Origin of the sequence: Pseudorhodoferax sp. Leaf267 (genome assembly GCF_001422405.1) — a bacterium.
In the GTDB taxonomy this organism is placed as follows: Bacteria; Pseudomonadota; Gammaproteobacteria; order Burkholderiales; family Burkholderiaceae_C; genus Pseudorhodoferax.
This window is the reverse complement of sequence record NZ_LMMV01000001.1, coordinates 951856-1065303: the sequence shown is the minus strand read 5'-3', so window position 1 is coordinate 1065303 and position 113448 is coordinate 951856. Positions and strand designations below refer to the sequence as shown.

100 protein-coding genes, 2 tRNA genes and 2 pseudogenes (2 of these 104 cut by a window edge) are annotated in these 113448 nt (G+C 68.8%); 58 read left to right on the top strand and 46 right to left on the bottom strand.

Annotation, left to right across the window (positions count from 1 at the left end; all coding sequences use genetic code 11):
- Positions 1 to 282: the 3' portion of a ClpXP protease specificity-enhancing factor gene (locus ASF43_RS04700; protein WP_200932426.1), read on the top strand. Its footprint begins 213 nt before the window's first position; only the last 282 of its 495 coding nucleotides appear in the window; its start codon lies beyond the left edge, outside the window; it ends in the stop codon at positions 280 to 282.
- A 54-nt stretch (positions 283 to 336) separates the two neighbouring features.
- A tRNA-Thr gene (locus tag ASF43_RS04695) sits at positions 337 to 412 on the top strand.
- 54 nt (positions 413 to 466) lie between these two features.
- Here ASF43_RS04695 and serA read toward each other — a convergent pair.
- Positions 467 to 1702, bottom strand: coding sequence for a phosphoglycerate dehydrogenase (gene serA, locus ASF43_RS04690; protein WP_056177193.1), 1236 nt, complete (start codon positions 1700 to 1702; stop codon positions 467 to 469).
- A 175-nt stretch (positions 1703 to 1877) separates the two neighbouring features.
- Between serA and ASF43_RS31555 the strand changes: the two are divergent.
- The 4 genes and pseudogenes from ASF43_RS31555 to ASF43_RS31980 all read left to right on the top strand — a co-directional run.
- A pseudogene (locus ASF43_RS31555) lies at positions 1878 to 2255 on the top strand (energy-coupling factor ABC transporter permease); the annotation flags it as partial.
- Positions 2256 to 2320: 65 nt separating this feature from the next.
- Positions 2321 to 2611, top strand: coding sequence for an energy-coupling factor ABC transporter permease (locus tag ASF43_RS31550; protein WP_235578119.1), 291 nt, complete (start codon positions 2321 to 2323; stop codon positions 2609 to 2611).
- The gene (locus ASF43_RS31155; protein ID WP_056177191.1) at positions 2608 to 2796 is read left to right on the top strand and encodes a hypothetical protein; all 189 of its coding nucleotides are present in this window, start codon (positions 2608 to 2610) and stop codon (positions 2794 to 2796) included. Before ASF43_RS31550 ends, ASF43_RS31155 begins: the two co-directional genes overlap by 4 nt.
- Positions 2789 to 3487 (top strand): annotated as a pseudogene (locus ASF43_RS31980) (energy-coupling factor ABC transporter ATP-binding protein). Before ASF43_RS31155 ends, ASF43_RS31980 begins: the two are co-directional and overlap by 8 nt.
- Here ASF43_RS31980 and ASF43_RS04665 read toward each other — a convergent pair.
- Positions 3484 to 3789 carry a DciA family protein gene (locus ASF43_RS04665; protein WP_056177186.1) on the bottom strand — a complete coding sequence of 102 codons (306 nt, stop codon included), beginning with the start codon at positions 3787 to 3789 and terminating at the stop codon, positions 3484 to 3486. The pseudogene ASF43_RS31980 and the gene ASF43_RS04665 sit on opposite strands and share 4 nt — an antisense overlap.
- 183 nt (positions 3790 to 3972) lie before the next feature.
- Between ASF43_RS04665 and secA the strand changes: the two genes are divergently transcribed.
- From secA to ASF43_RS04645, 4 genes are read left to right on the top strand one after another with little or no spacing between them, the layout of a single operon-like run.
- Positions 3973 to 6732 (top strand): preprotein translocase subunit SecA, encoded by a 2760-nt coding sequence (secA, locus tag ASF43_RS04660; RefSeq protein WP_056177184.1) that lies wholly within the window; start codon positions 3973 to 3975, stop codon positions 6730 to 6732.
- Positions 6733 to 6740: 8 nt separating this feature from the next.
- Complete coding sequence (gene argJ, locus ASF43_RS04655) at positions 6741 to 7970, top strand: bifunctional glutamate N-acetyltransferase/amino-acid acetyltransferase ArgJ (RefSeq protein WP_056177182.1); 1230 nt, start codon at positions 6741 to 6743, stop codon at positions 7968 to 7970.
- Positions 7967 to 8839: an ATP-binding protein gene (locus tag ASF43_RS04650; protein WP_056177180.1), complete on the top strand. Its 873-nt coding sequence runs from the start codon at positions 7967 to 7969 to the stop codon at positions 8837 to 8839. The genes argJ and ASF43_RS04650 overlap by 4 nt, the downstream gene beginning before the upstream one ends.
- The gene (locus ASF43_RS04645) at positions 8836 to 9306 is read left to right on the top strand and encodes an NUDIX domain-containing protein (RefSeq protein ID WP_056177178.1); all 471 of its coding nucleotides are present in this window, start codon (positions 8836 to 8838) and stop codon (positions 9304 to 9306) included. Before ASF43_RS04650 ends, ASF43_RS04645 begins: the two co-directional genes overlap by 4 nt.
- 4 nt (positions 9307 to 9310) lie before the next feature.
- Here the strand turns inward: ASF43_RS04645 and ASF43_RS04640 are convergent, their stop codons facing one another.
- The 6 genes from ASF43_RS04640 to pilB are packed head-to-tail and all read right to left on the bottom strand — an operon-like array spanning position 9311 to position 14850.
- On the bottom strand, positions 9311 to 9514 hold the full coding sequence (locus tag ASF43_RS04640; protein WP_056178119.1) for a DNA gyrase inhibitor YacG: 204 nt from the start codon (positions 9512 to 9514) through the stop codon (positions 9311 to 9313).
- A 7-nt stretch (positions 9515 to 9521) separates the two neighbouring features.
- On the bottom strand, positions 9522 to 10277 hold the full coding sequence (gene zapD / locus ASF43_RS04635) for a cell division protein ZapD (protein WP_056177176.1): 756 nt from the start codon (positions 10275 to 10277) through the stop codon (positions 9522 to 9524).
- Positions 10274 to 10900 (bottom strand): dephospho-CoA kinase, encoded by a 627-nt coding sequence (gene coaE, locus ASF43_RS04630; RefSeq protein WP_056177174.1) that lies wholly within the window; start codon positions 10898 to 10900, stop codon positions 10274 to 10276. Before coaE ends, zapD begins: the two co-directional genes overlap by 4 nt.
- Positions 10901 to 10905: 5 nt before the next feature.
- Positions 10906 to 11880: an A24 family peptidase gene (locus ASF43_RS04625; RefSeq protein WP_056177172.1), complete on the bottom strand. Its 975-nt coding sequence runs from the start codon at positions 11878 to 11880 to the stop codon at positions 10906 to 10908.
- A complete protein-coding gene (locus tag ASF43_RS04620; RefSeq protein WP_056177170.1) occupies positions 11880 to 13097 on the bottom strand; it encodes a type II secretion system F family protein in 1218 nt (405 codons plus the stop codon). Before ASF43_RS04620 ends, ASF43_RS04625 begins: the two co-directional genes overlap by 1 nt.
- A 19-nt stretch (positions 13098 to 13116) precedes the next feature.
- Positions 13117 to 14850, bottom strand: coding sequence for a type IV-A pilus assembly ATPase PilB (gene pilB / locus ASF43_RS04615; RefSeq protein WP_056177168.1), 1734 nt, complete (start codon positions 14848 to 14850; stop codon positions 13117 to 13119).
- Between the two features lie 171 nt (positions 14851 to 15021).
- Here pilB and ASF43_RS04610 point away from each other — a divergent pair, with 171 nt between their 5' ends.
- Positions 15022 to 15792: a PEP-CTERM/exosortase system-associated acyltransferase gene (locus ASF43_RS04610; protein WP_056177166.1), complete on the top strand. Its 771-nt coding sequence runs from the start codon at positions 15022 to 15024 to the stop codon at positions 15790 to 15792.
- Positions 15789 to 16802, top strand: a complete 1014-nt coding sequence (locus ASF43_RS04605) for an NAD-dependent epimerase (RefSeq protein ID WP_056177164.1) — start codon at positions 15789 to 15791, stop codon at positions 16800 to 16802. The genes ASF43_RS04610 and ASF43_RS04605 overlap by 4 nt, the downstream gene beginning before the upstream one ends.
- Here the strand turns inward: ASF43_RS04605 and ASF43_RS04600 are convergent.
- Complete coding sequence (locus ASF43_RS04600; RefSeq protein ID WP_056177163.1) at positions 16793 to 18388, bottom strand: FAD-binding oxidoreductase; 1596 nt, start codon at positions 18386 to 18388, stop codon at positions 16793 to 16795. The two genes, ASF43_RS04605 and ASF43_RS04600, sit on opposite strands and share 10 nt — an antisense overlap.
- A gap of 213 nt (positions 18389 to 18601) precedes the next feature.
- Between ASF43_RS04600 and ASF43_RS04595 the strand changes: the two genes are divergently transcribed.
- Genes ASF43_RS04595 through ASF43_RS04515 form a run of 17 tightly spaced genes read left to right on the top strand, consistent with a single transcriptional unit; the run spans position 18602 to position 38534 of the window.
- Positions 18602 to 19210 carry an XrtA/PEP-CTERM system exopolysaccharide export protein gene (locus ASF43_RS04595; RefSeq protein WP_056177161.1) on the top strand — a complete coding sequence of 203 codons (609 nt, stop codon included), beginning with the start codon at positions 18602 to 18604 and terminating at the stop codon, positions 19208 to 19210.
- 3 nt (positions 19211 to 19213) lie between these two features.
- Positions 19214 to 20785, top strand: a complete 1572-nt coding sequence (locus ASF43_RS04590) for an XrtA system polysaccharide chain length determinant (RefSeq protein ID WP_056178117.1) — start codon at positions 19214 to 19216, stop codon at positions 20783 to 20785.
- Between the two features lie 7 nt (positions 20786 to 20792).
- The gene (locus ASF43_RS04585) at positions 20793 to 21698 is read left to right on the top strand and encodes an XrtA-associated tyrosine autokinase (protein WP_056177159.1); all 906 of its coding nucleotides are present in this window, start codon (positions 20793 to 20795) and stop codon (positions 21696 to 21698) included.
- Between the two features lie 21 nt (positions 21699 to 21719).
- The gene (locus ASF43_RS04580; protein ID WP_162241756.1) at positions 21720 to 23336 is read left to right on the top strand and encodes a TIGR03016 family PEP-CTERM system-associated outer membrane protein; all 1617 of its coding nucleotides are present in this window, start codon (positions 21720 to 21722) and stop codon (positions 23334 to 23336) included.
- A 3-nt stretch (positions 23337 to 23339) separates the two neighbouring features.
- Positions 23340 to 24419: an XrtA/PEP-CTERM system-associated ATPase gene (locus ASF43_RS04575; RefSeq protein ID WP_056177156.1), complete on the top strand. Its 1080-nt coding sequence runs from the start codon at positions 23340 to 23342 to the stop codon at positions 24417 to 24419.
- On the top strand, positions 24416 to 25282 hold the full coding sequence (locus ASF43_RS04570) for an XrtA system polysaccharide deacetylase (protein ID WP_056177154.1): 867 nt from the start codon (positions 24416 to 24418) through the stop codon (positions 25280 to 25282). The genes ASF43_RS04575 and ASF43_RS04570 overlap by 4 nt, the downstream gene beginning before the upstream one ends.
- Before the next feature lie 12 nt (positions 25283 to 25294).
- Positions 25295 to 26332, top strand: coding sequence for a FemAB family XrtA/PEP-CTERM system-associated protein (locus ASF43_RS04565; RefSeq protein WP_200932425.1), 1038 nt, complete (start codon positions 25295 to 25297; stop codon positions 26330 to 26332).
- Positions 26333 to 26337: 5 nt separating this feature from the next.
- Positions 26338 to 27561 (top strand): TIGR03087 family PEP-CTERM/XrtA system glycosyltransferase, encoded by a 1224-nt coding sequence (locus ASF43_RS04560; protein ID WP_200932424.1) that lies wholly within the window; start codon positions 26338 to 26340, stop codon positions 27559 to 27561.
- Entirely contained in the window at positions 27555 to 29102 is a 1548-nt protein-coding gene (xrtA, locus tag ASF43_RS04555; RefSeq protein WP_056177148.1) for an exosortase A, read from the top strand. The genes ASF43_RS04560 and xrtA overlap by 7 nt, the downstream gene beginning before the upstream one ends.
- A gap of 11 nt (positions 29103 to 29113) precedes the next feature.
- On the top strand, positions 29114 to 31030 hold the full coding sequence (locus ASF43_RS04550) for an XrtA/PEP-CTERM system amidotransferase (protein ID WP_056177146.1): 1917 nt from the start codon (positions 29114 to 29116) through the stop codon (positions 31028 to 31030).
- Positions 31031 to 31080: 50 nt separating this feature from the next.
- Positions 31081 to 32295, top strand: coding sequence for a glycosyltransferase family 4 protein (locus ASF43_RS04545; protein ID WP_082497585.1), 1215 nt, complete (start codon positions 31081 to 31083; stop codon positions 32293 to 32295).
- Positions 32285 to 33427 carry a TIGR03088 family PEP-CTERM/XrtA system glycosyltransferase gene (locus ASF43_RS04540; protein WP_056178113.1) on the top strand — a complete coding sequence of 381 codons (1143 nt, stop codon included), beginning with the start codon at positions 32285 to 32287 and terminating at the stop codon, positions 33425 to 33427. The genes ASF43_RS04545 and ASF43_RS04540 overlap by 11 nt, the downstream gene beginning before the upstream one ends.
- A 10-nt stretch (positions 33428 to 33437) precedes the next feature.
- Positions 33438 to 34655 (top strand): TIGR04063 family PEP-CTERM/XrtA system glycosyltransferase, encoded by a 1218-nt coding sequence (locus ASF43_RS04535; RefSeq protein ID WP_056177144.1) that lies wholly within the window; start codon positions 33438 to 33440, stop codon positions 34653 to 34655.
- Positions 34652 to 35791 carry a non-hydrolyzing UDP-N-acetylglucosamine 2-epimerase gene (gene wecB / locus ASF43_RS04530; RefSeq protein WP_156373128.1) on the top strand — a complete coding sequence of 380 codons (1140 nt, stop codon included), beginning with the start codon at positions 34652 to 34654 and terminating at the stop codon, positions 35789 to 35791. Before ASF43_RS04535 ends, wecB begins: the two co-directional genes overlap by 4 nt.
- Positions 35792 to 37012 (top strand): UDP-N-acetyl-D-mannosamine dehydrogenase, encoded by a 1221-nt coding sequence (gene wecC / locus ASF43_RS04525; RefSeq protein ID WP_056177142.1) that lies wholly within the window; start codon positions 35792 to 35794, stop codon positions 37010 to 37012.
- 3 nt (positions 37013 to 37015) lie between these two features.
- Positions 37016 to 37210, top strand: a complete 195-nt coding sequence (locus tag ASF43_RS04520; protein WP_056177141.1) for a hypothetical protein — start codon at positions 37016 to 37018, stop codon at positions 37208 to 37210.
- On the top strand, positions 37203 to 38534 hold the full coding sequence (locus ASF43_RS04515; protein ID WP_056177139.1) for a putative O-glycosylation ligase, exosortase A system-associated: 1332 nt from the start codon (positions 37203 to 37205) through the stop codon (positions 38532 to 38534). Before ASF43_RS04520 ends, ASF43_RS04515 begins: the two co-directional genes overlap by 8 nt.
- 9 nt (positions 38535 to 38543) lie before the next feature.
- Here ASF43_RS04515 and ASF43_RS04510 read toward each other — a convergent pair whose 3' ends face one another.
- From ASF43_RS04510 to ASF43_RS04485, 6 genes are all read right to left on the bottom strand, one after another.
- Positions 38544 to 39449 carry a hypothetical protein gene (locus ASF43_RS04510; protein ID WP_156373127.1) on the bottom strand — a complete coding sequence of 302 codons (906 nt, stop codon included), beginning with the start codon at positions 39447 to 39449 and terminating at the stop codon, positions 38544 to 38546.
- Between the two features lie 91 nt (positions 39450 to 39540).
- Positions 39541 to 40542, bottom strand: coding sequence for a polysaccharide deacetylase family protein (locus ASF43_RS04505; RefSeq protein ID WP_056177135.1), 1002 nt, complete (start codon positions 40540 to 40542; stop codon positions 39541 to 39543).
- Positions 40535 to 42277: an ATP-grasp domain-containing protein gene (locus ASF43_RS04500; RefSeq protein WP_056177133.1), complete on the bottom strand. Its 1743-nt coding sequence runs from the start codon at positions 42275 to 42277 to the stop codon at positions 40535 to 40537. The genes ASF43_RS04505 and ASF43_RS04500 overlap by 8 nt, the downstream gene beginning before the upstream one ends.
- Positions 42274 to 43245, bottom strand: a complete 972-nt coding sequence (locus tag ASF43_RS04495; protein WP_255358084.1) for a glycosyltransferase family A protein — start codon at positions 43243 to 43245, stop codon at positions 42274 to 42276. Before ASF43_RS04495 ends, ASF43_RS04500 begins: the two co-directional genes overlap by 4 nt.
- A gap of 190 nt (positions 43246 to 43435) precedes the next feature.
- The gene (locus ASF43_RS04490) at positions 43436 to 44743 is read right to left on the bottom strand and encodes a hypothetical protein (protein ID WP_156373126.1); all 1308 of its coding nucleotides are present in this window, start codon (positions 44741 to 44743) and stop codon (positions 43436 to 43438) included.
- Between the two features lie 11 nt (positions 44744 to 44754).
- Positions 44755 to 45156, bottom strand: a complete 402-nt coding sequence (locus tag ASF43_RS04485; protein WP_235578118.1) for a hypothetical protein — start codon at positions 45154 to 45156, stop codon at positions 44755 to 44757.
- Positions 45157 to 45296: 140 nt separating this feature from the next.
- On the opposite strand from ASF43_RS04485, the gene ASF43_RS04480 reads away from it, so the two are divergent.
- A complete protein-coding gene (locus tag ASF43_RS04480) occupies positions 45297 to 46382 on the top strand; it encodes a GNAT family N-acetyltransferase (RefSeq protein WP_235578117.1) in 1086 nt (361 codons plus the stop codon).
- On the opposite strand, the gene ASF43_RS04475 is transcribed toward ASF43_RS04480, so the two are convergent.
- The 4 genes from ASF43_RS04475 to ASF43_RS04460 form a co-directional block, all read right to left on the bottom strand.
- Positions 46354 to 47787, bottom strand: coding sequence for a UbiA family prenyltransferase (locus ASF43_RS04475; protein ID WP_056177128.1), 1434 nt, complete (start codon positions 47785 to 47787; stop codon positions 46354 to 46356). The genes ASF43_RS04480 and ASF43_RS04475 overlap by 29 nt on opposite strands.
- Before the next feature lie 82 nt (positions 47788 to 47869).
- The gene (locus tag ASF43_RS04470) at positions 47870 to 48715 is read right to left on the bottom strand and encodes a hydrolase 1, exosortase A system-associated (RefSeq protein ID WP_056177125.1); all 846 of its coding nucleotides are present in this window, start codon (positions 48713 to 48715) and stop codon (positions 47870 to 47872) included.
- 7 nt (positions 48716 to 48722) lie between these two features.
- Positions 48723 to 49607: a hydrolase 2, exosortase A system-associated gene (locus ASF43_RS04465; RefSeq protein ID WP_056177123.1), complete on the bottom strand. Its 885-nt coding sequence runs from the start codon at positions 49605 to 49607 to the stop codon at positions 48723 to 48725.
- Positions 49597 to 49851 (bottom strand): acyl carrier protein, encoded by a 255-nt coding sequence (locus tag ASF43_RS04460; RefSeq protein ID WP_056177121.1) that lies wholly within the window; start codon positions 49849 to 49851, stop codon positions 49597 to 49599. Before ASF43_RS04460 ends, ASF43_RS04465 begins: the two co-directional genes overlap by 11 nt.
- Before the next feature lie 193 nt (positions 49852 to 50044).
- On the opposite strand from ASF43_RS04460, the gene ASF43_RS04455 reads away from it, so the two are divergent.
- Genes ASF43_RS04455 through ASF43_RS04445 form a run of 3 tightly spaced genes read left to right on the top strand, consistent with a single transcriptional unit; the run spans position 50045 to position 53859 of the window.
- Positions 50045 to 51664: an acyl-CoA ligase (AMP-forming), exosortase A system-associated gene (locus tag ASF43_RS04455; protein WP_056177119.1), complete on the top strand. Its 1620-nt coding sequence runs from the start codon at positions 50045 to 50047 to the stop codon at positions 51662 to 51664.
- Entirely contained in the window at positions 51661 to 52908 is a 1248-nt protein-coding gene (locus ASF43_RS04450; protein WP_200932423.1) for a pyridoxal-dependent decarboxylase, exosortase A system-associated, read from the top strand. The genes ASF43_RS04455 and ASF43_RS04450 overlap by 4 nt, the downstream gene beginning before the upstream one ends.
- A 48-nt stretch (positions 52909 to 52956) precedes the next feature.
- On the top strand, positions 52957 to 53859 hold the full coding sequence (locus tag ASF43_RS04445; protein WP_056177117.1) for a hypothetical protein: 903 nt from the start codon (positions 52957 to 52959) through the stop codon (positions 53857 to 53859).
- A gap of 15 nt (positions 53860 to 53874) precedes the next feature.
- On the opposite strand, the gene ASF43_RS04440 is transcribed toward ASF43_RS04445, so the two are convergent.
- Both ASF43_RS04440 and ASF43_RS04435 read right to left on the bottom strand, forming a co-directional pair.
- Entirely contained in the window at positions 53875 to 55323 is a 1449-nt protein-coding gene (locus tag ASF43_RS04440; protein ID WP_056177116.1) for an oligosaccharide flippase family protein, read from the bottom strand.
- A 225-nt stretch (positions 55324 to 55548) separates the two neighbouring features.
- Positions 55549 to 56868: a UDP-glucose/GDP-mannose dehydrogenase family protein gene (locus ASF43_RS04435; RefSeq protein ID WP_056177114.1), complete on the bottom strand. Its 1320-nt coding sequence runs from the start codon at positions 56866 to 56868 to the stop codon at positions 55549 to 55551.
- 177 nt (positions 56869 to 57045) lie between these two features.
- Here ASF43_RS04435 and ASF43_RS32100 point away from each other — a divergent pair, with 177 nt between their 5' ends.
- Both ASF43_RS32100 and ASF43_RS04425 read left to right on the top strand, forming a co-directional pair.
- On the top strand, positions 57046 to 58986 hold the full coding sequence (locus ASF43_RS32100; protein WP_056177112.1) for a hypothetical protein: 1941 nt from the start codon (positions 57046 to 57048) through the stop codon (positions 58984 to 58986).
- A 64-nt stretch (positions 58987 to 59050) separates the two neighbouring features.
- Entirely contained in the window at positions 59051 to 61111 is a 2061-nt protein-coding gene (locus tag ASF43_RS04425; protein WP_156373125.1) for a Wzz/FepE/Etk N-terminal domain-containing protein, read from the top strand.
- A 3-nt stretch (positions 61112 to 61114) separates the two neighbouring features.
- On the opposite strand, the gene ASF43_RS04420 is transcribed toward ASF43_RS04425, so the two are convergent.
- The 10 genes from ASF43_RS04420 to ASF43_RS04375 form a co-directional block, all read right to left on the bottom strand.
- Positions 61115 to 64681, bottom strand: coding sequence for a molybdopterin cofactor-binding domain-containing protein (locus tag ASF43_RS04420; RefSeq protein WP_056177109.1), 3567 nt, complete (start codon positions 64679 to 64681; stop codon positions 61115 to 61117).
- The gene (locus tag ASF43_RS04415) at positions 64681 to 65160 is read right to left on the bottom strand and encodes a (2Fe-2S)-binding protein (RefSeq protein WP_056177107.1); all 480 of its coding nucleotides are present in this window, start codon (positions 65158 to 65160) and stop codon (positions 64681 to 64683) included. Before ASF43_RS04415 ends, ASF43_RS04420 begins: the two co-directional genes overlap by 1 nt.
- On the bottom strand, positions 65157 to 65870 hold the full coding sequence (gene pncA / locus ASF43_RS04410; protein ID WP_056178103.1) for a bifunctional nicotinamidase/pyrazinamidase: 714 nt from the start codon (positions 65868 to 65870) through the stop codon (positions 65157 to 65159). The genes ASF43_RS04415 and pncA overlap by 4 nt, the downstream gene beginning before the upstream one ends.
- A gap of 25 nt (positions 65871 to 65895) precedes the next feature.
- Positions 65896 to 66621 carry an ABC transporter ATP-binding protein gene (locus ASF43_RS04405; protein ID WP_056177105.1) on the bottom strand — a complete coding sequence of 242 codons (726 nt, stop codon included), beginning with the start codon at positions 66619 to 66621 and terminating at the stop codon, positions 65896 to 65898.
- Positions 66618 to 67388, bottom strand: coding sequence for an ABC transporter ATP-binding protein (locus ASF43_RS04400; RefSeq protein ID WP_056177103.1), 771 nt, complete (start codon positions 67386 to 67388; stop codon positions 66618 to 66620). Before ASF43_RS04400 ends, ASF43_RS04405 begins: the two co-directional genes overlap by 4 nt.
- Complete coding sequence (locus ASF43_RS04395; protein WP_056177101.1) at positions 67385 to 69268, bottom strand: ABC transporter permease; 1884 nt, start codon at positions 69266 to 69268, stop codon at positions 67385 to 67387. The genes ASF43_RS04400 and ASF43_RS04395 overlap by 4 nt, the downstream gene beginning before the upstream one ends.
- Positions 69269 to 69349: 81 nt before the next feature.
- Positions 69350 to 70558: an ABC transporter substrate-binding protein gene (locus tag ASF43_RS04390; protein ID WP_056177099.1), complete on the bottom strand. Its 1209-nt coding sequence runs from the start codon at positions 70556 to 70558 to the stop codon at positions 69350 to 69352.
- 32 nt (positions 70559 to 70590) lie between these two features.
- Positions 70591 to 71175, bottom strand: a complete 585-nt coding sequence (locus tag ASF43_RS04385; RefSeq protein ID WP_056177096.1) for an amino acid synthesis family protein — start codon at positions 71173 to 71175, stop codon at positions 70591 to 70593.
- Between the two features lie 73 nt (positions 71176 to 71248).
- A complete protein-coding gene (locus ASF43_RS04380) occupies positions 71249 to 72118 on the bottom strand; it encodes a UPF0280 family protein (RefSeq protein WP_056177095.1) in 870 nt (289 codons plus the stop codon).
- Positions 72119 to 72126: 8 nt separating this feature from the next.
- Entirely contained in the window at positions 72127 to 73704 is a 1578-nt protein-coding gene (locus tag ASF43_RS04375) for a hypothetical protein (protein ID WP_056178101.1), read from the bottom strand.
- Between the two features lie 242 nt (positions 73705 to 73946).
- Here ASF43_RS04375 and ASF43_RS04370 point away from each other — a divergent pair, with 242 nt between their 5' ends.
- The 4 genes from ASF43_RS04370 (at position 73947) to ASF43_RS04355 (ending at position 76769) form a co-directional block, all read left to right on the top strand.
- Positions 73947 to 74723: a ferredoxin--NADP reductase gene (locus ASF43_RS04370; protein WP_056177093.1), complete on the top strand. Its 777-nt coding sequence runs from the start codon at positions 73947 to 73949 to the stop codon at positions 74721 to 74723.
- 20 nt (positions 74724 to 74743) lie between these two features.
- Complete coding sequence (locus tag ASF43_RS04365; RefSeq protein WP_056177091.1) at positions 74744 to 75508, top strand: TetR family transcriptional regulator; 765 nt, start codon at positions 74744 to 74746, stop codon at positions 75506 to 75508.
- A complete protein-coding gene (locus tag ASF43_RS04360; RefSeq protein WP_056177089.1) occupies positions 75448 to 76647 on the top strand; it encodes an amidohydrolase family protein in 1200 nt (399 codons plus the stop codon). Before ASF43_RS04365 ends, ASF43_RS04360 begins: the two co-directional genes overlap by 61 nt.
- 45 nt (positions 76648 to 76692) lie before the next feature.
- Positions 76693 to 76769: transfer RNA gene (locus ASF43_RS04355), tRNA-Arg, on the top strand.
- A gap of 65 nt (positions 76770 to 76834) precedes the next feature.
- Here the strand turns inward: ASF43_RS04355 and ASF43_RS04350 are convergent.
- Entirely contained in the window at positions 76835 to 79231 is a 2397-nt protein-coding gene (locus ASF43_RS04350) for a bifunctional diguanylate cyclase/phosphodiesterase (RefSeq protein ID WP_056177087.1), read from the bottom strand.
- A 353-nt stretch (positions 79232 to 79584) separates the two neighbouring features.
- Here ASF43_RS04350 and ASF43_RS04345 point away from each other — a divergent pair, with 353 nt between their 5' ends.
- The 3 genes from ASF43_RS04345 to greB are packed head-to-tail and all read left to right on the top strand — an operon-like array spanning position 79585 to position 80743.
- On the top strand, positions 79585 to 79806 hold the full coding sequence (locus ASF43_RS04345) for a hypothetical protein (protein ID WP_156373124.1): 222 nt from the start codon (positions 79585 to 79587) through the stop codon (positions 79804 to 79806).
- 1 nt (position 79807) lies between these two features.
- Positions 79808 to 80131 carry a hypothetical protein gene (locus ASF43_RS04340; protein WP_056177083.1) on the top strand — a complete coding sequence of 108 codons (324 nt, stop codon included), beginning with the start codon at positions 79808 to 79810 and terminating at the stop codon, positions 80129 to 80131.
- 51 nt (positions 80132 to 80182) lie between these two features.
- A complete protein-coding gene (greB, locus tag ASF43_RS04335; RefSeq protein WP_056177081.1) occupies positions 80183 to 80743 on the top strand; it encodes a transcription elongation factor GreB in 561 nt (186 codons plus the stop codon).
- On the opposite strand, the gene ASF43_RS04330 is transcribed toward greB, so the two are convergent.
- The 4 genes from ASF43_RS04330 to ASF43_RS04315 all read right to left on the bottom strand — a co-directional run bounded on the left by ASF43_RS04330 (position 80722) and on the right by ASF43_RS04315 (position 84268).
- On the bottom strand, positions 80722 to 83013 hold the full coding sequence (locus tag ASF43_RS04330) for a bifunctional (p)ppGpp synthetase/guanosine-3',5'-bis(diphosphate) 3'-pyrophosphohydrolase (RefSeq protein ID WP_056177078.1): 2292 nt from the start codon (positions 83011 to 83013) through the stop codon (positions 80722 to 80724). The genes greB and ASF43_RS04330 overlap by 22 nt on opposite strands.
- 93 nt (positions 83014 to 83106) lie before the next feature.
- Positions 83107 to 83310: a DNA-directed RNA polymerase subunit omega gene (rpoZ, locus tag ASF43_RS04325; RefSeq protein ID WP_056177077.1), complete on the bottom strand. Its 204-nt coding sequence runs from the start codon at positions 83308 to 83310 to the stop codon at positions 83107 to 83109.
- 15 nt (positions 83311 to 83325) lie between these two features.
- Positions 83326 to 83946 (bottom strand): guanylate kinase, encoded by a 621-nt coding sequence (gene gmk, locus ASF43_RS04320; protein ID WP_056178099.1) that lies wholly within the window; start codon positions 83944 to 83946, stop codon positions 83326 to 83328.
- A 31-nt stretch (positions 83947 to 83977) separates the two neighbouring features.
- Positions 83978 to 84268 (bottom strand): 2Fe-2S iron-sulfur cluster-binding protein, encoded by a 291-nt coding sequence (locus tag ASF43_RS04315; protein WP_056177075.1) that lies wholly within the window; start codon positions 84266 to 84268, stop codon positions 83978 to 83980.
- 67 nt (positions 84269 to 84335) lie between these two features.
- Between ASF43_RS04315 and ASF43_RS04310 the strand changes: the two genes are divergently transcribed.
- A complete protein-coding gene (locus ASF43_RS04310; RefSeq protein WP_056177073.1) occupies positions 84336 to 84854 on the top strand; it encodes a GNAT family N-acetyltransferase in 519 nt (172 codons plus the stop codon).
- Between the two features lie 52 nt (positions 84855 to 84906).
- Positions 84907 to 86580, top strand: a complete 1674-nt coding sequence (locus tag ASF43_RS04305; RefSeq protein ID WP_056178097.1) for an FAD-dependent oxidoreductase — start codon at positions 84907 to 84909, stop codon at positions 86578 to 86580.
- Here ASF43_RS04305 and ASF43_RS04300 read toward each other — a convergent pair whose 3' ends face one another.
- The gene (locus tag ASF43_RS04300; protein WP_056177071.1) at positions 86581 to 88482 is read right to left on the bottom strand and encodes a PhoX family phosphatase; all 1902 of its coding nucleotides are present in this window, start codon (positions 88480 to 88482) and stop codon (positions 86581 to 86583) included.
- 73 nt (positions 88483 to 88555) lie between these two features.
- Here ASF43_RS04300 and ASF43_RS04295 point away from each other — a divergent pair, with 73 nt between their 5' ends.
- From ASF43_RS04295 to ASF43_RS04285, 3 genes are all read left to right on the top strand, one after another.
- Positions 88556 to 89929 (top strand): DUF2868 domain-containing protein, encoded by a 1374-nt coding sequence (locus ASF43_RS04295; RefSeq protein WP_056177069.1) that lies wholly within the window; start codon positions 88556 to 88558, stop codon positions 89927 to 89929.
- Positions 89930 to 90005: 76 nt separating this feature from the next.
- Positions 90006 to 91397: a GTPase/DUF3482 domain-containing protein gene (locus tag ASF43_RS04290; protein ID WP_056177067.1), complete on the top strand. Its 1392-nt coding sequence runs from the start codon at positions 90006 to 90008 to the stop codon at positions 91395 to 91397.
- A gap of 126 nt (positions 91398 to 91523) precedes the next feature.
- Entirely contained in the window at positions 91524 to 92438 is a 915-nt protein-coding gene (locus ASF43_RS04285; RefSeq protein ID WP_056177065.1) for a DUF808 domain-containing protein, read from the top strand.
- A 3-nt stretch (positions 92439 to 92441) separates the two neighbouring features.
- On the opposite strand, the gene ASF43_RS04280 is transcribed toward ASF43_RS04285, so the two are convergent.
- Entirely contained in the window at positions 92442 to 93518 is a 1077-nt protein-coding gene (locus ASF43_RS04280; RefSeq protein ID WP_056177063.1) for an acyltransferase, read from the bottom strand.
- 117 nt (positions 93519 to 93635) lie between these two features.
- On the opposite strand from ASF43_RS04280, the gene ASF43_RS04275 reads away from it, so the two are divergent.
- The gene (locus ASF43_RS04275; RefSeq protein WP_056177061.1) at positions 93636 to 93824 is read left to right on the top strand and encodes a DUF2970 domain-containing protein; all 189 of its coding nucleotides are present in this window, start codon (positions 93636 to 93638) and stop codon (positions 93822 to 93824) included.
- 6 nt (positions 93825 to 93830) lie between these two features.
- Here ASF43_RS04275 and ASF43_RS04270 read toward each other — a convergent pair whose 3' ends face one another.
- Entirely contained in the window at positions 93831 to 94220 is a 390-nt protein-coding gene (locus ASF43_RS04270; RefSeq protein ID WP_056177059.1) for a VOC family protein, read from the bottom strand.
- Between the two features lie 358 nt (positions 94221 to 94578).
- On the opposite strand from ASF43_RS04270, the gene modA reads away from it, so the two are divergent.
- Positions 94579 to 95328, top strand: coding sequence for a molybdate ABC transporter substrate-binding protein (gene modA / locus ASF43_RS04265; protein WP_056177057.1), 750 nt, complete (start codon positions 94579 to 94581; stop codon positions 95326 to 95328).
- Between the two features lie 37 nt (positions 95329 to 95365).
- A complete protein-coding gene (locus ASF43_RS04260; RefSeq protein ID WP_056177056.1) occupies positions 95366 to 95971 on the top strand; it encodes a CDP-alcohol phosphatidyltransferase family protein in 606 nt (201 codons plus the stop codon).
- Here the strand turns inward: ASF43_RS04260 and ASF43_RS04255 are convergent.
- The 6 genes from ASF43_RS04255 to ASF43_RS04230 form a co-directional block, all read right to left on the bottom strand.
- Entirely contained in the window at positions 95944 to 97089 is a 1146-nt protein-coding gene (locus ASF43_RS04255; protein ID WP_056177054.1) for an FAD-dependent oxidoreductase, read from the bottom strand. The two genes, ASF43_RS04260 and ASF43_RS04255, sit on opposite strands and share 28 nt — an antisense overlap.
- On the bottom strand, positions 97086 to 97835 hold the full coding sequence (locus ASF43_RS04250) for a DUF3047 domain-containing protein (RefSeq protein WP_056177052.1): 750 nt from the start codon (positions 97833 to 97835) through the stop codon (positions 97086 to 97088). The genes ASF43_RS04255 and ASF43_RS04250 overlap by 4 nt, the downstream gene beginning before the upstream one ends.
- Positions 97832 to 99979 carry an FAD-dependent oxidoreductase gene (locus ASF43_RS04245; RefSeq protein ID WP_056177050.1) on the bottom strand — a complete coding sequence of 716 codons (2148 nt, stop codon included), beginning with the start codon at positions 99977 to 99979 and terminating at the stop codon, positions 97832 to 97834. The genes ASF43_RS04250 and ASF43_RS04245 overlap by 4 nt, the downstream gene beginning before the upstream one ends.
- A gap of 666 nt (positions 99980 to 100645) precedes the next feature.
- Positions 100646 to 102091: a hypothetical protein gene (locus ASF43_RS04240; protein WP_156373122.1), complete on the bottom strand. Its 1446-nt coding sequence runs from the start codon at positions 102089 to 102091 to the stop codon at positions 100646 to 100648.
- Positions 102088 to 103461: a ParA family protein gene (locus tag ASF43_RS04235; RefSeq protein WP_162241755.1), complete on the bottom strand. Its 1374-nt coding sequence runs from the start codon at positions 103459 to 103461 to the stop codon at positions 102088 to 102090. The genes ASF43_RS04240 and ASF43_RS04235 overlap by 4 nt, the downstream gene beginning before the upstream one ends.
- Positions 103461 to 103886, bottom strand: coding sequence for a hypothetical protein (locus ASF43_RS04230; RefSeq protein WP_056177045.1), 426 nt, complete (start codon positions 103884 to 103886; stop codon positions 103461 to 103463). Before ASF43_RS04230 ends, ASF43_RS04235 begins: the two co-directional genes overlap by 1 nt.
- Before the next feature lie 341 nt (positions 103887 to 104227).
- Here ASF43_RS04230 and ASF43_RS04225 point away from each other — a divergent pair, with 341 nt between their 5' ends.
- Genes ASF43_RS04225 through ASF43_RS04215 form a run of 3 tightly spaced genes read left to right on the top strand, consistent with a single transcriptional unit; the run spans position 104228 to position 107849 of the window.
- A complete protein-coding gene (locus ASF43_RS04225) occupies positions 104228 to 105442 on the top strand; it encodes an ABC transporter substrate-binding protein (RefSeq protein ID WP_056177042.1) in 1215 nt (404 codons plus the stop codon).
- Positions 105418 to 107151: an ABC transporter permease gene (locus tag ASF43_RS04220; RefSeq protein ID WP_056177039.1), complete on the top strand. Its 1734-nt coding sequence runs from the start codon at positions 105418 to 105420 to the stop codon at positions 107149 to 107151. The genes ASF43_RS04225 and ASF43_RS04220 overlap by 25 nt, the downstream gene beginning before the upstream one ends.
- Positions 107152 to 107207: 56 nt before the next feature.
- The gene (locus tag ASF43_RS04215) at positions 107208 to 107849 is read left to right on the top strand and encodes an ATP-binding cassette domain-containing protein (protein WP_056177036.1); all 642 of its coding nucleotides are present in this window, start codon (positions 107208 to 107210) and stop codon (positions 107847 to 107849) included.
- A 31-nt stretch (positions 107850 to 107880) separates the two neighbouring features.
- Here the strand turns inward: ASF43_RS04215 and ASF43_RS04210 are convergent, their stop codons facing one another.
- Positions 107881 to 108390 (bottom strand): MarR family winged helix-turn-helix transcriptional regulator, encoded by a 510-nt coding sequence (locus tag ASF43_RS04210; protein WP_056177034.1) that lies wholly within the window; start codon positions 108388 to 108390, stop codon positions 107881 to 107883.
- 133 nt (positions 108391 to 108523) lie between these two features.
- On the opposite strand from ASF43_RS04210, the gene badH reads away from it, so the two are divergent.
- The 5 genes in view from badH to ASF43_RS04185 are tightly spaced (at most 34 nt apart) and all read left to right on the top strand, a layout consistent with a single transcriptional unit that may run on beyond the window.
- Positions 108524 to 109291 (top strand): 2-hydroxycyclohexanecarboxyl-CoA dehydrogenase, encoded by a 768-nt coding sequence (badH, locus tag ASF43_RS04205; protein WP_056177031.1) that lies wholly within the window; start codon positions 108524 to 108526, stop codon positions 109289 to 109291.
- A gap of 34 nt (positions 109292 to 109325) precedes the next feature.
- A complete protein-coding gene (badI, locus tag ASF43_RS04200; protein WP_056177028.1) occupies positions 109326 to 110108 on the top strand; it encodes a 2-ketocyclohexanecarboxyl-CoA hydrolase in 783 nt (260 codons plus the stop codon).
- A gap of 10 nt (positions 110109 to 110118) precedes the next feature.
- A complete protein-coding gene (gene aliB, locus ASF43_RS04195; RefSeq protein WP_056177025.1) occupies positions 110119 to 111270 on the top strand; it encodes a cyclohexanecarboxyl-CoA dehydrogenase in 1152 nt (383 codons plus the stop codon).
- 26 nt (positions 111271 to 111296) lie between these two features.
- Positions 111297 to 112952, top strand: a complete 1656-nt coding sequence (aliA, locus tag ASF43_RS04190; RefSeq protein WP_056177020.1) for a cyclohexanecarboxylate-CoA ligase — start codon at positions 111297 to 111299, stop codon at positions 112950 to 112952.
- A 29-nt stretch (positions 112953 to 112981) separates the two neighbouring features.
- Positions 112982 to 113448, top strand: partial view of a tripartite tricarboxylate transporter substrate binding protein gene (locus tag ASF43_RS04185; protein ID WP_056177017.1) — the beginning only. It continues 511 nt past the right edge of the window; only the first 467 of its 978 coding nucleotides appear in the window; its start codon is at positions 112982 to 112984; the stop codon falls past the right edge of the window.

The window sequence follows — 113448 nt, the reverse complement described above, 5'->3', positions numbered from 1 at the left end:
AAGGCCCGCTTCGCCGGCACGGCCCGCGAGATTCTCGTGCCCATCAGCCGCGTGATCGCAATCTATGCGCGCGAGAACGGGCAAGGCATGGCTTTCCCGTCGCCCGTGGCCGGCGCGGGCGTCGCACCGATCGCAGTCGAGCCGGCTTCGGCCGGGCATGCCGACGACAGATCGTCCAAGACCCTGCAGTTGGCACCTGAGCCCGCCGACGAGGGCGACACGCCGGAGCCTCCGCGCCCCGGCGCCAGTGGCCCGAGGCCCTCTCTCAAGCGCGTGAAGTAGGGCCTTGACCCGGCAGCTCGGGGCTTCAGTAGAATCCCTCGCTGTCTCCCATCCGCCGATTTAGCTCAGTTGGTAGAGCACCCGCCTTGTAAGCGGACGGTCGTCAGTTCGATTCCGACAATCGGCACCATTCACTCGAAACCCGCATGCCCGCCCAGGCATCGCGGGTTTTGTTTTGGGCAGACTAGAACAGCACGCGGCTGCGGATCGTGCCCGGCACCTGGGCCAGCTTCTGGAGCGCCATTTCCGACGAACTGGCATCCAGGTCGATCACCACGTAGCCGATCTTGTCGTTGGTCTGCAGGAACTGCGACGCGATGTTGATCTGGTTGTCCGAGAAGATGCGGTTGATTTCCGACAGCACGCCTGGCACGTTGTGGTGCACGTGCAGCAGGCGGTGCTTGCCTGGGTGCGAGGGCAGTGAAACCTCGGGGAAATTGACCGACGAGGTCGTGGTGCCGGTGTCGCTGTAACGCACCAGCTTCTCTGCCACCTCGATGCCGATATTGGCCTGTGCCTCCAGCGTGGAGCCGCCGATGTGCGGCGTGAGGATCACGTTGTCCAGCCCGCGCAAGGGCGACTGGAACTCGTCGTGGTTGCCACGCGGTTCGACCGGAAACACATCGATGGCCGCGCCGAGCAGCTTGCCGGACTGGATGGCCTGCGCGAGCGGATCGATCTCCACCACCGTGCCGCGCGAGGCGTTGATCAGGATGCTGCCAGGCTTCATGGCCGCGATCTGCGCGGCGCCGATCATCCATTGTGTGGACGGCGTCTCGGGCACATGCAGGGTCACGATGTCGCTTGCGGCCAGCAGCTCCGGCAGGCTGGCGACCTGGCGCGCATTGCCCAGCGGCAGCTTGGCCACGATGTCGTGGAACAGCACGTGCATGCCCAGGCTTTCGGCCAGCACCGACAGCTGCGTGCCGATGGCGCCATAGCCGACCACGCCCAGGGTCTTGCCTCGGATCTCGTAGGAGTTTTCGGCCGTCTTGAGCCAGCCGCCACGGTGCGCGGCGGCATTCTTGGCCGGCACGCCGCGCAACAGCAGGATGGCCTCGGCAATGACCAGCTCGGCCACCGAGCGGGTGTTGGAGTAGGGCGCGTTGAAGACCGCGATGCCGCGCGCGCGCGCCGCCTGCAGATCGACCTGGTTGGTGCCGATGCAGAAGCAGCCCACAGCTGCGAGCTTGTGGGCGTGGGCGAACACCTCCTCGGTGAGCTGCGTGCGCGACCGGATGCCCAGGAAATGCGCATCGGCGATCTTCTCCTTGAGCTGGGCGTCGGGCAGTGCCGAGGGCAGCGACTCGATCTGGCTGTAGCCCGCGGATCGCAGCAGGTCCACGGCCGAGGCATGCACGCCCTCCAGCAGCAAAAACTTGATCTTGGCTTTGTCCAGGGAGGTCGTGGGAAGCGTCATGGATGCGTGCGCGCCGAGTGGCTGGGAAAAGGGAGGGCGATCTTACGATGGGGGGCGCGCGGCACGCCCTGCACGCAGCGCTTTGGCAATGTCGCCAATGCGGACAAGCAGCAGGGCCGCGCTGGGCAGGGCGTCAGGCAGAGGCGGCGCAGGTGCCGCTCTGGCAACGCGCTAGATGGGGCGTCTGCGTGATCCTCGGTCTGGGCCTGCTGCTGCGGCAGGCCGTGCGCCGCCGCCGTCCGGCCTGAGCTCGGCCCCATGCACATCCCCGACGGCTTCCTGTCGCCGCAGACCTATCTGCCCGCTTACGGGCTGGCGTCGGGGGGGGGGCTGGTGGGCCGCCGGCCGTGGACTGCGTTTGCAGCTGGACGAGGCGCTGGTTCCGCGCCTGGCCGCGCTCACAGCCCTGGCCTACGGCATGGGTTTGGTCATGCTGCCGCTGCCGGGGGGCACTTCCGTGCATGCGATCGGCATCACCCTGCTGGCGCTGCTGTTCGGCGTGCGCCTGGCCTTCCTGAGCTGCAGCCTGGTGTTGCTGCTGCAGTCCTTGCTGTTCGGCGCCGGCGGCATCACGGCGCTGCCGGGCAATGCGCTGGCCATCTGCGGCGCGGCGCGCTGGTGGCCGTTGGCGTGTACCGGCTGGCGCGAGACTGGCAAGAAGAGCTGGCCGTTGCGCTCGCCGCCTGGTGTGCGGTCATGGTGTCTGCCGCACTCGTGGCGGTGGTGTTGGGCCTGCAACCCTGGCTTGTGCAGCGCGCCGACGGTTCATCGCTGTTCTTCCCCTTCGGGCTGGCCGTGGTGTTGCCCGCGATCTTGCTGCCGCATGTGCTGGTCGGCTTGGGCGAGGCCGTGCTGGCCGTGCTGGTCTGGCGCCTGGCCCGTGCGCGCCACTGGCGCTGGTCCACATGACGCCGCTGCGCTGGCTCGTGCGCGACCACGCGCTGGCGTTTTGCAGCCGCACACCGGGCGCGGCAAGGCTACGAGCGCGCAGCCGGCATGGCGCGGCCACGGCCGGCCATTTGCTGGACCAGCCCGTGGCCCGCGCCGCGGTGTCCACGCTGGCCGTGCGCGCACGCGGCGGCTTCGATGAGTGAACTGGAGCGCGTGGCCTTCGGTTGGCCCGATGCCGCACCAGTCTCGTTCGGGCTATCGCTGGCAGCACGACCCGTCGAGAAGATCGTGCTGCTGGGCGCCAATGGCGGCTGCAAGACCACGCGGCTGCGATTGCTGGACGCGCTGTTGTTTCCCACGGCCGGCACCCACCGCTACGACGGCGAGGCGGTCACGGCGCAGCGTGCGCGGCGCACGGACTGGTCCAGGCGCTTTCGCCGCGAGGTCGGCCTGCTGTTCCAGCACCCCGAAGCCATGCTGTTCAACCCCATGGTGCGCGATGAGATCGGCTATGGACCGCGCTGGCTGGGGCTGCCGGACGCAGAGTTGCGCATCGCGTAGTGGGCAAGCCAGCTGCGCATCGCCCACCTGCTGGACAAGCCGCCGTTCCTGTTGTCGGGAGGCGAGAAGCAGCGCCTGGCCCTGGCCTGCGTGCTGGTCATGGAGCCGCGGCTGCTGTTGCTCGATGAGCCCTTGGCCCATCTGGACCCGCGCACGGCTGGCTGGTTGCTCGACTGGCTCGCGCACAGCGATGGCACGGTGGTGGTCAGTACGCACCAACTCGCGTTGGCCCGCGGCTGGGCGCGCGGACGCGATGGCGCGATGGCCTTGGACGGTCCGCTGGACGCAGCCTCGCGCGACCCTGCGCTGCTGCGCCGCGCCGACCTGGCCTAGAGCCGCGCCTGGATCTTCACGCGGATGGCATCGACCTCCCAGCCGCGCGCGCGCAAGGCTGTCTGCAGCGTAGGCAGCAATTGGCGCAGCTTGGAGGCGGCCGCGCTGTTGTCCACCAGCAGGCACCAGCTGAGGCCGTCGATGGGCCCGGGCCGGATGCCGCGGCGCAGCGCAGGAGGGATCAGCGCCTGGACAGCCGCCAGCCGTTCGCCCGACTCGCGCGCCAGCGCGGTCAGCCGAGCCAGCGGGGCTGAGTCCTGCACGGCCTGCTGCAAGGTGTAGGAGCGTTGGCCTGGGTGCATGGACCGGGATTATCGGGGCCGCCCGGCGCATCAGGCCGCCCGGCATAAAATCGCCGGTTTGGCAAGGGCAGGCCGCGCATGGCGCAGCCGGGTTGGCGCCCTCGCAGCCACAACGGATTCCACCTTCTTTCAAGGGATTTCGGTCGCCTCGCAGCCGTAGCGGGCAGGGGCGATCTCGCATTCATGAACATCAATTTCCTGACCAAGATATTCGGCAGTCGCAACGAACGGCTGCTGAAGCAATACCGCAAGTCGGTGCAGGCGATCAATGCGCTGGAGTCCCAGTTCGAGAAGCTCTCTGACGAGCAACTGCGCGGCAAGACCCAGGAGTTCAAGGACCGCGTGGCGGCCGGCACATCGCTGGACGACCTGCTGCCCGAGGCCTTCGCCGTCGTGCGCGAGGGCTCCAAGCGCGTCATGAAGATGCGGCATTTCGACGTGCAGATGCTGGGCGGCATGGCGCTGCACAACGGCAAGATCGCCGAAATGCGCACGGGCGAGGGCAAGACGCTCACCGCCACCTTGCCGGTGTACCTGAACGCGCTGTCGGGCAAGGGCGTGCACGTGGTCACGGTCAACGACTACCTGGCCAACCGCGACGCGACCTGGATGGGCCAGCTCTACAACTTCCTGGGCCTCACCGTCGGCATCAACCTGCCGCAGATGTCGCGCGAGGAGAAGCAGGCCGCCTACAACGCGGACATCACCTACGGCACGAACAACGAATACGGCTTCGACTACCTGCGCGACAACATGGTCTACGAGGTGCGCGACCGCGTGCAGCGCGGCCTGAACTTCGCCATCGTCGACGAGGTGGACTCGATCCTGATCGATGAGGCCCGCACGCCGCTGATCATCAGCGGCCAGGCCGAAGACCACACCCAGCTCTACCTGGCCATCAACAAGGCCGTGCCGGCGCTGACGCGGCAAGAGGGCGAGGCCGACCCGCGCACCGGCGAGGGCGTGACCAAGCCGGGCGACTTCACGGTCGATGAGAAGTCGCATCAGGTGTTCCTGACCGAGCAGGGCCATGAGAACGCCGAGCGCATCCTGTCCAGCCTGGGCCTGATCCCCGAGGGCGCGTCGCTGTACGACCCGTCCAATATCACGCTGATGCACCACCTGTACGCAGCGCTGCGGGCCAACCACATCTACCACCGTGACCAGCACTACGTGGTGCAGGGTGGCGAGGTCGTGATCGTGGACGAGTTCACGGGCCGCCTCATGAGCGGTCGGCGCTGGAGTGAAGGCCTGCACCAGGCCGTCGAAGCCAAGGAAGGCGTGGCCATCCAGCCCGAGAACCAGACCCTGGCCTCCATTACGTTCCAGAACTACTTCCGGCTGTATGCCAAGCTGGCCGGCATGACCGGCACGGCAGACACCGAAGCCTATGAGTTCCAGTCGATCTACGGCCTGGAAACCATGCTGATTCCGCCCAACCGGCCCAGCAAGCGCGAAGACCAGCTGGACCGTGTCTACAAGACGACCAAGGAAAAGTACGACGCCGCGATCAAGGACATCCGCGAATGCCACGAGCGCGGCCAGCCGGTGCTGGTCGGCACGACCTCGATCGAGAACTCCGAGATCATCGACAAGCTGCTGGACCAGGCCCAGCTGCCGCACCAGGTGCTCAACGCGAAGCAGCATGCGCGAGAGGCCGACATCGTGGCCCAGGCCGGCCGGCCCAAGATGATCACGATTGCCACCAACATGGCGGGCCGCGGCACCGACATCGTGCTGGGCGGCAACCTGGAGATGGCGATCAAGGCCATTGAGGCCGATGCGTCGCTGGACGAGGCCGACAAGGCAGCCGAGATCGAACGCGCGCGCGCGCAGTGGAAGATCGACCACGAGACCGTGACGTCGCTCGGCGGGCTGCGCATCATCGCCACCGAACGCCATGAGTCGCGCCGCATTGACAACCAGCTGCGCGGCCGTTCCGGGCGGCAGGGCGACCCGGGTTCCTCACGCTTCTTCCTGAGCCTGGACGACCCGCTTATGCGCATCTTCGCGGGCGACCGCGTGAAGGCCATCATGGACCGGCTCAAGATGCCCGAGGGCGAGGCCATCGAGGCCGGCATCGTCACGCGCAGCATCGAGAGCGCACAGCGCAAGGTGGAGGCGCGCAACTTCGACATGCGCAAGCAGCTGCTCGAGTACGACGACGTCGCCAACGACCAGCGCAAGGTCATTTACACGCAGCGCAACGAAATCCTGGACGCGGCCGACCTGAACGACGTGATCCGCGGCCTGCGCCACGGCTGCTTCACCGACCTGGTGCGCCAGTTCGTGCCGGCCGAGTCGGTGGAAGAGCAATGGGACCTGCCGGCGCTGGAGAAGACGCTGGCCGAGGACTGGCAGATCACGCTGCCGCTGGCCGCCGAGGTCGAGGCCTCGAATGCCATCACCGACGAAGACATCCTGGAAAAGGTCGTCGCTGCAGCCGACGCCGCCTTCGCGGCCAAGGTCGAGCTGGTCGGCGGGGCGAACTTCACGCAATTCGAGCGCATGGTGCTGCTGCAGAGCATCGACACGCACTGGCGCGAGCACCTGTCCTCGCTGGACTACCTGCGCCAGGGCATCCACCTGCGCGGCTATGCGCAGAAGCAGCCCAAGCAGGAATACAAGCGCGAGGCCTTCGAGCTGTTCGGCCAACTACTGGACGCGGTCAAGAACGACGTGACCAAGCTGCTCATGACCGTGCGCGTGCAGTCCAACGAGCAGATCGAGCAGGCGGCGCAGGATCTGGAGAGCCGCGGCGAGCGCGTGGCCAATGTGACCTACACGGCGCCGACGGAGACCGGCGAGGTGGAGTCGCGGCTGGACGAAAGCACCGCGCGCGCGAACCCGCTGGCCATGGACGGCCAGCGTGTTGGTCGCAACGACCCCTGCCCATGCGGCAGCGGCAAGAAGTTCAAGCAGTGCCACGGCAAGCTGGCATAAGGACGAGCATGCCCGTACATCTCACCGCCCCGAACCCCGCCGACCTGCATGCCGTGGCCGGCGTGCGCATCGGTGTCGCCGAAGCCGGCGTGCGCAAGGCCAACCGCAAGGACCTGACGGTCGTGCTGCTCGACGAGGGCGCGGCCGTGGCCGGCGTGTTCACGCAGAACCGCTTCTGTGCCGCCCCCGTGCAGATCTGCCGCAACCACCTGGCCGCCGGCCATGGCGTGCGCGCCATCCTGATCAACACCGGCAATGCCAATGCCGGCACCGGCGACGATGGCCTGGCACGTGCGCACTCCACGTGCGTGGCGCTGGCCCAGCACCTGGACCTCGCACCCGAGCAGGTGCTGCCGTTCTCCACCGGCGTGATCATGGAGCCGCTCCCGGCCGACCGCATCATCGCGGGCCTGCCCGCAGCGCTGGCCGATGCCCAGCCAGACCATTGGGCCCGCGCCGCCGAAGGCATCATGACCACGGACACCGTGCCCAAGGCCTTCAGTGCGCAGGTCCAGATCTCGGGCGCCACGGTCAGCATCACCGGCATCAGCAAGGGCGCCGGCATGATCCGGCCGAACATGGCAACCATGCTGGGCTTCCTGGCGACCGATGCGCGCATCGCGCCGGCGCTGGTGCAAAGCCTGGCCAAGGACCTGGCGGACGCGTCCTTCAACCGCGTGACCATCGATGGCGACACGTCCACGAACGACTCCTTCGTGGTGATCGCGACGCAGAAAGCCGAGCACCCGGTCATCGCGTCATGGGACTCGGCGGATGGCCAGGCCCTGAAAGCCGCGATGCTGCAGGTCGCGCAGAAGCTCGCCCAGGCCATCGTGCGCGACGGCGAGGGCGCGACCAAGTTCATCACCGTGCGCGTGGAAGGCGGCAAGACGGCCGAGGAATGCCGATTGGCGGCCTACGCCATCGCGCACTCGCCACTGGTCAAGACGGCCTTCTTCGCCAGCGACCCGAACCTGGGCCGCATCCTGGCGGCGGTCGGCTATGCCGGCATCGAGGACCTGGACCAGACGAAGATCGAACTGCATCTGGACGACGTGCACGTGGTCACGCGTGGTGGCCGCCGGCCCGAGTACCGCGAGGAAGACGGCCAGCGCGTCATGCAGCAGAGCGAGATCACGATCCGCGTGGGCCTGGGCCGCGGCGTGGCGGCCGACACGGTCTGGACCTGCGATCTCTCGCACGACTACGTGAGCATCAACGCCGATTACCGGTCATGAACGAGAGTTTCGAGCGCCTGCTCCAGAAAGCCGAGCAACTGATGGCGCGCATCGAGCGCGTGCTGCCGGCGCCATTGTCCGAACCCGACTGGGGCGCATCCATCGCCTACCGCTACCGCAAGCGCAGCTCCGGCCATGCGCTACTGGAGCCGGTGCGCCATGTGGGCGCGATGCAGCTGTCCGACCTCAAGGAGATCGACGGACAGAAGGACAAGATCCAGCGCAACACGCTGCAGTTCGTGGACGGCAAGCCGGCCAACAATGTGCTGCTGACGGGCGCGCGCGGGACGGGCAAGTCCTCGCTGATCCGCGCCTGCCTGAACGAGTACGCGCCGCGCGGCCTGCGCCTGATCGAAGTCGACAAGGCAGACCTCGTGGACCTGCCCGACATCGTCGAGGTCGTGGCGCAGCGCCCCGAGAAGTTCATGATCTTCTGCGACGACCTGAGCTTCGAGGACGGCGAGCCCGGCTACAAAGCGCTCAAGTCGATCCTCGATGGTTCGGTGGCTGCATCCACGCCCAACGTGCTGATCTATGCCACGAGCAACCGGCGCCACCTGCTGCCCGAGTACATGAAGGAAAACCTCACGTACAAGCACACGGACGACGGTGAGGTGCACCCGGGCGAAGTGGTGGAAGAGAAGATCTCCCTGTCCGAGCGCTTCGGCTTGTGGGTCAGCTTCTACCCGTTCACGCAGGAAGAGTACCTGACCATCGTGGCGCAGTGGCTGAGCGCGCTGGGCGTGCCGGCCGCGGCCATCGAGGCCTCGCGCGCCGAGGCCCTGGTCTGGGCGCTGGAGCGCGGCTCGCGTAGTGGCCGCGTGGCCTACCAGTTCGCGCGCGATTACGCGGGGCAGCACGCCGCATGACGCGTGCGCCGCTGGTGGCCGACGGCGATCGCCCGCGTGTCGGCGGCGCGGACCGGGCGCCGGTCGAGGTGGCGGTGGGCATCCTGCTGGCAGCTAACGGCGATTTCCTGCTGACCTCGCGGCCTGCCGGCAAGGTCTATGCGGGCTACTGGGAATTTCCGGGTGGCAAGCTGGAGGCGGGCGAGACCGTCGAGCAGGCCTTGCGCCGCGAGCTGCACGAGGAGATCGGCATCGTGATCGAGGCCGCGGAGCCCTGGAAGACGGAGCTGGTCGATTACCCGCATGCGCTGGTGCGGCTGAACTTCTGCAAGGTGCGGGCCTGGACGGGCGAGCTGGACATGCGCGAGGCGCAGAGCTTCGCCTGGGCTGCGCTGCCAGTGGCCCTGTCGCCCGTGCTGCCGGGCGCCTTGCCGGTGCTGGACTGGCTGGCCGCCGAGCGCGGCTTCACGGGCGCGACCTGCGCCTGAGGCGCTACTGCAGCCGGGGGTCGCCGAAGGGCTGATCGTCCGGTGGCGTGGGGTCGGGCACGGCGAAACTCTCGCTGGCCCAGGCGCCCAGATCGATGTCCTTGCAGCGCTCGCTGCAGAACGGGCGGAAGCGGTTGGCCGGGCCGTACAGGCTCTGGCCCTTGCAGGTGGGGCAGACGACCCAACGCGTGGTCTCGGGCTGCTCCATCACCACCTCAGGCGCACAGCGCCAGTTCGAATGCTGCGTCCTCGCTGGAGGCATGCAGCTTGTCGTCCTCGCCCTGGCGCATCAGGCGCACCGAGATCATCAGGCGGTTGCCGCTGATCTCGGGGATCAGGTCCAGGGCGGGGTCGATGCGCAGGCGCAGCAGGTTGTAGCTGCGGCCCTGCGGCAGGTTCTGCTGGAACTGGCCCGCCAGCGCCATGACCTTTTGCGGCGCGCCGGAATCGCGCAGCATCTTCAAGAGGTGCTGGATCGATTCGGCCAGCGGCGCCATGGTCGACGCCCAACGGCCGATGGCCTGGCGGCGCGTTTCGGCGTCCTTGTGCTGCCAGGCGTAGTAGGCCGGCAGATCGAACCCGCAGGTGCCGCCCGGAATGCTCACGCGGCTGCGCAGGCTCATGAGCCAATCGTTCTCGGTCAGCGGCTGGCCGGCCTTGCCGGGCTGTTCGTGCAGGGCCGTGAAGCAGGCCTCGAGTTGGCCGATCACGTCCTCCAGCACGTCCTGGTCGATGGACGGGTTCTCGCGGTAGCCGGCCAGTTGCGCCTTGTGGCGCTCCAGGTCCTTCAGCACATCCGATTTCAGGTCTGCGCGCGCGGCGACATCCATGATCTCAAACAGCGTGACGAGCGCGAAATGGTGATCGACCGGATGGTCCCGGGGCAGCAGTTCCACCAGGCGGCGAAACAGATGCTCCAGACGCAGATAGGTGCGGATGCGTTCGTTGAATGGGTACTCGTATAGGATCACGCTCGGCTTCCGATCACCGGCGATGATAGCCCGAAGCCCTGCGCGAAGCCGTTCACTTCAACCTGCAGGTCCGCAAGGGAAAGCCCCTCGTTGTAAATCACGGCGTCCGCCGCGGCCAGGCGCATGGCGCGCGTCGCCTGCGCTGCGATGATGGCCTGCACGGCGGCCTCGTCCAGGCCACTGCGTTGGACCACGCGCGCGACCTGCGTCTGTTCCAGGCAGTCCACGACCAGCACGGCATCGACCTGCGCACGCCAGCGGCCGGACTCCACCAGCAAGGGGATGTCATAGACCACGACCGTGCGCCCGGCAGCCCGCGCCGCCTCCAGCTGCTGCTGGCCGAGCTGGCCCACGAGCGGGTGCACGATGGCTTCCAGCCGCCGCTTGGCATCCGGATCCTGGAACACCAGGGCGCGCATGCGGACGCGGTCCAGTGCGCCGTCTGGCGCGATCAGGGTGTCGCCGAAGCTGGCACGGATGGCGGCGATCGCCGACCCGCCGGCTGCCGTGACCGTGCGCGAGTTCGCGTCCGCATCGATCAGCGCAGCGCCCAGATCCACGAGCATCCGGGAGACCGTGCTCTTGCCGCTGCCGATGCCGCCGGTCAGGCCCAGGGTGCGCATGGCACTCAACGCAGCGAGAACGGGAACGCGAAGGGCACCAGATGGCGCACCTCGTTCGGCCCCGCGATCAAGCAGACCAGGCCTGCGCCGGCCAGGAAGGGGCCGAACGCGATCGGGACGTCCTTGTGGGCGAGCTTGCCGACCAGCAGCATGGCCCCGCCCAGCAGGGCGCCGACGATGGACGACAGCAGCAGGATGGCCAGCAGGTGGTCTGCCCCCAGCCAGGCGCCCAGTGCGGCCAGCAGCTTGAAGTCGCCGTACCCCATGCCCTCCTTGCCGGTCAGCAGCCGGTAGGCATGGAAGAAGCCCCACAGCACCAGGTAGCCCGCCACGGCGCCCCACAGCGCCAGTTCCAACGGCACCGTCCAGCCCAGCGCGGCTACGACCAGACCGCTCCACAGCAGCAGGTAGTTGAGCGAGTCGGGCAGCAACTGCGTGTCCATGTCGATCAGGAACTGGCACAGCAGCAGCGCCGCGAACACGGCCCAGGCCAGGGCCAGCGGTGTCAGGCCCCAGCGCCAGCCGCACAACGCGAACAGCAGGCCGGTCGCGAGTTCGACCAGCGGGTAACGTGGGCTGATGCGGCCGTGGCAGCCGGCGCAGCGGCCGCGCAGGGCCAGGTAGCTCAGCACCGGCACGTTCTCGTACCAGCGGATCGCATGGCCGCAATGGCCGCAGCGCGAGCGCGGGCGCATGAGGTCCAGCGGCGCCAGGGCGTCCAGCGCTTTCCCGACGGCGGCTGCGCTGGCGTACAGCTGCGGCGGTGGCGGCACCGGCTTGCGGCTGCCAAAGACCAGGTCCCACAGCGAGGTCTGCACGCCGTAGGCCGGGTCGGCGGCCATCAGGTTATCGGACGATTCACGCAGCCAGTCGCGGTACATCATGGCGGGCACGCGGTAGACCACGACGTTCAGGAAGCTGCCGATCAGCAAGCCCAGCCCGCCGCCGAGTGCAGCGTTCAACCACGCCTCGGCCACCATCAGACCACTTGGCCCAGCTTGAAGATGGGCAGATACATCGAGACCACGATGCCGCCGATCAGGCTGCCCAGGAAGACGATGATGATCGGTTCCATGAGGCTGGACAGGCCGGCGACCATGTCGTCCACCTCGGCCTCGTAGAAGTCGGCCGCCTTGCCCAGCATGTGGTCGATGGAGCCAGACTCCTCGCCGATCGAGCACATCTGCAGCACCATCATCGGGAACACGTTGGCATTCGTCATCGCGGCGGTCAGGCTGGTGCCGATCGACACCTCCTGCTGGATTTTGTCGGTGGCCACGGCATAGACTGAGTTGCCCGATGCGCCACCGACCGAGTCCAGCGCCTCCACCAGCGGCACGCCGGCCGCGAACATCGTGGACAGGGTGCGCGTCCAGCGTGCGACGCAGGACTTCTCGATCAGCGTGCCGAAGACGGGCACCCGCAGCAACAACCTGTCCATCGCCTGCTGCATGCGCTCGTTGCGCTTCCAGGCCTGCATGAAGAAGTACAGCGTGCCGCCGATGCCGCCGAAGATCAGCCACCAGTACTGCACGAAGACCTCGCTGATCGAAATGACGAGCAGGGTGGGCGCCGGCAGGTCGGCGCCAAAAGAGCTGAACACCTCCTTGAAGGCCGGAATCACGAAGATCATGATCACCGTGACGACGATGAAAGCCACGACGATGACCGAGATCGGGTACATCAGCGCCGACTTGATCTTGGACTTGATGGCCTCGGTCTTTTCCATGTAGGTGGCCAGCCGGTCCAGAAGCGCCTCCAAAATACCGGCGGCCTCACCGGCCTCGACCAGATTGCAGTACAGGTTGTTGAAGTACAGCGGGAACTTGCGGAACGCGGCGCTCAGCGAGCTGCCGGTCTCCACGTCCATGCGCACGTCATTCAAGAGTTTGGTCACGCTGGCGTTGGAGTTGCCGCGGCCCACGATGTCGAAAGCCTGCAGCAAGGGCACGCCAGCCTTCATCATGGTGGCGAGCTGGCGCGTGAAGATGGCGATGTCCTTGGGCTTGATCGACTTGCCGCCGCGCATGCGGCGCTTCTTGATCTTGGTGGGGAACACGCCCTGGCGCCGCAGCGAAGCCTGCACCTGGTTCTCGCCGACCGCGCGCGTCTCCCCGCGCACCTGCTTGCCGTTGCGGTCCTTGCCCTCCCACTCGAAGACGAACTCCTTGACGTCCCTGGAAACTGCGGTGGCCATAGATCCTTCTCGGAACGCCTTATTCGTTGGATACGGCCAGCACTTCTTCCAGCGACGTCATGCCCAGCTTGACCTTGTGCAGCCCGGCCTGCCGCAAGGAACGTACGCCTTCGCGCTTGGCCTGCTTGTCGATGTCCAGTGCGCTGCCGTCTGCCAGGATGATGCGCTGGATCTCCTCGCTGATCGGCATGACTTGGTAGATGCCGACCCGGCCCTTGTAGCCGTTGTTGCACATGTTGCAGCCCACGGGCCGGTAGGCCGTCCAGCTGCCGTCGAGTTCGTGCGGCTCGAAGCCCGATTCGAGCAGTGTCTCCCGCGGGATTTCGACCGGCGTCTTGCAGTTCGGGCACAGCCGGCGCGCCAGGCGCTGGGCCGTGATCAGGATCACGCTGGACGCGATGTTGAACGGCGCGATGCCCATGTTGCGCATGCGCGTGAGCGTCGTCGGAGCATCGTTGGTGTGCAGCGTGGACAGCACCAGGTGGCCCGTTTGCGCCGCCTTGATCGAGATGTCGGCTGTTTCCAGGTCGCGGATTTCGCCGACCATGATGATGTCCGGGTCCTGGCGCAGGAAGGACTTGAGCGCGACCGCGAAAGTCAGGCCCGCCTTCTCGTTGACATTGACCTGGTTCACACCGGGCAGGTTGATTTCCGACGGGTCTTCGGCCGTGGCGATGTTCACGCCAGGCTTGTTCAGCAGATTCAGGCAGGTGTAGAGCGACACCGTCTTGCCCGAGCCCGTAGGCCCGGTGACCAGGATCATGCCGTAAGGGCGGCCGATGGCCTTGAGCAGGCGCTCCTTTTCCTCCGGCTCGTAGCCCAACGCATCGATGCCAAGCTTGGCGCTGCTCGGGTCCAGGATCCGGATCACGATCTTTTCACCAAACAGTGTGGGCAGCGTGCTGACGCGAAAGTCGATCACCCGGTCAGGCCCGATCTTGAGCTTCATGCGGCCGTCCTGCGGCACGCGCTTTTCCGAGATGTCCAGCCGCGAGATCACCTTGATGCGCGAAGCCAGCTTGTCCTTGATCGCCACGGGCGGCGCGGAGATCTCGCGCAGTTCGCCGTCAATGCGAAAGCGGACACGGTAATTGTGCTCGTACGGTTCGAAATGCAGGTCGGAGGCCCGCATGCCAAATGCATCGAGCAGCATCTTGTGCAGAAACTTGACAACGGGTGCGTCTTCGACTTCGGCCAGGTTGGCCTCGGCCGTCTCGTTGGCCACGGCGATCGCGTTGTCGTCGAACTCGAACTCGCTGCTGATGAGCTCGTTCATCGCAGCGGTCGCGCTCGTGGCGCCAGCCTCCACGACACGGGACAGCTTGTCGTACTCGGCAATCACCCAGTCCACGCCCATCTGGGTCGAGAACTTGATCTTCTCGGCGGCCTCCTGGTCGGAAGGATCGGCCGTCGCGACCGCGAGCCGGTTGCCGCGCTTGCTGAGCACCACGACGCGGTATGCCAGGCAGATCTTGGTGTCCAGCAGGTCCTTGGGCAGGCGCTGCACATCGATGGCGTCGAGGTCGAGCACGGGCGCCGCGAACGCGGACGACATGATGTGGGCCAGGTCGAACGGTGACACCGCGCCGGAGCCGGTCAGCTCGGCGATGAAGCTGGTGCGGCTGCTCTGGGCTTTGCGGTAGATGTCTTCGGCGGCCTTCTGGCCCAGCTTGCCTGCGGCGATCAGAGCCCTGCCCAGCCCGGGCAGGGCCATCGTGGGAGGGGTCTTCTGAACCGAATCGACTGCAGCCATATCTCCAAAATGTATCAGGTGGCCCCTGGGCGAATGATCATCGCACTATTCGAACGGTGCTGTAAACGAACGCCGTTGTCGACTTGCCTCAAAACGCGCGCGTTGAGGCCGACAATACAAGTGGGGGTGCCGAACGCGGTTGGGCGCCACGCCATCCTTTCAGAGAGACCTATGTCCACCTCAAGTTCCAGACCGAACCTTGCCGAGGGGTTCAAGCGCTTCTTCTCGGTCGCGCCTGCGTTGACGCAAGCCGAGAAGAACGACGTCTACTTCATCCGGCACGATGTCTACGCCCGTGAACTGGGCTTCGAGCCGGTCCGGCCCGACCAGCGCGAGACCGACGCCTACGACCAGACGGCCGAGCACTGCCTGCTCAAGACCGCGGAGTCGCCGCAGCGCCTGGTTGGCTGTGCGCGGCTGGTGTTTCCCGACCCGCAGTCGCCCGATGCGTTGATGCCGTTTGAGAAGAGCTGCCGCGATTCGCTGTTCCGCGACGTGATCGATCCGTCCAAGTTGCCGCGCGACCGTGTGGCCGAGGTGTCCAGGCTGGCGGTGCTGTCGGACTTCCGTCGCCGTCGTGGCGAGGAGCAGCGCGAGGTCGCCATCGACGTGCGTGACTTCGGCGACGCGCAGCAGCCACGGTTTCCGTACATCCCCGTCGGCCTGTACATGGCGGCGGTGCTGATGGCACAGCGCCGGGGCATCGACTACATATTCACTTTGACCGAGCCGCGGCTGGCCGAGCATTTCGCCAAACTGGGCGTGAAGATCGTGCCGATCGGTGCGCCCATCGAACACCGCGGCACGCGTGTGCCGTCGGTGATTCACGCGGCGACGGTGGAGGCCGGCTTGCGTCTCATGATCCGCCCGCTCTGGAAGGCCATCGAGGAGCAGATGGCGAACGGTTATGGGCAGGCCGAACCCGGCAGCGGCGCCGCATGAAAGTTCTGGTCACCGGTGCAGCCGGTTTCATCGGCATGAGCGTTGCGCTGCGCTTGCTCGCGCGCGGCGACGAGGTGGTCGGGCTAGACAACCTCAACGACTATTACGACGTGAGCCTCAAGGAGAGCCGGCTCGCGCTGCTGCGTCCGCATGCGGCATTCCGTTTTGTGCTTATGGACGTGGCAGACCGCGACGGCATCGCGGCGCTGTTCGCGCAGGAGAAGTTCGACCGTGTCGTGCACCTGGCCGCGCAGGCTGGCGTGCGCTACTCGTTGAAGAACCCGCACGCCTACGTCGACAGCAACCTCGTCGGTTTCGTCAACATGCTGGAGGGTTGTCGCCACCAGGGCGTGCAGCACCTGGTTTATGCATCGAGCTCCAGCGTCTATGGCGGCAACACGAAGATGCCGTTCTCGGAAGCGGACCCGGTGGACCATCCGGTCAGCCTCTACGCCGCGACCAAGAAGGCCAACGAGTTGATGGCCCATACCTACAGCCATCTCTACGGCTTGCCAACGACCGGCCTGCGCTTCTTTACGGTCTACGGCCCCTGGGGTCGGCCGGACATGGCCTTGTTCCTGTTCACGCGGGCCATCCTGGAAGGGCGGCCGATCGACGTCTACAACCACGGCAACATGCTGCGCGACTTCACCTACGTGGACGACGTGGTCGAGGGTGTCGTGCGCGTGCTGGACCGCGCTGCCTCGGCCGACCCGGCCTACGACGCCGGCGCGCCGGATTCCGCAACCAGCAACGTGCCCTACCGTGTATTCAACATCGGCAACCGCAACCCGGTGCCGCTGCTGGAGTTCATCGCGTGCATCGAGCAGGCACTCGGCCGAACGGCTGAAAAGCGCCTGCTGCCGTTGCAAGATGGTGACGTGCTCGCCACGTATGCCGACACGGACGCCCTGAACGCGTGGGTGGGCTTTCTGCCAGCCACTCCGATCGCGCAAGGCATCAAAAAATTTGTCGACTGGTACAAGGGCTACTACCTGCCTCAGCGGTAGCGCCCCGGCGCCAGGATGTCGTGCGGGTCCAGGCTTTCGCGCAGCCTGGCGTGGAACGTCGTGGCCTTGTCCTGCAGCCCCACCAGAGTCGCCATGCCAGCAATGCCGACGCGGTACGGGAAGTACCCCAGCGGCCGCCCGGTCTTGACGAGGTCGTGGTAGCAGGCCGTGGCTGCGGCCACCTTGCCCGCGTCGTCGCGCTCGAACACGATGGGCACCGTGCTGTCGACGAGCTTGTCGCTCAGGGTGGTGAAGGTGATCAGAGGCTCGATGCCGTGGCGCCGCGTGACTTCCTTGACCATGTTCACGTAGCCGCGCACGGCCTCGGCGCGCATCGGCACCAGGGGCGCATACCAGATCAGCCCGCAACCGTCGCGTGCCGGGTCGCGCGCGCTGTTCTTCGGTGGGTTCGGGTTGCGCCAGTAGGCCAGCGGCAGCGCTGTTTCATTCGGCCGGCCTGCGACCAGTTGCAGTGACAGCGCCAGGGTCTCGGCCGTGCTGCCCAGCCGCCTGCCCAGGCTGCCCGGCAATCTGCCCGCGAGGGAGGCGAGGTTCTGCGCGCTGCCTGGCGTCAGAAAGATCAACCGACTCGCGACACCGGACAGGGCGCTGCGGATCTCCTTTTGCGCCGCGGCCACGACCCGATTCGTGCCGTACAACGTGCCGAAGCCGGTCCACGGCAGGATCTGGTACTGGCGGCCCAGTTCCTCAATGACCGCCTGCGGGATGAGGCCGTCGCCACCGAGGCGTTCCTTGGGATAGGGCGCCGACATGGACAGCACACGGTGCTGGTTCATGAGGTTGATGGCGCCTACGGTGCCGGGCAGCTTGCCGAGGATCTGGCGCAGGCGCGCCATGGCGGTTTCCAACAAGGCATCGTTCTTCAGGCTGAACAGACAGACTTTCACGCATTCGGGGCGGCGGGCCAGCACGATGCTCATCTTTGTCACGATGCCAAAGCCGCTTTGCGTGAACAAGCCGACCGAATAGGGGCCGACGCCCCATTTGAACAGGCGTGCCAGGTCTTCCCCGCCGGCCTCGCGCAGCGCCGTGTGGTACAGCGAGCCGTCGGGCAGAACGGCTTCGATGTCCGTCACGGCCGAAAAATGATCGGTGATCGGCGTGACTCCGTAGCCGCGCTCCAGCGCGTTGGCCAGCAGGCTGCAGCTGGGGCCAGCCCCGGTCACCGGCACCAGGAATGGGTGATTGCCGGCCTCCAGGAACTTCGCGAGCATGCCCTGGGTGACACCCGGTTCCACCGTCACAACCCCGAACTCGGCATCGAAATGCAGGATGCCCTGCAGGCGGCCCAGATCGACGATGACGCAACCGTCGCGCGCGGGCAGCGCCGTGCCATAACCCCAGTTGTGGCCGGTACTGATGGGATAGACTGGGACGCGATGCGCATGGGCGATGCGCAACACTTCGGGGATCTCGCCGCGGTCCGCGATTTGCAGCGTGGCGCTGATGCGTCGCTCGTTCCCGGCCGTGTCGGCGCCATACATCTGGTGCGATTGCTCCGGGTCCAACACATGCTCATGGCCCAGCAGTTGTGTCCATGCAACGAGCGCAGCATCGAGGTTCATTGTGTGCATTTATAGCGCGAATGATCGCCCGTTATGTGGAGAATTCGAAGCGCGGGAACGGATGGCCGCGGACCTTGTCCAGTGCGGATTTCCGTGCTTGCACGCAAGCGGGGTTCATGGCAGAGGTGCCTGGGAAGTGCGCTATAGTGCCCCGCACGATGGCCCACCATTGGTTAATGTAGGGGATTTGTCTTGAAAAATCATCATATTACGATGCGTAGCTTGGTCAGCAAGCTGGGATTCTTGGTGGTGGCGGCCCTCGTGGCGGGTTGTGCATCCAACAAGTATCCCGCGGCACCTGAATTGGCAGCTTCCAGCGATTACAGCTACATCATCGGTGCAGGCGATACTCTCAATATCATCGTATGGCGCAATCCTGAGCTTTCCATGTCGATACCGGTTCGCCCGGACGGCAAGATCTCCACGCCGCTGGTCGATGAAATGGTGGCGCAGGGCAAGAATTCGATCCAGGTGGCGCGCGAAATTGAAGGTGTGCTCGGCAAACTGGTACGTGATCCCGTCGTGACGGTGATCGTGACGAGTTTCGTTGGCCCTTACAGCGAGCAGATCCGGGTCGTGGGCGAAGCAGCCCGTCCGCAATTCCTGTCGTACAAGCAGAAGATGACCTTGCTCGACGTGATGATCGCAGTGGGCGGGTTGACCGATTTTGCCGACGGCAATGGCGCTTCCATTCTGCGCACGGGTGAGGGCGGCAAGCAATATTCCGTGCGTTTGCGTGACCTGGTCAAGCGCGGCGATATTTCGCAGAACGTTGAAATGAAGCCGGGCGACATTCTGATCATTCCGCAGAGCTGGTTTTGATTGATGGACGAACTGATTGCTCAGATTTCCGCGTTTGCAAAAGGAGCGTGGAAACATCGGTGGTGGGGGTTGCTGGCCGCCTGGGTGGTCGCCATCATCGGCTCCGCGGCCATTCTCAGAATCCCTGACAAATACGAGGCGAGCGCGCGCGTCTTCGTCGACACGCAGTCCATCCTGAAGCCTTTGATGTCGGGCCTTGCGGTGCAGCCGAATGTGAGCCAGCAGGTCACTATGCTGAGCCGCACGCTGATCAGCCGCCCGAATGTCGAGAAATTGATTCGTATGGCGGACCTGGATCTGGCATCCCAGTCTCCCTCGGCGCGTGAAGCGCTGATCGACTCCATGATGTCGACGTTGCAGATTCAAAGTGCGGGCCGAGATAATCTCTACACGATTACCTACCGTGACCCGGTGCCGCAAAAAGCACAACGCGTGGTGCAATCGCTGGTCTCGATTTTCGTGGAATCGAGTCTGGGTGACTCGCGCAAGGACACCGAGGCAGCACAAAAATTCATTGCCGACCAGATCAAGACCTACGAAACGCGTCTGGAGGAGGCTGAAACGCGGTTGAAGGAATTCAGGCTGCGCAATATCGAAATGCAGAGCGCTGCAGGGCCTGATGTCGCAGGCCGGATCGGCGAGCTGGGTAGCCAATACAACCAGGCTCGGCTTGAATTGCTGGAGGCCGAGCGTGCGCGCGATGCCGCCAAGCGTCAATTGGATGCAGAGCGGGCTTTGATTACAAGTGCATCGTCCAAAGCCGCAGGCGATGCGTCCAAGTTGTTTCCCACGCCGGAAATCGACGCGCGGCTCGATGCGCAGCGCAAAAACCTCGACGCTTTACTGCAGCGGTTCACCGACCAACATCCGGACGTAATTTCCGGGCGCAGGCTGGTGAAGGAACTGGAAGAGCAGAAGCGCAAGGAAGTGGAAGAGCTGCGTAAATCGGCGGTTGCGAATCCCACGCATATCACCAATAGCAGCCCTGTCATGCAGGAGCTGGGCAAATTGCTGGCGGCTGCAGAGGTGCAGGTGGCTTCGCTCACCGCACGCGTCAACGAATATGCGAGCCGGTACGAGCGTGGCCGCGAGATGGTCAAGACCGCGCCGCAGGTCGAGGCAGAATTTGCTCAGCTCAACCGCGACTACGCCATCAACAAGAAGAACTACGAGGATCTGGTGGCGCGGCGCGAGTCGGCGTCTTTGACGGGCAGCCTGGACTCCGTCGCGGGAGTCGCGGATTTCCGCCTGATCGACCCGCCGCGCGTGTCGCAACAGCCGGTGGCGCCCAACCGCTCGCTGCTGCTGATTGGTGCCATGTTCGGCGCGATCGTGGCCGGGATCGGCGTCGCTGTGGCCCTGAGCCAGTTGCGACCGGTGTTCCATGACGCCCGCACCTTGCGCAGCGTCGTCGGCCTGCCGTTGCTGGGTGTCGTGACCTTGGTCGTCAGCGACGCCGTGAAGAAGAAGGAGCGCTCCAACTTGCTGAAGTTCGCGCTGGCATCCGGAAGTCTGGTCATGTGCTTCGCGGTAGGGATCAGTCTCATGATCGTGATGACGGGCCGAATGGGGTGAGTGTCGTATGAGCAGTCTTATCGAGCAGGCTTCCCGCCGTCTGGAGCAATTACGCCAGGCCGGATTCGCCATCCCGGACGCGCCCCCCGCCGTCGACGTTCCGCCCGCCACGCCGAAGGCGCCGGTGGCCGCCGTGCCGGCAGAGCCGCCGCGGCCGCATGTCGTGTCCCGCCAGGTGGACCTGGATCTGGATGCGATGGTGTCGGCCGGGCTGGTGAGCCCCAATGCGCCGCGGTCGCACATCGCCGACCAATACCGCGTCATCAAGCGGCCCTTGATCGCCAATGCCATGGGCAAGGGCTCGGCACCGGTTGCCAACGGCAACCTGATCATGGTGACCAGTGCGGTGGCTGGTGAAGGCAAGAGCTTCACGGCATTGAACCTGGCCATGAGCATTGCGACCGAACTCGACAACACCGTGATGCTCGTCGACGCCGACGTGGCGCGCCCGTCGATCCTGCGCATGCTGGGGCTGCCGGCCAGCCGCGGTCTGCTGGACCTGCTGGTGGACGACAAGGTCGAACTGTCGCAGGTGCTCCTGAAGACCAACATCGACAAGCTCACGTTGCTGCCCAGCGGAACCCCGCATACGCGTGCGACCGAGTTGCTGGCGAGCGATGCGATGACCTTGCTGATCCAGGACATCGCCAAGCGCTATTCGGACCGGATCGTGATCTTTGATTCCCCACCGCTGCTGCTGACGACGGAGTCCCGCGTGCTGGCATCGCACATGGGGCAGATCGTGATCGTCGTCCATGCCGAGAAGACGCTGCAGAGCGACGTCGAGCATGCGCTGTCGACCATCGAGTCCTGCCCCCTGAAGATGTTGGTGCTGAATCAGGCAAAGGCCAACGCGGTCGGGGGTTACGGCTATGGATATGGCCAGGGCTATGGCTATGGCTATGGCCAATAGGACGCAGCGCCGATGCCCGGTATGTCCATGAGAATCCGCGCTGCCCGAAACATCCCGTTGTCGCGACCGTTCCGTGTGTTCTGCGTGGCCAGTGCGCTGGGCGCAACCGGCCTGGCGCATGCACAGCTGAACCAGGACGCAATCTCCTCGGCGGCGCCCGAACTGCCAGCTGCGCGCGGCGATGGCGAGCCGGCTGCCGCAGTGGCCCAGAAGCGCTTCTTCTCGATCACGCCCTCCCTGTCGCTCGATTGGATGTGGACGGACAACATCCGTCTGCAGACCGGCGACAGCAAAGAGTCCGACTTCGTCATGACGACGCGGCCTGGCCTCCGTTTTCTGGCCGACGGTGATCGCTTGAAGGCCAGTGTCGACTATTCCCTGAGTCGTCTGAGCCATGCGCGGGACCGGTCGCTTGATCGCAACCAGAACACGCTGGACGCCACGGGTTCCTACGAGCTGGTTGAGAACTTCGCGTTCGTCGATTTCAGCGGCAATATTTCGCAGCAAACCGTGTCCGCCTTTGGCCAGCGGTCCGACAACGACGCGGCCTTCAACGCCAACCGGACCGAAGTGGCAACCTACCGGCTGTCTCCCTACGTGCGCGGCCAGTTGGGCGATTTCGCGAGCTACCAGGCCCGGTATAGCCGACTCTCGACACGAACCAAATCCCAGCTGGCGCTGGATTACGACAGCAACGACATGTCGCTGGTCCTGAACGGCAACAGCCAGCAGCGCGTTTTCAGTTGGTCAGTGGACCTCAGCCACCAGGAGCTCGATTACAGCAACGGGCTCTCGTTCGAATCAGACCGCGCGCGGATGTTTTTGACGCATCCGATCACGCCACAGCTGGCGGTGTCGGTGATTCCAGGCTGGGAGTCGAACAACTACGCGACCGCGGAGAAAGACAGCCGGGCCACCATCGGTGGCCGGGTCAACTGGGCCGCATCGGATCGGACGAGCCTGTCGGCCCTGCTCGAGAAGCGCTTCTTCGGCCGCGCCTATTCGGTGGACTTCGAGCACCGCACGCCGCGCACGGCGTGGCGCTATTCCAATTCACGCGATGCCAGCGTCACGCCGAACCAGCTCGGCACGACCAGCCTGGGACCTCTGTACGACTTGCTGTTCTTCCAATTCGCGTCGGTGGAGCCCGATCCGATCCGCAGGGCGCAGCTGGTGCAGTCCTTCCTGCTGGCCAATGGCCTGAATGGCAACACCAACGTCAACCTTGGATTCCTGACGTCTGCCGTCTCGCTGGCGCGGCGGCAAGACCTTTCCTTTACCTTGCTCGGCCGCCGCGACACCTTGACCTTCCTGCTCTCGCAGTCGGAGAACAGCCGGCTGCTGCAGAACTCGGGCGACCTGGCCGACTCCAACTTCGTTCGCCAACATGGATTCACCATCACCTACTCGCACCGGCTGACGCCCGAGTCGACCCTGACTGTCTTGGGTACGCAATCGCGTGCCTCCGGTCAACTGGCCTTGCAGAGCAGTACCCTGAGAGCCCTGAACGTGAGCCTGTCGACCCGGCTGGGCAAGCACACCACTGCGACGATGGCCCTGCGTCGGGCCCAGTCGAACAACACCTTGTCCTCGTACAGCGAAACTGCGGTGCGTGGCGGGATCAGCCTGCAGTTCTGACCCATGTATGAACAGTACTATGGGTTGAGCAGCAAGCCGTTCCAACTCAACCCCGACCCCAGCTTCTACTTCGCCAGCAAACAGCACAGGCGCGCCAAGGCGTACCTGGACTACGGCGTGCTGCGCAATGAGGGCTTCATCGTCATCACGGGCGAGATCGGTGCCGGCAAAACCACCATTGTGCGCGGCCTGCTCGACAGCCTGGACGCAACCAAGGTCGTCGCTGGCAACGTCGTCAGCACGCAGCTGGAGGCTGACGACACCTTGCGCATGGTCGCCGCCGCATTCGGCGTGCGCACCAAGGACAGCTCCAAGGCCGACGTGCTCATGGCGCTGGAGGCCTTCCTGGTCGGCCAGACGGTGCAGGGCAAGCGCTGCCTGCTGATCGTCGACGAGGCGCAGAACCTGACGCCGCCCGCGGTGGAAGAGCTGCGCATGCTGTCGAACTTCCAGTTCGGCAACCAGGCCTTGCTGCAGAGCTTCCTGGTCGGCCAGCCCGAATTCCGCAACATCCTGCAGCACCCGCAAATGCAGCAGTTGCGCCAGCGCGTCATTGCAGCGTGCCACATCGGTCCTCTGGACCAGGACGAGACGCGTGGCTACATCGAGCACCGACTCAAGTGTGCCGGCGGCACTGGCCGGCCGCAGTTCGAGGCCGAAGCGTTCATCGGCATCTTCGAAGGTAGTGGCGGTATACCGCGGCGCATCAATGCGATCTGCGACCGCCTGCTGCTGCTGGGCTTCCTGAGTGAGAAGGAGACCTTGACCGCCGAGGATGTGCAGTCGGTGACGCAGGAGATCCGCGAGGAATCGGGTTCGTCGGGCGTGGGCTACGTGCGCAGCAATATCCAGGATCTCGGCCCCGTGCTCGAGGGCGACGCAAGCCATTTGCGCTTCGACCCCGCTGTGCTGGACAGTGTCGATGCGCAGATCTCCAGCCTGGACCAGGAGCAGCACGGCGACCGCCTGCAGCGGCTGGAGCGCAGCCTGTTGCGCCTGGAGCGGATCAATCTGGAGTTGCTGGCCATGCTGAAGAAGCTCGTGGGCACTGCCAAGCGAGCGGCAGAGGAAAAATCATCATGAATGGCAAGGCACAGTCTCCGATCACGAATGCGCTGACCATCGATGTGGAGGACTATTTCCAGGTCTCGGCCTTCGCGCCCTACATCGAGCGCAGCGACTGGGATGCGCGGGAATGCCGCGTCGAACGCAACGTCAACCGCATCCTGGACATGCTGGCCGGCCACGGCGCCAAGGCTACGTTCTTCACACTGGGCTGGATCGCCGAGCGCTATCCGCAGGTCGTGCGCCGCATCGTCGCAGAGGGCCACGAGCTGGCCAGTCATGGCTACGGACACCAGCGCGCCAGCGACCAGAGCGAGGACGTGTTCCTCACCGACATCCGCCAGGCCAAGCAGATCCTCGAAGACCTGTCGGGCGTGGCGGTGCAGGGCTACCGCGCGCCCAGTTTTTCGATCGGCACCGGCAACCTCTGGGCCTTCGACTGCCTGCAGCGCGCGGGCTACCGCTACAGCTCCAGCATCTACCCGATCCGCCATGACCACTACGGCATGCCGGACTCCCCGCGCTTTGCCTACGAAGTGCGCGACGGCCTGCTGGAAATCCCGGTCACGACCCTGCGCGTGATGAACCGCAATCTGCCGTCCAGCGGCGGCGGCTACTTCCGCTTGTTGCCCTACGGGCTGTCGCGCTGGATGCTGGGCCGCGTGAACGCGGGCGACCGGGAAGCCGCCATCTTCTACTTCCATCCCTGGGAGATCGATGTCGAACAGCCGCGGGTCGAGGGCATTGGCGCCAAGACGCGCTTTCGCCACTACGTGAACATCGGGCGCATGGAAGCGCGCCTAAACCGTTTGCTCGGCGATTTCCAATGGGGCCGCATGGACCAGATCTTCCTGCCCCCAGCGCTTGCCAAGGCGGCCTGACCACGAACGATGATGCTGACAGTCAAGCGTCTCTTGCCCCAGGACGACGATGGGGCCAGGCGATGGGATGCATTCGTCCTGGCCTGCCCGCAGGCCACCTTCTTCCACCGCGCGGGCTGGCAGGACATCCTGCGCACGGTGTTCCGCCACGACAGCCATTTCCTGTACGCGGAGTCCGAAGGCCACATTGTCGGCGTGCTGCCCTTGGGCCATGTGAACAGCCGTCTGTTCGGCAACGCGCTGGTGAGCCTGCCGTTTGCCGTTTATGGCGGCGTGGCAGCGAGCAGCCCGCAGGCCGCTGAAGCGCTGGAGCGCGAGGCACAGAAACTCGCCGAGCAGCTGGGCGTGGACCACCTGGAGATGCGCAACGTGCAGCGCCGCCACGAGGACTGGCCGCTGCAGGACCTTTACGTGACGTTCCGCAAGGCCATCGGCCCCGAGGACGAAGCCAACATGTTGGCCATCCCGCGCAAGCAGCGCGCGATGGTGCGCAAGGGCATCAAGAACGGCCTCGTGAGCGTCATCGACGCCGATGTCGACCGCTTCTTCGCGCTGTACTCCGACAACGTGCACCGGCACGGCACGCCCGCGTTCTCCAGGCGCTACTTCCAGGCCTTGCAGAAGACCTTTGGCGCCGACTGCGAGGTGCTGGTCGTGACCACGGCCGAAGGGCGCCCGCTCAGTGGCGTGCTGAGCTTTTACTTCCGCGACGAGGTGCTGCCGTATTACGCCGGCGACGACGAAGCCGCGCGCGACCTGGCGGCCAACGACTTCAAGTACTGGGAGCTCATGCGGCGCGCCGCCGCGCGCGGCATCCGCGTGTTCGACTACGGGCGCAGCAAGCAGGGCACGGGCTCGTTCGCGTTCAAGAGGAACTGGGGCTTCGAGCCGCAGCCTCTGCACTACGAGTACCGCCTGTACAAGCGTGAAGCGATCCCGCAGAACAATCCGTCGAACGCCAAGTACCAGTTCGTGATCCGCACCTGGCGCCGCCTGCCGCGCGCCCTGGTCAATATGGTCGGCCCGCACATCGTGCGCAGCCTGGGCTGAGCGCCATGGCCAACCTGCTTTATCTCGTGCATCGGCTGCCCTACCCGCCCAACAAGGGCGACAAGGTGCGGTCGTACCACCTGCTGCGGCACCTGCAGCGCGAGCACCGCGTGTTCCTCGGAACCTTTATCGACGATCCGCAAGACGAGGCGCACCTGCCGGCGCTGCGCGCCATCTGCCCCGATCTGCACGTCGCGCGCCTGCAGCCGCGCACGGCCAAGCTGCGCAGCCTGGGCGCACTGCTGCGGCACGAGGCGCTGACGCTGGCCTACTACCGTGATGCGGGCCTTGAGCGCTGGGTGCGCGACACCCTCGCCGCACAGCCCATGGATGCCAGCGTCGTGTTCTCGTCGGCCATGGCCCAGTACGCGCCGCGCCACCTGCCGATGCTGGTCGACTTCGTGGACCTGGACTCGGCCAAGTGGTCGCAGTACGCCGCATCCCGGCCCTGGCCGTTGTCCTGGCTGTACCGGCGCGAAGGCGCCCGTCTGCTGGCTTTCGAGCGCAGCGTCGCGGCGCGTGCCCAGCATTCGTTTTTCGTCACCCCGCAGGAAGCCCTGTTGTTCCAGCAGCGCGCCGTCGAGAGCGCAGCGCGGGTGGAGTCCCTGGGCAACGGCGTGGACGCCGCCTATTTCGCCGCAGACCCGGCGCGCGTGTCGCCCTATGCGCAAGGGGAGCAGCCGCTGGTGTTCACGGGCGCCATGGATTACTGGCCCAACGTGGACGCCGTCGTCTGGTTCTGCGCCGAGGTGCTGCCCCCGCTGCGCCAGCGCTGGCCACGACTGCGCTTCGTGATCGTGGGCCGCAACCCCGCGCCAGCGGTGCAGGCCCTGGCCTCGGATGCCGTCTCGGTGACCGGCACGGTGCCCGACGTGCGCCCGTACCTGCAACACGCGGCACTGGTTGTCGCACCGCTGCGCATCGCGCGCGGTATCCAGAACAAGATCCTGGAAGCCATGGCCATGGGCAAGGCCGTCGTGGCCACGGCCGAGTGCGCGCAGGCCATCGGCGCGCGCGACGGCATCGAGATGTTTCCCGCTGCCGATGCCGCGGACTTCGTGGCCCAGGTCGACGCCCTGCTCCAGGCGCCGCAGCGCGCGGCCGCAGCCGGCCGCGCCGCGCGCGACAAGGTGCTGCGCAGCTTCAGCTGGGAGGCCCATCTGTCCGGGATCGACCGCCACCTCAACGCCTTTGCGGCCGCGACACCGCAGCCCGTACCCGCATGCTGACCCGCGCTTCCTCCCCTTCGATGCCGCAGCACTGGCGCGGTCCCCTGGCCGCCTTCGTGCTGGTCGTGGGCTTGCTGCTGGTGCTGTACCGCGACACCGTCGTCGGCATGGTGTCGATCTGGGAGCGCTCGGACACCTATGCGCACGGCTTCCTGGTCGTGCCCATCGTGCTGTGGCTGGTGTGGCGCCAGCGGCACCGCGTCGCCGACCTGGTGCCCCGGCCCAGCCTGGTCGCCGTGCTGCTGATGCTGGGCGCCGTGGCGCTGTGGCTGGCGGGCGACCTGGTGGCCGTCAATGCCGCGACCCAGCTCGCGTTCACCATGCTGCTGGTGCTGGCGGTGCCGGCTGTGCTGGGCTGGCAGGTCGCCTGGGCCCTGCTGTTCCCGCTGAGCTTCATGTTCTTCGCCGTGCCCATCGGTGACTTCATGATGCCGATGCTGATGGAATGGACGGCCGACTTCACCGTCGTGGCGCTGCGCCTGTCCGGCATCCCGGTCTACCGCGAAGGGCAGCAGTTTGTCATTCCTTCGGGCCACTGGTCGGTGGTGGAGGCCTGCAGCGGCATCCGGTACCTGATCGCCTCGGTGACCGTGGGCTCGCTGTTCGCGTACCTGAACTACCAGTCGCCGCGCCGGCGCGCACTGTTCGTGCTGGTGTCCATCCTCGTGCCGCTGGTCGCGAACTGGCTGCGCGCCTACATCATCGTGATGCTGGGCCATTACTCGGGCAACACGCTGGCGACCGGCGTGGACCATCTGGTCTACGGCTGGCTGTTCTTCGGCATCGTCATCCTGATCATGTTCGCCATCGGTGCGAAATGGTCCGAGCCCTCGCCCGACCTGGAGGCCCGGCCCAGCCTGGCGCCGCCCGGCACCGCATGGCGTGCGCGCCCGGCCGTGCTGGCGGCGCTGTGCGCCGTCCTCGTGCTGCCCCATGGCGTCATCTGGGCGCTGGAGCGCGCGCAGAACCATGCCGCGCCGCAGCTGGCCTTGCAGGGCCTGCAGGACGGCTGGCAGAGCGGCGCCGTGCCCTCGCCGGACTGGAAGCCGGCCTTCCACAACCCTTCGGCCGAACTGGTCCAGGGCGCCGCCAAGGACGGCCGGCAGGTGGGGGTCTACATCGGCTACTACCGTGGCCAGGGCAACGACCGCAAGCTCGTGAGCTCGATCAACCAGCTCGTGCCGACCACCAACAAGGACTGGTCGGAAGTCTCTGCCGCGGGTGGGACCGCACCCTGGGCCGGAACGCCGGTGCCCGTACGCACCGCGGAACTGCGCGCCTCGCTGGTCGGCGACGTCAAGGCGGCACGGCTGCTGGCCTGGCAGGTCTACTGGGTCAACGACCGACTCATCGCCAGCGACGCGATGGCCAAGATCCATGGCGCAGTGTCGCGCCTGAGCGGGCGGGGCGATGACTCGGCCGTCGTCGTCATCTACACGCCGACCGATGGCACGGGCAGCGCGCGCCAGACCCTGGAGTCGTTCGTCCAGGCCAATGGCGCGTTGATCCAGGCCAGCCTGCAACAGACGCGCCAGCGCTGAGGATCGCCACCATGTGCGGAATTTCCGGCCTCTTCGACCTGCGCGGGCAGCGCGATTTCTCGCGCGCGCTCATGTCGGCCATCAACGACATCCAGGCCCACCGCGGCCCGGACGAGGCCGACCTGCACCTGGAGCCCGGCCTGGCGCTGGGGCACCGGCGCCTGTCGGTCATCGACCTGGCCACGGGCCTGCAGCCGCAGTTCAACGGCGACGGCACGGTGGCCATCGTGTTCAACGGCGAGATCTACAACTACCGAGAACTGACGGTCGAACTCAAGGCCATGGGCTACCAGTTCAAGACGCGCAGCGACACCGAGGTCATCGTGCACGCCTGGGAGGCCTGGGGCGAGGACTGCGTGGACCGCCTGCGCGGCATGTTCGCGTTCACCATCTGGGACCGCAAGCAGCAGGTGCTGTTCCTCGCGCGCGACCGCATGGGCGTCAAGCCCATGCATTACGCACTGCTGCCCGACGGCAGCTTCATCTTCGGCTCCGAGCTCAAGGTCATCACGGCGCACCCGGCCTTCGCGCGGCGCATCGACCCGCTGGCGGTCGAGGAGTACTTCGCGCTCGGCTACGTGGCCGATCCGCGCTGCATCTACCACGGGGCCCACAAGCTGCCGGCCGGCCACAAGCTCACGCTGCGCCGTGGCATGGAGCGGTTGCCCGAGCCCCAGCCCTACTGGGATGTGCGCTTCACGCTCGACAATCCCATCGCGTTGCGCGACGCGCAGGCCGAACTGCTCGAACGCATCGACGAGTCCGTGCGCCTGCGCCTGATCGCCGATGTGCCGCTGGGCGCCTTCCTGTCCGGTGGTGTCGATTCCAGCGCCGTCGTTGCCGCCATGGCCCAGGTGTCCGGCAACACGGTCAAGACCTGCGCGATCGGCTTCGACGACCCGCGTTTCAACGAGTCCGCGTTCGCGCAGATGGTGGCCGACCGCTACAAGACCGACCACCGGCTGGAGATCGTCAAGAGCGACGACTTCGACCTGATCGACACCCTGGCCTGGCTCTACGACGAACCCTTTGCCGACAGTTCGGCCGTGCCGACCTACCGCGTCTGCCAGATGGCGCGCAAACATGTCACGGTGGCGCTGTCGGGCGACGGCGGCGACGAGAGCTTTGGCGGCTACCGGCGCTACCGCCTGCACCTGGCCGAAGAAAGGGCACGCCGCGCGCTGCCGCTGGGACTGCGCCGCCCGCTGTTCGGCGCGCTGGGTCAGCTCTATCCCAAGGCCGACTGGGCGCCGCGTGTGTTCCGCGCCAAGACCACCTTCCAGGCACTGGCCTTCGACTCGGCCCAGGCCTACCTGCACAGCGTGTCGGTCCTGCGCGCCGACGAGCGCGAGCGCCTGTATGCGGACGGCTTCAAGAAGCAGCTGGGCGGCTACAGCGCCCTCGACGTGTTCCGCGCGCATGCGGGCCGCGCCGGCACGGACGACCCGCTGGCGCTGGTGCAGTACCTGGACTACAAGACCTGGCTGGTCGGCGACATCAACACCAAGGTCGACCGCGCCGCCATGGCGCATTCGCTCGAAGTGCGCGAGCCGCTGATGGACCACCAGCTCGTCGAATGGCTGGCCACGCTGCCCACCAGCCTGAAGATTCAGGGCCAGGAGGGCAAGTACCTCCTCAAGAAGGCCTTCGAGCCGCGCCTGCCCTCCGACGTGCTGTACCGCCCGAAGATGGGTTTTTCGGTGCCGCTGGCCAGCTGGCTGCGCGGGCCGCTGGCGCAGCGCACGCGCGACGCCGTGCTCGGCGCGCGCATGGCCGATTCGGGCTATTTCGATCCCGGCGTGCTGCGCAGCATGGTCCAGCAGCACCAGAGCGGCCAGCGCGACTTCTCGGCGCCGCTGTGGACACTGCTCATGTTCGAAGCCTTCCTGCGCCAGGTCGAACAGCCTGCCGTGCAGGCGTCCGCATGATGGCGCCCGCGCGGGATCGGCACCCCGTCGCTGCGGATAATGCCCAGCCTATGGCCGAGCCGCTGCGCATCCTGCTGTTCTCCAGCCTGTACCCGAGCGGGGCCCGGCCGATCCACGGCATCTTCGTCGAGACGCGGCTGCGCGAGCTGCTCAAGACGGGCGAGGTGCAGGCCAAGGTCGTGGCGCCCGTGCCCTGGTTTCCGCTGCGCGGCGAGCGTTTCGGTGAGTACGCGCGCTTCGCCGCCACGCCGCGCCAGGAGCAGTGGAACGGCGTGGAAGTGCACCACCCGCGCTTCCTGGTGTTTCCCGGCTTCGGCATGAGCATCACGCCGTTCACGATGGCGCTGGGCGCCTGGCGCACGGTGCGCCGGCTGCAGCGCGAAGGCTTCGAGTTCGACCTGATCGACGCGCACTACTACTACCCCGACGGCGTGGCCGCCAGCCTTTTGGCACGCTGGTTGCGCAAGCCCTTCGTCGTGACCGCACGCGGTACCGACCTGAACCTGATCCCCGAGTACACGCTGCCGCGCAAGCTCATCATGGCGGCCGAGCGGGCCGCCAGCGCGTCCATCGGCGTGTGCCAGGCGCTGATGGACCGCCTGCGCGAACTGGGTGGCGACCCGGGCAAGACCCACACGCTGCGCAACGGCGTGGACCTGCAGCGCTTCGTGCCCGAGGCGCGCGACCAGGCCCGCGTGCGCCTGGGCTTGCCGATCGAAGGGCGCATGCTGCTGTGCGTGGGCCACCTGATCGAGCGCAAGGGCCAGTACCTGGCGATCGAGGCCCTGGCCCAGATGCCTGTCGACGTGCGCCTGGTCCTGGCGGGCGAGGGCCCAGACCGCGCGGCACTGGAGCGCCAGGCCAGCGCGCTGGGCGTGCGTGAGCGTGTGCAGTTCGCCGGCGTCGTGCCGCAGACGGAACTCAAGTGGTGGTACAGCGCGGCCGATGCGCTGGCCCTGTGCTCCAGCCGCGAAGGCTGGGCCAACGTGCTGCTGGAGGCCATGGCCTGCGGCACACCGGTGATCGCCACGGATATCTGGGGGACGCCCGAGGTGGTCAGCCAGCCCGCCGCCGGCGTGCTGATGCGCGAGCGCACCGGTGCCGGCCTGGCCGAAGCCTGGCAGCGCCTGTTCGCCAACCTGCCCGAGCGCGCCGCGACACGCCGCCATGCGGAAACCTTCTCGTGGGAATCCACCACCCAGGGCCAGCTGCGGCTGTTTCAGCGCATCCTGGCCGACCAACGTGTGGCGCACCGTGAAGCCTGAGGCGCGCACCATCCACGTCGTGCACTTCGTCTACCGTTTTTCGATCGGTGGGCTGGAGAACGTCATCGTGCAACTGATCAACCGGCTGCCCGCGGCACGCTACCGCCACACCGTGGTCTCGCTGACCACCATCGACGAATTCCGTGCGCGCATCGACCGCGACGACGTGGAGTTCATCGCGCTGGACAAGCCCGACGGCCATGCGGTTCCGCTGTACCGCCGCATCCACGCGCTGCTGCGCCGGCTGCGGCCCGATGTGCTGCATTCCTGCAACCTCGCGGCGCTGGAGGTGACGCCGCTGGCCTGGCTGGCGCGCGTGCCGCGGCGCGTGCACGCCGAGCATGGGTGGGACGCGCACGACCCGCACGGCCGCAATCCGCGCTACCGGCGCCTGCGCAAGCTGTACAAGCCCTTCGTATCGCACTACGTCAGCGTGTCGCAGGATCTGGACAACTACCTGGCGCAGGCGATTGCCGTGCCACCGGCGCGCCGCTCGCTGATCGCCAACGGCGTGGACACCGAGGCCTTCGCCCCAGCGGCCGGCGTGCCGCCCACGGTGGCGGGCTGCCCGTTCACGCCGCGGCGCCACTGGCTGGTCGGCACGGTCGGCCGCCTGCAGACCGTCAAGAACCAGCCGGCCCTGGCCCGCGCCTTCGTCGCGCTGCTGCGCGCGCAGCCCGAGGCGGCCGAGCGCGCCCGGCTGGTCATCGTCGGCGAAGGCCCGCTGCGCGCCGAGGTCGAACGCATCCTGGCGGAGGCCGGCATGGCCGCGCTGGCCTGGTTGCCCGGCGCGCGCAGCGACGTGCCCGCGCTGCTGCGCATGCTGGACTGCTTCGTGCTGCCTTCGCTGACCGAGGGCACTTCCTGCACACTGCAGGAAGCCATGGCCTGCGGCCTGCCCATCGTGGCCACGGCGGTGGGCGGCACGCCGGACCTGGTTGCGCACGACGTCACCGGCCAGCTCGTGCCGTCCGAGGACGATGCGGCCATGGCGCGTGCGCTGGGCCGCTACCTGAACGATGCGCCGCTGGCCCGGCGCCATGGGCAGGCCGCGCAGCAGTCGGCCCAGCGTTTCGCGCTGTCGGCCATGGTGGCGCGCTACGACGCCCTGTTCACCGGTGCCCCCCTCTGAAACGCCCCCCATGCGCATCCTGCACGTCCTCGACCATTCCCTGCCGCTGCACAGCGGCTACACCTTCCGCACCGCCGCGTTGCTGCGCGAGCAGCGCGCGCTCGGATGGGAAACCTTCCACCTGACCTCGCCCAAGCACGAGGGGGATGTGCATGCGGTCGAGGAGGCCGAAGGCTTTTTCTTCCACCGCACGCCGCCCAAGCCATCGCTCTGGGACAAATTCCCTGTCGCGCGCGAGATCGCGCTGATGCGGCAGCTGGAGCAACGCATCGAGGAGGTGGCCCGCGAGGTCAAGCCCGACCTGATCCACGCCCACTCTCCGGTGCTCAATGTGCTGCCGGCGCTGAAGGTGGGCCGCCGCCTGGGCATCCCGGTCACCTACGAGATCCGTGCCTTCTGGGAAGACGCTTCCGTCGACCATGGCACGACGCGCGAGGGCAGCTTGCGCTACCGCCTCACGCGCGCGCTGGAGACCCATGCCGTGCGCCAGGCCGCCCACGTGTTCACGATCTGTGAGGGGCTGCGTGCCGACATCGTGGCGCGCGGCATCCCGGCGGCCAAGGTCAGCGTCGTGCCCAACGCCGTGGACGTGCAGTCCTTCGGCCTGTCGGCCGCGCCCGACCCGGCCCTGCAGCAACGCCTGGGCCTGGCGCCCGGCACGCCGGTGGTCGGTTTCATCGGCTCGTTCTATGCGTACGAAGGCCTGGACCTGCTGGTCGATGCGCTGCCGGCCATGCTGGCGCAGGAGCCGGCGCTGCGCCTGCTGCTCGTCGGCGGCGGGCCGCAGGACGACAACCTCAAGGCCCAGGCGCAGCGCCTGGGCGTGGCCGACCGCATCGTCTTCACGGGCCGCGTGCCGCACAAGGACGTGAACCGCTACTACGACCTGATCGACGTGCTGGTCTACCCGCGGCACTCGATGCGGCTGACCGAGCTCGTGACGCCACTCAAGCCGCTGGAAGCCATGGCCCAGGGCCGTCTGTTCGTCGCCTCGGATGTAGGCGGCCACAAGGAACTGGTCGAGCACGGCCGCACCGGCGTGCTGTTCAAGGCCGACGACACGGCCGACCTGGCCCAGGCCACACTGGCGCTGCTGCGCGAGCGTGAGCGCTGGCCGGCGCTGAAGGCCAATGGCCGGCAGTTCGTCGAAGAGGTGCGCAACTGGCGCCAGAGCGTGGCCAATTACCAGCAGCCGTTCACGCGGCTCATCGAAAGCACCAGCCGATGAAAGTCCTGATCGTTTTCGGCACCCGCCCCGAGGCCATCAAGATGGCGCCCGTGGTCAAGGGTTTCCAGGACGCGTCCGACCGCTTCGAGACCGTGGTCTGCGTCACCGCCCAGCACCGCGAGATGCTGGACCAGGTGCTGCGCCTGTTCGAGATCGTGCCCGAGCATGACCTGAACGTCATGAAGCCCAACCAGGACCTGACCGACGTGACCTGCAGCGTGCTGGCGGGCCTCAAGGGCGTCATGGCTGCCGAGCGCCCCGACCTCGTGCTCGTGCATGGCGACACCAGTACCACGCTGGCGACCAGCCTGGCCGCCTACTACGCGCGCGCCGCGGTCGGCCATGTCGAGGCCGGCCTGCGCACGGGCAACAAGTACGCGCCGTTCCCCGAGGAGATCAACCGCCGCGTGACCGGCGCCATCACCGACCTGCATTTCGCGCCGACCGACACCTCGCGCGCCAACCTGCTCAGGGAGGGCGTGGACCCGGCCTGCGTCTTCGTGACGGGCAACACCGTGGTGGACGCGTTGCTGGCCGTGGTGCACAAGCTCAAGAACTCGCCCGCGCTGGCGGCCGAGATGCAGCAGCGCTTCGGGTTCCTGGACCCGGCCAAGCGCCTGATCCTGGTGACGGGCCACCGGCGCGAGAACTTCGGCGAAGGCTTCGAGAACATCTGCAACGCGCTGGCCGACATCGCCGCCGCCACGCCGGACGTCGAGATCCTGTACCCCGTGCACCTGAACCCCAACGTGCGCCGTCCCGTGCAGGAGATCCTGGCCGCGCGCGGCCTGTCCAACGTGCACCTGATCGAGCCGGTCGATTACCTGCCCTTCGTGTACCTGATGGACCGCGCGCACCTGATCATCACGGACTCGGGGGGCGTGCAGGAAGAAGCCCCCTCGCTGGGCAAGCCGGTGCTCGTCATGCGCGATATCACCGAGCGCCCCGAGGCCGTGGCCGCCGGCACGGTGCAGCTGGTGGGCACCTCGCGCCGCGCCATCGTCGACGCCACCTCCCATCTGCTGCAGGACCAGGCGGCCTATGCCCGCATGACCAAGGCGCACAACCCCTATGGCGATGGCTTGGCCGTGGGGCGCATCCTGCAAGCCGTTCAGTCCTGGAAAGAGAGCCGCTAAATGGCACACACACTGCAAAAGATCATTGTCATGGGCCTGGGCTACATCGGCCTGCCCACCGCCTCCATGCTGGCCACCAAGGGCCACACCGTGCTTGGCGTGGACGTGAACAAGGCCGCGGTCGACACCATCAACTCCGGCCGCATCCACATCATCGAGCCCGACCTGGACGTGCTGGTGCGCTCGGCCGTGAACAGCGGCAACCTGAAGGCCTCGCTCGTGCCCGAGGAGGGCGACACCTTCATCATCGCCGTGCCCACGCCCTTCAAGGAAGTCGACGGCAACCCCAAGGCGCCCGACCTGTCATACGTGGAGTCGGCGACCCGCGCGATCACGCCCTTCCTGCGCGAAGGCAACCTCGTGATCCTGGAGTCGACCTCGCCGGTCGGCACGACCGAGTTCATCGAGAAGACCATTGTCGAGGCCCGTCCCGAGCTGGCCGGCAAGGTGCACACCGCGCACTGCCCCGAGCGCGTGCTGCCGGGCCACATCCTGCGCGAACTCGTCGACAACGACCGCATCATCGGCGGCAGCACCAAGGCGGCCGTGGCCAAGGCGCGCGAGCTGTACAAGACCTTCTGCAACGGTGCGATCCTGGAGACCGACAGCCGCACGGCCGAATTGGCCAAGCTGGTGGAGAACTCGTTCCGCGACGTGAACATCGCATTTGCCAACGAGCTCTCGCTGGTCTGCGACCACTTGGGCGTGAACGTGTGGGACACCATCGCGCTGGCCAACCGCCACCCACGCGTGAACATCCTGCAGCCCGGCCCCGGCGTGGGCGGCCACTGCATCGCGGTCGACCCCTGGTTCATCGTCTCCAGCGCGCCCACGCAGTCGCGCCTGATCCGCACGGCCCGCGAGGTCAACGACGCCAAGCCGCACTGGGTCATCGACAAGGTCAAGGCCAAGGCCGAGCGCTTCAAGTCGCCCGTGATCGCCTGCCTGGGCCTGACCTTCAAGGCCAACATCGACGACCTGCGCGAGTCGCCCTCGCTGGACATCGTGCGCGAACTGATCGCGCAGGACGTGGGCCAGATCCTGGCCTGCGACCCGAACGTGGCGGCCGACAAGATCGACATCCCGCTGCACGACCTCAAGCACGTGATGAAGAACGCCGACATCCTGCTGCTGCTGGTGGACCACGAAGAGTTCCGCAGCATCGACCCCGACACGATCAAGGACAAGATCGTGATCGATACGCGCGGCATCTTCCGCTAGGCCATGGAAGCCGCGCTGTTCACGCTCGACGTCTTCCTGCTGCTGGTGCTGATCCGGGCCGTGCGGCTGTCCGATCGTCCGCGCGATCCCAAGCGTGTACAGGGCCTGGGGCTGGGCCTGTTCTCCTACCTGGAGGCCAAGACCGACGAGGTGCAAAAGGGCCTGGGCCGACGCGGCAAGGGGCAGCGCGATGCGTGACCTGATGATGCTGGGGGCGATGGTCTTCATCGTCCCCATCGCGCTGGCCAATGCCTTTGCCGCCTACCTGGTGTGGGGCTGGACGTCCGTGATCTCGGTGCCGTTCTACCTGTACGGCTTCATGGGCTCGCTGCGCTACAACCTGTTCTTTGCCGTCATCGCGCTGACGCTGATGTTCGCCGGGCGCATCCAGAACAAGGGCAAGTTCTCGCTCAACGCTACCTCGGTGCTGATGCTGCTGTTCCTGGCGCACGGCGGCATCTGTGCCGCGCTGGCCGCGCCCACCGCATTCAACAGCACCGACATCTACATTGACTTGGTCAAGTCCTTCACCTACTGCCTGGTGATGTTCTTCTTCGTGAACACGCGGCTGCGGCTGCATGCCATGCTGGTGGCGATCGCGCTCGGCCTGGGCTTTCACGGCGGCATCGAAGGGTTGAAGACCCTGGCCACCGGCGGCGGCCACATCGTGCTCGGCATTCCAAGCTCCAAGATGGGCGACAACAACCACTTCGGCGTGGCCATCGTCATGGTGCTGCCGATTCTTCTGTACCTCTACCAGTACTCCAAACTGCGGCTCATCCGCTACGGCTTCCTGGCCCTGACGGGGTTCACGGCGCTGGCCGTGGTCGGCTCCGAGTCGCGCGGCGCGTTCCTGGCGATGGCGCTCGTGGGGGCGGCCATGGTGGCCACCAGCCGCCACCGCATCAAGGCCAGCGTGCTGGTCGGCGTGGCGGTCATCCTGATCCTGGTGCTGAGCCCGGCCGAGTGGTTCGAGCGCATCGAGAGCATCGGCAATGCCGGCGAGGACCGCTCGTTCATGGGGCGTGTCGAAGCCTGGAACGTGGCGACCGCCGTTGCGCTCAAGAGCCCGATCTTCGGCAGCGGCTTCCATGCCCCGCAGTCATGGGGCGTGTGGGGCAGCGTGCGGCCGCACGAGGGCCTGCTGAGCGGCTTCCTGCCGGCCGGCCCGGTCTCGCCCGGGCCGATCGCGGCGCACAGCATCTACTTCGAGGTGCTGGGTGACCAGGGCTTCATCGGGCTGTTCCTTTTCCTGGGCATCGGCTGCACGGCGTTCATCAATGCCGCGCTCACCAAGCGCGCCGCCAGGGCCCAAGGGCCGTCCATGCTGTGGGCCAGCGACATGGCCGATGCGCTGCGCCTGGCCTTGGTGGCGTTCGCCGTGGGCGGCGCTGCCGTGAGCCTGGCGTACTTCGAGACCTACTATGTGGTCGTGGTGCTGCTCGAGGTGCTCAAGCAGCACGTGGTGCAGCAGGGCAGGGCGGCGCTTGCGCGCCCGCCCGCACAGCTGGCGACCGGCTGAGGCGGCAGGTCAGCGCGGCAGGCGCGCGATCTCGCGCCGGCTCAGGCGCTCGTAGCGACGGTTCACGAAGCGCAGGTAGCCGATGAAATGCATGAAGGCGGCGTCCGGCGTGATGGCGTCCGGCGTGCCGTAGCGCGGGAACGGCAGGACCTGCGTACCCTGCGCGTTGGCCACCAGGTAGTTCGAGGTGATCTGCTCCGTGCCCCAGTCCGCCCAGCGCGGGCCATGGCGCTCGCGCATCTGCGCCGAAAACGCCAGCAGCCGCGCGCGCATGGCCGCGTCGGGCGGAAAGCCCGTGAAGCCCGAGCAGCCGCGCACGTAGCGCGTCTGCGGCGGCAGGCCGAGTTCGTCGACCATGGCCTCCACGACGGCCTGGATGTGGACCGAGTTGATCGGGGGCGCCAGCCACGCGCGGGCGCGCTGCGCCACCTCTGGCAGCGTCTCCAGCGTCTGCCCGACGCTCTCGCCGATCACGAAGCCGCGCGCCTGCACGATCGCTGCCTGGACCTCGGGCAGCGCGCCCAGCGTCAGCGTGTCGGCGTCCAGCTGCACCACGTAGTCGTCGCGCGCGTATTCACTGATCGCGTAGAGCCGCTCCCAGGTGCCGCCGCGCGGGATGTGCGGATCGACGAACTCCGCGGCCTCGCGCAGCACGATGTGCGGCACGTGGCGCGCCAGCAGCACGCGGTCCTCGGCCGTGATGGAGGGGTCGCAGACCACGACCACGCGCCGCGCGGGCAAGCGCGCATGGAAGGACTTCAGCGCCACGAGGTAGGGCAGCACGTCGCGGTGCTGCACCATGGACAGCAGGCTGTAGGGCAGGTGGCCGGGCTGCAGCGCGGCGGTCTGCGCGATGCCGGCGATGCCGCCCAGGTACAGGCGCTGGCACAGTGTGCGAACGAGACGGGTGGACAAGCGCTGGAGCATGGGCGTTACGCGGGAAGGACGGGGCGGGCGTGCCTGCTGCCGTGCACTGGAAAGGGCGCGCTGCGATTGGGCAAGTCGTTCAACGCAGCGCCTGGCGCAGCTGCGTGCAGCTCATGAACGTGCCGCCCAGGGTGTCGCGGAAGTACAGCAAGAGGCCCTGGATGCAGGCCAGGAAGCGTTCCAGGTCGGCGGCGTCGCGCACATAGGGCGTGTGGCCGGGCGCCAGGCTGGGGCTGTGGTAGGTCAGGCTCAGCACCTGGCAGCCGTCCTGCACCAGCGTGCGGGCCAGGCGCTGCAGGTCCTGCAGCACATAGCCTTCGGGCGTGAGCCGCAGCCGGTCCAGCAGGCCGGCGCGCGAGGCGATGCCGGGCAGCCGCAGCGTGCGGCCCAGGGGCGTCTGCAGGGCCGGGTACAGCGCACCGCCCTGGCCGCGCAGGCTGCCGCAAAACCCTGTCGTGACCGGCAGCTCGAGCAGCTTGCGCCCTTCGGTCTCGAACCAGTAGGGATGGACGTCGAAGGCGCTGAAGTCCGGCCCGCTGTCAGCCGTGAAAGCGGTGTGCGGCACTACGCTGGCGTCGATCTCGTAGCCAAGTCGCGCGAGGGTTTGCGAGGTCTGAGGGCCCAGTCCGTAGCGCCCCGCCTTGAACACTGTGGGCCTGCGGCCCGTGCTGTCGGCGATGGCGTGCGTCAGTGCGTCGAGCTTGGCGTATTCCAGCGCAGGCGGCAGGTTGCCGGTGTAGGAGTTGAAGCGGTTCACCTCCTCCTCGTGCGGCGGCGAAACCCAGGGGTGCAGGTGCGTGCCGATCTCGCAGCGGCCCTCCTGCATCAGCCGGGTCAGCACCGCGCTGGCCGCGGGTGTGGTCGCCACGGGGTAGTCGATCACATAGGTCGGCACCACGCCCAGCGCGTCGTAGATGCGCTCGTGCGCGAGGGGCTGGGCCGCGATCGTGGTGGTGGCTGTGTTGCTGCGCGAGAACGGGCGGTCCCAGTCGAACTCCTCTTCGGTGTCGATGACGATGCACAGCACGGGCGGATGCCCCTGGGGCAGGCGCGCCGGGGTGTGTCGGGAAACTTCAAGCATGGCTGTCTGTGGGGCGCCGCAGGCGCTCGACCAGCCCTTGCAGGCTGCGGTCGATGTGGCTGTAGATCGCGTCGAACACCGCGCCATCGCGGCCGTCCGGGTCGGCGATTTCCTCGACCGGGCCGGCGCCCGGGCTGAACTCATCCAGGTAGCACAGGCGCGCGGCCAGCGCCGGGTGGCGCGTGAGCACGCTGTGCTGGTTGATCAGGTCGAAGATGACGATCACATCGGCCTGTTGCAGCAGCGCCTCGTGCGCATGTTGCGACAGGTGCGTGTCCAGCGGCACGCCACGCCTGGCGGCGGCGGCCTGGGCCGAGGCCGGCGAGGGCCGCCGGTTGCGCGGCAACATGCCGGCCGATGCGATGTGCAGCGGCAGGCCCGCGGCTTGCGCGAGCTGGCGCATCTTGTGCTCGGCATAGGGGCTGCGGCAGATGTTGCCCTGGCAGACAAAGACCACCGAGAGCGGCGCACCGTCGCTGCGCCGCAGCCCCGCGCCGCCGGCAGCGAACGCCGGGTTGCGCGCAAGCTGCGGTTTTCCGCGCAGGCCTTGCCAGCGCTCGGCAAAGAACTGACGCAGCTCCAGCACGCCGGGGCGCCAGTCGTCCAGCACCAGCACGTCCTGGTGCTCGCGGCCGATCAGGATGCGGCCCAGGCTGCCCAGCCAGGTCAGCAGCTGGCCCAGCAGCACCAGCTTGCTGCCGCGCAGGCGCGGCAGCAGCACGCGCAGCTGCCAGATGTCGGCGACCAGGTTGCGGCCGTACACGCCCACGCGGTAGGGCACGGCCGGTGTGGCTTCCTTGTGCACCAGCAGGCGGTACAGCCGGTACGGGAAGTCGACACCCAGCGCCACGGGCAGCGGCAGCGAGCCCCAGGGCCGGGCATTGACTTCCAGCAACACCCAGTCGCCGCTGGCCTCGTCGAGCTTGAACTCGAACATCGCGATGCCCGTGTAGCCGATGGCAGCGCACATGCGTGCCACGGCGGCCACGCGCGCATCGTGCAGCGGGGCGCTTTTGCGGTAGTAGCTGCTGCCGTCCAGCTCATGGGCGCGGTGGTGCTCGAACGCCTGCAGTACGCGGCCCTGGTCGCACAGCACCGACACGCCGATGCCGACGCCCGGGCACATCTGCTCGACGAACATCAGGCCGGCTTGGTCGCGGTGCTTGTCCAGCCAGGCCTGCAGCTCGGGCTCCGATGGCAGGATCGTGACGCCGGTGCGCACGTAGAGCTCAGGCCAGGAATAGGACTGGCGGTACTTCGCGATGACCGGAAACTGCAGCTGCGCCGCCACGTCGGCCGCGCGGGTGTGTTCCGTCAACTCGTAGCCCTTGGGCGTCGGCACCTGCTGGGCCGCGGCCAGGCTGCGCGTGCGCACCTTGTCGAAGAATGCCTCCAGGGCCGGCGCGTCGGGAATGGCCAGCACACAGCCGGCGGGCAGCGCGTCCTGGTGGCGAAACAGCGGCAGCAGGCTGCGCTCCTCGCACGGGATCACGAGCGCGATGCCCTCGTTGACGATCAGGCGCCGGATGCACTCCAGCCACTGCGCGCCGCCGTCCAGGTAGTAAGGCAGCAAGTGCGTCTTGTGGATGTAGCGCGAGCGCAGCGCGGGCGACCCCAGACCGTAGGGTGCGGCATGCACCTCCAGGCCCTGGCGGCCCAGCGAGCGCACCGTTGCGAGAAAGCTGCGGGTGTCGTCGCCGATGACCAGGACGCGCTGTGGTGTCGCCGGTCTCATGCCTGGCGCCCACCCAGCATGGCGCGCGTGGACAGCATGAGCACGTAGCCGGCCCATTTCAGCGAGAAGCGGGCACCCAGCGCCTGGCGCGCGAACTGCAGCGCTGCGATGCGCTGGCCGGACTCGAGCGCCAACATCGTGAGCCGGCGCAGCAGGTCGCCACTGTACTGGGCCGCCAGCGCCGCCACGGCCGGGTGCCGCACGTTCGCCGCGATGTGCTGGCACACCAGCACGGCCAGCAGCAGCCGTTCGCTGCGCGAGTGGGCGGTGGATGCGTTGGCGCGCAGGCGTGGGTCAGGCACGTTGTGCTGGGCGATCACGCGCGGGTTGAAGGCAATGCGCCGCGCGCCGTCCACGGCACGCCAGAAGAAGTCGCGGTCTTCCTCGTAGCTCACACGCTCCCAGAAGCCCTGGATCTGCTGCGCCAGGCTCTTGCGCAGCGACAGGATGTTCAGGTGGCCGAAGCCGCCGCCGCGGCACAGGTCCTGCACGCTGACCTCGGTCGCGCCGCCGGCCAACTGCGGCCGGCCGGCCACGCGTGCATTGAGCAGGGGCAGCCAATCGGGCTTGGTGCCGCCGTCGACGTCGACTGCTCGCTGGTTGGCGATGTAGACATCCAGGTCGGGCAGGTCGGCGAACAGCTGCGCCAGGCAGGCCAGGTGGCCGTTGTCGCACCAGTAGTCGTCGTCGTCGCAGAACGCCAGCACGTCGCCGCGGCTCACGGCGATGCCGTGGTTGCGCGAGACCGAGGGGCCGGCGCTGCGGTGGCCGGCCTCGCCAAGCAGCACCAGCCGAAAGCGCGCGTCCAGGGTGGGCCAGATCTCCGTGTAGGAAGCGCGGGTCGCGGTGTCCGATCCGTCATCGACCACGATGACCTCGTAGTCCGACCAAGTCTGCGATTGGATGCCCGCCAGGGCGCGCGTCACCAGCGTGGCTCTGTTTCGGCTGGGGATGACAATGGATATCAATGCTGGGTCTCGGTTCTCGACAGGTTCACGCGCCAATCCGCTACCACAGAAAGGGAGCAGTACGCGTCAGCCGACCGCTTCAAACGGCGCTGGCAGCCCGCAAGTTTCCCATGACTGGGGGACGAACAGGAGCTCAGAGCATACTTAATTGGATCGCCAGGCGACCAGCTGGCGCCCGGCCGTGCGCCGGTCAGGGTGGCCCGCCGGTCGGCCGCGGCGCACCGGGCGCGCCGATCTCCGGCGCATCGGCGGGCAGTTGCAGGGCCTGCATGTGCGCGTTGAATTCCAACGCGCGCTGGCCGTTGGTCCAGACGGCGGCCAGGGCTAGGGCCAGCAGCACGGCGGTGTAGGCCGCCCGCCACCTCGGGCCCTGTTGGCGCACCCAGGGGCCGGCGCCCAGGCCGAGCGCAAACAGCGGGAAGTGCAGGTGGCTGGCATAGATGTAGACGCTGCCGCGGTACTGGTAGTCCAGGTGGAACAGCACGTTGAACGCGACCGATGCCAGCAGCGCGGCGGCCAGCCAGCGCGACGATGGCAGGCGCAAGGCATGGCCGGCGTTCACGAGCCAGAACACCACCCAGATGCCCACGATCACAAGCATCACGGGCGAATAGGCCATGGCGCGGAAGTCCAGCATCACGATCTGCGGCGCCAGCGGGACGTGGTCGAAAGCCGGCGCGAAGAAGCCGAAGATCCAGTAGGTCTGCAGCAGTTCCAGCAGGCCGACCGTGTCGCCCTTGGTGCGCAGCCAGTAGACGTCCTTGGCGGTCTGCACCGGCCGGCTCAGCGCCTGCCACAGGTCCTGCGGTTGCAGCACGACCAGCGCCAGCCCGATCAGCACCAGCGTGCCGGCACCGAAGCAGGCCGTCAGCCAGACGGCGCGGCGCCAGCCCTGTGCGCGCCAGCGCAGGAAGAACTCGGCCAGCGTGGACTGCACGCCGTTAGAGATCGTCACGCCGGCCACCAGCACGGCGCTGGCCAGGCGGGCCGCGAGCAGGCCGCCCGGGCGCCGCTGCGAGGCCACGTGCACGCACCACAGCAGGGCCAGCGACAGGTTGACCCAGCCGTAGGACTCAGGGATCAGGGCCGTGAACAGGCTGCAGCTGCTGGCCGCGAACAGCAGCGCGGCTGCGGCGGATTCGGGCCGCCCCATGGCGGTCAGCCGGGCGTAGGCATAGGCCAGGCCCACGCTGAGCCCGCCGGTCAGCGTCATCGCCAGCGCGGCCGACTCCTTGGCGCTCCAGCCCGCCCACAGGAAGGGGCTGGCCAGCGGGCGGAACAACATCCACAGCGGGTGCTTGTAGTTCAGGCCGTCCTGTTCTGCCAGCGGCGCCGTGAGGTAGGTGACGAAGAACAGGGGGTCGAAGTCGAAGGCCAGGTTCAGGAAGTCGAACGCGACCGTGCGGGCCAGTGGAAGGGCCAGCCAGGCATAGACGGCGGTGCTGGCCAGGCCCAGGGCCAGCGCGATCAGCGCATCGGCGCGGTGGCGGGGGTGCATGCTGGCCCCCCTCAGCTGCGCGCCACGGCCCACACGCCCAGGCAGATCAGCCCGATGCCGGCCGCGCGCAGGCCGCCGATCTGCTCACCGAGCGCCGCGCCCACCACGGCCGTGAGCACGAAGCCCAGGCCGACCAGCGGGTAGGCCTTGCTGACGTCCCATCGCGCGAGCACCGACAGCCAGACCACGGCGCCCAGGCCGTACAGCACGAAGCCGCCGAACACCCAAGGGTTGAATAGGATGCCGGCCAGCTTGCCCAGCCCCCATGGCGTGCCGAGCATGGCCTGGACGGGCTGGCTGCTCATGCCGGTCTTCAAGGTGAACTGCGCGGCGACCGACATCAGGATACTTAGCAAGGCGAGCAGCAGGGGGTTCACGGCAGACGGCATGGTGGTGGCGGGGACCGCGATCATGCATGAAGTCCGTGGCAGCCCGGCCGGAGGCCCCAGGACGCAACGGCACAATGCCGCCAACGAACAGCAGGCGGGCGGCATTGGCGAACCAGGGGCAGACGGATCGGGAAACGGACAGCGCGCAGCCGCCCATCGCAGGCGTGCGCGTGCTGCCGAGCTTCGCGGCCCTGCGCACGGCCGTGCCCTCCTGGGGCCGCGGCGAGGCGCAGGGCGATCTGTTCCTGGACCTTTCCTGGTTCGAGCTGCTGGCCGCGCATGGCCTGGAGCACGCCGCTGCGGATCTGCGGCTGGCCCTGGTGCAGCCGCCCGTCCCCGCAGCGCCGCTGTGCCTGCCGCTGCTGGCCGCGGCCGGCGGCCTGCACAGCCTGTCCAACTACTACAGCTGCGCTTACGGGCCGATCGCCCCGGGTGCGGACATGGGGCGGCTGGCGCCTGACACGTGGCGCGCCGTGGGCCGCGCACTGCGCCGCCTGCCGCAGGGTGCCACGCTGCGCCTGCAACCCCTGGCCGAGGAAGACGGCTTGCTGCAGGCCCAGGCCACAGGCCTGCGCGCGGCCGGTTACTGGGTGGACCGCTTTTTCTGTTTCGTGAACTGGTCGCTGCCCTGCGCCGGGCTGGACTTCGACACCTACCTGCGCGGGCGCCATTCGCGCCTGCGCCACAACATCGAGCGCGGCCGCCGCAGGCTCGACCGCTGCGCGGCCTGGGGCGTCGAAATCTGCCAGGCCGACGATGCGCGCCTGCAGCCCTGCCTGGACGATTACGAGGCGGTCTACGCCGCGAGCTGGAAGCAGTCGGAGGCCCGGCCCGAATTCATCCGCCAGCTCGTGCGGCTGCTGGCACGCGAGGGCAGCCTGCGGCTCGGCGTGCTGCGCGTGGACGGCCGCGCCCTGGCGGCCCAGCTATGGTGGGTGCGCGACGGCCGCGCCTGCATCTACAAGCTGGCCTACCGCGAGGATGCCGCCCGGTTCTCGGCCGGCTCGGTACTCAGCGCTTCGCTGTTCCGCCACGCGATGGACGTGGACCGGGTGCGGGAGATCGATTACCTGAGCGGCGACGACGCCTACAAGCGCGAGTGGATGTCGCACCGGCGCGAGCGCTGGGGGCTGGTGGCGTTCGACCCCTGGCGCCCGGCCGGCCTGGCCGCAGCGCTGCGCCACCATGCCGGCGGCGCCTGGCGGCGGCTCGGCGCGGCGTTCAACCGGTCAGGCGTGCCAGCACCGTGACGCAGACCATGGCCAGCACGCTCACACGGCTGCCGACATCGCGCAGCGCGAACACCAGCGGGTCGTCGTGCATCTGGCCGCGCGCTGTCTTGATCCACAGCCGCGCGCTCCAGTAGAGCAGGCCGATGCCCACGAGCCACAGCAGGTCGATGTTGGCGTAGCGGCCCAGCGCCTCGGCCGAGCCGACGTACAGGCCGAACACCACCACGGAACACAGGCTCGCCCCGATGCCGAGAGGCCACAGCACGACCAGGTCGCCGACCTGGTAGTCGCGCCCATGGGCGCCTGTGCGCCCGCCCTGCTGCAGCAGCACGAGTTCGGCGCAGCGCTTGACCAGCGCGAGGCTGAAGAAGGTGAACACGCTGAAGCTCAACAGCCACGGCGTGACCGGGATACCGGTCACCACCGAGCCGGCCAGCACGCGGTAGGTGTAGAGCACGGCCAGCACCAGCACGTCGAGCAGCACATAGTGCTTGAGCGCCCAGCTGTAAGCCGTGGTCAGTACCACATAGCCGAGCAGCATCAGCGCAAAGCCGAGGCTGGCCTGCAGTGCCAGCGCGAAGGCCAGCAACAGCAGCACGGCCGCGCCGGCCACGCCGTGCAACAGCGGCAGTTCGGCGCTGGCAAACGGGCGCCGCTTCTTGCGCGGATGCTGGCGGTCGCTGTCCAGGTCCCACAGGTCATTGAGCAGGTAGGTGGCCGAAGCGGCCAGCGAGAACGCAAAAAAGGCCAAGGCAGCCGCGCCCACCCGGGCGCTGTCGCCGAAGCTGAAGGAGGTGAACAGCGGCACCAGGATCAACAGGTTCTTGGCCCACTGGTGCACGCGCATGGCGCGCACCCACAGCCGCAGCCGGCCGCCGGGCCGCGCGAAATTCTTCTCCACCGGCGTGCCACTGGCCTGCACCGCCCGGGCCACGGAGGCCGAGACGCCGACCAGCACCGCGCCGCGGGCGGCCTGCCAGATCGGCAGGTCGGCCCGGCTGTCGCCGGCATAGGCGAAGTCTGCGCCGACCTGCTGCTCGATCGCCTCCAGCTTGGCGGCCCCCTTGAGGTTGTGCCCATCCCGGGTCGCCAGCACCTGGTCGAACAGCTGCAATTCATCGGCCACCGCGTGGGCGATGCTTTCGTGCGCCGCGGTCGCCAGCACCAGGCGACGGCCGCCCGCGCGTTGCGCGCGCAGCCAGTCCAGCAGGTCACCACGCCAGGGCAGCAGGCCGGCCTGCAGGCGCACCTGGCCGGCGACGCGCTGCTTGAAGCCCGAGCGCCCGGCCAGTAGCCACAGCAGCAGCTGCAGCAGCATCCAGGGCCGGCGCTTGAGCATGGCCATCACCGACTCGACCAGCGTGTCGGTCGCCGTCAGTGTGCCGTCGAGGTCGACGACCAGGGGGGTCTGTGGGGAGGGCATGAAGAAAGCGAATGAAAGTGCGCGGCATGATAGCCGCGGCAGATGGCAATGCCACGCGCTCGCCAGGCGCTGTGCAGGCGAATCAGAGCTCGAGTTGGCGCAACCACTGCAGCGTCGCGCGTTCGAGCTGTTCGCGCGCGGCGCTGGAGGAGAAGGTGTGGTCGGACGCGATGTTGACGCAGCTCAGCCCCGACCTCTTGAGCGCGCCGCGCCACACCGGCTGGGTGTTCACGGCGTCCATGAACTCCTTGGCCGTGTAGTCCTGCTCGCTGAGCACCAGCAGCAGTTCGCCCGGAAAGTGCTGCCAGGCCTGCGCCATCTGGCGCTGGAAGCTGTCGGCCAGCGGGCTGTCTGCGCGCGACAGGGCCGCGCGCAGGTTGTTCACCAGGCCACGCCCGGCCGCGCCCGACGCGAGCTCGCCGCGCAGCAGCTTGCGCCAGAACGAGGCCTGCATGAGGCGGTCCAGGTAGTAATGCTTGACATGGGCACGCGCCAGCGTCTGCGGTGAGCGCACCCAGGGGTTGGCCAGCATCAGGCCCTTGACGCGCGGGTCGCGGTGCGTATTGTGGTACAGCAAGGCCGCGCTGGCCGCATCGCACAGGCCCCACAGCATCACACCGCCGAGTTCGGGCATGCGGTTGTACAGCGCCTGGATCGCGGCCTGGATGTCGCGGCCGATGGCCTCGAAGCCGGGATGCGGCGCCGCGCTGTCGCCCACCCCGCGGTGGTCGAAGCGCAGCACGGGAAAGCCGGCCGTGGCGAGCCGCCGCGCCAGCAGCACGAACTGCCGGTGCGCGCCGACGCGGTACTGCGGGCCGCCCACGATCACGAGCACGGCCAGCGGCGCCGGCTGCTGCGGCACCGACAGCACGCCGAGCAGGGCCTCACCCTGGCAGGCGATGTTCAGGACCTCGTCGCGGTAGCTCATCCGTTCCTCAGGGCGCAGCGGCTTGCGGCACCACGCGGGCGCGCAGCGCGGCGACGGTGGCGTCCAGCAACTCGGTGGCGTCTTCGCACTCGGCCAGCTGCCAGAACGCCGGGCCGGCGACCTTCTGGTACTGCAGCGCCGTGCCGGCCTCGATCCAGCCCTGGCAGGCCTGGATCACGACCGGGCTCATCGAGGCAACGGCCTCGGGATTGGTGACCTCCAGCCAGACGGTGCGGCCACGCGCCGCGCTGGCCGGTGCCTTGAGCCGCGCCGGCTTGAGCCCTTGCAGCAGCGGCGCAGCGATCGCGTAGCCGCCGATCTCGACGGCCTCGCCCTGCGCCACGCGCTGGCGCAGCAGCGCGGCCTCGCCCGCGCTCTGGCGTGCCAGCAGCTCGCCGGCCGACACCAGGCGCAGCAGCTGCTGCATCTGCGCGTGGCCGCTCAGCAGCGGCTGCCAGAGCAGGAAGTTCAGCGGCCCGTCGAGCGCCTCGGCTGCCTCCGCCGCCAGGATGCAGCCCAGCCGCAGCCCCCAGAGCCACACGGGCTTGCCGGCCGCGCGCACGGCGAGCCGCCGGGCGGCCGTGCGCACGTCGTCCAGCCACGCGTCCCAACCGGCCGCGCCGAAATCGCCGGGGCTGTCGCCGCAGCCGAACAGGTCCACTTGCCAGACCTCGAAGCCCGCCGCGGCCAGGCGGCGCGACTGCAGCGCGGCCATGCGCCGGCTGCGGTTGAGTTCTTCTGCAAAGGGATGGATGTACAGCACGAAGGCCTGCGCTTCGCCCTGGGCAGGGTGGCGGATGCAGAAGCGTTCCCCCGTCGGCCCGGGATGCAGCGCTTCGAACCAGGCTTCGCGCGCAGGCAGCGGCGCAAGCACTTCGCTGTCAGGCTTCACGGATCTTGCTGCCGAGGAAATCGGTCAGCGAGCCGACCGTGGCGAAGTTGTCGGCGTTGATCTCGCCGTAGTCGATCTCGATGTTCAGCGTGTCCTCGAAAGCGCCCAGCAGCGACACCACCGCCATGGAATCGAGTTCGGGCACATAGCCCAGCAGCGGTGTGTCTCGGGTGTAGCTGTGAGCGCGGCCCTGCAGGCTCAGCGTCTCATCGAGAATGTCGAGGATCAGGCGATCAAACTGCAATTGTTCGCTTTCAGAGCAGGCTTCGGGGCACGGGCGCCACATCGTTTGGCTGCAAGCCATACCGGAGCCCCAGCACCGTTTCAAGTCGGGAAAGGAGGGCATCTTACCGTGCTGCCCCCACCCCGATGCGATACATTGACCCGCCCGCCAGGGGGGCGCGCCGTTTGGCTCCATCTTCTTTCGACATCCGTTCATGTCTCCTACCCGTCTGCTGGATACGCTGCTGTTCGAGGCCGCCGCGACGGCGCCGCAAGCCTGCGCCTTGGTCGACGGTGCGCAGCGCCACAGCTACGAAAGCCTGGCGCACGAAGTCGACAGTCTGGCCGCCGCGCTGATCGCGCAGGGCCTGCCGCGCGCTGCGCGAGTGGCGATCTATCTGGAGAACCGGCGCGAATGCGTGGTCGCTGCCTTTGCCGCAGCGCGTGCCGGGCTGGTGTTCGTGCCCATCAATGCGGTGCTCAAGACCGCGCAGGTGCAACAGATCCTGCAGGACAGCGGTGCCGCCGTGCTGATCAGCTCCGGCGCACGCCTGCAGGCGCTGGGCACGACGCTGTGGCAGGCATGCCCGGCCGTGCAGGCAGTCTGGCTCGTCGACCCGGCATCCGGCGCGCTGGCCGGCGCGCCACCGGCTGCGCATTGGCCTGAGCTGGCACGCACGCCGGCACGGGCCGGCCACCGCGTGCTGGACAGCGACATGGCCGCCATCCTGTACACCTCCGGCAGCACGGGGCGGGCCAAAGGCGTGGTGCTGTCGCACCGCAACCTCGTGCTGGGCGCGACCAGCGTCGCCAGCTACTTGGACAACCGCGCCGGGGACCGCCTGCTCGCGGCGCTGCCACTGTCGTTCGACGCCGGCTTCAGCCAGCTGACCACCGCGTTCCATGCCCGGGCCTGCGTGGTGCTGCACAACTACCTGCTGCCGCGCGACTTGCTGGCCACCATGGCGCACGAGCGCATCACGGGCCTGACGGCCGTGCCCTCGCTGTACATCCAGCTCGCCCAGCTGGACCTGCCCGCGGCCAGCGCGGCGGCGCTGCGCTACTTCGCCAACACCGGCGGCCGCATGCCGCGGCAGACGCTGCAGCGCCTGCGCCAGTGGGCGCCGGCCGCCAAGCCGTTCCTCATGTACGGGCTGACCGAGGCCTTCCGCTCGACCTACCTGCCGCCCGAGCAGGTCGACCTGCGACCCGATTCCATTGGCCGTGCGATCCCGAATGCCGAGATCCTGGTGCTGCGCGCCGACGGCTCGCTGGCCGACGACGACGAGCCCGGCGAACTCGTGCACCGCGGCCCGCTCGTGGCCCAGGGCTACTGGCGCGACCCGGTGCGCACGGCGGAGCGCTACCGCCCGCTGCCGCCCGGCCTGCCGGGCAGTGTGGCCGGCCTGCCGCTGCCGGAACTGGCCGTGTACTCCGGCGACACCGTGCGCCGCGATGCCGATGGCTACCTGTATTTCATCGGCCGGCGCGACGAGATGATCAAGTCGTCGGGCTACCGCATCAGCCCGACCGAGGTCGAGGAGGTGCTGTACGGCACGGGCCTGGTCGGCGAATGCGCAGCGTTCGGCGCGGCGCATGGCACTCTGGGGCAAAGCGTGCAGGTTGTCGCCACGGCGCCGGGCGATGCCGCGGCGCTGGACGTGGCGGCCCTGCTGGCCGCCTGCCGTGCGCGCATGCCGGGCTACATGGTGCCGGCGGCCATCGAGCCCCTGGCCGGGCCGCTGCCGCGCAACCCCAATGGCAAGATCGACCGCCAGCGCCTGGCCGCCGAGTGGGCCACGCGCCACGCCGCCAAGGATCTCGAGCCCTCATGACGCAAGGCCCGCCCCGCGCGCCGCTGCGCCACGCCGAGATGGCGCAATTCCCGGTCGAAGGCGACGAGCTGCTCGTCGGCGGCATGCGCCTGAGCCGGCTGGCCGCCCGCGTGGGGCAGACGCCGTTCTACGCCTACGACCGTGCCCTGATCGCCGCGCAGGTCGCCGGGCTGCGCCAGGCGCTGCCGGCCGGCGTGAAGCTGCACTACGCGATGAAGGCGAACCCGATGCCGGCCGTGGTCGCGCACCTGGCGCGCCTGGTCGACGGCATCGACGTGGCCTCGGCCGGCGAACTCGGCGTGGCGCTGGATGGGGGGGCCGGCCCGCGCGAGATCAGCTTTGCCGGGCCGGGCAAGCGCGATGCCGAGCTGCTCCAGGCCGTGGCGGCGGGCGTGCTCGTGAACATCGAGTCGGCACGCGAGATCGCGCCGCTGGCGCGGGCCTCGTCCGCTCTCGGCCTGCCGGCGCGTGTCGCGGTGCGCGTGAACCCGGACTTCGAGCTGCGCGGCTCGGGCATGAAGATGGGCGGCGGCGCCAAGCCCTTCGGCGTGGACGCGGAACAGGTACCGGCGCTGCTGGCCGACATCGCCGCCGCTGGCCTGTCGTTCGAAGGCTTCCATCTGTTCGCCGGCTCGCAGAACCTCAAGCCCGATGCGATCTGCGACGCGCAGAGCCAGTCCTACGCGCTGGCGCTGCGCCTGGCGCAGCGCGCGCCGGCGCCCGTGCGCAGCCTGAACCTGGGCGGCGGCTTCGGCATCCCCTATTTCCCCGGTGAGGCGCGCCTGGCGTTGGCGCCGATTGCCGACAACCTCGCCCTGCTGGCCCAGCGCGCCGCGACCGACCTGCCCGGCGCCAGCCTGGTGCTGGAATTGGGCCGCTACCTGGTTGGCGAAGCCGGTGTGTACGTGTGCCGCGTGCTGGACCGCAAGGTCTCGCGGGGCCAGGTGTTCCTGGTCGCCGACGGTGGGCTGCACCACCATTTGGCCGCCAGCGGCAACTTCGGCCAGGCGCTGCGCCGCAACTACCCGGTGGCGATCGGCAACCGCATGCAGGGCGATGCACTGGAGCCGGTCACCATCGTGGGCCCGCTGTGCACGCCGCTGGACCTGCTGGCCGAGCGCGTCACGCTGCCGCGCGCGCAGGTCGGCGACCTGGTGGTCGTCTACCAGTCGGGCGCCTACGGGGCCACCGCCAGCCCACAGGCATTTCTGGGGCATCCCGCATGCGCGGAAGTCCTGGTCTGAATATTTCTCTCTGACAACTCAAGGCAACGGATCGGAAACGGAAAAGATATGTTCTACAAGCTCAAAAAATCGCTGGCGACCAAGGATTTCTACCGCAAGACGCAAGGCATCCTGGACACGCCCGCGATGCCCATCGTGCCGGCCGGGCATGCTTTCGTCAGCATGGTGTCCAACAACGACTGGCAGATGTACCTGCTGAGCATGAAGTCGCTGTATGCGCGCATCGGCAGCGGCAACATCGTGGCCATCATCGACCGCGACATGCCGGACGAGATCCGCGGTGAGCTGCGCAAGCATTTCCCCGGCATCGAGTTTCAGGTGCTCGAGGACATCGACGTCGGCCCCTGCCAGCGCGGCGGTACCTGGGAGCGGATCATCTACCTGATCGAACGTTCGCGTGACCAGTATGTGATCCAGATGGACAGCGACACGCTGGCGTTTGGCCAGGGCCTGCAGGAGGTGGCCGACTGCATCACCAGCAACCGCGCCTTCACGCTGAGCGGTGGCGAGCGCGAGATCGTCAGCATGGCCGAAGCCGCGCGGCGCGCCGCCCTGATCCAACACCCCTACGTCGGCATCGCAGCCGAGCAGCTGTTCGACCGCTTCCCGGGGCACGAGCAACTGCGCTACGTACGGGGCTCCTCGGGCTTCGCCGGCTTTGCCAAGGGCGGCTTCACGCGCGCCCAGCTGGACAACTTCCACGTCCAGATGGAGCGCCTGCTGCCCGCGCGCTGGAAGGAATGGGGCACGGAGCAATGCGCGTCCAATTTCTCGGTGGCCAATTCGCCCGATGCCGTGGTGTTGCCTTTCCCGAAGTACGCCAATTTCGACGGCCACCACGATCCTCGCCAGAGCGAGTTCCTGCACTTCATCGGGTCCAACCGCTTCGACGACGACCTGTTCGCCAAGCTGGGCAACCAGATCATCGCGGAGCTCAACCGCCGCGGCTGAGCGGCGCTGGCCCGGCTAGCGCCTGGAGAGAAAGCGCCGGCCGGGCAGGTTCTTGGCCAGAACCTGCAGCTCCTGCTTGATCGGGTGGTCCAGCAGCACGACGGCGCCCAGCCACACCGGCACCATGGCGCAGCTGATGGCCACCAGCGTGGCCAGCGGGCTCAACGCGTAGGCCGAGGTCGCGAGCAGCAACAGCTTGCAGCACACCCCCACCGCCAGCGTCACGCCGAAGCTGCCCTGGCAACTCTTGAGCACGCTGCGCCAGGGCAGATGCAGGTAGCGCGTTTGCAGGTACAGGTGGAACGGCACGGTGAAGACGGTGGCCGCCAGCAGTAGCCAGGTGAAGCGCGCGATGTCGCCGGAGAAGAACGCCACGGCCAGCACGATGCGCGCAATGATCGCGGCCGCGACCGGCAGCGCCGCCAGGTAGGGCCGGTTGATCGCGGTCAGGGCGATGCTGCTGTAGTTGAACAGCAGGCCGATCGCCGCCGCCAGCGCCAGCGCGGGAATGGCCGGCACGCTTTCCAGCCAGTTCTGGCCGTACAGCACCTCGACGAGCTGGTGGCCGAGCAGCGAGGTCAGCGCCAGTGCCGGCCAGCCCACGCCGGTCAGCAGGGCGGTCGCGCGTACGAGCAAGGGCTCTAGCGACTCGCCGCGGTGGTGCGCCTTGGCGATATAGGACAACGACCCGAAGTTGACCGCGCTGCCCGCCACGTACGTGAAGATGCTGACGGTCGAGTTGGCGCGGCTGACCAGGCCGACCTGGTGCGCCGAGCCCATCTTGCCCAGCAGCAGGTCAGGCAGGGCGGTGTTGATCGCGTTCAAGCCGTTGGTCATGAGCGCCCCGACGCCGAATTTGACGACGCGCCGCCAGCGGTGAAAGCCCGGCAGCCACGGCAGGCCGCGCGGCCGCATCGGGATGTACAACAGGCCGGTGGCCACCAGATTGGCCAGGTTTGCCCAGGCCAGGCTCATGGTGCCGAAGCCCATGTAGGCCAGGCTCAGCGACGCCGTCGCATAGGCCGAGGTGCCGACCAGGTTGGCCCAGGCCAGCTTGACGGCCTGCAGTTCACGCGTGAGCAGCGCCACCATCACCGAGCTGAACGGGATGAACACGAAGCCGATGGCCAGCACCTGCATGACGGGCTTGACCTCCGGGTAGCCGAAGTAACCGGCCACCCAGCCGCTGGCCAGGAAGATGATCAGCGCGATCAGCCAGGTCGAGGCATACAGCACGCCCATGGCCGAGCGGATCTTCTCGTTCGTGAGATCGGCCTCGCGCTGCAGGTAGGACACGACACCGAAGTCGCGGAACACGTGGGCGATGTTGACCAGGACGATGGTGATGGAGTAGATGCCGATCTCGGCCGGCGTGAGCAGCCGCGCGATCAGGACCGAGACGATGAACTGGACGGCCGTCGACCCCGTGGTGGAGGCGAAGTTGATGAAGATGGCTTTTCTCACGCTGATGCAACGGGTTCGTGGGGGCGGAGCGCCGGGGCCCTGCACAGGGCGAGAGAGCGCCCGTGGTCCTGGCCGGGACGACCAGGGGCACGGGCAGGCAGTTCGGGCGACATTGTCGCGTGCGTGGCGCGGCTTGCGTGGCAGCGGAGCGCGGGCTGCCGTGAACTACGCGCGCTCAGGCGCCCTGGCACGGGGGCGCGTGGCGCAAAAACGTCGCGCTGGCCGTCAGCGGCCGATCGGCAGGTAGGTCATGCCCATGCCGCGCACCAGCTTGGGGTCGTACAGGTTGCGGCCGTCGAAGATGACCGGGCTCTTGAGCTTGGCCTTGATGGCGTCGAAGTCGGGGCTGCGGAATTCCTTCCACTCCGTCACGATCACCAGCGCGTCGGCGTCGCTCAGGCAGGCCATGGGGCTGTCGCCGTAGCGCAGGCGCGGCTCGTCGCCGAAGATGCGCTGGGCTTCATGCATCGCCACCGGATCGTAAGCCGTCACGGTCGCGCCGGCGGCCAGCAGGTCGGCCACCAGCGTGCGGCTGGGCGCGTCGCGCATGTCGTCGGTGTTGGGCTTGAAGGCCAGGCCCCACAGCGCGAAGTGCTTGCCGCGCAGCTCGCCGAAATGCGCAGTGATCTTGCCGGTCAGCACATGCTTTTGCGCGTCGTTCGCCTCCTCGACGGCGGTCAGCACCTTGAGCTCGATGTCGGCCTTGTCGGCCGCGGTCTTGATCAGCGCCTTGACGTCCTTGGGGAAGCACGAGCCGCCGTAGCCGCAGCCCGGGTACAGGAAGTGGTAGCCGATGCGCGGGTCCGAGCCGATGCCCTGGCGCACCATCTCGATGTCGGCGCCCAGCTTCTCGGCCAGGTTGGCCAGCTCGTTCATGAAGCTGATGCGCGTGGCCAGCATGGCATTGGCCGCGTACTTGGTCAGCTCGGCGCTGCGCACGTCGGTCACGATCAGGCGCTCGCGGTTGCGCTGGAACGGGGCGTAGAGCGCACGCATCAGCAAGATGGACTGCTCGTCGTCGGCGCCGACGACGATGCGGTCAGGGCGCATGAAGTCTTCGACGGCCGCGCCTTCCTTCAGGAATTCGGGGTTGGACACCACGCTGTACGGCACATCGATGCCGCGCAACTTGAGCTCGGCGGCGATGGTCTCGCGCACCAGGTCGGCCGTGCCGACGGGCACGGTGCTCTTGTCGACGACGACCTTGTAGTCGGTCATCAGGCGGCCGATGTTGCGGGCCGCGGACAGCACGTACTTCATGTCGGCCGAGCCGTCTTCATCCGGCGGCGTGCCGACCGCGATGAACTGGATGGTGCCGTGGTGGGCCGCCTGCTCGATGCTGGTCGTGAAGCGCAGGCGGCCGGCCGCCACGTTGCGCTTGACCATCTCCTGCAGGCCGGGCTCGTAGATGGGAATGCCGCCTTCTTCGAGGATGCGGATCTTCTCGGGATCCAGATCCAGGCAAAGCACATCGTTGCCGACTTCGGCCAGACAGGTGCCGCTCACCAGGCCGACGTAGCCCGTTCCGATGACAGTGATTTTCATGTTTCGATTTCGAAGAAGACAGGGATCGCCCCAGGGCGGAACGACGCGGAGCTTATCTTAGCGGGCAATTGCGGCAGTGCAGCAATTTGCAGCCGACGCCTATGATGCGCGCCATCTTTTGCTCACAAAACTGAAATTGTCCCGATTCCGCCGGTGGCCCGCGCCCAGGAGCGTGCGATGAGTGCCGGCGCGCCCCGGCGCCTGCTGGGCCTGCTGCTGGCGCTGGCCTGCGCGCTGGCCGGGGCCTGGCTGGCCGTGAACCATCCGCTGGCACCGGGGCTGGCGCTGGCCGCTTGCACGGTGTGGCTGCTGGTCGCGCTGCGCTGGCCCCATGCCTGGCTGCTGGTGGTGCCCGCGGCGGTGCCGGTGCTGGCGCTGGCGCCGTGGACGGGCTGGATCGCGGCCCAGGAATTCGACCTGCTGGTACTCGCGGCGCTGGCGGCCGGCCATCTGCGGCTGGCGCTGTGGCCCGTGGCGCAGCCTGCCTGGCCACGGCCGATGGCCTGGCTGGTGGCCGTGCTGTGGGTCTGGTTGCTGCTGGGGCTGGCCCTGGGCTGGGCCGATGCGCAGGCCGCCCGGGCCGTGCCGCCCGAGGCCTACACGGGCTGGGCCAACACGCTGCGCGTGGGCAAAGGCATGGCATTCGTGCTGCTGGCGCTGCCTTTGCTGCGCGCGGCCTTGGCAGCCGCGCCGGGCCCGGCGCAGCGCCTGCTGCATGCCGGCATGGTGGCGGCCCTGGTGGGGCTGGTGGGCGCCGTGCTCTGGGAGCGTGCCGCGTTTCCCGGGCTGTTCAACCTGGCCGACGACTACCGCACGACCGGCCTGTTCTGGGACATGCATGTGGGCGGCGCGGCCATCGATGCGTTCCTGGCCCTGTCCGTGCCATTCGCGGTCTGGGCTGTCGTGGCGGCCCGCCGGCCCTGGGCCTGGGCCGCGGCGGCGCTGCTGGCCCAGGTCCTCGCCTACGTCTGCCTGACGACCTTCGCGCGCGGGGTGTATGGCGCGGTGCTGGGCGGCCTTGCCGTGGCCGCCGTGCTGGTGCGGCGCCAGCGCGCCGTGCCGCAGCCGCCGCCACCGCCCTGGCGCGCACGGGCCAATGCCTGGCTGCGCGTGGCACTGGTGCTGGAGGTGGCGGGCATGGCCCTGGTCAGCAGCTTCCTGGTCGGGCGCCTGGGCGACATGGACAACGACTTCGGCAGCCGCTGGGCCCACTGGACGCGCGGGCTCGCCGTGCTGCAGTCGCCTGCCGACTGGCTGGGGGGCGTCGGGCTGGGGCGGCTGCCGGCGCGCTATGCCGCGCTGGGCCGCACCGGCGAACTGCCGGGCGCGGCCGAGCTGCGGCACAGCGAGCCGCCCGAGGCGCCAGGCCGGTTCCTGCGCCTGTACGGCCCGGCCACGCGGCTGCAGCTGGCCGGCCGCTACGCGCTGACGCAGCAGGTCGAGGCCGTGCCGGGCGTGCCCTACCGCGTGGCGCTGGATGTGCGGGCCCCGCGCACGACGCGCCTGCGCATCCAGGTCTGCGAGCGGCACCTGCTGTACGCGGCCGACTGCCAGTACCGCGACCTAGTGCAGCGCGGGCGGGCCGGTTCGACCTGGCAGCGGGTCGAACTGGAGCTTGCCGGCCCGTCCATCACCGGTGGCCCGCGCCTCGCGCCCCGGCTGGTCGTGCTGTCGCTGGCCGTGACCTGGCCCGGCACCGCCATCGACATCGACAACCTGCGCCTGAGCGCCGGCACGCCGACCGAGCTGCTGGACAACGGCGGCTTCGAGTCCGGCCTGGCGCACTGGTTTCCAGTGGTGCGCGCCTATTTCCTGCCCTGGCACATCGACAATCTGTACCTGGAGACCCTGATCGAGCGCGGCGCCGTCGGGCTGGCGCTGCTCGCCGCGCTGGTGGCCATGGCCTGGTGGCGGCTGGTGTTCGGCGCCGCCCGCGAGGCGCAGGCCGCGCCCTACCTGGCCGCCGCGTTGGCCAGTGGCTGCGCACTGGGCCTGGTCAGCAGTGTCATGGACGTGCCCAGGATCGCCTTTTTGTTTCTTTTGTTGGCTTTTTGGAGCCTGCATTTGCCTGCGCCTGCGGCCGGGTCGACTTCCCGGGCACCGCCGACGCCTCTATAGTCGGTCCCCCGTCGGCGGCGGCCGGCTCAGCCGGCGCCCAGACTTCGAGCATCGCGAGGTTTCCGTGCCCCCTCATGAGACTGACGGCCCCCAGCGCCTGCATGGGGCCAGCTTCCGGGCCTTTCCGGGCGGCGGGCCACCGCTGATCGACCCCACGCCCCCCGGCCGCAGCCAGGCCATGCGGCGGCGCCTGATGGTGTTCTGCGGCGTGTTCCTGCTCTGTGCCATCGTGAGCCTGGCCTACAACTTCCTGCGGCCGGCGGTCTACCGGGCCGATGCGCGCGTGCAGATCACACCCTCCGCCATCGCACCCTCGGTGGCGTCCTCGGGCGCGCGCGACGGCACGCAGGATTTCATGGTCGAGCTGCAGATCTTCAGCAGCCGCCCGCTGCTGGAGAAGGTGGCCACCCGCCTGGCCGGCGGCACGGCGCCCGCGAACATGGACGAGGCCGTGCTGGGCCTGCAGGACATGCTGAGCTTGCAGCCCGTGGCCGGCACCAACGTCGTCCAGATCGAGGCCCGTGGCCCGGACCGCCAGGCGGTGGCCCGGCTCGTGAACGCGGTGATCGAGGCCTACCGCGAACAGCAGGCCAGCGACGGCGACACCACCAGCGGCCAGCAGCTGGCCGATGCGCGCGAGGCCCTGCGCGTGATGGACGAGCGCGTGGCCACGCGCCGCAAGGCGATGGAGGACTTCCGCGCCCGCTCGTCCATCGTCTCGGCCGAGCGCGACGAGAACCAGACGCTGGCGCGCCTCAAGGGGCTGGGCGCCTCGGTCGCCAAGAACGACGAGCGCGAGGCCGCCGCCGAGGGCCGCGTGCGCGCGCTGGAGCAGGCCGCCGCCGCCGGCACGCGCTCGCCCGCGGCCAAGGACAACCCAACGGTGGCCAACATGGAGGCCCGCCTATCCCAGATGCGCGAGGAATACCGCGCGCTGGAGCGCCAGTACACGCCGCAATACCTGGACATGGACCCGGTCGCCAAGGCCGCCAAGACCCGCATCACCAACCTGGAGCAGCAGCTGGAGTCCGAGCGCGCCAAGGGCCACCAGAACGCGCTGGCCGACGCGCGCGAGGAGCTGGCCAGCGCCCGGGCTGCCGCGCGTCGGCTGCAGCAGCAGCTGGGCGAGGACCGCCAGAGCGCGCAGGTCTTCACGCGCAATTTCGCCGAGTTCAAGGCCATGGAGGAGGACCTCAAGGGCCTGGAGCAGATGCGCCAGACCGCGCGCCAGCGTGCGCTGGCGCTGGAGGCCACGGTCACCGAGCGCAAACCGCGCCTGCTGGTGGTCGAGCCGGCGGCCGTGCCCGAGTCGGCCTGGCGCCCGCTCTATGCTCGCGACGCGGGCATCGCGCTGGCCGGCTCGCTGTTGCTGGGCTTCCTGGCGGTCTGGTTCGTCGAGTTCTTCAACCGGCCCGAGCCCGTCGTGGCCGGGCCGTCGGCCGTCGTGATCTCACAACCCTGGGTGCAGTCTTACCCGCCCGGGCCGGCGCTGGAGGCCGGTGCCAGCCCGCAGGGCGTGGGCTACCAGCCGGCAGCCGGCGCGCCCATGGCGCTGCTGGCCCAGGGCCTGCCGCGCGAGCTGGAGCAGCGCGAGGTGCACCAGCTGCTGGCTGCGTCGGCGCCCGAGCATCTGTTCGTGCTGGTGTGCCTGCTGTGCGGGCTGTCGGCCGACGAGGTCGCGGCGCTCAAGGTGGGCGACGTGGATGCGTCTGGCGCCAGCCTGAGGGTGCCGGGCGAAGGCGCGCGTGTGTTGCCGCTGCTGGGGCCGCTGGCCGCGCTGCAGGCCAGCGGCGACCCGGACGTGAAAGACCTGCCGCTGCTGCCTTCCGTCTCCGGCAGGGCCTTGAGCGCGGCCGACATCGCCAGCGCCGTCACGTCCAGCGCCTTCGACGCCGCGCTGGAGCAGCCGCAGTCGGTCACGCCTGAGAGCCTGCGCCACACCTATGTGGCCTTCCTCGTGCGCCAGGGCCTGCGCTTCGGCGACCTGGGGCGCGTGGTCGGGCCGCTGTCGTCCGAGACGCTGAACGCACTGGCGCCGCTGGCCCCGGCTGGCGCGCGCCAGCCGCTGGCCAGCGTGCAGCGGCTGATGCCGGCCGTCGCGGCGCTGGACATGCCGCAGGGCTGAACTTCAGTGTGCCGCGTGCGTGGGCGTCGCGCGCAACGCGGCGGCACGTTGCTGCAGGCCCTGCCAGGCCGGCCGGCTGGGCGCGTAGCGGCTGCGCAGGTAGCCGGCGAGTTCGGCAATCTGCGCGTCCGACAGGTTGTCGGCAAAGGCCGGCATGAAGCCGACCTCAGGGCCGGCGGCCTCGCGCACGCCTTCCAGCAGCACGCGCAGCAGGTTGTCGGGCCGGTCGCTGTGCAGCTTGGTGGACAGGGCCAGCGGCAGGTTCAGGCCCAGCAGCTTGGGGCCATCGCCGTCGTGGTGGCAGGCGCCGCAGGCGTTCTCGAACAGGCGCTGCGTGGGGCTGGGCAACGCCGCTGCCGCTGTCACGGGTTGGGGGGCGCGTGCGGGGTTCAACGAGGCCAGGTAGGTGGCCATGGCCTGGATGTCGGCATCCGGCAGCGCGGCCAGTTCCTGCACCACGGGCGCCATCGGGCCGTTGGCCGCGCCGTGCTCGCGGCTGTGGCCGTGGCGCAGGTAGTCGTAGAAGGCCTGTTGCGTCCAGGGCACGGGGGCTTTGGACAGCGCGGTCAGGGCGGGCGCTTCCCAGCCATCGATCACCGCACCTGACAGGAAGGCACTGCCGCCTCGCTCGGCGCCCAGCGCATTGCGCGGCGTGTGGCAGGCGCTGCAGTGGCCCACGCTGTTGACCAGGTAGGCGCCGCGGTTCCATTCAGGTGTCTGCGTTGGTTCGGTGGCTACAGGGCCTTGGTCCAGATACAGCGCATTCCAGCCGGCCAGCAGCGGGCGCAGACCGAACGGGAAGGGCAGCTGCGTCACCGGCGGCTGGTGCGCCACGGCGGGCTGCGCCATGAGGTAGGCGTAGACCGCGGTCAGGTCCTCTTCCGTCATCTTCGTGAACGCGGTGTACGGGAAGGCCGGGTACAGGTGGCGGCCGTCGCGCGAGATGCCTTCGCGCATCGCACGCTGGAAGGCGGCGAGCGACCAGCGGCCGAGGCCGGTGTCGGGGTCTGGCGTGAGGTTGGTCGTGTAGACGGTGCCGAAGGGCGTGTCCATGGCGCGGCCGCCGGTGTTGGCCAGGCCCCCGGGGGCGGTGTGGCAGACCACGCAGTCGCCGGCCGCGGCCAGCAGGCGGCCGCGTTCGATGGTGGCGGCGCTGTAGGTGGCGGCGGCCGGGCGTGCGACTGGGGCGATCTCGCTGCGCCAGCCAGCGAGGCCGGCGACTGTCGCCACGCCACCGAGCACGAAGGCCAACGCGGTCGCCCACACCGGCTTGCGCCGACGCGGCCATCTGGCTCCCTCTCCCTCTGGGAGACGGTTGGGGTGAGGGTGCGCGGCGTTCGCGGCACCATCGCCGTATCCACCGCCGCCGCCCCTCACCCCAGCCCTCTCCCCAGAGGGGAGAGGGAGTAAGCCCAGCCCTGCGCGGACCACCTCCGGCGTGAACGGCGGCTCCCGAAACCGCACGCCCGTCGCATCGAAGATCGCGTTCGCGATCGCCGCCGTGCCCGGCACCGAGGCCGACTCGCCCGCGCCCAGCGGCGCCTCGCCGGGCCGCGGCATCAGCATCACCTCGACGACGGGCACCTCGCGAAAGCTCAGGATCGGGTAGCTGCCCCATTCGCGGTTCAGCGTGATGCCCGTAGTCGGCTCGACCTCGACGCGCTCCTTCAGCGCCCGGCTCGTGGTCTGCAGCACGTTGCCGTGCACCTGGTGCTGCACGCCGGCCGGGTTGACCATCAGCCCTGCGTCGTGGCCCACGACGATGCGGCTCACATGGACCTCGCCCGTGCGCTGGTTCACTTCCACATCGGCCACCCACGCTGCCCAGGCCGCGCCGAAGCCGGGGAACTTGCTGTGGATGTAGCGCGCGTAGGCGAAGCCCTGGCCTTTGAGGATGTCGCCTTCGGCCGGTTGCTGTTGCGGTGCGGTGTGCGCTTGCCAGCCCGCCTTGTCGGCTGTCGCGCGCACGAGTTCGGCGGCGCGTGCGTCTTTCAGGTACTGCAGCCGGTAGGCCACCGGGTCCACGCCGGCCGCCGTCGCCAGCTCGTCGATGTAGGACTCGTGCGCGAACGAGTTCGGAAGCGCCGACACGCCGCGCAGCCACGACGCGCGCAGCATGGGCGCCATGTCATTCGCGGCCACGCGCAGGTGTTCGTAGGCATAGGGAGGGACGGCCGTGCGGTCCCCCATTTCGAAAGCCTTGGAGACAGGCTCGACCGTGCGCGTGAGCAGCAGCGCCAGCGTGGGCGCGCCATTGCTGGGGTAGGAGGTCTGGAAGTCGTAGGCGGCGGGCGAGCCGTCGGCGTTCAGCCCGCCGTCCACCTGCATGAGCTGCGCCGCGCCCTTGGGCTCCCAGGCGTTCTCCTGCGCGCGCGTGAGCTGCACGCGCACGGGCTTGCCGACCGCACGCGCGAGCAGCAGCGCGTCGGCCGCCACATCGTCGGCGCCGTTGCGGCCGTAGCAGCCGGCCGCCTCCATGCGCACGAGGTCGATGCGCGCGTCCGGCACACCCGTCAGCAGCGCCAGGTCGGCGCGCAGCACATGCGGGCTCTGCGTGCCGGCCCAGACGGTGGCGACCGGCCCTTCGGCCTGCTCGCCGTGCCAGTCGGCCAGCGCGCAGGACGGGCCGATGGACGCGTGCATCTGGTAGGGCCAGACGTAGGTGCGCAACATGTGCTGGTCGGCACCGGCGATGGCCTGGTCCACCTGGCCCTGCTCCAGCAGCAGCCGGCGCGTGGACGAGTTGGCGCGCAGGGCCTGCTCGGTGCGGTCCACGCCGGCCATGCCGGGCCAGGGTTTCCAGCGCACGGTGAGTGCCGCCATGGCGGCCTCGGCCTGGTCCTCGCGCTCGGCGACCACGCCCACGAAGTCGCGCTGCACGACCACGGCCACGATGCCGGCGATGTGGGCGATGGAGGCTTCGTCCACTGCCTCCAGCGTGTTGCCGACGAACTCGCCCGCGTCCAGCCCCGCGTAGGGCGGGCGCACGACGCGGCCGTGCAGCATGCCGGGCACGCGCATGTCGTGCACGAACACGAGTTCGCCATGCACTTTGGCCGGGATGTCCACGCGCGGCGTGGACTGGCCGACGAGGCGGTAGTCGGCCATGGGTTTGATCGCCACCAGCGGGTCCAGCATCAGCTCGACATGCCGGCCGTCCAACGCATTCGCCCGCAGCCAGGCACGCGCCTGGGCCGCGGCTTGGCGCAGCGGCAGGGCGTGGATCTGGATCGAGGCGCTGGCGATCGTCGCGCCCTGGTTCGGCGCGCTGGCCGTGCTGCCCATGACCATGCGGACTTGATCCGGCGACAGGTCCAGCTCTTCCGCGACGATCTGCGTCAGCGCCGTGCGCAGGCCGGTGCCCAGGTCCACATGGCCGGCGAAGCCCGTGACGCTGCCGTCGTCCCAGACGGCCAGCAACACCTCCGGGCCCTCGGCCGGGTTGCCGGCCACGGCCGGCGGCTGGCCGGGCGAGGGCGCGGGCGGCGGCGGCACGTCGCGCAGCACCAGCAGCACGCCGGGCGCGGCACGCAGTGCAGCGCGCGACAGGTCCCCGCCTTCTGCACGCATCAGCCTGCCGCCTCGGCGCTCAACTGGGCCGCGCGCTGCACCGCGTCCAGGATCTCCAGGTGCGTGCCGCAGCGGCACAGGTTGTGCGACAGCTCGGCGCGCGCCTGCGCCTCGGTGGGGTGGGGCACGCGCTGCAGCAGCGCGACCGTGGTCATGACCATGCCGTTCAGGCAATAGCCGCACTGCGTGGCCTGCGCGTCGATGAAGGCTTGTTGCACCGGGTGCGGCGCCTCGCGCGTGCCCAGGCCTTCCAGCGTGGTGATGTGGCGGCCGGCCATGCCGTGGGCCGGGACCACGCAGCTGCGCGCAGCCACGCCGTCCACCAGCACCGTGCAGCTGCCGCACTGGCCCAGGCCGCAACCGTACTTGGGGCCGTTCAGGCCGCAGTCGTTGCGCAGCAGCTGCAGCAGCGTGGTCTGGCGCGGGACGTCGAATTGCCGCGCGCTGCCGTTGACGTGAAGCGAGAAACCAGAGGTCACGCGCCTTCCACGTCGCCCGACTGGATGCGCTTGACGCCCTGCGCCGCCATCTGCTTCCAGGCCGCGGCCAGCGAGCCGTTGAGGTCGATGGCGCGCGTGGCGTCTTCGATCACGTAGGCCTCGAAGCCGGCCTTGCGCGCGTCCAGCGCCGTCCAGGCCACGCAGAAGTCGGTGGCCAGGCCCGTGATGTAGACGGTCTTGATGCCGCGCGCCTTGAGGTAGCCGGCCAGGCCCGTCACGGTCTTGCGGTCGGCTTCCTGGAAGGCGGAGTAGCTGTCCACGCCCTTGTTGTAGCCCTTGCGGATGATGAGTTGCGTGGTGGGCAGCTTCAAGTCCTTGTGCAGCGCCGCGTCATCCGTGCCCTGCACGCAGTGGTCGGGCCACAGCACCTGGTTGCCATAGTTGAGCTTGATGCTGTCGAAGGGCTTCTTGCTGCCGTGCGCGCTGGCGAAGGAGGCATGGCCCTGCGTGTGCCAGTCCTGCGTGACCACGATGTTCTGGAACGCGGTCGACAGCTTGTTGATGACGGGCACGACCTCGGCGCCACCTTTGACGGGCAGCGTGCCGCCGTCGATGAAACAGTTCTGCACATCGACCACGATCAGCGCGGCATGGGCGCCGGGCTTGAGCTTGCCGGCGGCGAACAGCGGCGGCGCCAGTGCGAAGAGGCCCAGCGCGGCGGCGGAATGGAGGACGGTTCTGCGTTGCATGGAAAGCTCCCGGTCGTGGAACAAATCAGACGCTGAGGTACGCGCGGCGCACCTCTTCATTGGCGGCGAGTTCGGCCATCGTGCCCTCGAAGCGGATCTGCCCCTTCTCCAGCACGTAGGCGCGGTCGCTCACGAGTTCAGCGAAATGCATGTTCTGCTCGGACAGCAGGATGGACACGCCCTGCGCTTTGAGCGCCAGGATCATGTGCGCCATCTGCTCGACGATGACGGGCGCCACGCCTTCGGACGGCTCGTCCAGCAGCACCAAGTAGGGGTTGCCCATCAAGGTGCGCGCCACCGTCAGCATCTGCTGCTCGCCACCGCTCATGCGGCCGCCGGGGCGGTTCGGCATCTCGCCCAGGTTGGGGAACAGCTTGAACAGCTTCTCGGGGGTCCACAGAGGCGCGTCCGTGCCGTCGGCCCAGCGGCGTGCGGGCTGCTTGCCGACCTCCAGGTTCTCCATGACGGTGAGGTCGGTGAACACGCGGCGGTCTTCCGGCACGAAGCCCAGCCCCAGGCGCGAGGCATGGTGCGGCTCGGTGCGCGAGATGTCGTGGTCCAGAAAATGGATGCTGCCGGCGCGCTTGGCCAGCATGCCCATGATGGTCTTGAGCGTGGTGGACTTGCCCGCGCCGTTGCGGCCCATGAGTGCCACCACCTCGCCGCGGCGCACCGTGAGGTTCACGTCGTACAGGATCTGCGCGGCGCCGTACCAGGCGCGTAGGCCCTTGGCTTCGAGCAAGGTCGTCATGCGAGGGCCTTTTCCTTCTCAAAAGTCTTGCCGGTGCCGAAGTAGACCTCCTGCACCTTGGGATGGTCGCGGATCTCCAGCGGTTTGCCCTGCGCGATGAGCCGGCCGCGGGCCAGCACGATCATGCGGTCGGCGTAGGCGAACACCACGTCCATGCTGTGCTCGGTGAACAGCACGGCCATGCCGCGGTCGATCACGAGCTGCTTGGTCAGCGCCATGAGGTCGTTGCGCTCCTTGGGTGCCATGCCCGCCGTGGGCTCGTCCATGAGCAAGAGCTTGGGGTCGTTGGCCATGGCGATGGCCAGCTCCACGCGCTTCACGTCGCCATAGGCCAGCTCGCTGCAGGGCCGGTCGGCCTGGGCCTGCATGCCGACCTGGGCCAGCAGCTCCAGCGCCTTGTCGCGCCGGTGGTCGGCCGCGCGTCGCCACATGCTGAACAGCTTGCCGTCGTGCGAGAGCAGCGCCATCTGCACGTTCTCGACCACGGTCAGCGAGGCGAAGGTCTCGGCGATCTGGAAGGTGCGGCCCACGCCCTGGCGCCAGATCTCGCGCGGCTTCTTGCCCACGAGCTCGGTGCCGGCGAGCTGGATCGAGCCCTGGTCGGCCTTGAGCTGGCCGTTGACCATGTTGAAGGTGGTGGTCTTGCCGGCGCCGTTGGGGCCGATCAGCGCCAGCAGTTCGCCCGCGTTGAGTTCGAAATCGATGCCGTCCACGGCCTTCACACCGCCGAAGGACTTGCCGAGATGGGTGACTTTGAGGAGGCTCATGGTTTTGCCTTGCGTTCGAACAGTTGCTTGGCAAAGCCCGCGATGCCCTGCGGGAACAGCAGCACCAGCAGCAAGATGATGCCGCCCAGCATGGCGCGCCAGTAGTCGGTGTTGCGTGCCACGGTGTCGTGCAGCCAGGTGAAGGTGACGGCGCCGACGACGGGGCCGGCGAGCGTCTGGATGCCGCCCAGCAGCACCATGACCAGGCCGTCGATGGACTTGGTCACGTTCATGGATTCGGGCGAGATGCTGCCCTTGGAGAAGGCGAACAGCGCGCCGGCCAGGCCCGCGACAGTGCCGGCCACGATGAAGGCCATCCACTGCATGCGCTTCACGTCGATGCCGATGGCGTCGGCGCGCAGCACCGAGTCGCGGCCCGCGCGCAGCGCGTAGCCGAAGGGCGAGAACAGCACGCGGCGCAGCCACCACACGCCCAGGCCCACGAGCACCAGCGTGAGCCAGTAGTACATGCGCTTGTCGGCGAACGCGGCCGAGGGCCACACGCCCGTGAGCCCGTTGCTGCCGCCCGTGAACGTGTCCCACTGGTAGGTGATGGCCCAGGTGATCTGCGCGAAAGCCAGCGTGAGCATGGCCAGGTACACGCCCGACAGCCGCACGGCGAACCAGCCGTAGACGAAGGCGCCGAGCGCGGCGAACAGCGGGGCGACCACGAGCGCGAGTTCCATCGGCATGCCGCTCGTACGCACCAGCAGTGCGGCCGCATAGGCGCCCAGGCCGAAGTAGGCCGCGTGGCCGAAGGAATGCATGCCGGCCGGCCCCATGATGAAGTGCAGGCTGGTGGCGAACAGCGCGGCGATCAAGAGGTCGATCAGCAGCACGGTGAAGTAGGGCGACTGCGCCGTGAGCAAGGGCGCGGCGGCCAGCAGCAGGCCGAACACGGCGGCGGCCACCAGGTAGGCCTTGCCGGGCTGGCGCAGCGGCGCCTCGGGCATGCCCACGTAGCGGCTGGGCGCCTGCGGCCTGCCCAGCAGGCCCCAGGGGCGCCAGACCAGCACGGCGGCCATCACGAGGAAGTCCACCATCAGCGTGAGCTTGGAGAACGACACGCTGACGCCCAGAATGTCGACCACGCCCAGCCAGATGCAGACGGCTTTGAGTTCGGCCACCAGCAGGGCCGCCAGGTAGGCACCCGGCAGCGAACCCATGCCGCCTACCACCACGACCACGAAGGCCGCGCCGATGGTGTGCAGGTCCATCTCCAGCGTGGCGGGCTCGCGCGGCAATTGCAGCGCACCGCCCAGGCCGGCCAGCAATGCGCCTAGCGCGAAGACGGCCGTGAACAGCCAGGCCTGGTTCACGCCCAGCGCGCTGACCATCTCGCGGTCTTGCGTGGCGGCGCGCACCAGCGTGCCGAAGCGCGTGCGCGTGAGCAGCAGCCAGACCGCGCCGAGCACGATGGGGCCAATGGCGATCAGGAACAGGTCGTAGCTCGGGAACTGCCGGCCCAGGATCTCGACCGAGCCGCGCAGGCCCGGTGCGCGCGGGCCCAGCAGTTCGTCAGGGCCCCAGAGCCAGAGCGAGGCGTCCTTGATGACCAGCACCAGCGCGAAGGTGGCCAGCAGCTGGAACAGCTCGGGTGCCTTGTAGATGCGGCGCAGCAGCACGACCTCGACGATGGCGCCCAGCACGCCGACCGCAATGGCCGCCAGCACCAGCGACGGCCAAAAGCCCAGCGTGCTGCCGAACCGGTCCACCAGCGTGTAGGCCGTGTAGATGCCCACCATGAAGAAGGAGCCGTGCGCGAAGTTGACGATGCGCGTGACGCCGAAGATCAGCGACAGCCCGGCCGCGACCAGGAACAGCGACGACGCCGAGGCCAGTCCGTTGAGGAGTTGGACGATCAGTCCGGAAAAGCTCATGGGGGATTCTTCTGCTGGCAGCGCGCCGCTGCGGGGGAGGGGGAACGAGCTGCGGTGCGGATGGCACCGCAGCCCGGCGCATCAGTCCGTCGCGCGCGACTTCTTGACGTCGGCGGCCGAAGGCTGGAAGCGTGCATCGGCGCCATCGAGGTAGACGTAGTCCACCATCACGCCCTTGCCGCCGTCGTTCTTGGTGCGGCCCACGTAGGCGCCCATGGTCGACTGGTGGTCTTCGGCGCGGTAGGTGATCTTGCCGAACGGCGAATCGACCTGCAGGCCCTTGAAGGCGGCGACCAGCTTGTCGGTCTCGGTGCTCTTAGCCTTGGCGATGCCCACTGCGGCCGACTTGATCATGCTGTAGCCCACCACCGAGCCCAGGCGCGGGTAGTCCTTGAACTTGGCCTGGTAGGCCTTCTCGAAGGCGGCGTGCTCGGGCGTCTTGATCGAGTACCAGGGGTAGCCGGTGACGATCCAGCCGTCAGGGGCTTCGTCCTTCAGCGGGTCCAGGTACTCGGGCTCGCCGGTCAGCACGCTCACCACCGTGCGGTCCTTGAACAGGCCGCGCGTGTTGCCCTCGCGCACGAACTTGGTCAGGTCGGCGCCGAACAGCACGTTGAAGATGGCGTCGGGCTTGGCATCGGCCAGGGCCTGCGCCACGCTGCCCGCGTCGACCTTGCCCAGCGGCGTGGCCTGCTCGGCGACGAACTCCACATCGGGCTGCGCGGCCTTGAGCAGCTGCTTGAACGCGGCCGTGGCCGACTGGCCGTACTCGTAGTTGGGGTAGACGATGGCCCAGCGCTTCTTCTTGAGCTTGGCCGCCTCGGGCACCAGCATCGCGGCCTGCATGTAGGTGCCGGGGCGCAGGCGGAAGGTGTACTGGTTGCCGCCCTGCCAGGTCATCTTGTCGGTGAGCGGCTCGCCGGCCAGGTAGAAGAACTTCTTCTGTTTGGCGAAGTCGGCCAGCGCCAGGCCGGTGTTCGACAGGAAGGCGCCGGCCAGGATGTCGACCTTTTCGCGCGAGACCAGTTCCTCGGCCATGCGCACGGTGTCGCCGGGGCTGCCGTTGTCGTCGCGCATGATGAGCTCGATCTTCTTGCCGTTCACGCCACCGGCCGCGTTGATCTCGTCCACGGCCAGTTCCATGCCCTTCTTGTAGGGCTCCAGAAACGCTGGCTGGGCCTTGTAGCTGTTGATCTCGCCGATCTTGATCACGCCCTGGGCGTGCGCGGGAATGAGGGCGGCCAGCGCAAGGGCCGAGGCTGCGCTGAACACAGGACGCATGGACTTCATCGAGAGACTCCTTGGGAACGATGGAAACTGAATCAACGCAGGCCGTCCTTGCCTTCGATCTCGGACGCCTGCAGGCCGCCAACGCGCGGCAGCGGCCGGCCGCCGACCGTGACGGCTACGGCGACCACGATCTCATTGGCGCGCGGTGCATCGGACACGCGCGCCTCAATGGCATCGAAATGGCTGCGCACGAAGGCCGCATCCTTGTGGCCCAGTGGCACGTCGATCGCACAGCCCATGCCGCCCATCTTCTTGCTCGACGGGACCAGGGCCGCGCCCTTCTCCACCGCGCGGCGCAGCGGCGCGCCGAGCTTGGGATGCAGCAGCGCGGCCGCGTGTTCGAGTTCGCCGGCTTCGCCGACGATGGCGGCCTTGCCATAGCCCTCGGCCTCGGCGGGCCTGATGCCGAGTGCGGCCACGCACTTGTCGCCGAGCAGGCCGCCCAGTTCCTCGCCGATGGCGATGAGCTCGTCCAGGTTCTGGGCGTAGCGGCCGGCGAAGGGATTCACGATGACCGCCATGGCCAGCGCACGGCGCACGGGCGGCATGACGGGCTGCCCCATTTCGAGGCGGGTTTCATCGACTTGCACGATCAGTTTGCGGATCAGGGCGGGCATGGCGGGCTCGTGGCGTTACGAAGTCAGGGCGGATTGTGGAGGCGATTGCGGGCGTTGGCCTTAGGTACTTTCATTAAGCAATTACTGCACCAATCGTGTCGCTGGTGCTGCGCCACCGGCCCTGGCAGGTCAGCGCGGCATGCCAGATCAGGCCTTGTGCGCGCAGCGCCTGGGCATGGGCGAGGCCGGCGTCCAGCGCATGGTCGACCAAGCCCGGCGGCAGTGGCGGCACATCGACGGTGACGAGGCGCGCGCCAAGATCGGTGTCGTCCTTGATTGTGTTGGCCGGCCGCCGCACGATGCGGGCGTCGTCCACATCGACGGCATTGGCGACCATGCTGGCGGCAGCGTCGGCTGCGGCGGCTTCGTGCGCGAGCACGGTCACGCTGTCGGCGATGCCCAGCGAGAAGCTCCGGCCACGCCAGCCGCTGGTGGCGATGCCGCGCACGGGCAGGTCGGCCGTCACGCTGAACTGCGCATCGGTCGGCAGGGCGTCGCGCGACGTGGCCCCGTCGAAGCGCGCCAGGTCGGCGAACAGACCTACCCGGACCTGGGCACCAGGCGCGAGGTGCAGCGCGATGTCGCCGCCGTTGTTGACCCAGGCGCGCACGATGCCGGGGCGCGCGTAGCAAGCCGCGATCTCCTGCGCGACGGCGCCGGCCACGGCCGCCATGGGAGTGATGAAGCGTGCGCGGTGCGGCGCGCAGGCCGACCACATGCGGCGTGCAATCACACCTTGCAGCGGGCAGCGTTCGTCAACGGGCTGGCGCAGTGTGGGCAGTTCGGACACGAGTTCCATCAGCACGGTGGCGAAACGTGCCCAGGCGCTTTCGTGGGCGCAGGCCACTGCTGCGGCGTCGCCCTCGGCGCCGATGACGAGATCGATCGGCCCATGCTGGAAATGCGCGCGGCCGCCGGGCAGGGTGTCGCGCGTGGGGCCCATGGACGCTGTCAGCCCAGCTGCGGAGGCTGTCCGATCGGCCAGCCATTGCCGGGCGCCGGCGCGAGCATGCGGCGTGCACGCGGTGCACCATCGTTGTGCCAGGCACCATGGGCGAGCGTGTCGGCCAGCGAGCGCACCTGGTCCATGTGGCCGCCCAGGCGTTGGTACTCGGCCAGCGGCATCGTGAACTCCAGCGGCGCCACGATGGCCGGCGTGGGCACGGTGCCGAAGCTGTTGTCGGGCATGCGCATCACATCCACCATGACCGTGATGCCGCCGCCGGGCCACACATAGCCTGGCGCGCCACCCAGGGTGACGTTGACGACGGATTTCTTGATCGCCTGCGTGAGCAGCACCGGGTTCTCGCTGACGCCCGCGCGCAGGCTGCCGCCGGCGCCGCCCAGGAACAGCACGGTGGTCAGCGAGGGCTCGCAGTTCTCGCCGATGCGCGCCACGACCTGGGCCACGGCCTCGGGCATGGGCTGCGGCTGGGGCACCAGCGCATCGTCGAGCACGTACCAGGCGGCATGCTCGCCGGTGGTCGACACCATCAGCAGGCGCAGGCCGGGCCAGGCCGCATCGGCCTCGCAGGTCTCGATGATGGACAGCGGATCGGCGATGTCGGTGCCGCCCCAGCCCGTGCCGGGATTGGCCACCTGGAAGTAGCGGCCGGGGGTCGACTTGCGTCCGCGCACCTTGATGCCGGCCGGCTTCATGTCCAGGCAGCGGCCGGCCTGGTGCTCGGTCAGCACGCCGGTGATGTGGTCGTCCACCACGATGACCTCGTCGGCGACGCCTGCGAACTGGCGCGCGAAGATGCCGACCGTGGCCGAGCCGCAGCCGACGCGCATGCGCTGCTCCAGCACGCCGTTGACGATGGGCGCCTGGCCGGCCTGGATCTGCAGCTGCGCACCGCCGTCGATGGTGAGCTCGAGCGGCTTCTTGTTGCCCAGCGTCTGCATGACCTCCAGCGTGACGCGGCCTTCCTTCTTGCTGCCGCCCGTGAGGTGGTGCACGCCGCCCAGCGACAGCATCTGCGAGCCGTACTCGGCCGTTGTCACGTGGCCGACGACCTCGCCCTTGCAGCGCACGTTGGCCTGCTCCGGGCCCAGCCAACGGTCGGTATCGATCTTCACCTTCAGGCTGCAGTAGCTGAAGATGCCCTCGGTGACCACGGTCACCATGTCCACGCCGGCGGCTTCGGAGGCGACGATGAAAGGCGCGGGCTTGTAGTCGGGGTAGGTGGTGGAGGCGCCGATGCCGGTGACGAACACCGAGGAGGCTGGCACCAGGGCCGCCTCGTCGCCCTCGCCACGCACCGTGAACGGCACCAGCAGCGCTTCGGCATCCAGCGTCTTTTGCAGCAGCACCACCGGGTCGACGCGCACCAGCACACCTTCTTCATTCGCATAGCGGTCGCAGGCGCCGGTGCGGCCGCGGCCGATCTGGCACAGCACGGGGCAGGCATTGCACTCGACCTTGTCGCTGGCCATGCGCTCGTTGCGCGGCCGCGCGCGGTCCAGCGCCTGGGGCATCACGAGGTCGGGGGCGTCGGGCAGGCCGTCGGTCTTGGTGTGCTCGTTCAGCATGGGGCTCTTTCGGTTCGGCAACCGCGCCGTCATCGTGGGGATCGATGGACGCACTGTGGCGTTTCATGTAGCATTCACTTAACGTGAGTGCGGCCGATGCTACAGAAAAAGCGCATCGGTCGCAAGCACGCGGATCGAGAGCCAGCCGGGCCGGCAACTTGCATGCCGCAGACGCCAGGAACAGCCATGGCCTGGTGGAAAATCGGGCCGTTTTTCACTCTTGCAGCAGTTCGAACGACATGAGCGCATTCAACGAAGAGAAGGTCCTCTCCGTCCACCACTGGACCGACCGCCTGTTCAGCTTCACCACCACGCGTGACCCCTCGCTGCGGTTCTCCAACGGGCACTTCACGATGATTGGCCTGCGTGGCGAGAACGGCAAGCCGCTGCTGCGCGCCTACAGCATTGCCAGCGCCAACTACGAAGACCATCTGGAGTTTTTGTCCATCAAGGTGCCTGACGGTCCGCTGACCTCGCGCCTGCAGCACATCAAAGTTGGCGACCCCATCGTCGTGGGCCGCAAGCCCACCGGCACCCTGGTCACCGACTACCTGCTGCCGGGCAAACGCCTGTATCTGTTCGGCACCGGCACCGGCTTGGCACCATTTCTGAGCATCGTGCGCGATCCTGACACCTACGACCGCTACGACCAGGTCATCGTGGTGCATGGTGTGCGCCAGGTCGACGAGCTGGCCTACCACGACATGCTGGTCGAGCACCTGCCCGCGCACGAGGTGCTGGGCGAACTGGTCAGCAGCAAGCTGCGCTACTACCCCACGGTCACCCGCGAGTCCTACCGCAACATGGGCCGCATCCCCGACCTGATCGTGAACGGCAAGCTCTGCGACGACCTGCAACTGCCGCAGCTCAACGCCGCCGAGGACCGCGTGATGCTGTGCGGCAGCCCGGCCATGCTGCGCGACCTCAAGCGTCTGCTGGAGGAGCGCGGCTTCAAGGAAGGCAACACCTCCACGCCCGGCGACTTCGTCGTCGAGCGCGCGTTCGCCGAGCAGTAGGCCGAGCCGTTCCCCAGCGCATGCCCAGGGCTGCCAAGAGTGCCGAAGGTTCGCGCAAGCCCGGCGTGCGCGAGCAGGCCGTCATCGTCTCGCGCGCCAACCTGCTGCGCGCGGCCACGCGGATCTTCGCCAAGCATGGCTTTGCCGGCGGCCGCGTGGGCCAGATCTCCAAGGCCGCGAAGTCCTACGACCGCATGATCTATTACTACTTCGGTAGCAAGGAAGGTCTGTACATCGCGGTCATCGAGGACATCTACCGGCGCATGAACGAGGCCGAGTCCGAACTGGCCCTGGACGAGACGCAGCCGGTGGAATCGCTCAAGACGGTGGTCCGCTTCGTCTGCCGCTACTACCAGAAGCACCCCGAGTTCGTCACACTGCTCAACAACGAGAACCTGCTGCAAGGCCGGCACATCGTGAAGATGCGTTCGGCGCACCAGTATTCGTCGCCCGCGATCTCGGTGCTCCAGCTGCTGATGGCCGCCGGCGTGGCGCAGGGCGTGTTCCGCGACGACGTGTCGGTGCGCGACGTCTACATGATGATTGCCGCGCTGGGCTATTTCCCGCAGTCCAACCGGTTCACGCTGTCCGAGTTCCTGGGCCAGCGCATCGACGACGCCGAATCGCTCGCGCGGTGGGAAGCCTTCATGGTCGACGCCGTGCTGCGCACCGTCATGATCGAGCCATTGCAGAACCACACCACCAGCCCCCACGGAGATCCAACATGGCAGAAGCCGCCGCCACCGCCAGCTCGGGCAAAGTCGTCATCCGCAACATCGGCCTGATGCTGTCGGGCGACATCGACCGCCCCATCCTCGAAGCCGACACCATCGTCATCCACGACGGCCTGATCACCGCCGTCGGCAAGCTCAAGGACTGCGACACCGAAGGCGCGACCACCGTCATCGATGCCAGGCAGACCTGCGTCGCGCCGGGCCTGATCGACAGCCACGTGCACCCCGTCTTTGGCGACTGGACGCCGCGGCAGAACCAGCTCGGCTGGATCGAGTCGACGATGAATGGCGGCGTGACCACCATGATCTCGGCCGGCGAGGTGCACCTGCCGGGCCGGCCCAAGGACATCGTCGGCCTGAAGGCGCTGGCCATCACGGCGCAGCGCGCGTTCGACAACTTCCGCCCGGGCGGCGTGAAGGTGTTGGCCGGCGCGCCCGTCATCGAGAAGGGCATGGTCGAGAGCGACTTCAAGGAGCTGGCCGCAGCCGGCGTGGGCCTGCTCGGCGAGATCGGGCTCGGCTCCGTGAAGGGCGGCACCGAAGCCGCCGTCATGGTCAAGTGGGCACGTGCTGCCGGCATCCAGAGCACGATCCACACCGGCGGGCCGTCGATCCCTGGCTCGGGGCTGATCGACAAGGACGTGGTGCTGGAGGCCGATGCCGACGTCATCGGCCACATCAACGGCGGCCACACCTCGCTGCCCGAGGCACATGTCTGCGAGCTCTGCGAAAAGTCCAGCCGCGCGATCGAGATCGTGCACAACGGCAACGAGAAGGTAGCCATTGCCGCAGCGCAGGCCGCGCTGCAGCTCAAGTGCCCGCACCGCGTGATCCTGGGCACGGATGGCCCGGCAGGCTCGGGCGTGCAGCCGCTGGGCATGCTGCGCATGGTGGCGCTGCTGTCCAGCCTGGCCAACATCCCGGCCGAGCTCGTGTTCTGCTTTGCTACCGGCAACACCGCCAGGATCCGCAAGCTCAACTGTGGGTTGATCGAGGTGGGGCGCGCGGCCGACTTCGTGTTCATGGACCGTGCCCAGCACACGGCCGGCCGCACGCTGCTGGAGAGCGTGCAGCTGGGCGATATCCCGGGCGTGGGCATGGTCATGATCGACGGCATCGTGCGCTGCGGCCGCAGCCGCAACACGCCGCCGGCGACCGAGATTCCAGTGGTGGTTTCTGCATCGCATTGAGATTTTCTGGAAACGGCGAAAAGCCGTGCTAGAATCTGTGGCTTCGCGGCTGTAGCTCAGTTGGATAGAGTACTTGGCTACGAACCAAGGGGTCGTGGGTTCAATTCCTGCCAGCCGCACCAAATCGACGGGTTGGTCCTCAAAAGGGACCAACCCGTTTTCTTTTGTCTTGCCGAAACGCGCCGTTTCAGGCGCTGGCGTGCACACGCGGCGGTGCGGCGCCGATGGCCCAGGCTTGCATGAACGCTGTGGCGTCGTGCGGCGCGAGCGGCCGGCTGAACAGGTAGCCCTGCAGCACATTGCAGCCGCGCTGCTCCAGCAGCAGCGCCTGGCCTGACGTCTCCACGCCTTCGGCCACCGTGGCCATCTTCAGCGCACCCGCCATGGCCACGATGGTGTCGACGATGACCTGCGCCTCATTGTTGGCCGCCAGGTCGTGGATGAAGCTCTTGTCGATCTTCAGCGTGTCGAAGCGGAACAGGCGCAGGTAGCCTAGCGCCGAATAGCCGGTGCCGAAATCGTCCAGCGCGATACGGTAGCCCATGGTGCGCAGGGTGCCGAGGGTTGCGACCACCGCGTCCGGGTCGTCGATCAGGGCCGATTCGGTGATCTCCAGTTCCACACGCGTGGCGGGCATGCGCTCGCTGTTGCTGCGTGCCAATTCCAGGAAGCCCGGCGCGCTCAGTTGTGTCGCCGACACGTTCACCGAGATCCTGATGTCGGCCGGCCAGGCCAATGCTTCGCGGCAGGCCTCGGTCAGCACCCACGCGCCGATGGCCGGCATCAGGCCTGCCTGTTCCGCGATGCCGATGAACTCGGCCGGTGGAACTTCGCCGAACTCCGGATGGCGCCAGCGCAGCAGGGCCTCGAAGCCGTCCAGTCGCCCGCCCGGGGCCGAAATCTGCGGCTGGTAGACCAGCCACAGCTCCTGGCGCGCGACCGCGCCGCGCAGCGAGTGCTCCAGTGCGGCGCGGCGCCGGCTGGCCTCGGCCATCGTCTGCTGGAAGATGCTGTGGCGGCTGCCGCCGGCGCGCTTGGCGCTGTACAGCGCGATGTCGGCATGGCGCATCAGCGTGTCGACATCCGTGCCGTGCTCGGGCGAGAACGCCACGCCCATGCTGGCGCGCAGCGAGATGCGGGTGCCGTGCGTCAGCAGCGGGGAGGCCAGGCTGGAGGCGATGCGTTCGAGCAGGGGCTGGATGGCCGCAGCGCCATCGACCCCGCGCACCAGCATGGCGAACTCGTCGCCGCCGAGCCGGGCGACCGTGTCCGTGCGCCGGGCCACTGCGATCAAGCGCGCACCGAAGGTCTGCAGCAACTGGTCGCCTGCGCTGTGGCCGTGCGAGTCGTTGGTCTGCTTGAAGCCGTCCAGGTCGAAGGTGACCACGGCCAGCGGATGGGCGTGCGTGCTGGCCGCCAGCAGGGCCGCGCGCAGGGATTCGTGGAACTGGCCGCGGTTGACCAGGCCGGTGAGCGCGTCGTTGTGCGCCAGCCAGCGCAGCTTGCGGTGGGCCACGTGCTTGTCGGTGATGTCCGTGGCCACGCCACGCCAGCCCACGAGTCCGCCCTGCGCATCGCGCAGCGGGCGAGCGCTCAGCGACCACCAATGCTGACGCCCTTCAGCCGCCAGATGGATGACGGCATCGCGAAACGGATCCTGGCCACTCAGCAGATCGGTCAGGCTGGCCCACTGCGCGCGCGCTTCGTCGTCCTGGGGTAGGAGGCGGCGTAGCAGCACGCTGGCGCGCAGGCCCTGCATGCGTGCCGGCGCGGTGCTCAGGGTCTGCGCCAGCCGCCGTGGCACTTTCGCGAAGCGGCCCCTGGCGTCCAGTTCCCACAGCAGGTCGCTGCTCTGGTCTTCGACGTCGCGTAGCAACAGGCCGATCACCTCGCTCTGGCGTGCCGCATGGGCTTCGGCCATCAGCCGGGCGCCGAAGGACTTGGCCAGCACCCACGCGGCATAGACCACGGTCAGCACGTAGAAGAACAGCAGCCCGCTGGTGCCGCTGGCTTCTGGCGCTGGCCATGCGGCCAGCACCACCGTGCCGGCCAGCCCCAGGATCAGCGCAAAGGTCGTTGCCGCCCACGGAAGAGGGGCCAGCATGCAACCACCCGCGCAGATCATGCCGGTAGTGAGCATGCCGATGAAGAACTTGCCGCTGGAGGTGGCCCCGGCAAACGTCGACAGAGGCAGCGCCGCCCACAACGTCGCGAGCACCGCGGCATGCAGCCATGCCCTGCCCAACGCACGGCGCGATGCGGTGGCCCGCAGGGCGCCGCGGTGCGAGCGGTACCAGCCGCGAAAACCCATGGCCGACACCACGACGATCAGGGTCGACCAGACCAGCAGGAAGCTGCGCGATGCCTGGTCCCACAAGACCACACTGAGCAACGCCGCGTTCGACACGTTGACGACCGTGGCGATCGGCGTCAGGCGCAGGACGGCCTGCAGCTGCTTGGCACGAAAGTGCGCGGCATCTGCCTCGTCCGCCGCATAGGCGCTGAATGTGCTGCGCAGAAAGGTGCCGAGGCGGGCCCACTTGCCGGCTGCCGATTTGTCGATGGCACGTCGCCGCTCAAACATCACGCCGCCCCAGCAGTCGCAGGGCGGGCCTGGGTGACCGATTGGCATGATCCATGGCTTGGAAGCGTCCGCGACGACGTAACATTTTGCTGCGTATTCCGAAACAGTCAGAGCCTAGCACTGCACTGGCGCCCATCGACGGTGTGCGGCCAGCGGATGGATGGCCGGCCAACCTGCAGATCCTGGACGTTGCGCCGCTGCAACGACCTGTCGGCCCATGACTACGTGGCGTCGGGGCAGAGGACGATGCCGACGCTGGCTTTGCACTGCGACCATGCAGCCCTCTTTGGAGAGTCCGATCCATGCTCGATGCCATTGCCTTGCCAACGCCGGCAGCGCGCCGCCGGCGCCACATGTCTTCCGTTCCGACGCCGCATTCCGTGCCGCCGACGCCGCCGGTGCCCGGCCACCCCGATGTGGTGGACCCGGACGATCCGGTCAACCCCGAGCCCGCCACGCCCGTGCAGGAGCCGCCCGATGAGGGCGACGTGCCCACGCGGCTGCCGGGCCACCCCGGCAAACCCGCGCATGTGCACGCCCGCCATACGCAGCGCCATGAACACCCAGGTGCTTGACATGCCCGCCCACGTCGTGACCGGCGTCCAACTGGACCACCTGGGCCAGGTGGCGCGTGTGCGCTGGTACCTGGCCGATGGCGTGGACGAGACGGTGCATGCGGGCGCCGTGCCGCGCCCTGTCACGGCCGAATCGGTCGTCGACACCTTGGAGGTCATTGACAAGCTGCTCGACGCGGAGCCCGTGGTGCCGCTGTTTCGCAGCCCCAGCGGCGCCAGGCTCGGCGCGATGATCAAGGTGCATGTGCAGGCCGACGGCACCGAGTCCATCGAGGTGGACCCGAGCCTGCCAGGGCAAAGCCTGCGCGACCTGCCGCGCCTGTAGCCCGCTTGTGCGGCCTGGGGGCCGCCCAGGCGTTTGCCGCACACTTCGGCCATGAGCAAAGCCTTCACCAAAGAGACCGATGCCGTCGAGGACGACGACGAGCCCTCGTTGCCGTCGCTGCCGGCGGGTGGAAAGAACTACATCACACCGCAGGGCTATGCACGCCTGCGCGATGAGCTGCTGGACCTGATCGACAACGAGCGCCCCAAGATCGTCGACATCGTGCACTGGGCCGCCAGCAACGGCGACCGTTCCGAAAATGGCGACTACCTGTACGGCAAGAAGCGGCTGCGAGAGATCGACCGGCGCATCCGCTTCCTGACCAAGCGGCTGGAGATCGCCGAGGTCACCGACCCCAGCGTGCACCACGGCGGCGACCAAGTGTTTTTCGGTGCGACGGTCACCTATGCCGACGAATCGGGCGACGAGCAGACCATCACGATCCGAGGCATCGACGAGGCCGACAGTGCTGCGGGCGAAGTCAGCTGGATCGCGCCGATCTCACGCGCGTTGCTGCGCATGCGGGTGGGCGACACGGTGCGGCTGGCGACGCCGGCCGGCGTACGCGACCTCGAAGTGCTGGACGTGCGCTACCCGGCGCCGCCGGCATAGGCGGCGGCCGTGGCGCGCACCGCGCGCAGCACCGCAGGCGTGCGTTTCAGGGTGCGCAGCGCCTGCTCCAGGTGCATGCGGTCGCGCACCGAGATCACGAAGCGCAGGTCCGACGCGTCCTGCGTTTCTTCCTGCCCCATGTCCATGTGGATGATGTCCACCTCGGCGGACGCCAGCGACGCCGCGACGCGGGCCAGAACGCCCTTGCCGTTGTTCACGGTGACCACGATGCCCGTCTCGAACGAACGCACGGGCTCGTCGGACCAGGCGACCGCGATGAAGCGCTCGCTGTCCTTGTACTGCAGGCGCTTGGCCAGCGCGCAGTCGGCCGTGTGGATGAACAGGCCCTCGCCGCGCCCGAGGTAGCCCACGATCTCGTCGCCGGGCACGGGGCGGCAGCAGCGCGCGTACTGCACGGACGCGTTCTCGCTGCCGTCGATCACCACGCCGCCTTGCGACACGCTTTCGTGCGCCGTGTAGCGTTCGCGCGTCATGAGCAGCGGGTCGGCCTTGGCGCCGCGTTCGGTCACCAGCACCTTCAGGCGCTTGGCCACGATGCTGGCGATGCGCTTGCCCAGGCCGATGTCGGTCATCAGCTCGGCGCGCGTGCGGTTGCCCGAAAAGCGCAAAAGCTTGTCCCAGATCGGCTGGCCTTCCGCATCGCTGCCGGGCAGGGTCTCGATGCCCTCGGCGCGCACGGCCTGGGTCAACAGCTTTTCGCCCAGGCCTTCGGATTCGGTCTGCGCCAGGCCCTTCAGGTGGTGGCGGATCTTGGAGCGCGCGCGGCCGGTGCGCACGAAGCCCAGCCAAGCCGGGTTCGGTGCCGAGACGGGCGCGGTGATGATCTCGATCACGTCGCCGTTGTGCAGTTCGGTGCGCAGCGGCACCTGGTCGCCGTTGATGCGCGCGGCCACCGTGCGGTCGCCCACGTTGCTGTGGATCGCGTACGCGAAATCGACGACAGTGGCGCCGCGCGGCAGCGCCATGATCTGGCTCTTGGGGGTGAACACATAGACCGCGTCCGGGAACAGGTCGACCTTGACGTGGTCCCAGAACTCGGAGGCGTCGCGTGTCTCGTGCTGGATGTCCAGCAGCGACTGCAGCCATTGGGCGCCCATGCGGTCGCTGGCGTGGCCCTCGGGATGGTTGGCCTTGTACAGCCAATGCGCAGCGACGCCGGACTCGGCCACCACATGCATCGCATCCGTGCGCATCTGGAACTCGACGTTCACGCCGGACGGCCCCACCAGCGTCGTATGCAGCGACTGGTAGCCGTTGACCTTGGCGATCGCGATGTGGTCCTTGAAGCGGCCGGGCACGGGCTTGTAGAGCTGGTGCAGGATGCCCAGTGCCGTGTAGCAGTCGGTGACGCTGCCCACGACCACGCGAAAGCCGTAGATGTCGGTGACCTGGGCGAACGACAGGTGCTTGTCGTCCATCTTGCGGTAGATGGAATAGAGCGTCTTCTCGCGCCCGGCGATGCGCACCTTCATGCCGGCATTGGCAAAAGCCGCTTCCAGCTCGGCCTGCACCTTCTGCACGAGGTCGCGGCGCCGGCTGCGTGCCTTGGCCACGGCCTTGGCCAGCACGGCGTGGCGCCAGGGCATCAGGTGCTGGAAGGCCAGCTCCTGCAATTCGCGGTAGGTGACGTTCAGGCCAAGCCGGTGCGCGATGGGGGCGTAGATGTCCAGCGTCTCCGACGAGATGCGCGCCCACTTGCTGCGCGGCATGTCGCCCATGGTGCGCATGTTGTGGCTGCGGTCGGCCAGCTTGATCAGGATGACGCGCACGTCGCGCGCCATCGCCAGCAGCATCTTGCGGAAGGACTCGGCCTGACTTTCCTCGCGCGTGTTGAACTGCAGCTTGTCCAGCTTGGTCAGCCCGTCGACCAGCTCGGCCACCGGCGCGCCGAAGCGCTCGATCAGGTCCGGCTTGGTCACGCCGCAGTCTTCCATCGCATCGTGCAGCAGCGCGGCCATCAAGGCCTGCGCGTCGAGCTTCCAGGCAGCGCACTGGGCCGCGACGGCGATGGGGTGGGTGATGTAGGGCTCGCCGCTGCTGCGCAGCTGGCCCAGGTGCGCCTCGTCGGCGAAGCGGTAGGCCTGGCGCACCTGCTCGATGCTCTGGGCGTCCAGATAGTCCAGGCTGGCCGTGAGGGCGGCGAAACTGGCGGCGGCGGCATTGGCGGCGGCCGGACTGGCCTCCACGGCCTTGGGACCCTTGCGGGGCGATGTCCGGACTGCGGTGTCGGAGGGCAGTTCGACGTTCATACCCTCAAATGTAGCCTGCGCCCCCCGAACGCAAGCCCCCAAGAAAAAAGGCACCGCGATGCGGTGCCCTTTCTCAAGCGTGTGGATAAGCGATCAGGAGGGGACCTTCTTCAGCATCTCCAGGCCGACCTTGCCAGCGGCGATTTCGCGCAGCGCGGTCACGCCTGGCTTGTTCTTGCTCTCGATGCGGGGTGCGTGGCCCTGGCTCAGCATGCGGGCGCGGTAGGTCGCGGCCAGCACCAGCTGAAAGCGGTTGGGGATCTGCTCGAGGCAGTCTTCGACGGTGATGCGTGCCATGGGGGACTCCAGTGCTCAGAGGATCTGCAGGGATTGGAAGATGTCGGCCCTGGCACGCGCCTGCGCCAGGTATTTGAGTCGCTGGGCATGGACGATGGCTTTCAGGTCGAAAACCGCCCGGTCGAACAACTCGTTGATTATAACGAAGTCGAACTTTTCGGCCTGTGCCATCTCGACGGCCGCGTTCTTCAGCCGCAGTTCGATGACATCCTGCGTGTCCTCGCCGCGGCGCTCCAGCCGCGAGCGCAATTCTTCCCAGCTCGGCGGCAGGATGAAGATCAGCACGGCATTGGCGAATGCCTTCTTGATCTGCATCGCGCCCTGGAAGTCGATCTCCAGGATCACGTCCGCGCCCTGGGCAATGCGCTCCTCGATCGCTTTCTTCGAGGTGCCGTAACGCCGGCCATGGACCAGCGCCCATTCGACGAAGCCGTCGGCGGCGACCATGGCGTCGAAATCGCTGTCAGGCACGAAGAAATACTCGCGGCCATGCTTTTCCTGGCCGCGCGGGGCACGCGTGGTGTGCGAGACCGAAGGCTGAATGCGGGAATCGAGTTCGAGCAGCGCCTTGACCAGGCTGGACTTGCCGGCCCCGCTGGGGGCTGCGACGACGATCAGATTGCCGGGGTAGTCCATGGCGCGCGGGGTCTGCAAAAGGGCGCCGAGTTTACAGCGGCAGGTCCAGCGCCAGATCGCTGGTGGCGTAGGCCACGCAGGGCAGGATCCAGCCCTCGCGCTTTTCGTCCAGCGACAGGCCGGGCCATTCGATGCGATAGGCCACGCTGCCCTCGGTCATGAGGCAGATGCAGCTGCGGCAGGTGCCGTTGCGGCACGAGCTTTCCAGCGCCAGCCCGGCGCGCTCGGCGGCCAGCAGCACGGGCAGGTCGGCCGGCGTTTCGAAGCGACCGGGCTCCTGGCCCGGCCGGGTCAACCGCACGGTGAAAGTGGGGGAGGGCATGGGCGCAGGAGTGTAGGGCGCGCTTGCGGCGACAATCCTGGCCCTTTCCGGCATCTCTCCCCCAAGCATGTCCTCCTACGAAGTCCGTCCCGCCACGATGCGCGACGCCCAAGCCATCGTCGATGTCCACGTCGCTGCCACGCAGGCCGCCTATGCCGGCATCGTGCCCGAGGACCAGTTGAATATTCAGCCCACGGCCCAGCGGCTGTCGAAATGGCGCGAAGCCATCGAGTTCGGCGACCCGCAGGTGCAGGTCGCGGTGTACGAAGGGCAGGTCGTCGGCTTCGTCGCCTACGACCGCTCGCGCGACAAGGGCACCAAGCCCACGGTGGGCGAGATCTGGGCCATTCATGTGCTGCCCACCCATTGGGATGGCGGCTGCGGCCTGGCGCTCTGGGATGCCGCGCGCGAAGGCCTGGAGGACGAAGACTGCACCAGCGTGACGGTGTGGATACCGCTGCGCAACGAGCGCGCGCTGCGCTTCTTCGACCTGGCCGGCTTCAAGCGCGAACTGACGACCGCGCGCACCACGCCGCTGGGCACCATCCGCATCGAGGAAATGCGCCTGAAGCGCGCACTCCCGTAAGCCCCCGCGCAGAATGCGGGGCATCGGCGCCGTCGCGCCGCAGGGTGTCCCGATGACGAATCCTCCAGCCGAAACCCGTCCCGCCACCGCCGACCGCCGGCACCAGATGTTTCCGGTGCTGAGCGATTCGGAAATTGCCCGCATCGGCCGCTTCGGCCAGATCCACCACTACGCGCGCGGCCAGCGCCTGTTCGCGGCCGGCGAGCCCGGCCCGGGCATGTACATCGTGCTCAAGGGCGTGGTCGCCATCAGCCAGCGCGACGGCCTGGGCCATGTGGTGCCGATCACGCGCCAGGGGCCAGGCGAGTTCGTGGCCGAGGTGGGCCAGCTGTCCGGCCGCCATGCGCTGGTCGATGGCTATGCCGATGAAGACGTCGAAGCCCTGCTGGTCGTGCCCGAGCAGTTGCGCGCGCTGCTGGTGGCCGAGGCCGAGCTCGGCGAACGCATCGTGCGCGCGCTGATCCTGCGCCGCGTGGCGCTGATCGAGTCCGGCGCCAGCGGGCCGGTGCTGATCGGCGCGGCCGACTCGCCCGACCTGCGGCGGCTGCAGAACTTCCTCTCGCGCAACGGCCACCCGCACCAGGTCGTCGACACCGCCAGCGACCACGACTCCGCCGCGCTGCTCACGCAGTGCAGCCTGCAGCACGCCAAGCCACTGGCCGTGCTGGCCGATGGCACGGTGCTGGTTAATCCCGGCGAGGACGAGCTCGCGCGCCGGCTCGGCATGGTGGACAGCGAGGCGCACGACGAACTGTTCGACATCGCCATCGTCGGCGCCGGTCCTGCCGGCCTGTCCACCGCGGTCTACGCCGCCTCCGAGGGCCTCAAGGTCGTGGTGCTCGACTGCCGCTACTACGGCGGCCAGGCCGGCGCCAGCGCGCGCATCGAGAACTACCTGGGCTTCCCCACCGGCATCTCGGGCCAGGCCCTGGCCGGCCGCGCCTTCGTGCAGGCGCAGAAGTTCGGCGCGCAGATGCTGATCCCGGCCCAGGTGCAGCAGCTCGACTGCAGCCGCACCGGGCCGGATGGCGAACTCGTGCTGCAGCTCACCGATGGCCGCCGCCTGCGCAGCCGCGCCGTGGTGGTGGCCAGCGGCGCGCGCTACCGGCGGCCCGATCTGCCTCGCCTGGCCGAGTTCGAGGGCCGTGGCATCTGGTACTGGGCCTCGCCGTTGGAGGCCAAGATGTGCCAACGCGCCGAGGTGGTGCTGGTGGGTGGCGGCAACTCGGCCGGGCAGGCCGCGGTCTACCTGTCGCAGCACGCGGCACAGGTCCACATGTTGGTGCGCGGGCCGAACCTGGCGGCCAGCATGTCGCAGTACCTGGTGGACCGCATCGCGGCCGCGTCCAACATCGCGCTGCGCACGCACGCCAGCCTGACGCAGCTGGACGGCGCGCCTGGCCAGTCGCTGCAGCGCGTGCGCTGGCGCGAGCGCGACGAGGAGATCGAGCGCGCGCTCGCCCATGTGTTCCTGTTCGTCGGCGCCGACCCGGAAACGGCCTGGCTGGCCGGCTGCGGCGTGGCGCTCGATGCGCACGGCTTCGTGCTGACCGGCGTGGCGGCGCAGGGGCAGGGGCCGGACTGCGCACTGCTGGAAACCAGCGTGCCCGGCGTGTTCGCCATTGGCGATGTGCGCGCCGGCTCCACCAAGCGCGTGGGCGCCGCCATCGGCGAGGGCGCGGCCGTGGTCGCCGCGCTGCACCAGTACCTGGCCGCGACGGCCTGATCAGGTCCCGACCGGCCCGCCGTCGATGCGGCGGATGGCCAGCGTGGCCGAGCGCGGGCGCCCGCCGTCGGGCCAGGTCGAGTACTTCATGACCTCGTGCGGCGCGCTGCGGTCGGACGCCGGCTCGCCCGGGTGCTGGATGTTCACGAACAGCGTGCGCCCGTCGGGCGCCATGGTCGCGCCGCTGATCTCGCAGTGGACCGGCCCGGTCAAGAAGCGCCGCACCTCGCCCGTCGCCGGGTCGCAGGCCAGCATCTGGTTGTTGCCCAGGCGCTGCAGCTCGCCCTGGTTCAGCGCGGAGGCCGACGCATCGGTCTGGATCCACAGCAGGCCGCGCGCGTCCAGCATCAGGCCGTCGGGGCAGGCGAAGAGGTCGCCGCGGATGTTGCCGCGCGCCTCGGGCCGCGCGTTGGCCGGGTCGCCGGCCAGCAGCAGGTGGTCCCAGCGGAAGCGCGTGGCGTCCAGGTCGCCGTCCTCGGTCCAGCGGATCACCTGGCCCATCACGTTGTTAGCGCGCGGGTTGGCCGCGTCCACGCCGGGCTGGCCGGCTTGGCCGCGCGCGGTGTTGTTGGTCAGCGTGCAGTACACGGTGGCGCGCGCCGCGTCGATGGCCATCCACTCGGGCCGGTCCATGCGGGTGGCGCCCAACAGGTCGCTGGCCTGGCGCGTCTTGACCAGCACCTCGCCCTGGTCGGCGAAGCCGGTCATAGCCGTCAACGGCCCCTCGCCGTGCACGAGCGGCAGCCAGCGGCCCGTGCCGTCGGCGTCGAAGCGGGCGACGTACAGGGTGCCGTGGTCCAGCAGCGTGCGGTTGGCCTGCGCGGCGGTCCGGCCGGGGCTGGCCGGCGCGATGCGGCCGGCGCTCACGAACTTGTAGAGGTACTCGAAGCGCGCGTCCTCGCCCGAATAGAGCACGGCCCGGCCTGCGCGCGTGGCCGCGACCCAGGCGCCCTCGTGCACGCCGCGCCCCAGGGCCGTGCGCTTGACGGGCGCGGCCGTGGGGTCCATCGGGTCGACCTCCACGATCCAGCCGAAGCGGTGGAACTCGTTCGGATGCTGGCGCGCATCGAAGCGGGCATCGTGCTCGTTCCAGCGGAACCAGGCCTCGTCCGTCATGCCCCAGCGCAACTGGTCGGCGTCGCGCCGCGGGCCACCTGCGAAGTAGAAGTTGAAGTTCTCCTCGCCCGCCAGGTAGGTGCCCCAGGGCGTGGCGCTGCCGGCGCAGTTGTTCAGCGTGCCCAGCACGGTGCGGCCCTCGGGGTCGGCGGCCGTGCGCAGCAGCCGGTGGCCGGCGGCGGGGCCGGCAAGCCTGCAGGGCGTGCGCGCCGTGATGCGGCGCGCGAACGGGCTGGGCCGCACCAGCTGCCACTGGCGGCCGTCGAATGCCACTTCGACCACCGACAGGCCATGCGCGGCCTGCGACTTGCGCACTTTCTCCAGGGTCCACGGCGCCATGCCGCCCGTGTGCAGCATGCCCTCGTCCGTGTACTCGTGGTTGATGACTAAGAGGCCGCGCTGGCCGTCCAGTGCGAAGTAGGCCATGCCGTCGTGGTGCATGCCGAGCTGCTGCGCCTGCTCCTCGGCGGTGTTCGACAGGTCGTCGCGAAAGGCCGGCATGGCGCCGGCGAGGCCCACGGGCTCGCCCCAGCGTGCCAGCACGTGCGCCTCGTAGCCGGGCGGCACGGTCACGCGGTCGGCCGTCGAGGCCGGGACGCCCGTGAAGCCGATGCGCGCATTGCCAGCGGCCGGCAGCGCGCAGCCCGCCAGCGGCGCCAGCAGGGCGGCGGTGGCCACGCCCAGGCCGCCCTGCAGCCAGATGCGCCGGGCCGGATCGGACACCGCCGCCAGCGTGGCGTTGCCCGATCGGTTGCTGCACTCCATCGCCGCGAAATCCTTGCCCATCGTGCCCTTTACGTTTGGTTCCATGCCGCTGTGGCATGCTGCGCCGTCCCATTGTCCGCGCCCGCTTTTGCACTTGAATCCCACCCCCATCCGCAGCCCTCTGGCCCAGGCCGCCATCACGCGCGCCGTGCAACTGGTCGAAGACGACGGCCCGCTCGAAGACGGCCAGGCCATGCGCCAGTCTTTCGCCGCGCAGGCCGACGGCGCTGGCCGCGTGCACGAACGCGCGGCGCTGCTGGGCCAACGCCTGGGCCTGGGCCGTGAATGGGCCCGCTGGCGCCACCTGGGCGGCGGCGTGGTGCTGGTGCTGGCCCTGGTCGTGGTGTTCGCCGCCTGGGGCCTGGCGCGCGTGGTGCTGGGCGATGCGCGCGAGATCAACGTGGTGGCGGCTTTCGTGTCGCTGCTGGGGCTGCATGGGCTGACGCTGCTGCTGTGGCTGGCCAGCCTGCTCGTGCCGCTGCCCACGGCCGGCGGCGCGCTGGGCCGCTGGGCCCTGCAGCTCACGGCCCGCTTGCCGCTGGACCGCGGGCCGCACGCCGTGCAACTGGCGCGCGCCACGAGCGACGTGCTGGGCCGCGCGCGGCTCGCGCCCTGGGCCTTCGGCGGCGTCAGCCATGGGATCTGGACGCTGTCCTTCGTGCTGCTGCTGGTCGCGCTGGCGCTGGGCTTCTCGCTGCGCGCCTACCGGCTGACCTGGGAGACCACCATCCTCACGCCGGAGTTCTTCGTGCAGTTCGTGCGCGCCACGGGCTGGTTGCCGCAGCGGCTGGGCTTTGCGGTGCCCGATGCCGCCACGCTGCTGCAGCCCGCGCTGGCCGGCGCCGACGCGCAGCGCGCCTGGGCCTGGTGGCTGCTGGGCTGCGTAGCCGTCTATGGGCTGGCGGTGCGGGTGTTGTGCGGCCTGTGGTGCTGGGCGATGTGGCGGCGCGGCCAGGGCCGGCTGCGGCTGGACCTGGCCGACCCCTATGTGCGCCGCCTGCTGGCCCGCTTCGAGGCCATGGAGCCGGCGCAGATCATCGATGTAGAACATGCGGCGGATGCGCCTGTGCGCGCGCTGGTGCGCGCCGCGCCCGAGACGGCCGAGCGTTGGCTGCTGGGCTTCGAGCTGCCGCCTGAGACTGAATGGCCGCCGCTGCAAGGCCCGTGGCACACACAGCGGATCGAGGGCACGCAGCAGGAGCGCGCCGCCGTGCTGCAGGCCCTGGCCGCCGCGCCGCCGCACAAGTTGCTGATCGCCTGCCACGCGCCCTCCAGCCCCGACCGCGGGACCGAGCGCTTCGTGCGCGAGGCCTGCGGCCTGGCCGGCGCCTGCGGCCTGCTGCTGCTCGGCGCGCGGCAGGAGGCCGACGCCGCCCGTTGGCGCGACTGGCTGCAGCGCGGCACGCTGGCAAAGGTCCAGCTGCACACCGAAGCCCAGGCCGCGCAAGCCTGGCTGGAGGCCGCATGAGCGAAGCGCCGGGCCGCCCCAAGCAAGCTCGCGCCCGCTCAGGCGGACAACAGGCCGCAGGCCCAAGGGTGCACCAGTGACGGACGCACTCGCCATCGCCGTCGTCGGCCACACCAACGCCGGCAAGACTTCGCTGCTGCGCACGCTGACCCGCAAGCAGAGCTTCGGCGAGGTCTCCGACCGCCCCGGCACCACGCGCCATGTGGAAGCGATCGAGCTGCGCGTGCACGGCGCACCTGCGCTGCGCTTCTTCGACACGCCGGGCCTGGAGGATTCCGTCGCGCTGTGGGACTACCTGCAGACCGCCGTCACCGGCCCCGACCGGCCCGACCGCGTGCGCGCCTTCCTGCAAGGCCCCGAGGCGCGCTCCAGCTTCGAGCAGGAGGCCAAGGTGCTGCGCAAGATGCTGGAGGTGGACGCTGCCTTCTACGTGATCGACAGCCGCGAGCCCGTGCTGCCCAAGCACCGCGCCGAGATCGAGATCCTGAACTCCTGCGCGCGCCCCGTGATGCCGGTGCTGAACTTCGTGCGCGACGCCGCGAGCCGCGCGCCCGAATGGCAGGCCGTGCTGGCCGCCGCCGGCTTGCATGCCCAGGTGCGCTTCGATGCGGTCGCGCCCTTCGTCGGTGCCGAGCAGCATCTCTACCAGGACCTGGCCACCTTGCTGCCCGCCCAGCGCGCGCGGCTGCAGGGCGTGGCCCAGTTCCTGGCCGACGAGGTGGTGCAGCGCCGCCGCGCCAGCAGCCGCGCCATTGCCGACCTGCTGGTGCGCCTGACCGCACTGCGCCGCCCCATCGAGGAAGAGGTGCACGCCGACCCGGCCCGGCGCCGCCAGGCCGAGCAGGACTTCCAGCAGCTGGCACTCGGCTTCGTGCGCGCGGCCGCTGACGGTCTGCTGCAGATCCACGGCTTTCGCGGCGACGACGCGGCCCTGGCCCAGCTGCCCTGGCAGGACGGCCGCTGGGACAGCGACCTGTTCCATCCCGAGACGCTGCGCGAAGCCGGCAAGCGCCTGGGCATGGGCGCGGCCGTGGGCGCCTCCATCGGGCTGGTGGCCGACGCGGCCGTGGGCGGCCTGTCGCTGGGCGCGGGCGCGGCGCTGGGTGGTGCCATCGGCAGCATCGTGTCGCAGGGCTGGCGCCAGGTCGGCGGCAAGCTCTTGAACCAGGTGCTGGGCGTGCGCGAGCTCACGCTGGACAACGCGCTGCTGTTCCTGGTCGCGCTGCAGCTGCTGGGCCTGGCGCGCGCGCTGGAGCAACGCGGCCACGCGGCGCTGACGGGCTTCGTGCAGGGCCTGGAGAGCGACCCGGCGCTGGACGCGCCGCTCAAGCGCGCCGTGCAGGCCGTGCAGAGCGCACGCAGCCATGCCGACTGGGAGCGCGCCGGCGCCACCTCCGCGCGACGCGCGCGCCTGGTGGAGCAGGTGGCCGAACTGCTGGAGCCGCTGGCCGCTGCTCCGGCGGCCTGACCGACGCTGCATTTGCGCCGCGACCGCGTCGATTGCGGTCCGCCGGCTGACATCTTTCGGTGCCTGTGCTTCGGCACAATTCCGGCCCAGCACAACGCACAACAACGATCCCGAGGGAGTCCACCCATGGCCACCAGCCTGCTTGCCCTGCTCGACGACATCGCCACCGTCCTGGACGATGTCTCCGTCCTCACCAAGGTTGCCGCCAAGAAGACCGCCGGCGTGCTCGGCGACGACCTGGCGCTCAACGCCCAGCAGGTCACTGGCGTCAAGGCCGACCGCGAACTGCCCGTGGTCTGGGCTGTCTGCAAGGGCTCGCTGCTCAACAAGGCCATCCTGGTGCCGGCAGCGCTGGCCATCAGCGCGTTCGCGCCCTGGGCGATCACGCCGCTCCTGATGCTGGGCGGCGCCTTCCTGTGCTATGAGGGCTTCGAGAAGCTGGCGCACAAGTTCCTGCACAGTGCCGAAGCAGCGGCGGCACACAAGGAGGAGATCAAGCGGTCCGCCGCCAACCCGGCCGTGGACCTGGTGGCGCTGGAGAAGGACAAGATCAAGGGCGCCGTGCGCACGGACTTCATCCTCTCGGCCGAGATCATCGCCATCACGCTGGGCACCGTGCAGCAGAGCGCCTTCGGCACCCAGGTCGCGGTGCTGGTCGGCATCGCCGTGTTGATGACGGTGGGGGTCTACGGCCTGGTCGCCGGCATCGTGAAGCTGGACGACGCCGGGCTGTACCTGAGCCAGCGCGGCGGCGCGCAGGCCGCGCTGGGCCGCGGCATCCTGTGGGCCGCGCCCTGGCTCATGAAGGCGCTGTCGGTGGCCGGCACGGCCGCCATGTTCCTGGTGGGCGGTGGCATCCTCACGCATGGCGTGTCAGTGCTGCACCATGGCATCGAGGAGGTGGCGGCGCACACGGCCGTATGGCCTGGCGGCGGCTTCTGGGCCGCGCTGACGCCCATGCTGTTGAACGCGGTCATCGGCATCGTGGCTGGCGCCGTGGTGCTGGGCCTGGTCACGCTGGTGAAAAAGCTGCGCCGTTGATGCTCAGGGCTGGAGCCCGCGCCGCGCGAACAGAAGGCGGCGCAGCCCATGCGCCCACCAGCCCTTGCGCTGCTCGCACAGCACAGCCATCACGGCCACGATGGCTCCCGTTCCGACGAACATGAAGACGCGGTTGGCCGCATCCGTGGCCGGCCAGGGCGTCACCGTCGACAGGAAATGCGCCACGGGCAGGTGGACCAGGTACACCGTGAACGTGGTCTCCGCGCAGCGCCGCACACAGTGCTCCAGCCGCGGCTGCACGCGTAGCCGCAAGTGCGACAGCCCCACCGCGCCGACGAGGTTCAGGCCGAAGATGGCCGCCACCGCGTAGCGGTTCAGGATCGATTTCTCGCCGACCCAGGGTGACACCGCGTCGTGCGCGGCCAGCCAGTGCCGGCCCTGCCACAGGTACAGCGCATACAGCAGCACGCTGGCGGCGAAGGCCAGCGCGCCGACGCGCGTCGACACGGGCCGGTGCGCCATCGTGCGGTACAGCAGCACGCCCAGCAGCCACAGCGGGAACAGCACGGCGATGCGCGGGCCGACGAACAGCAGCACCGAGCCCACCCACAGCCAGGCTCGCCGCCGGTCGGCGATGAACACGGCCAGGCCGAACAGCACGTAGTACCAGACCTCGTAGCCCAGGGACCAGTAAGGCAGCATCGAGCCGATGTCGGTGGACAGGTACCAGATCTGGTTCAGGAAGGTCAGGCTGCTGACCACTTCCCACCACAGGGGCCGGTTCTGGTCGACGACATGCGTGACATAGGCGCCGGGATCGATCAGCGTGCCGACCGTGTCGAGCGCAAAGGTCAGCAGCACGGCCGGCACCGCCACTGAGTAGATGCGCGATGCGCGCGCCACGACATAGTCGGCGGCCGTGGCGTGCCGGGCATGCGTCACCCAGGCGATCACGTAGCCCGACAGCACGAAGAACACCACCACGGCGTCGTCGGCGATCGCGCTGAACTGCCACAGGAAGCCGCCCGTCAGGCGCTGCGCCGACAGGTGGCCCAGGAACACGACGACGGCGGCGCTGAACCGGACGAGGTCCAGGTACAGCGAGAGCTTGGAGTTCATGCGGCGTGTGGGGCAGTGCGCGGGTGGGGCTGGAGTCTATCCATCCGGCCGTCTGCTCCGGTCCGCCGGCCGCAACTGCACCTGTCGCGGCCCGCCGATCGGCGGCACAGTGGGGCCATGTCCAAATTCCTGCGGGCGCTGCGCGTCGTACTGTGGAGCTTCATCGGCCTGGGTGGCCGGCGCGAGGTCGCCGACCAGCGCATGCACCAGATCGGCCTGATGCCCATCATCGCCATCGCGGCGGTGCTGCTGGCGCTGCTGCTGGCGGGCCTGATGGCGCTGGCCCATGTCGCCGCAGGCGCGTAGCGGCCCTTACGGCGCGGCCTCGTAGAGCTCCAGCGGCAGGCCGTCCGGGTCGGCGAAGAACACGAAGCGCCGGCCCGTGTATTCGTCCACGCGCACGTCCTCGACGGCGACACCCTGCGCCTGCAGCTGCGCCTTGCACGCATCCACGTCCACCACCTCGAAAGCCAGGTGCCGCAGGCCCTGGGCCTCCGGGCGCGAGGGCCGGGGCGGCGCGCCGGGAAACGAGAACAGCTCGATCTGCGCGCCATCGGGCAAGGCCAGATCCAGCTTGTGCGACTGGCGCGCCGCGCGGTAGTTTTCCGCCACGATGGTGAGGCCCAGCACTTCGGTGTAGAAGCGTTTGGACCGCGCGTAGTCGGAGCAGATGATGGCGGTGTGGTGGATGCGGCGCAGCATGGCAGGTAGGGCAGTGTGGCGCCTGAGGATAGCCCAGCAGGCAATGCGGGCGTGCTCTTGCTGCCCGACGCAGCCGCTGCAGCGGCACCGCAAGCACCAGTGCGGCACGGGCGCTGCGCCGGCACCGGCGGCAGTGGCTTTCGCCGTGTTCCAAATGACATAGCGATTGTCTGCTGGCCGCTGCAACGCAGGCCATGCCGGCGCATGGCAAGCCCTCTGTCGTTCCTGCAGCATTTGGATGCGGATACACCATGGGCATGACCCGGTTGCGCCTGGCCTCCAGGCTGCTTTGCTATATTCAAGCAAGCACAGCGCTGGCTGTGCACCCACGGTCCCGCTATCTGTCAGGAGTCATCGCATGCGTGTCTTTGCCGTCGCATCCCTGGTCATCGCACTGGCGCTGCCGGTGGCCGCCTGGTCCCAGCAGATCACCGTCTCGGCGGCGGCCAGCCTGACCGATGCGTTCAAGGAACTGGCGCCCAGGTTCGAAGCCGCCAAGCCCGGTGCCTCCGTGCGCCTGAACTTCGCGGCCTCGGGCGTGCTGTTGCAGCAGATCAGCCAGGGCGCGCCGGTCGACGTGTTCGCCAGCGCCGACCAGGAGACCATGAACCGCGCCGATACGCAAAAGCTCATCGACGCTGGCTCGCGCAGGAACTTCGTGACGAACAGCCTGGTGCTCATCGAGCCGGTGCAGGGTGGCGTGGGCGTCAAGGGCCTGCAGGACCTGGGCGGCGCGGCGGTCAAGAAGATCGCCATCGGCAAGACCGCCACCGTGCCCGTGGGCCGCTACACCAAGGAAGTGCTGGACCCGGCCAACCTGTGGGCCACGCTGGAGCCCAAGTTCGTGCAGGCCGACAGCGTGCGCCAGGTGCTGGACTACGTGAGCCGCGGCGAGGTCGAGGCCGGCTTCGTCTACCGCACCGATGCCGCGCTGATGGGCGAGAGGGTCAAGGTCGTCGCCTCGCCGCAGGGCGCGACGCCGGTGTCCTACCCCATCGCGGTGGTGGCCGACAGCCGGCGCAAGGCGCTGGCGGCGGACTTCATCGCCTACGTGCAGTCCGAGGCCGGACAGCGGGTGCTGGGCCGCTACGGCTTCGGCCAACCCTGAGCGCCGCTACAGTGCGGGGCGCGCACGCCCCGCCCCCATGTTCGACCGCCAAGCCACCGCCCTAATCCGCCCCGCCATCACACGGCTGGCGCGCGCGTTGTCGGCGATGGGCGTCAGCGCCGACACGCTGAGCGTCATTGGATTTGCGATCGGCATCGTCGCCGCAGTGCTGATCGCCAGCCAGCTCCATGCCTGGGCCATCGGCGCGATCGTGCTGTCGCGCCTGTGCGATGGGCTGGACGGGGCCGTGGCGCGGCTGTCGGCGCCCACCGACCGCGGCGGCTTCCTGGACATCACGCTGGACTTCCTGTTCTACGCCGCGATTCCCCTGGCGTTCGCCGTGGCCGACCCGGCGCGCAACGCGCTGGCCGCTGCGGCCTTGCTGACCGCCTTCATCGGAACCGGATCCAGCTTCCTCGCGTTCGCCGCCATCGCAGCCAAGCGCGGCATGGCCAGCACCGACTACCCGGACAAGTCCTTCTTCTTCCTTGGCGGCCTGGCCGAGGCCGGGGAGACGCTGGCGTTCTTCATCGCCATGTGCCTGTGGCCGCAGCACTTTGCGCTGCTGGCCTGGGTGTTCTGCGGTATCTGCGCGCTGACTGTCGCCACGCGGCTCTACTGGGGGTGGCGGTCGTTCGGATGATGCGTGGCATCGCTGCCATACCGCGCCACGAAGCGTTGGTCGATCCCGTCCTTCCAGCGCCAGACCCAGTCGCCCGTCCACGACCACGGGCCCCACACCGCCGTGGCCCGTTGGCCGCCCAGCGCCAGCAGGTACAGCGCACGGGCCTGCGGCGTCCAGTCCTCCGGTACACGCCCCTCGCACAACGCGCGCAGGTTGCGCGCCAGCACCGGGCCGGCACGCACGGCGAACACGCCGGACCTGGGCCGCGCATCCGCATAGGCCGCCACGTCGCCGGCCGCCAGAACCTGCGGATGGGACGTGCTTTGCAGGCTGCGCGTGATGGGGATGAAGCCTTGCGCATCCGTCGCCAGGCCCGCGGCGCGCGGCCAGGCGGGTGCGGCGGCGCCGGTGGCGAGCAGGCAGGCGTCGAAGGGCAGCGGCGCACCCTGGTCGAACAGCAGCCGGCCTGCCTCCACCGCGCGGGCGCGCTGCCCGCCCCGCCAGGCGATGCCGCGCGCGCGCAGTTGTTGGGTCAGGCGTTGGCGCACGCCGTCGGCAAAGCCGGCCAGCGGCAGCGCATCCGCTCCCACCAGCGTGATGCGCAGCGGCGGCCATCCTGCTGCCAGTGCGCGGTGGTGCATGGCCAGCGCCAGTTCGATGCCGCCGGCGCCGGTGCCCAGCACGGCCAGGTCGAAGCCGCCCGGCTGCGCGGCCATGCGTGCGGCCAGCGCCGGCCAGGCCGCGGCAAACCCTTCGATGGGCCGCACGCAGAGCGCATGGTCGGCCGCGCCGGGCATTTGCTGCACGGCCGCCACGGGGCCGGTGTCGATGGACAGCCGGTCGAAAGGCAGGCGCGTGCCGTCCGCGCAATCCACCGTCTGGCCCGCCAGGTCCAGCCCCGTGCAGGCCGTGGTCTGCAGGCGCACGCCGGCCCGCGCGGCCAGTGCGTCCAGCGCGATGGCGCACTGGTCCAGCGCGTAGTGCCCGGCCACCCAGCCCGGCAACATGCCCGAATAGATCTGCCGCCGGTAGGGCGTGACGAGTGTGACCTGCCAGCCCGTCAGCGGGCGCGCCGCCAGATCGGCCAGCACGGCCAGGTGCGCGTGGCCGCCGCCCAGCAGCACCAGCTGCTTCATGGGGCGGCCACCAGCCGCAGGTCGCCGAACCAGGTCTCGGCGGTGTCGCCGGTGTTGTCGGTGTCCGCGCCGATGCCGAAGCCGCCCAAGCGCGGTGCGGTGCCGCCGAAGGCTTCGGCCCAGTCGCGCCGCAGGTCGCGCGTGTGGCTGCGCCAGGTGGTGGCCTGCGCGTCGCCGCTGTCCACCACCACCATGCGCACGCGGTCGGTGTAGGGGTTCCAGGCGGTGTGGCCCGCGGGCTGGGCCTGGCCCCAGACGTAGCACAGGGCGGCTGCCGGGATGTCGGCCCCGGACAGGGCGCGTGCCGCCTGTAGCGCCACCCGGTCGCCGAAGGACAGGCGCTCCAACGGCAGGTCGAAGAACACGTAGAGGCGCGCGGCATAGTCGTCGCCGCCCTTGCTGCGCACGTCGGAGCCGGCCAGCGCACGCGCCACCTTCCATTGCCACTGCAGCAGCGGTGTGCGCGCCGGGTCCACATCGACCCGGCACACCAGCGACGAGGCCGAGGCTGCAGAGCGCACGCGCAGCACGCGGCGGCCCGCATCGTCCACCATGTCGTAACGGTTGGCGCGCTCCACCTTGGGCAGGCGCTGGTGCGTCCAGCCCGCAGGCAGCGTGTCGCCCGGCGGCGCGGTGGAGAGCAGGGGCGGCTGCCCGTCCGCCTGCGCGCCGGCAGGTGGGCTGACGCCGGTGGCCGCCAGGCCCAGCCAGGCCAGGGCCTGGCGGCGGTGCAGGCCCGCCCTCATCCGCGCCTCCAGCCATGGAAGCGTTCGACCCAGCCCAGCAGCTTCTGCGGCGCATGCGCGCGCTTCCACTGCCCTGCCGCGTACTTGTTCGCCTCGGCCATGGTGGGGTAGATGTGGATGGTGCCCAGGATCTTGTTCAGCCCGATGCCGTGCTTCATGGCCAGCACGTATTCGGCGATGAGTTCGGCCGCGTGCGCGCCCACGATGGTCACGCCCAGGATGCGGTCGCGGCCGGGCGGGGTGAGCACCTTGACGAAGCCGCGCGCCTCGCTGTCGGCAATGGCGCGGTCCAGGTCGGCGATGTCGTAGACCGTCACCTCGTGCGGGATCTTGCGCGCGCGGGCCTCGTCCTCGTTCAGGCCCACGCGCGCCACCTCGGGCTCGGTGAAGGTGGCCCAGGGGATCACGCGGTAGTCGGCCTGGAAGCTCTTGAACGGCGCGAACAATGCGTTCACCGCCGCGTACCAGGCCTGGTGCGCCGCCACGTGCGTGAACTGGTAGGGCCCGGCCACGTCGCCGGCCGCGTAGATGTTCGGGAAGTTGGTCTGCAGCAGGCCGTTGACCTGCAGCGTGCGGCCGGTCACCACGCCCAACTCCTGCAGGCCGAAGCCCTCCAGCCGCGCCTGGCGGCCCACGGCCAGCAGCAGCGTGTCGAAGGCGATGCGCACCTCGGCGCCGGCGTGGGTGGCGACCAGCGTCTTCTGGCCGTCCACCACCTCGCAACGCACGGCCTCGTGGCCCAGCCGCAGCGCGACGCCGTCCGCGCGCAGGCCCTGCGCCACCAGCTCGGCCGCGTCCGCATCCTCGCGCGGCAGCAGGCGCGGGCCACGGTGCACCTGCGTGACCTGGCTGCCCAGCCGCGCGAAGGTCTGCGCCAGCTCGCAGCCGATGGGGCCGCCGCCCAGCACCAGCAGCCGACCGGGGCGCTGGCGCAGGGCCCAGACGGTCTCGGACGTGAGGTAGCCCACCTGGTCCAGCCCGGGAATGTCGGGCACCAGCGGCTGGCCGCCGGTGGCGACCACGATGCTGCGGGTGGAGAGGGTGCGCACCTGGCCATCGGCCTGCGTGATCTCCACCTGCCAGGGCGAGACGATGCGCGCGCGGCCCTGGGCCACGTCCACGCCCAGCGCGGTGTAGCGCGCCACCGAATCGTGGGGCGCGATCTGTTGCACCACGCGCTGCACGCGCTCCATCAGGTCGGCGAAGTCATGGTCCGCGCTGGCCGAGCGCACACCGAAATCCGGCGCCCGCGCCACCTGCGACAAAAAGCGCGCCGAGCGGATCAGCGCCTTGGACGGCACACAGCCCGTGTTCAGGCAGTCGCCGCCCATCTCCCCCTGCTCGACGAGGGTGACCTTGGCGCGCACGGCCGCCGCGATGTAGGCCGTCACCAGCCCCGCCGAGCCCCCGCCGATCACGACGAGGTTGCGGTCGAAGCGGCGTGGCCGCGTCCACCCCGCGTAGACCTTGCGTGCGCGCAGCGCGTCGCCCAGCTTGCGGGCCACCAGCGGGAACACGCCCAGCAGCACCAGCGCGCCCAGCAGCCCGGGCGAGAGGATGCCGGCCAGCGAGTCGATGCGCCCCAGCTGCGTGCCCGCGTTCACGTAGACCAGCGTGCCGGGCAACATGCCGAGCTGGCTCACGCCGTAGAAGGTCAGCGGCCGGATGCGCGTGAGCCCCATCACCAGGTTGATGACGAAGAAGGGCAGGATGGGCACGAGGCGCAGCGTGAACAGGTAGAAGGCGCCATCGCGCGCCATGCCGGCGTTCAGCGTGGCCAGCCGGTCGGCAAAGCGGGCCTGCACCCAGTCGCCCAGCAGCCAGCGCGCCGCCAGAAAGGCAAGCAGGGCGCCGATGCTGGACGCGAAGGAAACGATGAGCGTGCCCCAGCCCAGGCCGAACACCGCGCCCACGGCCAGCGTCATCACCGCCGCGCCGGGCAGCGACAGGGCCGTGACCAGCACGTACGCGGCGAAGAAGGCGAGCGCCGCCTGCAGCGGCTGCGCGGCGCGCCAGGCCTCCAGCGTGGCCTGGTGGCGCTTGAGGGTGGCCAGGTTCAGGTACTGGCCCAGGTCGAAGGCGAAGAACAGGGTGATGCCGGCCAGCAGGGCGAGCAGCAGCCACCAGCGTTTGTCTAGGCGCATCAGATAGGTGAGGGTTGAGTCAACGATTGGCAAAAGCGGATGGGACGGAAACGACGCTCGCAGCGCAGCGCGTACGGTCTCCTGAAGCTATTGGATCCGATCTGAGGCCTGGCTGTGAGGGCGCGCCTGGCACTTCCAGCAACGGGTCCAGCGTCTGCACGCCTAGCCAATCGCTGGTTTGTGCTGGCGGGTGGCCGCACAGTTGAAGTGCAGCGCGCAGTAGATGCAAGTGCAGCCGTTCATCACCGCGCCACGGCGGCGCATCTCCATCAGCGTGCGGCATTTGGGCTCTGCCCTACGACTGCTGGAGCAAGGTGATCGTCCGCGTCTCGCATACACGCGGCAATCACTCTGCGCTGCCCAACTTCCTTGCCGCCAGGTCGTGCGATTCTTGGGCGTTGATGCTGCACATGAACGTGATGGTTTGGTCTGTCACCGATCTCGAGGAGGCCTGCATGGGGCTGGACGACTACGCCGACCTTGCATTCGCCCCAACTTCGCCTGTCTCATGCTGGACGGTCGTGTCGGCGTGATGAGGAGCTTCGCTGGCCCGCTGGGCATCGCTGCGGCCATGCTCCGGCGCCCGTGCAGCGGCGTGGTCAGCTGGCCACGAACCTCGCTTGCGGATCTTCGGGGCGAGCGAACGCCTGGCACAAGACGAACGCATTACCGGCGTTTGGGTACAGCAACTCCGCCCTTGCGCAGGATGCCTGCCTCCACGCGAAAGATGTCTGGCACGTTGATCTTGCCGTTGCTGCGCTCTTCCATGACTGCAACGCTGACCATGGCTTCGAGCAGCGCCTCCGAATCGGAGGCCGCCGCCAAGCCGGCCGGAACCGACTGCGCCTGACGGTTTCCCGTCGCTTGGATGGTCTCGATGACACGCTTGTCTCGCCACAGTTGGAACAACTGGTTCCTCGTCATCGGCACGAGTTGGCGCTTCAAAGCTTCGAGCGATGGCCTGATCCAGCCGTAGTCCTCGTACAGCTCGTTCAGCCGGACTTGAGATGCCGAGCGCACCCCATCGAGCAGGCTGAGATGGTCGACGGCGCGGTCTACCGGGGCGGGCGAGTGTTCGGCAGCCTTCTTCCATGCCGTGAGAAAGGTTCGGGGCGCACAGGTATTGGCTGCGTCGCTAAGGTGCAGAGGCACCCAGGTGTACACCAGGCCACGCTTCTTGCTGCTGCCCATGAACTCACCGGCCAACGCATGGACTAACTTCCGTTGCGGCTCCAAGTCGGCCATGCTGTCGCTGCCATCTATGGGCAGCGCCGCCAGGGCACCTTCCCGGGCCGCCAGTGCGTGCAATGCCGGCTTGCCCCGCTGGTTGCGCAGGATTTCGAACAACAGCAAGCCATAGAGCTCCTGGGGTTGCCAGATCAGGTTGACGTGGTCATTGCGAATCTTGGAACTGTCCGGGAACATGAACAGCTCGCGGTCCGCAAACTGGTCCACGCGCATAAAGATCTTGGCGCGGATGCTGCGAAAGGACTGCAGGCCGATGGAGAGGCGCAGCAGTGCCTTGGACAGGTCGCGAATGCCATTCCAGTCGGGACCCAGGCGATCCAGTGCGTCAAATACCACCAACAGATGGCGCCTCTGTGCGCCGAGCTGTCGATCCAGCTCCGACAGAACGTTGGAGTACAGCGTGGGATCACTGCGCAGCGCCGCGATGGAGTGGGTAAGGTTGAACACCGGCTGGCCTGTCACTGCGTTGGCGATCCTCAAGAAAACACCCTTCCAGATCAGATCGGCCGGAACGCTCTCGGCCTGTAGCTGAACCACCTCGTCCACGGTGGGCGCAAAGTCATCGGTGCGGATGGACCCATTGAAGCCCAGCTTTACCTCGGTGGTTTTCAGTTCAGCGTGCTGGTAGTGTTCCGCCAGCTTGTTTCTGACCTCTTGGTTCAGCAGGGCGTGTGTCCAGAAGCTCTTTCCCATGCCACGGTTGCCAACCACCAACTGGCGGCGTAAATCCAGCACGCCTCGGTGCCCGGCGGGCAGGAACGCCCGGTCAGCGGATATCGGGGTGTTGGGCTCCACCCGGGATGCCAAGTCGAACTCCGCCATGGCGCGACGAATGTCTGCGAAAGCAATGGCTGCGGTATTCACGATGAAGGTGCTGTGCGGCTAGCTACAAGAATGGCGTCCACTGCGTTGAGGAGCGGGCGAAAGCTCTGCTCGTAGAACGCGGCGGACAACTGACCGGGAACGCGTGCGGGATCGAAATCGATGAACGCGGGATTGAATGGAACGACCAGTGGCCAGTGCGGCGCAGTGCGGTCTTCGCGGGCGAATCGGAGTGCGTCGAGCTCGGCGTCTCCTTCGTTTTCCAACTCCGCGTCGTACAGGTACTCAGAAAAGAGCTCGTACCAGTCGTCGCGCAAGCGCTGCTCGGTGGCCGCATTGAGGCTGGACTTGGCATAAACCGGCCGCAGCGCCATGCGCCACTCCCCTGCGCCGTTCTGCATGCGGTCTCGCTGCGCCAGCCACCGGAGCGCTGCGAACAGCGCGCGGTAACCCTCGATGGTCTGGGTCTGCGCAGTGCCGAACAGCAGCACCGTTGCACCCAGGCCGATCAGCGCGGGTGCCGTCAATTCGGCCAAACCGGCCCGGCTGTCGATCAGCACCGCGTCGTAAGAAGCGAGCGCGGCCACGCGGTCTAGCATAGCCAACACCTGCTGGCCCACTGACACGGCGCGTTCTTCTTCGATGTCCTCGACCATGGCACGCGCCAGCTTGGCCATCACGTTCTCCGGCGCTGCGGCGGACTTTCGACCGATGGCAGGCATCACGTCCACCCGGCCGCCGCCGGGTTCAGTCAGGTGGCTGGTGCCGACGAAGTCAGGCAACCATTCGTCACTTACGCCACCGATGCCGTTTTCCACGAGGAAGTCGATGACGCCGAACGCGGGCAGGCGCTCGTCGTCCAGCATAAGGTGCCCAATGCCGGGCGCCTCGAGGTCCAGGTCTACCACGAGGACGTTCCGATGTCGCCGGGCCAGGTCTGCGGCGACGACGGCCAAGGCGGTGGAGCGGCCCACGCCGCCTTTCAGCGACGCGAACACCAGGCGCGGCGGAAACACAGGCCCTGCAACGGGATGCGCCAGCCAGCCCGAGCCCACGATGCGGCGGTCGATCAGGTTGCAGAACAGGTTGCCAACTTGCACAGGTATTCGTTCGGGCGAGTCCAATATTGCCGAAGCACCTACTTCGTCCATGTACACCACGGGACGATGCGCGCGCGCGTAGCACCCAAGCGCCGCCGAAACCTCCTGGGTCAGCGGGTCGGATTTCGGAGCCTCAGGGGGTATGTCGTCATTCGCGTCCGGCGGCGCAGGTCGCATCGCCCTGGCGAAGAACGCCAGCCTTCCAGTTGCGTCTCGAAGGACGGTGCCTTTCTCGACGAACTCTGGGCCGCCGTGTGATGCAAGTACGCTGACCAGGGCTGGCAGCGCATCATCGAAAAGTACACCGGGCATTACGGTGCTCCCATCTGGTTCACAAGCTCGTTGGCGTCCGCCTTCCATTCCTCCACCCGCGCCTCTGGCACCTCGATGGACGGCGCGTAGCGCATGTCCGTATGCCACTGTCGGAAGATGCGACCAGATTGCGCGACCGCGCGCAGTTGCCCAGCCCGACGCCCGCTGATTTGATCCAGCAGGAGGCGTTTCAACTCTGGAAAATGTGCATAAAACGGATCGTCGCGCCGCCGCTCTGGTGATAGGGGGCGCATGCCGCTGTCGCGCATCATTTGCTTCACCGCCAATTCACCCGCGAGGCCGAACAGGTAGCCCGCGACCACCTTGCAGCCAGGCTGGGCGCCAGCTCCGGTCGCCGCGTAGAGAGTTGCCGCCGCCCGCAGGTGACGACGGGCGGCGTTCTGGAGATCAAGTGTGTAGGCCATGGCTGTCTAAGACGGGCCGGGCAGGATAACGCAGTTGGCTGCCAGCATGCGAACGGCCCGAACTGAGCAGTCTTGCGCTGCTGAAGCGGGTCGCAATACAAGATGACGCGTGGAGCCTGCCTTCCCACAACGAACGCCGGGATTGGCTTCTCAGAGCGTGCAGGCCGGCGGGTCTGCCGCACTTGACGCATAGTCCCAACGGCTACCGACTGCCCAGATGGAAACACGCAGGTCAGCGACCACGCCCTCTCACGACCCCACACCTCAACTATCCGTCAGTCAGCGAGTGATTCACCGGTGTTGTCAGAATCGTGCGGTTTAAACCACTTCGGATCGCCGGCATGCTCCACCGCCGCCACTTCTCCCTGCTGACGGCCGCGCTGCTCACCTCCCGCGCCGCCCGCGCCCAGACCCCCGCCGACTGGTCCCGGACCCTGGCCACCGCCCGTGGCCAGACCGTCTACTGGAACGCCTGGGCCGGCGACGAGAAGACCAATGCCTTCATCGCCTGGGTCGGCGCCGAGGTGAAGGCGCGCTACGGCGTGACCCTGGTCCACACGCGGCTGCAGGACACGGCCGAAGCCGTCACGCGCGTGATCGCCGAGAAGACGGCCGGGCGCACCCGCGGCGGCAGCGTGGACCTGATCTGGATCAACGGCCCCAATTTCCTCGCCATGAAGCAGCAGGGCCTGCTGCTGGGCCCGGTCACGCAGCGGCTGCCCAACTTCGCCTATGTGGACACCGTGGGCAAGCGCTCCAACGTGATCGACTTCAGCACGCCGGTCGACGGTTTCGCCGTGCCCTGGGCGCTGGCGCAGCTGGTCTTCGTGTACGACAGCGCGCGCATCACCAACCCGGCCGAGGTGCCGCGCTCGACCCCCGCGCTGCTCGAATGGGCACGCCGCCACCCGGGCCGCCTCACGCATCCGCAGGTGGGCAACTTCCTGGGCGCGAGCTTTTTGAAGCAGGCGCTGGTGGACCTGGTGCCCGACGCGGCCGTGCTGCAGCAGCCCGCCACCGACGCCAGCTTCGCCACCGTGGCCGCGCCGCTGTGGACCTGGTACGACGCCATCCGCCCGCACTTGTGGCGCCAGGGCCGGCAGTTCCCCGAGAGCGGGCCGGCGCAGCGCCAGTTGCTGGCGGACGGCGAGATCGACATCACGCTGTCGTTCAGCCCCGCCGAGGCGGCTGCGGCGGTGCGCGATGGCCTGCTGCCCGCCACGGTGCGCGCCTTCGCGTTCCGCAAGGGCACCATCGGCAACACCAGCTTCGTGGCCATCCCCTTCAACGCGGCGCACCCGGAGGGCGCGCTGGTCGTCGCCAACTTCCTGATCGAGCCGCTGGCCCAGGCCCGCGCACAGGACCTGGCCCACCTGGGCAGCCTCAACGTGCTGGACCTGGCCAAATTGCCGGCGGCCGAGCGCGCGCGCTTCGAGCAGTTGCCGCACCACCCGGCTGTGCCGAGCGCGGCCGAACTCGGCTCACCGCAGCTGGAGCCGCATGCCTCGTGGATGACGCGCATCGAGGCCGAATGGCGCCGGCGCACCACGCGCTGAACCGGGCCCACCCGGCCCCGCGCGCCGCGCCGGTGCTGACGGTGGCGGCTTTCGCGCTGCCGATCGCGGCGGGCCTGGTCGGCACGCTGCTGCCGGCCTTCGGCTGGCTGCCGGCCATCGGCGGCACGCAGGGGAGCCTGGACCCCTGGCGCACCCTGTTCGCCAGCCCCGGCTTTGCGCTGAGCCTGCAGGCCACGCTGGCCACGGGCTGGGCGGCCACGCTGTTGTCGGTGCTGCTGGCCTTCGGCATCGCGGCCGTGCTGCACCACCGCCCGGCCTGGGCGCGCCTGGGTCGGTGGCTGGCGCCGGTGCTGGCCATGCCGCATGCGGCGTTGGCGCTGGGGCTGGCCTTCGTGCTGCTGCCCTCGGGCTGGCTGGTGCGCTGGGTGTCGCCCGGCCTCACGGGCTGGACCGTGCCGCCCGACGTGGCCACCGTGGGCCACGCCTCGGGCTGGCCGCTGGTGCTGGCGCTGGTGATGAAGGAGCTGCCCTTCCTGCTGCTGATGCTGCTGGGCGCGCAGCACCAGCTGCCGGCGAACGCGCAGGTGGCCGCGGCACGCGCGTTGGGGTATGGGCCGGTGCAGGCCTGGTGCAAGGTGGTGCTGCCGCAGCTCTACGCGCAGCTGCGGCTGCCGATCTTCGCGGTGCTGGCGTTCTCGCTGTCGGTGGTCGACGTGGCGCTGGTGCTGGGCCCGGGCAACCCGTCCACGCTGGCGGTGCAGGCGGTGCGCTGGTTCTCGTCGCCGGATGTGGGCCAGGTGTTCCCGGCCGCGGCGGCCGCCACCTTGCTGCTGGCGCTGGTGCTGGCCAGCATCGGCGTGTGGATGCTGGCCGAGCGGGTGGCGGCGCCGCTGGTGCGGCGCTGGATCGCGCGGGGCGAGCGGGCCAGCGCGCTGCCGCCGCTGGCCACGGCGGCCCTGGGCGGCGGCCTGCTGCTGGCCGCTTTGGCACTGCTGGCCATGGCGGGCCTGGTGCTCTGGTCGCTCGCCACGCCCTGGCGCTTTCCGGATGCGTTGCCGCCGGGCCTGACGTTGGCCACCTGGGCGCGCCAGGCCGCGCCGCTGCGCGCGCCGGCCTCCGCCACGCTGGGCATCGGCCTGGCCAGCACCGCGCTGGCCCTGGCGCTGGTGCTGGCCTGCCTGGAGAACGAATCGCGCCGGCCCGCCGCCACCGCCCACGCGGTGCGCGGCCCGGTGTCGGCCAGCCTGTGGCTGCTGTACCTGCCGCTGCTGGTGCCGCAGGTGGCCTTCCTGTTCGGCCTGCAGGTGCTGCTGGTGGCCGCCGGGCTGGACGGCCGCTGGCCCGCCGTGGTGGCGGTGCACCTGGTCTTCGTGCTGCCCTACCTGTTCCTGAGCCTGGCCGACCCCTGGCGCGCGTTCGACCCGCGTTATGCGCGCGCGGCGGCCAGCCTGGGCGCCTCGCCCTGGCGCGTGTTCTGGCGCGTCAAGCTGCCCATCCTGCTGCCGCCGCTGCTGACGGCCTGCGCCGTGGGCTTTGCGGTCAGCGTGGCGCAATACCTGCCCACGCTGTTCGCCGGGGCCGGCCGCATCGCCACGCTGACGACCGAGGCGGTCACGCTGTCCTCCGGCGCGGACCGGCGCGTGATCGGCGTGTGGGCGGTGTTGCAGACGGTGTTGCCGATGCTGGCCTTCCTGCTGGCGGCGCTGGCGCCGCGGCTGCTGCATCCGCACCGGCGGAGCGCCCCATGAGCCGCCGGGCCGCTCCCAAGGCGAATAGCACCGTAGCCGAAGGCGCAGGTACTCCAGTGACCGCGTTGCACTTGCAGGGCGTGACGGTCGCGCTGCACGGCCAGCGCCTGATCGGCCCGCTGGACGCGGTGGTCGCGCCCGGCGAATGCCTCACGCTGATGGGCCCCAGCGGCTGCGGCAAGTCCAGCCTGCTGAACTACCTGGCCGGCACGCTGCCTGCGGTGTTCGCGGCCAGCGGCAGCGTGCGCGTGGGCGCCGACGAGCTCACGGCGCTGCCGCCCGAGCGGCGCCGCGTGGGCATCCTGTTCCAGGACGATCTGCTGTTCCCGCACCTGACGGTGGGCGGCAACCTGGCGTTCGCGCTGCCGGCCGCGGTGCGCGGCCGTGCCGAGCGCGCCGCCCGCATCGACGCGGCGCTGGCCGAATGCGGGCTGGAGGGTTTCGCGCCGCGCGACCCGGCCACGCTGTCGGGCGGCCAGCGCGCGCGCGTGGCGCTGATGCGCACGCTGCTGGCCCAGCCCCGCGCGCTGCTGCTGGACGAGCCCTTCAACAAGCTCGATGCGCGGCTGCGCGAGGACTTGCGCCGCTTCGTCTTCGACCATGCACGCCGGCAGGGGCTGCCGACCGTGCTGGTCACGCACGACGCGGCGGATGCGCAGGCGGCGGGTGGGGCGTTGGTGCGCGTGGGCGCCGGGTGAGCGGCAGGCTTGACTCCCGGCCTCTCGGCTCTCAGGCCTCCGCCTCCACCGCACCCCCTTGCCCGGCATCCACCCGCTGCATGTTCTCCAGCAGCTTGAGCAGGTAGTGCAGCGTGTGCGTCACGTCGTTGACCGAGAAGCCGTCCAGCACCTGGCCGTAGTAGGCGTGGATCTTGGGCAAGGCGTCCACCTGCCAGACGTGGCGGCCTGAGTCCGTCATCGTGACCAGCCGCGAACGCCGGTCGCGGCCGTCCGGCGCGCTGGCGACGTGCCCGTCGCGCTCCATGCGGCTGACCAGCCCCGACAGGTTCTGCCGGCTCACCATCAGGTAGCGGGCCAGGTCGCCCATGCTCATGCCGCCTTCGGCCTGCGGCCGCGACAAGGCCCCCAGCACCGCCCACTGCTGCGTCGTCAGCCCCTCGCTTTCGACCGCGCGCGTCCCCGTTTTATGCAACATATTTGCACATTGGTAGAGTCTGAAGAAAACGCGATTGGCCAGTTCCATGCGTGCGTTCTCTGCTTTTTCATTGGTGTTTTCCATGATTTATCCCTGAATGGAGGCTGCTTGCGTTGTGCAGATGCCTTCCTATAATAAGACAACATATTGTCGTAAATGCAGAAGCTGCGCAGCACCGTGGCCCGACGATAGCAAGCATTCAACCAGGAGAGACACCATGCAGAGATTCGAAGGCAAGACCGTCCTCGTCACCGGTGGCGGTGGCGGCATCGGCGGGGCCACGTGCCGCCGCTTCGCGGCAGAGGGCGCCAAGGTGGCCGTGTTCGACATGAACCTGCAGGCCGCCGACCAGGTGGCCGCCGCCATCCGCGCCGACGGCGGCCAGGCGCAGGCGTTTCGCTGCGACATCACCGACCGCGCCACCGTCGACCAGGCCGTGGCCGCCACGCTGGAATCGCTGGGCCCCATCGACGTGCTGGTCAACAACGCCGGCTGGGACGTGTTCAAGCCCTTCACCAAGACCGAGCCGGCGCAGTGGGACAAGCTGATCGCCATCAACCTCACCGGCGCGCTGCACATGCACCACGCCGTGCTGCCCGGCATGGCGGCGCGCAAGGCGGGCCGCATCGTCAACATCGCGTCCGACGCGGCGCGTGTGGGCTCCTCGGGTGAGGCCGTCTACGCGGCCTGCAAGGGCGGGCTGGTGGCGTTCTCCAAGACGATTGCGCGCGAGCATGCGCGCCACGGCATCACGGTCAACGTGGTCTGCCCGGGGCCCACCGACACGGCCTTGTTCGCCGACTACAAGGAGGGCGCCGGCAACCCCGAAAAGCTGATGGAGGCCTTCACCCGCTCCATTCCGCTCGGCCGCATCGGCCAGCCCGGCGACCTGCCCGGCGCCATCCTGTTCTTCGCCAGCGACGACGCGGGCTTCGTCACCGGCCAGGTGCTGTCCGTCTCGGGCGGCCTGACCATGAATGGCTGATGCCGTTCTCACGCACACCCCCAAGGAGACCAGCATGACTTTCGAAGACATCCTGTACGAAGTGCGCAACGGCGTGGCCTGGATCACGATCAACCGCCCCGAGAAGATGAACGCGTTTCGCGGCCAGACCTGCGACGAGATCATCCGCGCGCTGAACAAGGCTGGCTACGACCGCGCCGTGGGCTGCATCGTGCTGGCCGGCGCGGGCGACAAGGCCTTTTGCACCGGCGGCGACCAGTCGGCCCACAACGGCAACTACGACGGGCGCGGCACGATCGGCCTGCCGATGGAAGAGCTGCACACCGCCATCCGCGACGTGCCCAAGCCGGTCATCGCCCGCGTGCAGGGCTTTGCGATCGGCGGTGGCAACGTGCTGGCCACCATCTGCGACCTGACGATCGCGTCCGAGAAGGCCATCTTCGGCCAGGTCGGCCCCAAGATGGGCTCGGTCGACCCGGGCTACGGCACGGCCTTCCTGGCCCGCGTCGTCGGCGAGAAGAAGGCGCGCGAGATCTGGTACCTGAACAAGCGCTACTCGGGCGCCGAGGCCGTGGCCATGGGCCTGGCCAACATCTGCGTGCCGCACGACCAGCTGGACGCCACCGTGCAGGAGTGGGCCGAGACCATCTGCGAGCGCAGCCCCACGGCGATCGCGATCGCCAAGCGCAGCTTCAACGCCGACACCGCGCACCAGGCCGGCATCGCGGGCATGGGCATGTATGCGCTGAAGCTCTACTACGACACCGAAGAGTCGCGCGAAGGCGTGGCCGCGCTGAAGGACAAGCGCAAGCCCGACTTCCGCAAGTACGCCAAGTGAGGGCTGCGCCATGAATCCCTACCTCGACGACGACCTGCTCGCCCTGGGCGAGCACGTCCGCCGCTTCGCCCAGGGCCGCGTGGCCCCTGGCTTTCTGGAGCGCGACAGGACGCGCGTGCTCGACCGCGCGCTGATGCGCGAGATGGGCGAGATGGGCTTCATCGCGCCCGAGCTGCCCGAGTCGGCCGGCGGCCAGGGCATGGGCTGCCTGGCGGCCGGCGTGATCCACGAAGAGATCGCGCGGGCCGACCTCAGCATCTCCTACATCAACCTGCTGGCGTCGCTGAACGGGCAGATCCTGTCGCACCACGGCCAGCGCGAAGTCGCCCAGCCCTGGCTGCACAAGCTCACGCGCGGCGAGGCGCTGCTGGCCATCGCGCTGACCGAGCCGCGCGGCGGGTCGGACGCGGGCAACCTGCGCCTGCGGGTGGAACGCGTGGGCGACCACTATGTGCTGAACGGCGAGAAGACCTCGATCTCGGCGGCCGACCAGGCCGACGCGGCCGTGGTGTTCGGCCGCACCGGCACGGTGGAGTCGCAGGCACACGGCGTCACGGCGCTGCTGGTGCGCATGGACCTGCCGGGCGTGACGACCAACCGCTTCGACTGCCACGGCCAGCGCGCCATCGGCCGAGGCTCCATCTTTTTCGAGAACGTGCGCGTGCCCGTGGACCACCGGCTGGGCGACGAGAACAAGGGCTTCGTGCAGGTGATGCAGGGCTTCGACTTCTCGCGCGCGCTGATCGGCCTGCAGGTGCTGGCCGTGGCCCGCGCGTCGCTGCAAGAGACCTGGGAATACGTGGCCCAGCGCGAAGCCTTCGGCAAGCCGCTGTCGGCGTTCCAGGGCGTCTCGCATCCGCTGGCCGATTTCGACACGCAGGTCGAGGCCGCGCGGCTCTTGTGCCTGCAGGCGCTGTGGCTCAAGGACAAGGGCGCGCCGCACAGCGCCGAGGCAGCCATGTGCAAGTGGTGGGCGCCCAAGCTGGCCTTCGACGCCATCCACCAGTGCTTGCTGAGCTTCGGCCACGGCGGCTACGACCGGGGGGCGATGGAGCAGCGGCTGCGCGACGTGCTGGGCTTCCAGATCGGCGACGGCACCGCGCAGATCATGAAAACCATCATCGCGCGCACGCGGGCGGGGCGCCAGGCCGTGCCCGCCTGAAGAACAACGACACAAGGAGACAAGCCATGCAATTCGATGCCGTCCTCATCCCCCCGCGCCGCGCGGCCATGGTGGCCCATGGCCACTGGCGCGAGCGCACCATCAACGACGCGCTGGACGCCGCCGCCCTGGCCGTGCCCGACAAGACCGCGCTCACGGCCGTGCAGGTCGAGGGCGGCGCCGTCACGCGCTTCACCTACCGCGAGCTCGCGCGCATGGCCGACCGCATCGCCATCGGCCTGTCGCGCCTGGGCGTGGGCCCGGGCGACATCGTCGCCGTGCAGTTGCCCAACTGGTGGCAGTTCACGCTGACCTACCTGGCCTGCTCGCGCATCGGGGCGGTGATGAACCCGCTGATGCACATCTTCCGCGAGCGCGAGCTGTCGTTCATGCTGCAGCACGGCGAGGCCAAGGTCGCCATCGTGCCGCAGAGCTTTCGCGGCTTCGACTTCGCGCAGATGCTCGAGGGCCTGCGCCCGCAGCTGCCGCACCTCCAGCACGTGGTGGTGGTCGGCGCGGTGCACGGCAACGAACCGGCGCCGCACAGCTTCGAGGCCTTGCTGAGCGGCCCGGCGTGGGAAGAGGCGCCCGACGCCGCCGACATCCTGCGCGCACACCGGCCGGGCCCGGACGACATCACGCAGCTGATCTACACCTCGGGCACGACGGGCGAGCCCAAGGGCGTCATGCATTCGGCCAACACCGTGCTGGCCAACATCGTGCCGTATGCCGAGCGGCTGCGCCTGGGGGCGGACGACGTGGTTTTCATGGCCTCGCCCATGGCGCACCAGACCGGCTTCATGTATGGCCTCATCATGCCGATCTGGCTGCAGGCCAGCGCCGTGCTACAGGACGTGTGGGAGCCGAAGAAGGCGGTCGCGCTGATCCGCCAGGAGCGCGCCACGTTCACGATGGCGTCCACCCCGTTCCTGACCGACCTGGCCCGCACCGTGACGGAAATGGGTGGCGAAGGCGTGCCCAGCCTGCGCAGCTTCCTGTGTGCCGGCGCGCCGATCCCCGGTGCGCTGGTCGAGCAGGCCCGCGCCGCGCTGGGCGCCAAGATCGTCTCGGCCTGGGGCATGACCGAGAACGGCGCCGTCACGCTTACCAGGCTGGACGATGCGGACGAGCGCTCCTTCAACACCGACGGCCTGCCGCTGCCGGGCGTGGAGCTGAAGGTGGTCGATGTCGATGGCAAGCCGCTGCCGGACGGCGAGTCCGGCAAGCTGCTGCTGCGCGCGTGCTCCAACTTCGGCGGCTACCTGCGCCGCCCGCACCTGAACGGCACCGACGCCGAAGGCTGGTTCGACACCGGCGACCTGGCCCGCATCGACGCACAAGGCTACGTGCGCATCACCGGCCGCAGCAAGGACGTGATCATCCGCGGCGGCGAGAACATCCCGGTGGTGGAGATCGAATCGCTGCTGTACCGGCACCCGGCGATCGCGCATGCGGCCATCGTGTCGTACCCCGACGAGCGCCTGGGCGAGCGGGCCTGCGCGGTGGTCGTGCCGCGGCCGGGGCAGAGCATCGATCTGCCGGGCATCGTCGAATTCCTGAAGGCGCAGAAGGTGGCCGTCCAGTACATCCCCGAGCGGCTGATCGTGCGCGATGCCATGCCGTCCACGCCGAGCGGAAAGATCCAGAAGTTCAAGCTGCGCGAGCTGCTGGCGGCTGGCTGAAGACCCCGATCCACTACCGAGACATCACAATGCACACACGTTTGCAGCCCCTGCGCCGCGCCCTCGTCCTCGCGGCCGCCCTCCTGAGCCTGGGCGTGGCCCATGCCCAGGCCACCTGGCCGACCAAGCCCATCCGCATCGTCGTCGGCTTCGCGCCCGGCGGCAGCACCGACGTGATGGCGCGCATCGTTGCGCAGCAGCTCACCGAGACGCTGGGCCAGACCGTCATCATCGACAACAAGCCCGGCGCCAGCGGCAACATCGCCGCGTCCGAGGTCATCCGCGCCGTGCCCGACGGCGCCACGTTCCTGATCGCGCCGACCTCGGTCGAGACGGCCAACCCCTGGCTGTTCAAGTCCACCATCCTGCCCTCGCGCGACCTGGCGCCCGTGGCCGCCATCGGCCGCACGCAGATGTACCTGGTGGCCAAGCCGCAGCTGGAGGTGAAGGACGCCAGGGACCTCGTGGCGCTGGCCAGGGCCAGGCCCAACACGCT

Coding starts and splice junctions, on each gene's coding strand:
- serA (WP_056177193.1), bottom strand. CDS start 1,702: ATGACGCTTCCCACGACCTCCCTGGACAAAGCCAAGATCAAGTTTTTG.
- ASF43_RS31155 (WP_056177191.1), top strand. CDS start 2,608: ATGACGCCGCTGCGCTGGCTCGTGCGCGACCACGCGCTGGCGTTTTGC.
- ASF43_RS04665 (WP_056177186.1), bottom strand. CDS start 3,789: ATGCACCCAGGCCAACGCTCCTACACCTTGCAGCAGGCCGTGCAGGAC.
- secA (WP_056177184.1), top strand. CDS start 3,973: ATGAACATCAATTTCCTGACCAAGATATTCGGCAGTCGCAACGAACGG.
- argJ (WP_056177182.1), top strand. CDS start 6,741: ATGCCCGTACATCTCACCGCCCCGAACCCCGCCGACCTGCATGCCGTG.
- ASF43_RS04650 (WP_056177180.1), top strand. CDS start 7,967: ATGAACGAGAGTTTCGAGCGCCTGCTCCAGAAAGCCGAGCAACTGATG.
- ASF43_RS04645 (WP_056177178.1), top strand. CDS start 8,836: ATGACGCGTGCGCCGCTGGTGGCCGACGGCGATCGCCCGCGTGTCGGC.
- ASF43_RS04640 (WP_056178119.1), bottom strand. CDS start 9,514: ATGGAGCAGCCCGAGACCACGCGTTGGGTCGTCTGCCCCACCTGCAAG.
- coaE (WP_056177174.1), bottom strand. CDS start 10,900: ATGCGCACCCTGGGCCTGACCGGCGGCATCGGCAGCGGCAAGAGCACG.
- ASF43_RS04625 (WP_056177172.1), bottom strand. CDS start 11,880: ATGGTGGCCGAGGCGTGGTTGAACGCTGCACTCGGCGGCGGGCTGGGC.
- ASF43_RS04620 (WP_056177170.1), bottom strand. CDS start 13,097: ATGGCCACCGCAGTTTCCAGGGACGTCAAGGAGTTCGTCTTCGAGTGG.
- pilB (WP_056177168.1), bottom strand. CDS start 14,850: ATGGCTGCAGTCGATTCGGTTCAGAAGACCCCTCCCACGATGGCCCTG.
- ASF43_RS04610 (WP_056177166.1), top strand. CDS start 15,022: ATGTCCACCTCAAGTTCCAGACCGAACCTTGCCGAGGGGTTCAAGCGC.
- ASF43_RS04605 (WP_056177164.1), top strand. CDS start 15,789: ATGAAAGTTCTGGTCACCGGTGCAGCCGGTTTCATCGGCATGAGCGTT.
- ASF43_RS04600 (WP_056177163.1), bottom strand. CDS start 18,388: ATGAACCTCGATGCTGCGCTCGTTGCATGGACACAACTGCTGGGCCAT.
- ASF43_RS04595 (WP_056177161.1), top strand. CDS start 18,602: ATGCGTAGCTTGGTCAGCAAGCTGGGATTCTTGGTGGTGGCGGCCCTC.
- ASF43_RS04590 (WP_056178117.1), top strand. CDS start 19,214: ATGGACGAACTGATTGCTCAGATTTCCGCGTTTGCAAAAGGAGCGTGG.
- ASF43_RS04585 (WP_056177159.1), top strand. CDS start 20,793: ATGAGCAGTCTTATCGAGCAGGCTTCCCGCCGTCTGGAGCAATTACGC.
- ASF43_RS04580 (WP_162241756.1), top strand. CDS start 21,720: ATGTCCATGAGAATCCGCGCTGCCCGAAACATCCCGTTGTCGCGACCG.
- ASF43_RS04575 (WP_056177156.1), top strand. CDS start 23,340: ATGTATGAACAGTACTATGGGTTGAGCAGCAAGCCGTTCCAACTCAAC.
- ASF43_RS04570 (WP_056177154.1), top strand. CDS start 24,416: ATGAATGGCAAGGCACAGTCTCCGATCACGAATGCGCTGACCATCGAT.
- ASF43_RS04565 (WP_200932425.1), top strand. CDS start 25,295: ATGCTGACAGTCAAGCGTCTCTTGCCCCAGGACGACGATGGGGCCAGG.
- ASF43_RS04560 (WP_200932424.1), top strand. CDS start 26,338: ATGGCCAACCTGCTTTATCTCGTGCATCGGCTGCCCTACCCGCCCAAC.
- xrtA (WP_056177148.1), top strand. CDS start 27,555: ATGCTGACCCGCGCTTCCTCCCCTTCGATGCCGCAGCACTGGCGCGGT.
- ASF43_RS04550 (WP_056177146.1), top strand. CDS start 29,114: ATGTGCGGAATTTCCGGCCTCTTCGACCTGCGCGGGCAGCGCGATTTC.
- ASF43_RS04545 (WP_082497585.1), top strand. CDS start 31,081: ATGGCCGAGCCGCTGCGCATCCTGCTGTTCTCCAGCCTGTACCCGAGC.
- ASF43_RS04535 (WP_056177144.1), top strand. CDS start 33,438: ATGCGCATCCTGCACGTCCTCGACCATTCCCTGCCGCTGCACAGCGGC.
- wecB (WP_156373128.1), top strand. CDS start 34,652: ATGAAAGTCCTGATCGTTTTCGGCACCCGCCCCGAGGCCATCAAGATG.
- wecC (WP_056177142.1), top strand. CDS start 35,792: ATGGCACACACACTGCAAAAGATCATTGTCATGGGCCTGGGCTACATC.
- ASF43_RS04520 (WP_056177141.1), top strand. CDS start 37,016: ATGGAAGCCGCGCTGTTCACGCTCGACGTCTTCCTGCTGCTGGTGCTG.
- ASF43_RS04515 (WP_056177139.1), top strand. CDS start 37,203: ATGCGTGACCTGATGATGCTGGGGGCGATGGTCTTCATCGTCCCCATC.
- ASF43_RS04505 (WP_056177135.1), bottom strand. CDS start 40,542: ATGCTTGAAGTTTCCCGACACACCCCGGCGCGCCTGCCCCAGGGGCAT.
- ASF43_RS04500 (WP_056177133.1), bottom strand. CDS start 42,277: ATGAGACCGGCGACACCACAGCGCGTCCTGGTCATCGGCGACGACACC.
- ASF43_RS04490 (WP_156373126.1), bottom strand. CDS start 44,743: ATGCACCCCCGCCACCGCGCCGATGCGCTGATCGCGCTGGCCCTGGGC.
- ASF43_RS04485 (WP_235578118.1), bottom strand. CDS start 45,156: ATGATCGCGGTCCCCGCCACCACCATGCCGTCTGCCGTGAACCCCCTG.
- ASF43_RS04475 (WP_056177128.1), bottom strand. CDS start 47,787: ATGCCCTCCCCACAGACCCCCCTGGTCGTCGACCTCGACGGCACACTG.
- ASF43_RS04470 (WP_056177125.1), bottom strand. CDS start 48,715: ATGAGCTACCGCGACGAGGTCCTGAACATCGCCTGCCAGGGTGAGGCC.
- ASF43_RS04455 (WP_056177119.1), top strand. CDS start 50,045: ATGTCTCCTACCCGTCTGCTGGATACGCTGCTGTTCGAGGCCGCCGCG.
- ASF43_RS04450 (WP_200932423.1), top strand. CDS start 51,661: ATGACGCAAGGCCCGCCCCGCGCGCCGCTGCGCCACGCCGAGATGGCG.
- ASF43_RS04445 (WP_056177117.1), top strand. CDS start 52,957: ATGTTCTACAAGCTCAAAAAATCGCTGGCGACCAAGGATTTCTACCGC.
- ASF43_RS04435 (WP_056177114.1), bottom strand. CDS start 56,868: ATGAAAATCACTGTCATCGGAACGGGCTACGTCGGCCTGGTGAGCGGC.
- ASF43_RS32100 (WP_056177112.1), top strand. CDS start 57,046: ATGAGTGCCGGCGCGCCCCGGCGCCTGCTGGGCCTGCTGCTGGCGCTG.
- ASF43_RS04420 (WP_056177109.1), bottom strand. CDS start 64,681: ATGCGTGCAGAAGGCGGGGACCTGTCGCGCGCTGCACTGCGTGCCGCG.
- pncA (WP_056178103.1), bottom strand. CDS start 65,870: ATGCAACGCAGAACCGTCCTCCATTCCGCCGCCGCGCTGGGCCTCTTC.
- ASF43_RS04405 (WP_056177105.1), bottom strand. CDS start 66,621: ATGACGACCTTGCTCGAAGCCAAGGGCCTACGCGCCTGGTACGGCGCC.
- ASF43_RS04400 (WP_056177103.1), bottom strand. CDS start 67,388: ATGAGCCTCCTCAAAGTCACCCATCTCGGCAAGTCCTTCGGCGGTGTG.
- ASF43_RS04395 (WP_056177101.1), bottom strand. CDS start 69,268: ATGAGCTTTTCCGGACTGATCGTCCAACTCCTCAACGGACTGGCCTCG.
- ASF43_RS04390 (WP_056177099.1), bottom strand. CDS start 70,558: ATGAAGTCCATGCGTCCTGTGTTCAGCGCAGCCTCGGCCCTTGCGCTG.
- ASF43_RS04385 (WP_056177096.1), bottom strand. CDS start 71,175: ATGCCCGCCCTGATCCGCAAACTGATCGTGCAAGTCGATGAAACCCGC.
- ASF43_RS04380 (WP_056177095.1), bottom strand. CDS start 72,118: ATGGGCCCCACGCGCGACACCCTGCCCGGCGGCCGCGCGCATTTCCAG.
- ASF43_RS04370 (WP_056177093.1), top strand. CDS start 73,947: ATGAGCGCATTCAACGAAGAGAAGGTCCTCTCCGTCCACCACTGGACC.
- ASF43_RS04365 (WP_056177091.1), top strand. CDS start 74,744: ATGCCCAGGGCTGCCAAGAGTGCCGAAGGTTCGCGCAAGCCCGGCGTG.
- ASF43_RS04360 (WP_056177089.1), top strand. CDS start 75,448: ATGGCAGAAGCCGCCGCCACCGCCAGCTCGGGCAAAGTCGTCATCCGC.
- ASF43_RS04350 (WP_056177087.1), bottom strand. CDS start 79,231: ATGTTTGAGCGGCGACGTGCCATCGACAAATCGGCAGCCGGCAAGTGG.
- ASF43_RS04345 (WP_156373124.1), top strand. CDS start 79,585: ATGTCTTCCGTTCCGACGCCGCATTCCGTGCCGCCGACGCCGCCGGTG.
- ASF43_RS04340 (WP_056177083.1), top strand. CDS start 79,808: ATGCCCGCCCACGTCGTGACCGGCGTCCAACTGGACCACCTGGGCCAG.
- greB (WP_056177081.1), top strand. CDS start 80,183: ATGAGCAAAGCCTTCACCAAAGAGACCGATGCCGTCGAGGACGACGAC.
- ASF43_RS04330 (WP_056177078.1), bottom strand. CDS start 83,013: ATGAACGTCGAACTGCCCTCCGACACCGCAGTCCGGACATCGCCCCGC.
- rpoZ (WP_056177077.1), bottom strand. CDS start 83,310: ATGGCACGCATCACCGTCGAAGACTGCCTCGAGCAGATCCCCAACCGC.
- gmk (WP_056178099.1), bottom strand. CDS start 83,946: ATGGACTACCCCGGCAATCTGATCGTCGTCGCAGCCCCCAGCGGGGCC.
- ASF43_RS04315 (WP_056177075.1), bottom strand. CDS start 84,268: ATGCCCTCCCCCACTTTCACCGTGCGGTTGACCCGGCCGGGCCAGGAG.
- ASF43_RS04310 (WP_056177073.1), top strand. CDS start 84,336: ATGTCCTCCTACGAAGTCCGTCCCGCCACGATGCGCGACGCCCAAGCC.
- ASF43_RS04305 (WP_056178097.1), top strand. CDS start 84,907: ATGACGAATCCTCCAGCCGAAACCCGTCCCGCCACCGCCGACCGCCGG.
- ASF43_RS04300 (WP_056177071.1), bottom strand. CDS start 88,482: ATGGGCAAGGATTTCGCGGCGATGGAGTGCAGCAACCGATCGGGCAAC.
- ASF43_RS04285 (WP_056177065.1), top strand. CDS start 91,524: ATGGCCACCAGCCTGCTTGCCCTGCTCGACGACATCGCCACCGTCCTG.
- ASF43_RS04280 (WP_056177063.1), bottom strand. CDS start 93,518: ATGAACTCCAAGCTCTCGCTGTACCTGGACCTCGTCCGGTTCAGCGCC.
- ASF43_RS04275 (WP_056177061.1), top strand. CDS start 93,636: ATGTCCAAATTCCTGCGGGCGCTGCGCGTCGTACTGTGGAGCTTCATC.
- ASF43_RS04270 (WP_056177059.1), bottom strand. CDS start 94,220: ATGCTGCGCCGCATCCACCACACCGCCATCATCTGCTCCGACTACGCG.
- modA (WP_056177057.1), top strand. CDS start 94,579: ATGCGTGTCTTTGCCGTCGCATCCCTGGTCATCGCACTGGCGCTGCCG.
- ASF43_RS04260 (WP_056177056.1), top strand. CDS start 95,366: ATGTTCGACCGCCAAGCCACCGCCCTAATCCGCCCCGCCATCACACGG.
- ASF43_RS04255 (WP_056177054.1), bottom strand. CDS start 97,089: ATGAAGCAGCTGGTGCTGCTGGGCGGCGGCCACGCGCACCTGGCCGTG.
- ASF43_RS04250 (WP_056177052.1), bottom strand. CDS start 97,835: ATGAGGGCGGGCCTGCACCGCCGCCAGGCCCTGGCCTGGCTGGGCCTG.
- ASF43_RS04245 (WP_056177050.1), bottom strand. CDS start 99,979: ATGCGCCTAGACAAACGCTGGTGGCTGCTGCTCGCCCTGCTGGCCGGC.
- ASF43_RS04235 (WP_162241755.1), bottom strand. CDS start 103,461: ATGCCCGGTGTACTTTTCGATGATGCGCTGCCAGCCCTGGTCAGCGTA.
- ASF43_RS04230 (WP_056177045.1), bottom strand. CDS start 103,886: ATGGCCTACACACTTGATCTCCAGAACGCCGCCCGTCGTCACCTGCGG.
- ASF43_RS04225 (WP_056177042.1), top strand. CDS start 104,228: ATGCTCCACCGCCGCCACTTCTCCCTGCTGACGGCCGCGCTGCTCACC.
- ASF43_RS04220 (WP_056177039.1), top strand. CDS start 105,418: ATGGCGCCGGCGCACCACGCGCTGAACCGGGCCCACCCGGCCCCGCGC.
- ASF43_RS04210 (WP_056177034.1), bottom strand. CDS start 108,390: ATGGAAAACACCAATGAAAAAGCAGAGAACGCACGCATGGAACTGGCC.
- badH (WP_056177031.1), top strand. CDS start 108,524: ATGCAGAGATTCGAAGGCAAGACCGTCCTCGTCACCGGTGGCGGTGGC.
- badI (WP_056177028.1), top strand. CDS start 109,326: ATGACTTTCGAAGACATCCTGTACGAAGTGCGCAACGGCGTGGCCTGG.
- aliB (WP_056177025.1), top strand. CDS start 110,119: ATGAATCCCTACCTCGACGACGACCTGCTCGCCCTGGGCGAGCACGTC.
- aliA (WP_056177020.1), top strand. CDS start 111,297: ATGCAATTCGATGCCGTCCTCATCCCCCCGCGCCGCGCGGCCATGGTG.